Annotated in this window: 101 protein-coding genes, 1 tRNA gene, 11 pseudogenes, 1 CRISPR repeat array and 2 riboswitches (2 of these 116 cut by a window edge); of the genes and pseudogenes, 86 read left to right on the top strand and 27 right to left on the bottom strand. The window is 45.6% G+C overall.

Going from position 1 to position 115,343, the window contains the following annotated elements:
• The 3 genes in view from M3650_RS03055 to M3650_RS03045 are tightly spaced (at most 40 nt apart) and all read left to right on the top strand, a layout consistent with a single transcriptional unit that may run on beyond the window.
• Nucleotides 1-441, top strand: partial view of a carbohydrate ABC transporter permease gene (locus M3650_RS03055; RefSeq protein WP_251572264.1) — the 3' portion only. 495 nt of this gene lie to the left of the window's left edge; 441 of the gene's 936 nt are visible here — the last part of the coding sequence; its start codon lies off the left edge, out of view; the stop codon is at nt 439-441.
• Between the two features lie 40 nt (nt 442-481).
• A complete protein-coding gene (locus tag M3650_RS03050) occupies nt 482-1,282 on the top strand; it encodes a glycoside hydrolase family 16 protein (protein WP_251572262.1) in 801 nt (266 codons plus the stop codon).
• Between the two features lie 29 nt (nt 1,283-1,311).
• Entirely contained in the window at nt 1,312-3,324 is a 2,013-nt protein-coding gene (locus tag M3650_RS03045) for a glycoside hydrolase family 2 protein (protein WP_251572260.1), read from the top strand.
• 93 nt (nt 3,325-3,417) lie between these two features.
• Here the strand turns inward: M3650_RS03045 and M3650_RS03040 are convergent, their stop codons facing one another.
• Nucleotides 3,418-3,855: a GNAT family N-acetyltransferase gene (locus tag M3650_RS03040; RefSeq protein ID WP_251572741.1), complete on the bottom strand. Its 438-nt coding sequence runs from the start codon at nt 3,853-3,855 to the stop codon at nt 3,418-3,420.
• Nucleotides 3,856-4,241: 386 nt separating this feature from the next.
• Here M3650_RS03040 and M3650_RS03035 point away from each other — a divergent pair, with 386 nt between their 5' ends.
• From M3650_RS03035 to M3650_RS02960, 16 genes and pseudogenes are all read left to right on the top strand, one after another.
• A complete protein-coding gene (locus M3650_RS03035) occupies nt 4,242-4,817 on the top strand; it encodes a TetR/AcrR family transcriptional regulator (protein ID WP_251572258.1) in 576 nt (191 codons plus the stop codon).
• Between the two features lie 34 nt (nt 4,818-4,851).
• Nucleotides 4,852-7,497 (top strand): cation-translocating P-type ATPase, encoded by a 2,646-nt coding sequence (locus M3650_RS03030; RefSeq protein ID WP_251572255.1) that lies wholly within the window; start codon nt 4,852-4,854, stop codon nt 7,495-7,497.
• 264 nt (nt 7,498-7,761) lie between these two features.
• Nucleotides 7,762-8,031 (top strand): annotated as a pseudogene (locus M3650_RS03025) (nitrate reductase Z subunit alpha); the annotation flags it as partial.
• Between the two features lie 72 nt (nt 8,032-8,103).
• Nucleotides 8,104-8,262: a hypothetical protein gene (locus tag M3650_RS03020; RefSeq protein ID WP_251572253.1), complete on the top strand. Its 159-nt coding sequence runs from the start codon at nt 8,104-8,106 to the stop codon at nt 8,260-8,262.
• Nucleotides 8,263-8,445 (top strand): annotated as a pseudogene (locus tag M3650_RS03015) (molybdenum cofactor biosynthesis protein MoaE); the annotation flags it as partial. It lies immediately after the preceding gene.
• 140 nt (nt 8,446-8,585) lie between these two features.
• Nucleotides 8,586-9,602, top strand: coding sequence for a GTP 3',8-cyclase MoaA (gene moaA, locus M3650_RS03010; RefSeq protein WP_285848270.1), 1,017 nt, complete (start codon nt 8,586-8,588; stop codon nt 9,600-9,602).
• Nucleotides 9,603-9,839: 237 nt separating this feature from the next.
• Nucleotides 9,840-10,794, top strand: a pseudogene (locus M3650_RS03005) (IS30 family transposase).
• 1,323 nt (nt 10,795-12,117) lie between these two features.
• The gene (locus M3650_RS03000) at nt 12,118-12,822 is read left to right on the top strand and encodes a CRISPR-associated protein Cas6 (protein ID WP_251572251.1); all 705 of its coding nucleotides are present in this window, start codon (nt 12,118-12,120) and stop codon (nt 12,820-12,822) included.
• 21 nt (nt 12,823-12,843) lie between these two features.
• On the top strand, nt 12,844-14,793 hold the full coding sequence (locus M3650_RS02995; RefSeq protein WP_251572249.1) for a hypothetical protein: 1,950 nt from the start codon (nt 12,844-12,846) through the stop codon (nt 14,791-14,793).
• Nucleotides 14,777-15,766 carry a type I CRISPR-associated protein Cas7 gene (locus tag M3650_RS02990; RefSeq protein ID WP_251572247.1) on the top strand — a complete coding sequence of 330 codons (990 nt, stop codon included), beginning with the start codon at nt 14,777-14,779 and terminating at the stop codon, nt 15,764-15,766. The genes M3650_RS02995 and M3650_RS02990 overlap by 17 nt, the downstream gene beginning before the upstream one ends.
• Before the next feature lie 12 nt (nt 15,767-15,778).
• On the top strand, nt 15,779-16,576 hold the full coding sequence (gene cas5b / locus M3650_RS02985; protein ID WP_251572246.1) for a type I-B CRISPR-associated protein Cas5b: 798 nt from the start codon (nt 15,779-15,781) through the stop codon (nt 16,574-16,576).
• A 72-nt stretch (nt 16,577-16,648) separates the two neighbouring features.
• Nucleotides 16,649-19,330, top strand: coding sequence for a CRISPR-associated helicase Cas3' (cas3, locus tag M3650_RS02980; RefSeq protein ID WP_251572245.1), 2,682 nt, complete (start codon nt 16,649-16,651; stop codon nt 19,328-19,330).
• Nucleotides 19,327-19,821 carry a CRISPR-associated protein Cas4 gene (locus tag M3650_RS02975; RefSeq protein ID WP_251572244.1) on the top strand — a complete coding sequence of 165 codons (495 nt, stop codon included), beginning with the start codon at nt 19,327-19,329 and terminating at the stop codon, nt 19,819-19,821. The genes cas3 and M3650_RS02975 overlap by 4 nt, the downstream gene beginning before the upstream one ends.
• A gap of 19 nt (nt 19,822-19,840) precedes the next feature.
• Nucleotides 19,841-20,857, top strand: coding sequence for a type I-B CRISPR-associated endonuclease Cas1b (gene cas1b / locus M3650_RS02970; RefSeq protein WP_251572243.1), 1,017 nt, complete (start codon nt 19,841-19,843; stop codon nt 20,855-20,857).
• Between the two features lie 6 nt (nt 20,858-20,863).
• Nucleotides 20,864-21,145, top strand: coding sequence for a CRISPR-associated endonuclease Cas2 (gene cas2, locus M3650_RS02965; protein ID WP_251572242.1), 282 nt, complete (start codon nt 20,864-20,866; stop codon nt 21,143-21,145).
• Nucleotides 21,146-21,322: 177 nt separating this feature from the next.
• Nucleotides 21,323-22,013: direct repeats of the CRISPR family, unit length 30 nt; unit sequence GTTTGACAGTAACATGAGATGTATTGAAAC.
• 114 nt (nt 22,014-22,127) lie between these two features.
• A tRNA-OTHER gene (locus M3650_RS02960) sits at nt 22,128-22,205 on the top strand.
• A gap of 653 nt (nt 22,206-22,858) precedes the next feature.
• On the opposite strand, the gene M3650_RS02955 is transcribed toward M3650_RS02960, so the two are convergent.
• From M3650_RS02955 to M3650_RS02945, 3 genes are all read right to left on the bottom strand, one after another.
• The gene (locus tag M3650_RS02955) at nt 22,859-23,515 is read right to left on the bottom strand and encodes a hypothetical protein (RefSeq protein ID WP_251572241.1); all 657 of its coding nucleotides are present in this window, start codon (nt 23,513-23,515) and stop codon (nt 22,859-22,861) included.
• 210 nt (nt 23,516-23,725) lie between these two features.
• Complete coding sequence (locus M3650_RS02950) at nt 23,726-23,965, bottom strand: aspartyl-phosphate phosphatase Spo0E family protein (protein ID WP_233698058.1); 240 nt, start codon at nt 23,963-23,965, stop codon at nt 23,726-23,728.
• A 283-nt stretch (nt 23,966-24,248) separates the two neighbouring features.
• Nucleotides 24,249-25,556: a helix-turn-helix domain-containing protein gene (locus M3650_RS02945; RefSeq protein WP_251572240.1), complete on the bottom strand. Its 1,308-nt coding sequence runs from the start codon at nt 25,554-25,556 to the stop codon at nt 24,249-24,251.
• A gap of 302 nt (nt 25,557-25,858) precedes the next feature.
• Here M3650_RS02945 and M3650_RS02940 point away from each other — a divergent pair, with 302 nt between their 5' ends.
• The 3 genes from M3650_RS02940 (at nt 25,859) to M3650_RS02930 (ending at nt 28,097) form a co-directional block, all read left to right on the top strand.
• Nucleotides 25,859-26,845: a polysaccharide biosynthesis protein gene (locus M3650_RS02940; protein WP_251572239.1), complete on the top strand. Its 987-nt coding sequence runs from the start codon at nt 25,859-25,861 to the stop codon at nt 26,843-26,845.
• Nucleotides 26,842-27,411, top strand: a complete 570-nt coding sequence (locus tag M3650_RS02935) for a glycosyltransferase (protein WP_251572238.1) — start codon at nt 26,842-26,844, stop codon at nt 27,409-27,411. The genes M3650_RS02940 and M3650_RS02935 overlap by 4 nt, the downstream gene beginning before the upstream one ends.
• Before the next feature lie 110 nt (nt 27,412-27,521).
• Nucleotides 27,522-28,097, top strand: a complete 576-nt coding sequence (locus M3650_RS02930; protein ID WP_251572237.1) for a GNAT family N-acetyltransferase — start codon at nt 27,522-27,524, stop codon at nt 28,095-28,097.
• Between the two features lie 353 nt (nt 28,098-28,450).
• On the opposite strand, the gene M3650_RS02925 is transcribed toward M3650_RS02930, so the two are convergent.
• On the bottom strand, nt 28,451-28,684 hold the full coding sequence (locus M3650_RS02925; RefSeq protein WP_251572236.1) for a DUF3951 domain-containing protein: 234 nt from the start codon (nt 28,682-28,684) through the stop codon (nt 28,451-28,453).
• Between the two features lie 128 nt (nt 28,685-28,812).
• On the opposite strand from M3650_RS02925, the gene M3650_RS02920 reads away from it, so the two are divergent.
• The 4 genes from M3650_RS02920 (at nt 28,813) to M3650_RS02905 (ending at nt 31,239) form a co-directional block, all read left to right on the top strand.
• Complete coding sequence (locus M3650_RS02920; protein ID WP_285848300.1) at nt 28,813-29,268, top strand: NUDIX domain-containing protein; 456 nt, start codon at nt 28,813-28,815, stop codon at nt 29,266-29,268.
• Nucleotides 29,269-29,291: 23 nt separating this feature from the next.
• Nucleotides 29,292-29,792, top strand: coding sequence for a hypothetical protein (locus tag M3650_RS02915; RefSeq protein ID WP_251572234.1), 501 nt, complete (start codon nt 29,292-29,294; stop codon nt 29,790-29,792).
• Between the two features lie 37 nt (nt 29,793-29,829).
• Nucleotides 29,830-30,348 carry a hypothetical protein gene (locus M3650_RS02910; RefSeq protein WP_251572233.1) on the top strand — a complete coding sequence of 173 codons (519 nt, stop codon included), beginning with the start codon at nt 29,830-29,832 and terminating at the stop codon, nt 30,346-30,348.
• A 504-nt stretch (nt 30,349-30,852) separates the two neighbouring features.
• On the top strand, nt 30,853-31,239 hold the full coding sequence (locus M3650_RS02905; RefSeq protein ID WP_251572232.1) for a DUF1259 domain-containing protein: 387 nt from the start codon (nt 30,853-30,855) through the stop codon (nt 31,237-31,239).
• 380 nt (nt 31,240-31,619) lie between these two features.
• Here M3650_RS02905 and M3650_RS02900 read toward each other — a convergent pair whose 3' ends face one another.
• A complete protein-coding gene (locus M3650_RS02900; RefSeq protein WP_251572231.1) occupies nt 31,620-32,732 on the bottom strand; it encodes an alpha/beta fold hydrolase in 1,113 nt (370 codons plus the stop codon).
• 361 nt (nt 32,733-33,093) lie between these two features.
• Between M3650_RS02900 and M3650_RS33080 the strand changes: the two are divergent.
• The 21 genes and pseudogenes from M3650_RS33080 to M3650_RS02795 form a co-directional block, all read left to right on the top strand.
• Nucleotides 33,094-33,315, top strand: a pseudogene (locus tag M3650_RS33080) (transposase); the annotation flags it as partial.
• A 90-nt stretch (nt 33,316-33,405) separates the two neighbouring features.
• Nucleotides 33,406-33,948 (top strand): hypothetical protein, encoded by a 543-nt coding sequence (locus M3650_RS02890; RefSeq protein WP_251572229.1) that lies wholly within the window; start codon nt 33,406-33,408, stop codon nt 33,946-33,948.
• Nucleotides 33,949-34,017: 69 nt separating this feature from the next.
• Entirely contained in the window at nt 34,018-34,710 is a 693-nt protein-coding gene (locus M3650_RS02885) for a DUF1963 domain-containing protein (RefSeq protein WP_251572227.1), read from the top strand.
• An 83-nt stretch (nt 34,711-34,793) separates the two neighbouring features.
• Nucleotides 34,794-35,150, top strand: a complete 357-nt coding sequence (locus M3650_RS02880) for an NUDIX hydrolase (protein ID WP_251572225.1) — start codon at nt 34,794-34,796, stop codon at nt 35,148-35,150.
• Nucleotides 35,151-35,197: 47 nt separating this feature from the next.
• On the top strand, nt 35,198-35,665 hold the full coding sequence (locus tag M3650_RS02875; protein ID WP_251572223.1) for a hypothetical protein: 468 nt from the start codon (nt 35,198-35,200) through the stop codon (nt 35,663-35,665).
• A gap of 161 nt (nt 35,666-35,826) precedes the next feature.
• The gene (locus M3650_RS02870) at nt 35,827-38,322 is read left to right on the top strand and encodes a GH39 family glycosyl hydrolase (protein ID WP_251572221.1); all 2,496 of its coding nucleotides are present in this window, start codon (nt 35,827-35,829) and stop codon (nt 38,320-38,322) included.
• Between the two features lie 224 nt (nt 38,323-38,546).
• Nucleotides 38,547-39,794, top strand: a complete 1,248-nt coding sequence (locus M3650_RS02865; RefSeq protein ID WP_019420580.1) for a PTS sugar transporter subunit IIC — start codon at nt 38,547-38,549, stop codon at nt 39,792-39,794.
• A gap of 18 nt (nt 39,795-39,812) precedes the next feature.
• On the top strand, nt 39,813-42,086 hold the full coding sequence (locus M3650_RS02860) for a beta-glucosidase family protein (protein ID WP_251572219.1): 2,274 nt from the start codon (nt 39,813-39,815) through the stop codon (nt 42,084-42,086).
• Between the two features lie 433 nt (nt 42,087-42,519).
• Nucleotides 42,520-43,554, top strand: coding sequence for a type I glyceraldehyde-3-phosphate dehydrogenase (gene gap / locus M3650_RS02855; RefSeq protein WP_251572217.1), 1,035 nt, complete (start codon nt 42,520-42,522; stop codon nt 43,552-43,554).
• Between the two features lie 21 nt (nt 43,555-43,575).
• Nucleotides 43,576-45,156, top strand: a complete 1,581-nt coding sequence (pckA, locus tag M3650_RS02850) for a phosphoenolpyruvate carboxykinase (ATP) (RefSeq protein ID WP_251572215.1) — start codon at nt 43,576-43,578, stop codon at nt 45,154-45,156.
• Nucleotides 45,157-45,527: 371 nt separating this feature from the next.
• Nucleotides 45,528-45,632: pseudogene (locus M3650_RS02845) on the top strand (AAA family ATPase); the annotation flags it as partial.
• 157 nt (nt 45,633-45,789) lie between these two features.
• Complete coding sequence (locus M3650_RS02840) at nt 45,790-46,452, top strand: HAD family hydrolase (protein WP_251572213.1); 663 nt, start codon at nt 45,790-45,792, stop codon at nt 46,450-46,452.
• 481 nt (nt 46,453-46,933) lie between these two features.
• Nucleotides 46,934-47,539, top strand: a complete 606-nt coding sequence (locus M3650_RS02835; protein ID WP_251572211.1) for a hypothetical protein — start codon at nt 46,934-46,936, stop codon at nt 47,537-47,539.
• Nucleotides 47,540-47,930: 391 nt separating this feature from the next.
• Nucleotides 47,931-48,086 (top strand): hypothetical protein, encoded by a 156-nt coding sequence (locus M3650_RS02830; protein WP_251572209.1) that lies wholly within the window; start codon nt 47,931-47,933, stop codon nt 48,084-48,086.
• On the top strand, nt 48,083-48,385 hold the full coding sequence (locus M3650_RS02825) for a DMP19 family protein (RefSeq protein WP_251572207.1): 303 nt from the start codon (nt 48,083-48,085) through the stop codon (nt 48,383-48,385). Before M3650_RS02830 ends, M3650_RS02825 begins: the two co-directional genes overlap by 4 nt.
• Nucleotides 48,386-48,536: 151 nt before the next feature.
• The gene (locus tag M3650_RS02820; RefSeq protein ID WP_251572205.1) at nt 48,537-49,163 is read left to right on the top strand and encodes a Spo0B domain-containing protein; all 627 of its coding nucleotides are present in this window, start codon (nt 48,537-48,539) and stop codon (nt 49,161-49,163) included.
• A gap of 62 nt (nt 49,164-49,225) precedes the next feature.
• On the top strand, nt 49,226-49,573 hold the full coding sequence (locus M3650_RS02815; RefSeq protein WP_285848266.1) for a response regulator: 348 nt from the start codon (nt 49,226-49,228) through the stop codon (nt 49,571-49,573).
• Nucleotides 49,574-49,680: 107 nt separating this feature from the next.
• Nucleotides 49,681-49,965 (top strand): annotated as a pseudogene (locus tag M3650_RS02810) (2-hydroxycarboxylate transporter family protein); the annotation flags it as partial.
• Nucleotides 49,966-50,098: 133 nt separating this feature from the next.
• Nucleotides 50,099-50,269: a hypothetical protein gene (locus M3650_RS02805; RefSeq protein WP_311295011.1), complete on the top strand. Its 171-nt coding sequence runs from the start codon at nt 50,099-50,101 to the stop codon at nt 50,267-50,269.
• Nucleotides 50,270-50,467 (top strand): class III extradiol ring-cleavage dioxygenase family protein, encoded by a 198-nt coding sequence (locus M3650_RS02800; protein WP_251572202.1) that lies wholly within the window; start codon nt 50,270-50,272, stop codon nt 50,465-50,467. It begins immediately after the preceding gene.
• Between the two features lie 443 nt (nt 50,468-50,910).
• Nucleotides 50,911-53,733, top strand: coding sequence for an endo-beta-N-acetylglucosaminidase (locus M3650_RS02795; RefSeq protein ID WP_251572200.1), 2,823 nt, complete (start codon nt 50,911-50,913; stop codon nt 53,731-53,733).
• A gap of 720 nt (nt 53,734-54,453) precedes the next feature.
• Here M3650_RS02795 and M3650_RS02790 read toward each other — a convergent pair.
• The 4 genes from M3650_RS02790 to M3650_RS02775 all read right to left on the bottom strand — a co-directional run bounded on the left by M3650_RS02790 (nt 54,454) and on the right by M3650_RS02775 (nt 57,773).
• Complete coding sequence (locus M3650_RS02790; protein WP_251572198.1) at nt 54,454-55,236, bottom strand: TrmB family transcriptional regulator; 783 nt, start codon at nt 55,234-55,236, stop codon at nt 54,454-54,456.
• A gap of 79 nt (nt 55,237-55,315) precedes the next feature.
• A complete protein-coding gene (locus M3650_RS02785; protein WP_251572196.1) occupies nt 55,316-55,633 on the bottom strand; it encodes a hypothetical protein in 318 nt (105 codons plus the stop codon).
• On the bottom strand, nt 55,630-56,250 hold the full coding sequence (locus M3650_RS02780; RefSeq protein ID WP_251572194.1) for a DUF1361 domain-containing protein: 621 nt from the start codon (nt 56,248-56,250) through the stop codon (nt 55,630-55,632). The genes M3650_RS02785 and M3650_RS02780 overlap by 4 nt, the downstream gene beginning before the upstream one ends.
• 488 nt (nt 56,251-56,738) lie before the next feature.
• On the bottom strand, nt 56,739-57,773 hold the full coding sequence (locus tag M3650_RS02775) for a tagatose 1,6-diphosphate aldolase (protein ID WP_251572192.1): 1,035 nt from the start codon (nt 57,771-57,773) through the stop codon (nt 56,739-56,741).
• A gap of 260 nt (nt 57,774-58,033) precedes the next feature.
• Between M3650_RS02775 and M3650_RS02770 the strand changes: the two genes are divergently transcribed.
• The 6 genes and pseudogenes from M3650_RS02770 (at nt 58,034) to M3650_RS02745 (ending at nt 64,282) form a co-directional block, all read left to right on the top strand.
• Nucleotides 58,034-58,846 carry a class I SAM-dependent methyltransferase gene (locus M3650_RS02770; RefSeq protein WP_251572190.1) on the top strand — a complete coding sequence of 271 codons (813 nt, stop codon included), beginning with the start codon at nt 58,034-58,036 and terminating at the stop codon, nt 58,844-58,846.
• A gap of 88 nt (nt 58,847-58,934) precedes the next feature.
• A riboswitch (cyclic di-AMP (ydaO/yuaA leader) is annotated at nt 58,935-59,067 on the top strand.
• 6 nt (nt 59,068-59,073) lie between these two features.
• The gene (locus tag M3650_RS02765) at nt 59,074-59,805 is read left to right on the top strand and encodes a CAP domain-containing protein (RefSeq protein WP_251572188.1); all 732 of its coding nucleotides are present in this window, start codon (nt 59,074-59,076) and stop codon (nt 59,803-59,805) included.
• Between the two features lie 70 nt (nt 59,806-59,875).
• Nucleotides 59,876-60,786: pseudogene (gene arsB, locus M3650_RS02760) on the top strand (ACR3 family arsenite efflux transporter).
• Between the two features lie 183 nt (nt 60,787-60,969).
• Entirely contained in the window at nt 60,970-61,275 is a 306-nt protein-coding gene (locus M3650_RS02755) for a hypothetical protein (protein WP_019420551.1), read from the top strand.
• A 241-nt stretch (nt 61,276-61,516) separates the two neighbouring features.
• Complete coding sequence (locus tag M3650_RS02750; protein ID WP_019420550.1) at nt 61,517-62,560, top strand: FUSC family protein; 1,044 nt, start codon at nt 61,517-61,519, stop codon at nt 62,558-62,560.
• A gap of 93 nt (nt 62,561-62,653) precedes the next feature.
• Nucleotides 62,654-62,827, top strand: a riboswitch (M-box (ykoK) riboswitch).
• Between the two features lie 294 nt (nt 62,828-63,121).
• Nucleotides 63,122-64,282: an FtsW/RodA/SpoVE family cell cycle protein gene (locus tag M3650_RS02745; protein WP_251572186.1), complete on the top strand. Its 1,161-nt coding sequence runs from the start codon at nt 63,122-63,124 to the stop codon at nt 64,280-64,282.
• 81 nt (nt 64,283-64,363) lie between these two features.
• Here M3650_RS02745 and M3650_RS02740 read toward each other — a convergent pair whose 3' ends face one another.
• Nucleotides 64,364-64,876 (bottom strand): DoxX family membrane protein, encoded by a 513-nt coding sequence (locus M3650_RS02740; protein WP_251572184.1) that lies wholly within the window; start codon nt 64,874-64,876, stop codon nt 64,364-64,366.
• 675 nt (nt 64,877-65,551) lie between these two features.
• On the opposite strand from M3650_RS02740, the pseudogene M3650_RS02735 reads away from it, so the two are divergent.
• The 5 genes and pseudogenes from M3650_RS02735 to M3650_RS02715 form a co-directional block, all read left to right on the top strand.
• Nucleotides 65,552-65,966, top strand: a pseudogene (locus M3650_RS02735) (CobW family GTP-binding protein); the annotation flags it as partial.
• Nucleotides 65,967-66,088: 122 nt separating this feature from the next.
• On the top strand, nt 66,089-66,604 hold the full coding sequence (locus M3650_RS02730; protein WP_233698085.1) for a GNAT family N-acetyltransferase: 516 nt from the start codon (nt 66,089-66,091) through the stop codon (nt 66,602-66,604).
• A 26-nt stretch (nt 66,605-66,630) separates the two neighbouring features.
• Complete coding sequence (locus tag M3650_RS02725) at nt 66,631-67,098, top strand: DinB family protein (protein WP_251572182.1); 468 nt, start codon at nt 66,631-66,633, stop codon at nt 67,096-67,098.
• A gap of 307 nt (nt 67,099-67,405) precedes the next feature.
• Nucleotides 67,406-68,626, top strand: coding sequence for an MFS transporter (locus M3650_RS02720; protein WP_251572180.1), 1,221 nt, complete (start codon nt 67,406-67,408; stop codon nt 68,624-68,626).
• Nucleotides 68,627-68,816: 190 nt separating this feature from the next.
• Nucleotides 68,817-69,656, top strand: a complete 840-nt coding sequence (locus tag M3650_RS02715) for a GNAT family N-acetyltransferase (protein ID WP_251572178.1) — start codon at nt 68,817-68,819, stop codon at nt 69,654-69,656.
• A gap of 175 nt (nt 69,657-69,831) precedes the next feature.
• Here M3650_RS02715 and M3650_RS02710 read toward each other — a convergent pair whose 3' ends face one another.
• Nucleotides 69,832-70,059, bottom strand: a complete 228-nt coding sequence (locus M3650_RS02710; RefSeq protein ID WP_251572176.1) for a hypothetical protein — start codon at nt 70,057-70,059, stop codon at nt 69,832-69,834.
• A 167-nt stretch (nt 70,060-70,226) separates the two neighbouring features.
• Here M3650_RS02710 and M3650_RS02705 point away from each other — a divergent pair, with 167 nt between their 5' ends.
• The 4 genes and pseudogenes from M3650_RS02705 to M3650_RS02695 form a co-directional block, all read left to right on the top strand.
• A complete protein-coding gene (locus M3650_RS02705; RefSeq protein WP_251572174.1) occupies nt 70,227-71,096 on the top strand; it encodes an alpha/beta fold hydrolase in 870 nt (289 codons plus the stop codon).
• A 706-nt stretch (nt 71,097-71,802) separates the two neighbouring features.
• On the top strand, nt 71,803-72,834 hold the full coding sequence (locus M3650_RS02700; protein WP_251572737.1) for an alpha/beta fold hydrolase: 1,032 nt from the start codon (nt 71,803-71,805) through the stop codon (nt 72,832-72,834).
• A 108-nt stretch (nt 72,835-72,942) separates the two neighbouring features.
• A complete protein-coding gene (locus M3650_RS31745; RefSeq protein ID WP_285848262.1) occupies nt 72,943-73,065 on the top strand; it encodes a hypothetical protein in 123 nt (40 codons plus the stop codon).
• Nucleotides 73,044-73,443, top strand: a pseudogene (locus tag M3650_RS02695) (transposase); the annotation flags it as partial. The gene M3650_RS31745 and the pseudogene M3650_RS02695, both read left to right, overlap by 22 nt.
• A 217-nt stretch (nt 73,444-73,660) precedes the next feature.
• On the opposite strand, the pseudogene M3650_RS32470 reads toward M3650_RS02695, so the two are convergent.
• The 3 genes and pseudogenes from M3650_RS32470 to M3650_RS02685 all read right to left on the bottom strand — a co-directional run.
• Nucleotides 73,661-73,756: pseudogene (locus M3650_RS32470) on the bottom strand (IS3 family transposase); the annotation flags it as partial.
• Between the two features lie 446 nt (nt 73,757-74,202).
• Nucleotides 74,203-75,219, bottom strand: coding sequence for a LacI family DNA-binding transcriptional regulator (locus tag M3650_RS02690; RefSeq protein ID WP_251572172.1), 1,017 nt, complete (start codon nt 75,217-75,219; stop codon nt 74,203-74,205).
• Between the two features lie 64 nt (nt 75,220-75,283).
• Nucleotides 75,284-76,207 carry a LysR family transcriptional regulator gene (locus tag M3650_RS02685; RefSeq protein WP_019424413.1) on the bottom strand — a complete coding sequence of 308 codons (924 nt, stop codon included), beginning with the start codon at nt 76,205-76,207 and terminating at the stop codon, nt 75,284-75,286.
• A 137-nt stretch (nt 76,208-76,344) separates the two neighbouring features.
• On the opposite strand from M3650_RS02685, the gene M3650_RS02680 reads away from it, so the two are divergent.
• The 12 genes from M3650_RS02680 to M3650_RS02625 all read left to right on the top strand — a co-directional run bounded on the left by M3650_RS02680 (nt 76,345) and on the right by M3650_RS02625 (nt 88,306).
• Nucleotides 76,345-77,847: an SLC13 family permease gene (locus M3650_RS02680; RefSeq protein WP_251572169.1), complete on the top strand. Its 1,503-nt coding sequence runs from the start codon at nt 76,345-76,347 to the stop codon at nt 77,845-77,847.
• Between the two features lie 40 nt (nt 77,848-77,887).
• The gene (gene apgM, locus M3650_RS02675) at nt 77,888-79,129 is read left to right on the top strand and encodes a 2,3-bisphosphoglycerate-independent phosphoglycerate mutase (protein ID WP_251572166.1); all 1,242 of its coding nucleotides are present in this window, start codon (nt 77,888-77,890) and stop codon (nt 79,127-79,129) included.
• Nucleotides 79,130-79,410: 281 nt separating this feature from the next.
• Entirely contained in the window at nt 79,411-82,521 is a 3,111-nt protein-coding gene (locus tag M3650_RS02670; RefSeq protein WP_251572164.1) for a hybrid sensor histidine kinase/response regulator, read from the top strand.
• Nucleotides 82,522-82,561: 40 nt separating this feature from the next.
• Nucleotides 82,562-83,080, top strand: coding sequence for a GNAT family N-acetyltransferase (locus tag M3650_RS02665; protein ID WP_251572162.1), 519 nt, complete (start codon nt 82,562-82,564; stop codon nt 83,078-83,080).
• 187 nt (nt 83,081-83,267) lie between these two features.
• The gene (locus tag M3650_RS02660) at nt 83,268-83,948 is read left to right on the top strand and encodes a cobyrinic acid a,c-diamide synthase (protein ID WP_251572160.1); all 681 of its coding nucleotides are present in this window, start codon (nt 83,268-83,270) and stop codon (nt 83,946-83,948) included.
• 130 nt (nt 83,949-84,078) lie between these two features.
• Complete coding sequence (locus M3650_RS02655) at nt 84,079-84,540, top strand: flavodoxin (RefSeq protein WP_251572159.1); 462 nt, start codon at nt 84,079-84,081, stop codon at nt 84,538-84,540.
• Between the two features lie 15 nt (nt 84,541-84,555).
• Nucleotides 84,556-84,744: a hypothetical protein gene (locus tag M3650_RS02650; RefSeq protein ID WP_251572157.1), complete on the top strand. Its 189-nt coding sequence runs from the start codon at nt 84,556-84,558 to the stop codon at nt 84,742-84,744.
• Nucleotides 84,745-85,110: 366 nt separating this feature from the next.
• A complete protein-coding gene (locus M3650_RS02645; protein WP_251572155.1) occupies nt 85,111-85,581 on the top strand; it encodes a GNAT family N-acetyltransferase in 471 nt (156 codons plus the stop codon).
• 55 nt (nt 85,582-85,636) lie between these two features.
• Complete coding sequence (locus tag M3650_RS02640) at nt 85,637-86,191, top strand: GNAT family N-acetyltransferase (RefSeq protein WP_251572153.1); 555 nt, start codon at nt 85,637-85,639, stop codon at nt 86,189-86,191.
• 119 nt (nt 86,192-86,310) lie between these two features.
• Nucleotides 86,311-87,600, top strand: coding sequence for an alpha-L-fucosidase (locus tag M3650_RS02635; protein WP_251572151.1), 1,290 nt, complete (start codon nt 86,311-86,313; stop codon nt 87,598-87,600).
• 215 nt (nt 87,601-87,815) lie between these two features.
• Nucleotides 87,816-88,145, top strand: coding sequence for a hypothetical protein (locus tag M3650_RS02630; RefSeq protein WP_251572149.1), 330 nt, complete (start codon nt 87,816-87,818; stop codon nt 88,143-88,145).
• 23 nt (nt 88,146-88,168) lie between these two features.
• Nucleotides 88,169-88,306, top strand: coding sequence for a hypothetical protein (locus M3650_RS02625; protein ID WP_251572147.1), 138 nt, complete (start codon nt 88,169-88,171; stop codon nt 88,304-88,306).
• A gap of 743 nt (nt 88,307-89,049) precedes the next feature.
• Here M3650_RS02625 and M3650_RS02620 read toward each other — a convergent pair.
• Complete coding sequence (locus tag M3650_RS02620; RefSeq protein WP_251572145.1) at nt 89,050-89,961, bottom strand: transposase; 912 nt, start codon at nt 89,959-89,961, stop codon at nt 89,050-89,052.
• 275 nt (nt 89,962-90,236) lie between these two features.
• Here M3650_RS02620 and M3650_RS02615 point away from each other — a divergent pair, with 275 nt between their 5' ends.
• The 6 genes from M3650_RS02615 (at nt 90,237) to M3650_RS02590 (ending at nt 97,874) form a co-directional block, all read left to right on the top strand.
• Nucleotides 90,237-90,722, top strand: a complete 486-nt coding sequence (locus M3650_RS02615; RefSeq protein ID WP_251572143.1) for a hypothetical protein — start codon at nt 90,237-90,239, stop codon at nt 90,720-90,722.
• A 672-nt stretch (nt 90,723-91,394) separates the two neighbouring features.
• Nucleotides 91,395-92,726, top strand: coding sequence for a sugar phosphate nucleotidyltransferase (locus tag M3650_RS02610; protein ID WP_251572141.1), 1,332 nt, complete (start codon nt 91,395-91,397; stop codon nt 92,724-92,726).
• A gap of 25 nt (nt 92,727-92,751) precedes the next feature.
• Nucleotides 92,752-94,860 (top strand): cyclic di-GMP-binding domain-containing protein, MshE-related, encoded by a 2,109-nt coding sequence (locus tag M3650_RS02605; protein ID WP_251572140.1) that lies wholly within the window; start codon nt 92,752-92,754, stop codon nt 94,858-94,860.
• Between the two features lie 2 nt (nt 94,861-94,862).
• On the top strand, nt 94,863-96,521 hold the full coding sequence (locus tag M3650_RS02600; RefSeq protein WP_251572137.1) for a hypothetical protein: 1,659 nt from the start codon (nt 94,863-94,865) through the stop codon (nt 96,519-96,521).
• On the top strand, nt 96,511-97,500 hold the full coding sequence (locus M3650_RS02595) for a glycosyltransferase family 2 protein (protein ID WP_251572135.1): 990 nt from the start codon (nt 96,511-96,513) through the stop codon (nt 97,498-97,500). The genes M3650_RS02600 and M3650_RS02595 overlap by 11 nt, the downstream gene beginning before the upstream one ends.
• Nucleotides 97,485-97,874, top strand: a complete 390-nt coding sequence (locus M3650_RS02590) for a GtrA family protein (protein WP_251572133.1) — start codon at nt 97,485-97,487, stop codon at nt 97,872-97,874. Before M3650_RS02595 ends, M3650_RS02590 begins: the two co-directional genes overlap by 16 nt.
• A 262-nt stretch (nt 97,875-98,136) precedes the next feature.
• Here the strand turns inward: M3650_RS02590 and M3650_RS02585 are convergent, their stop codons facing one another.
• The 3 genes and pseudogenes from M3650_RS02585 to M3650_RS02575 form a co-directional block, all read right to left on the bottom strand.
• Entirely contained in the window at nt 98,137-99,969 is a 1,833-nt protein-coding gene (locus tag M3650_RS02585; RefSeq protein WP_251572132.1) for an ABC transporter substrate-binding protein, read from the bottom strand.
• A gap of 84 nt (nt 99,970-100,053) precedes the next feature.
• Nucleotides 100,054-101,551, bottom strand: a pseudogene (locus M3650_RS02580) (ABC transporter permease).
• Between the two features lie 54 nt (nt 101,552-101,605).
• Nucleotides 101,606-103,048 (bottom strand): ABC transporter permease, encoded by a 1,443-nt coding sequence (locus tag M3650_RS02575; RefSeq protein WP_251572130.1) that lies wholly within the window; start codon nt 103,046-103,048, stop codon nt 101,606-101,608.
• A 127-nt stretch (nt 103,049-103,175) separates the two neighbouring features.
• On the opposite strand from M3650_RS02575, the gene M3650_RS02570 reads away from it, so the two are divergent.
• Nucleotides 103,176-104,912: an ABC transporter ATP-binding protein gene (locus M3650_RS02570; protein ID WP_251572128.1), complete on the top strand. Its 1,737-nt coding sequence runs from the start codon at nt 103,176-103,178 to the stop codon at nt 104,910-104,912.
• Between the two features lie 203 nt (nt 104,913-105,115).
• Here M3650_RS02570 and M3650_RS02565 read toward each other — a convergent pair whose 3' ends face one another.
• The 3 genes from M3650_RS02565 to M3650_RS02555 all read right to left on the bottom strand — a co-directional run bounded on the left by M3650_RS02565 (nt 105,116) and on the right by M3650_RS02555 (nt 106,818).
• Entirely contained in the window at nt 105,116-105,739 is a 624-nt protein-coding gene (locus M3650_RS02565) for an HXXEE domain-containing protein (RefSeq protein ID WP_251572126.1), read from the bottom strand.
• A gap of 191 nt (nt 105,740-105,930) precedes the next feature.
• Nucleotides 105,931-106,479 (bottom strand): stage II sporulation protein M, encoded by a 549-nt coding sequence (locus tag M3650_RS02560; protein ID WP_251572124.1) that lies wholly within the window; start codon nt 106,477-106,479, stop codon nt 105,931-105,933.
• A gap of 171 nt (nt 106,480-106,650) precedes the next feature.
• Nucleotides 106,651-106,818: a hypothetical protein gene (locus tag M3650_RS02555; RefSeq protein ID WP_251572122.1), complete on the bottom strand. Its 168-nt coding sequence runs from the start codon at nt 106,816-106,818 to the stop codon at nt 106,651-106,653.
• A gap of 758 nt (nt 106,819-107,576) precedes the next feature.
• Here M3650_RS02555 and M3650_RS02550 point away from each other — a divergent pair.
• The 4 genes from M3650_RS02550 to M3650_RS02535 all read left to right on the top strand — a co-directional run bounded on the left by M3650_RS02550 (nt 107,577) and on the right by M3650_RS02535 (nt 110,535).
• The gene (locus M3650_RS02550) at nt 107,577-108,044 is read left to right on the top strand and encodes a 2-thiouracil desulfurase family protein (RefSeq protein ID WP_311295018.1); all 468 of its coding nucleotides are present in this window, start codon (nt 107,577-107,579) and stop codon (nt 108,042-108,044) included.
• A 229-nt stretch (nt 108,045-108,273) separates the two neighbouring features.
• Entirely contained in the window at nt 108,274-109,095 is an 822-nt protein-coding gene (locus M3650_RS02545; protein WP_251572119.1) for an amino acid ABC transporter substrate-binding protein, read from the top strand.
• Nucleotides 109,096-109,121: 26 nt separating this feature from the next.
• Nucleotides 109,122-109,775: an amino acid ABC transporter permease gene (locus M3650_RS02540; protein WP_251572736.1), complete on the top strand. Its 654-nt coding sequence runs from the start codon at nt 109,122-109,124 to the stop codon at nt 109,773-109,775.
• A 10-nt stretch (nt 109,776-109,785) separates the two neighbouring features.
• Nucleotides 109,786-110,535 carry an amino acid ABC transporter ATP-binding protein gene (locus M3650_RS02535; RefSeq protein WP_251572117.1) on the top strand — a complete coding sequence of 250 codons (750 nt, stop codon included), beginning with the start codon at nt 109,786-109,788 and terminating at the stop codon, nt 110,533-110,535.
• Nucleotides 110,536-110,682: 147 nt separating this feature from the next.
• On the opposite strand, the gene M3650_RS02530 is transcribed toward M3650_RS02535, so the two are convergent.
• On the bottom strand, nt 110,683-110,838 hold the full coding sequence (locus M3650_RS02530; RefSeq protein ID WP_019424446.1) for a DUF1540 domain-containing protein: 156 nt from the start codon (nt 110,836-110,838) through the stop codon (nt 110,683-110,685).
• A 623-nt stretch (nt 110,839-111,461) separates the two neighbouring features.
• On the opposite strand from M3650_RS02530, the gene M3650_RS02525 reads away from it, so the two are divergent.
• Entirely contained in the window at nt 111,462-111,689 is a 228-nt protein-coding gene (locus tag M3650_RS02525) for a response regulator transcription factor (protein ID WP_311295017.1), read from the top strand.
• Nucleotides 111,690-112,080: 391 nt separating this feature from the next.
• Here the strand turns inward: M3650_RS02525 and M3650_RS02520 are convergent, their stop codons facing one another.
• The 4 genes from M3650_RS02520 to M3650_RS02505 all read right to left on the bottom strand — a co-directional run.
• On the bottom strand, nt 112,081-112,305 hold the full coding sequence (locus M3650_RS02520) for an aspartyl-phosphate phosphatase Spo0E family protein (RefSeq protein WP_251572115.1): 225 nt from the start codon (nt 112,303-112,305) through the stop codon (nt 112,081-112,083).
• A gap of 252 nt (nt 112,306-112,557) precedes the next feature.
• Nucleotides 112,558-112,701, bottom strand: a complete 144-nt coding sequence (locus M3650_RS02515) for a hypothetical protein (RefSeq protein ID WP_251572113.1) — start codon at nt 112,699-112,701, stop codon at nt 112,558-112,560.
• Nucleotides 112,702-112,713: 12 nt separating this feature from the next.
• Nucleotides 112,714-114,090: a helix-turn-helix domain-containing protein gene (locus tag M3650_RS02510; protein WP_251572111.1), complete on the bottom strand. Its 1,377-nt coding sequence runs from the start codon at nt 114,088-114,090 to the stop codon at nt 112,714-112,716.
• A 127-nt stretch (nt 114,091-114,217) separates the two neighbouring features.
• A protein-coding gene (locus M3650_RS02505; RefSeq protein ID WP_251572109.1) for an SLC13 family permease crosses the window boundary here: on the bottom strand, nt 114,218-115,343 show its 3' portion. 740 nt of this gene lie beyond the right edge of the window; 1,126 of the gene's 1,866 nt are visible here — the last part of the coding sequence; its start codon lies beyond the right edge, outside the window — the gene reads right to left on this strand; the stop codon is at nt 114,218-114,220.

Here is a 115,343-nt window from a genome sequence, read left to right as displayed (position 1 = left end):
GCCATACTCGGGCAGGGCTTGAAGAGCGCTTTATTCATTCTTATTTTTTATCAATTTTTTAAACGCATACCGGCAGTGTTGGAGGAAGCGGCGGAGATCGATGGGGCGGGCAGCTTGAAAATTTTTTACCGCATCGCTATACCGATGGCTGTCCCTTCGATTATTATCGTGTTTTTGTTCTCATTCGTCTGGTACTGGAATGAAACGTATTTAGCCGGACTTTATTTCGGCAATGAGCTGACGATTTTGCCGCTGGAGCTGCAGCGATTCGCCGACAGCTACAACAAGGTATATCCGCCGGGCAGCCCGGGCAACCAACTGAATGAAGCGATCAATCTGGCCGGTACGATGCTGACGATAGCTCCGCTGCTCATCCTATACTTCGTGCTGCAGCGTTGGTTTGTGGAGGGCGTTGACCGCTCCGGAATTACGGGCGAGTGAGTGGTTAAGTGGTGACTTCGATAATGGGGGCGATACATATATGGGGAAGCAAGCAAACGTTCCGCAGGAGAAGCGCGGTTGGAAGCTCGTGTGGAACGACGAGTTTGAAGGGGCAGACATCGACATGACAAAGTGGCAGCATCAAGTCGGCGGCTGGGGCTTCGGCAATAATGAGGACCAATATTATACGAGTGATGCGGCCAACGCGTATCTCAATAACGGCAAGCTCGTAATTAAGGCAATGAAGCAGGAGTATGGGGGCAAGCCGTATACGTCCGCCAAGCTGGTCACGCGGGGCAAAGCGGATTGGACCTATGGAAGATTCGAAATCCGCGCCAAGCTGCCGCGCGGGAAAGGAATGTGGCCCGCCATATGGATGATGCCGACGGATATGAAGAAGTACGGGGGCTGGCCGAGCTGTGGTGAAATCGACATTATGGAATATCTCGGTCACGAGCCAAGCACAGTGCACGGTACGTTGCATGTAGGGAATCCGCACATCTATAGGGGCGGACATATGGAATTGGAGGAGGCGACGTTCGCAGACGAGTTCCATCTGTTTGCGCTCGAATGGACTCCGACGGATATGAGATGGTATGTCGATAACGAGGAGTACTACCGGACATCGACATGGTTTACACGCAACAATGAGGACGCTGACAATGAGCCTTTCCCGGCGCCGTTCGACCGTGCGTTCTATTTACAGCTTAACTTGGCCGTCGGCGGGAATTGGCCGGGCTATCCAGATGACACGACGGTGTTTCCACAGACGTTCGAGATCGATTATGTTCGCGTCTATCAGCCTGATAACGGACGCTACGAGGGAAACAACGGTTCGTGATTACATTATACCAATTGGAGGAGTAGACAATGAATCGTCTTATGACGCAGCCAGATGCGGCGAGCATGATTCAAACGACGATGGAATTGCGTACCGTTGACGGGATATGCGTCCCTTTTCAGAGCGGCATTCCCGTACCGTCATTTGATGCGCAGGAGCGTTTGACACTCGATTTGAAGGGAATATGGAAAAAGGAGCGCTTTGCGGCCGACCATGATTTTTCGCTGTCGCCGCGTGACGAGCGCTGGTTCGAACGCTTGCGCGCAGAAGCCGCTGGCCGCACCGGCGTGGAGTTCGACGATGCGAACTGGGATACACGCAAGCTGCCGTTGCCAGAGAACGATATACAAGGGAAAGAGGAAGCGAACTCTAGCGAAACGTATGAAGATGGAGTGTGGTACCGCCGCACGTTCGTGTTGGGAACGGAATGGGCAAATAAAGCGGTGACGCTGCATGCGTTATCGATCAGCTATATTGCGGATATATGGGTGAACGGACATTGGGTTGGTTATCATGAGGGCGGATTTACGCCATTCGCATTGGATTTGAGTTCCTATGTGAAGGCAGGCGAGGTAAATACGATTGCGCTGCGGATTGATAATCCCCCATGGGGCAGCCGGGTGGATATCATTCCTGCAACGCCAGGAACGGACTTTTTTAACTATACCGGTATCATTCATGATCTGTATATAAGCGGATCTTCCTGTTGTCATATAGCACGAGTGGATGCAGTTCCACTGGATGAAGAGGGAAGTGTTAGGTTTACTGTCGTCTTGGAAAATCGTGGCTCACTTCCCGTGAAATCGCAAGTGGAAGGGCAGATTTTCGATGCGGATGGGGAATGTGCCGCGTTCCTGAATTCACCGCGCGCTGCGGATATTAAGGGCAACCAGGCGGCTTGGGACGGCAATTTATCGTGGACGGCAACGCTGGCGCCATATGAGACTCGAGCGGTTGAGATGGTAGTGCGTATACGCGAGCCGCGGCTATGGGCCTTTTGGAAGCCGGATCTGTACGTGGCAGAGTTCAGCGTTACGATGGCGGACACCGCGGATGAAGCGGATCGCTTCGCCACACAATTCGGTCTGCGTACCGTGACGACCGAAGGAACCCGTCTCTTGTTGAACGGTCGCCCCGTGTTTCTGGCTGGCATCGCGCGCCATGAGGAGTGGCCAGATACCGGGCGCAGCGCGACATGGGAGCGAATCCGCGATGATCTCGCACATATGCGGCAGTCGATGCACGTTAATTTCGTGAGAACCGGACATTATCCGAACCATGTGTATACGTCGGTGCTGACGGACCGGCTCGGTCTGGCGACCATCAGTGAAATTCCGCTATGGCAATTCAAGCGCGAGCATTACGAGGCGCAGGAGCAGAAGCGGCTGTGCGATCAAATGTGGAGAGAAATGATCTTCTCCCAATATAATCGCCCTTCGATTCTCATGTGGAGCACGCAAAATGAATCCGTCGAGGTGGAGCTGCGCACCAAGTATAACATACGTGTCGTGCAAGACTTGAGGGAGCATTACGCCGATGGGCGTCTGACGACGCAGAGCGCAGCCGCAGATCAGCCGGGCGCGCATGACCCTTCGATGGAGCCGCTCGATGTGGCGGGATGGACGATGTACTTCGGCATTTTCCACGGCAGCACGTATTATGAGGGTACGCGCGATTTCCTGCAGAAGGTGCAGGAGCTGTGGCCGAACAAGCCGGTATGGAATACCGAATTCGGTCATTGGTCCTCCGAACGGGATACGATGGCGGCCGAGCAGGTGAAGACGTACAAGGAGACATTCCAGGCTTTGGTGGAGCGGGCGGTCATATCGTCCGACGGCGAGGCGGAATGGAACGCGGACGGCTTCCTGGTAGGGATCGACTTCTGGATTATGTATGATTGGTTCGTGAACCATAACAATTGGATCGATACGTTCGGTATTTTTCATATGGACCGCAAGACGATGAAGCCCGTCGGGGATCTGCTGCGGCAAGATTATGAACGGTTGACCGCATTTGAAGGCGGATTTATCAAGCAGCCTTAAGAGGGTTTGCGGTGTCTAGAGTAAGAAGAGTGTCTGAGTCCCCGTCCTATTACTAGGAGGGGACTATTTTACGCTTCGCTTTGCAACCAGCTGTCACAAGGGCAGGCTCATCGTAATGTTCCGTATTGCAAACCCCATTTTTTCATAGAGTTGTATGGCATGATTGCCTGCGAAGGCGCTTAGGCGAACTTCAGGATAGCCTTCAAGCTTCAACTCATCTATGGCACTTTTCATTAACCGCTTGGAAATTCCTTGACCTCGGTATGGCTGCAACACATATAACTCATAGATAAAGCCAGTCGCGCTATCGGTGAATTGGTCTTTGCTTGCTCCAATTAAAATCCAGCCCTTCAACTGTTCATCCTCAGTCGCTATTAAGTAATAACCGCCCTTTTCCAAGATTGGATCTACTAGTTTTTTTATTTTTTCATGAGACGGTTTTGCTCTGCCTAGCGTGCCCTCGAATAAGGCTTGCGGAGTAAGCGTCATAATTTGTTCGAATTCCATCATGTTTGGTTTTTTGATTTCTATCATTCAGCGTTCACTCCTTTCGTTTTTGGGATGATAGAGGAACATGAGTTCTGGAAATAAAGATGTCTGACTTGAAACTTTCTTGCTAGCCAAAGTCTTATTAGTATAACAGAATCCGACTTCAGATATTATCTGTGAGGCTGAAGCCTGGCGGTTTTTGTTTTGACAAATTGGCGTAACATAGCAAATCTATGATTTATATAAGGATTGTTATATTGTCTTTTCAATATTGTGAAGAACACGTTTTTTATAATACTCCCATTGGTCTTAAAAAAGTATATTTGCATGGTTTTATATTGTGATGTATATCATAGCCATATCCTTGATTGATCCATAAACTAAAAAGCAAGCAAGTACTTGCTTGACGAATTGGGAGGAGGATATTCGTGAAACAGACTAGCAGAGAAAAAATGATGTCGGCTGCATTGGAAAATATGGCGGTGCATGGATTCAAGGGCACAACCACCAAGTGTATCGCCCGGCAAGCAGCTATTAATGAAGCGACCATATTTAAGCATTTCAAAGGCAAAGATGATTTGATTCATGAAGCTCTTGAACAACAGATGATCATGATGAAAACAAAGATCGATACCTTTTTCCATGCCGATCATGAAAACATTCGTGAACTGCTGCTAGCGAAGATTCAATTTATAAATGATATTTATGAAAGTCATAAAGATTTCTTTTTAGTCACCATTAAAGAAATGGGCAGCAAAGAGCTGGAATTTATGTATCCCTCGATATTTGAATATATTACCGAGGAGCTTGAAAAAGAGATTGCAACCATAGCTGATGATTCCATCACCGAGGATGAAATCAGAGGCATCGCGATGATCGCGAACAGTGTGCTGCTGACCATTATTCTTGAAAAAGTGAAAGCGGAGTGTTATGGACACCCTGTTAGACTGGACATGAAAAAGGAATTACTCGTTGAAATGTTGATTCGACTCTGGGGAAGTTAGTATAAGAAATACGAAAAAAAGAGAGGTGCATGCAATGAAATGGATGGAGAAGAAAATGGAAGACATCTTTAAGACGCTTCAAACGAATAGAGAAAAAGGCTTAAGCAGTAAGCAAGCAACGGAGATGCTTCAACAAAAAGGATACAATGAGTTTGAAGAAGAGAAGAAAGAGAGCATATGGGCGAAGCTATTGCATCAGTTATCAGAGGTTACGACGTTAATCCTGATCGCAGCGGCCATCATTTCCACTTATCTTGCGGTGACGGCGGGGCATGACTATGCAGAGCCTATCGTTATCATCGCCATCGTTGTATTGAATGCGGTGCTTGGCATCCGTCAGGAGCTTAGTGCGGAAAAGGCTTTAGATGCTCTTAAAAATATGAATACTCCTGTGGCAAAGGTTGTGCGTGATGGAATATTGCAGCCAATCAATGCTAAAGAGCTCGTACCTGGTGATATTATCGTGGTCGAAGCTGGAGATATGGTTCCAGCCGATGCCCGTATTATAGAGAGTTCCAACTTGCTTGTTGAGGAATCTGCCTTGACGGGTGAGAGCGTTCCATCGGAGAAAAATGCAAATGCAGAGGTGAAAGAATCCGCTCCTCTCGGAGATCGAGTGAATATGCTCTTCTCTGGCTGCTTGGTCACCAATGGACGTGGCAGAGCGGTTGTCGTAGCAACCGGGATGGAGACAGAGATGGGTAAGATCGCTTCCCTTCTCAACAATACGAAGAAGAGCAAGACTCCACTTCAGAATCGTCTTATGGAGCTTGGGAAGAAGCTAAGCGTCGTTGCTGTGATATCCGGTGCGATTGTCTTCACGATTGGTCTCATGCATGGCGAGACGATGATGGAAATGTTGATGACGGCTGTATCCTTAGCGGTAGCTGCCGTACCGGAGACGTTGCCTGTTATCGTAACGATCACCCTTGCATTTGGCATTCAGAATATGGTGAAGAAAAATGCAATCATTCGCCGCATTCCAGCCGTAGAGGCACTTGGCAGCGCGTCGGTTATCTGTTCAGATAAGACGGGAACGCTGACACAGAATCAGATGACGATTAAACAGATCTGGGCTGTATCTCATGAGCCGAAGGAAGACATTGCCGTATTTAATGACATAGAGATCGAGCTTGTAACATTATTCAGCCTCGCAAGTAATGCATCCATTGAAGTAAAGGATGGCGAAGAAACGATTATCGGTGATCCAACCGAGTCCGCGATTATTCGTTTGATGCAGAATAAAGGGATGACAAAATCAGAGCTTGAAGCGAAGTATCCGCGTGTACATGAGCTTCCATTTGATTCTTCACGGAAGCTGATGACGACGGTACACCGTACAGCAGACGGCTACATCTCTATCACCAAGGGTGCATTCGACCGTATTCCGTTGGATCCGAATGCAGCATGCACGAATCAGCACCAAGCACAGGCGAATCAAGTTCACGATCAATTCGCAGAGCAAGCCCTCCGCGTGCTTGCGCTGGGATACAAGCACTATGATGAGCTGCCTGAGAAGCTGGACGCAGAAGAGTTGGAGCAGGGTCTTCGCTTTGCTGGTCTCGTAGGGATGATTGATCCGCCGCGTCCGGAGAGTAAGGCTGCGGTACAAGCCGCGAAGGATGCAGGGATTAAGACGGTCATGATAACAGGAGACCATATGGCAACGGCGTCGGCTATTGCCCGTGAGATTGGCATTCTGGAAGAGGGCGACCTCGCGATATCCGGTGCGGAGCTTGAGCGCATGTCGGATGAGGAGCTCACGCGTAAGGTTAAAGATATTGCAGTATACGGTCGTGTATCTCCAGAAGATAAGATTCGTATCGTACAAGCTTGGCAGGCTAATGAAGCTGTGGTAGCGATGACAGGCGACGGGGTCAATGATGCTCCTGCCTTGAAGGCTGCAGATGTCGGGACGGCAATGGGAATCACCGGTACAGATGTAGCGAAGAGCGCTTCGGACATGGTATTGACCGATGACAACTTCGCAACGATTGTCGATGCCGTTGGTGAAGGAAGACGTGTATACGAAAATATTCGCAAGACGATCTACTTTTTGCTAAGCTGTAACTTCTCTGAGATCATGATCATGATAATTGCTATTATGCTAGGTTGGGGAGCACCGGTAATCGCTATTCAATTGCTCTTGATTAACGTCGTAGCTGATGGTATCCCAGGCTTCTGCTTGAGCCGCGAGAAGATGGAGCCTGATACAATGCGCCAGAAGCCAATAGCGAAGAATGCAGGCATATTCTCGAATGGTTTAGGCAAGAAGATTGCCCTTCAAGCAACGATTTACACGATCCTGACGTTAGTTGGCTTCTATGTAGGAAACTTTGTGCAAATCTCTGATCAAGTTGGACCGTCATATGAAGTAGGGCAGACGATGGCATTTGTCATCTTGGGCTGGTCCTCTGTCGTTCATATCTTCAATGTGCGAAGCAACACTTTGTCGATCTTCACAATCGGGTTCATGTCCAATCGTCCATTGTTCTGGTGTGCGATGTTGTCACTAGCTATCGTGTTTGGTGTAGCGGTTATCCCAGCGTTGATGGACATCTTCCATCTCGTACCGCTTAGCTTGACACACTGGGCACTGATTACGGTTCTGTCCATCTTCCCGCTTATCGCTGTCGAACTTATGAAGCTAAGAAAGCGTGCGCAGCTAAGAGCACAATGACAACGATCTAACCCATTCAATAGTAAAACCAGAACGGATGGGTCACAAATGTTGGAGTTATACTGATCATAATCTCAGTTATTCCATGTGAATAATTATATTAATAGCCGTCTCTTGAATCGAACATTCGGGAGACGGTTTTTTATGTGCTGCGAATTTATAGAAATGAAAATGGTTCCCTTTCATAATGAGTGTATAAGAATAGACAAATCATTGATTCCCGTCAAATCTTTGTCATTCTGCAGAAGGAGTAGTGATCTCCAAATGAAACGGAAATTTGGACTGAGGTTCTTTAAGCCAACAGAAAGTTATTCAGGCAACTGGTCGATTCTCGAGGAAAAGGATCGTACATGGGAGGACATGTATCGCGGGCGTTGGTCGCACGATAAAGTCGTACGTACTACGCACGGCGTCAATTGTACGGGATCCTGCAGTTGGAAGGTATTTGTGAAGAACGGAATTATTACATGGGAAAATCAGCAGATCGATTATCCATCATGCGGTCCGGATATGCCTGAATTTGAACCGCGCGGCACACATTATTTTCGTAGAGGGAATTAAGGAAGCGCTGGAGCCCAAAGTGGTCATTGTACGCACGAAGGGGAAATGGGATTGGTTGCAGAAAGTATCGAATATCATTCAATACTTGTCTTGGCATATAAGGATGCGGATATCAATCGGGACGAAGATATAACGGTGCTGGGCAATCAGGATGAAGCTTGTATAGATGAATGGATGTTAGACTATTTAGAAGGTGAGCGTTAAATGAAGCAATACGAGATTATCGACGGCCCCCTGAATGTTGAGCATGTTATGGAATTTGTACTGCATCCAGGTGCAGGCGCTGTGACGACGTTCACGGGTCGTGTACGAGAGTGGACACATGGTGTGAGAACGTTATACTTGGCTTATGAGGCCTATGTGCCGATGGCGGAAAAGAAACGAGCGAGGTCAATACAGTATAATGAGATTATTGGCACAAGTTGATGTGTGCTGGGTTCAGGGAAGCAAGTTAACCGTGAACTCCGGCCATGTGTTTCAAAATATGAATACGCCGGAATAGTATAAAGAGAGAGGGAGGCTGTAATATGACCATAGAACCAATGCGTGATCAGTTGCGCCGACCGATACGCGATTTGCGCATTTCAGTCACCGATCGCTGCAATTTTCGCTGCACATATTGCATGCCGAAGGAAATTTTCGGTTATGACTTTATGTTCTTACCGAAAAATGAACTGCTGACCTTTGAAGAGATCTGCCGTGTGGCACAACTATTCGCTTCTCTCGGTGTGAAGAAGATTCGTTTAACTGGCGGCGAACCCTTATTGCGAAGCGATTTACCGGTATTAGTGGAGATGCTTGTTCATATTGACGGGATCGAGGATATCGGATTGACCACCAACGGTCTTCTCCTGAAGCAGTACGCCCAGCAATTATATGATAAAGGTCTGCGCAGATTGAACATTAGCTTGGATGCGCTGAATCCGGAGCTTTTCGCACATATGAATGGGCGTGAGATTAAACCTGCTGCTATATTGGAAAATATTGAGCATGCGAGAAAAATAGGCTTCAAAATTAAAGTGAACATGGTTGTGCAAAAAGGTGTAAACGAGCAAGAAATCCTGCCTATGGCAGCCTACTTCAAAGAACAGGGAATCACGCTCTGTTTTATTGAATTCATGGATGTAGGGAATGACAATGACTGGAGCTTTGAGCGTGTTGTCACCAAAAAGGAGATTTATGAACGACTGTGCGCTACCTACGAATTGGAACCTTTAGAGCCCCATTACTATGGGGAGGTTGCACAACGATATCGATACACAGACTGTAAAGCCGAGATTGGCTTTATTACCTCCGTATCGGAGTCGTTCTGTTCGACATGTACGCGTGCGCGGTTGTCATCGGAGGGGAAATTTTATACCTGTCTGTTCGCTTCGCAGGGATTTGACTTGCGAGAACTGATTCGCGGAGGTGTGGCGGACCATGAAATCCTTGCCGCTATTCGCGGTTTGTGGGAGAAGCGGAATGACCGCTATTCGGATGAACGTACCGAACAGACGGCGAAACAGCGAAAAAAAATAAACATGTCCTATATTGGCGGGTAGAAGAGGTTGCTGTATGACAAAGAAGGAACAACCGCTCTATATGTTCACACGCAAAGCGGTTGTTCTTATGGAAAATGATTAACTTGCCATAGCTATTATTGAAATAAACGATAGCGTGTTGATGATAATATGTGACGGATTGTAATATGAAGTGCGACACCTAGAAAAAAGAAAGCCCATGTTAGTTTCGTGTAAAATGGAAGTTACCACACCACCATAGATACAGGAGAACCCAACATGAGCTATTCCCATCTTAGCATAATTGATCGTGGACAACTAGAGATATTAAATAGACTAGGTTGGTCTGCAAGAGCCATTGCTCGCCATTTAGGCCGTCACCATTCCACCATCGCTCGTGAGATCAAGCGTGGGTTCGTGAATCAGGCTTACGAAGCGAAGTCCTCCCATCAAGCTAGTCAGGATCGTAGAAGAGAGAGCAAGCCTAGAGGGAAGTCTCTTCGCAACTGGCGGAAGAACTGCAGACAGAGCTGAAACAAACCTGGTCTCCTGAGCAAATTGCAGAGAAACGACGAGAGGACAAAAGAGCCTTCGTATGCTTCAAAACGATCTACCGTTGGATCTACTCTGGATGGCTTGTAGCAGGAGATTTACAGGTGCTTCGGCACAAAGGAAAGCGCCATAAGCCGGTCGAAACACGCGGACGATTTATGGTGGGTACATCCATCAGCAGCGACCAAAGGGGATTCGCAAACGAGAGAGCTTTGGCCACTGGGAGCTCGACACGGTCGTCTCCAGTCGAGGGAAAAGTAAGGCCTGCGTAGCAACTTTCATTGAGCGTAAAACGCGGATGTACGTGGCACTAAAAATACCGGATCGCACGGCGTACCCTATGGAGGTGGCGTGTGGTGTTGTGACAAGCCAGTATCCAAAGGCTGCCTTTCAAAGTGCTACAGTAGATCGAGGCAAAGAATTCGCTTGCTACCATGCCTTGGAGCAGCACCTTGGATTTAAGGTGTACTTCGCTGATCCCTACTCGTCATGGCAACGTGGCGCCAATGAAAATGGTAATGGCCTCTTACGAGAGTTTTTTCCAAAGGGCCATGATTTTGCTACGGTCACGGATGATGAACTGGCTCACGCCATTCGTCTGATTAACCATCGACCTAGGAAGTATCCTAGCTGGAAAGCGGCTCACGAAACCTTCATGGAAGAAGTGTCGCACTTGGCTTGACAATCCGTCAAATGAAAAAAAGGGTATCATACTTGGATTGGCTCTATCTTCATTAGACAAGTGGGGTTCTCAGTATAACAGCTCGGAGTCTTTCAAAGAGGCAGATATTTCACAAGTCTCTCTGTGTAAGGATTCTTGCACGGGGAGGTTTTGTAGCATGGATTATGAACGTCTTTCGTCAACCTTCAGAAATCGGGTTTCCATGGAGATGCCCTAACTGCTAACCTGCTGACAAGAAGTGAGATGAAGGAAGTGATTGATAAGGACACGGACTTTATGCGATATTTAAAATAATTGGTGCTTATTCTTTCGAGGAAGAGATTTTCGTTGTTAGATTGAACAATAAGGAGTCATTATCCCTCTAATTTTCCCAACCTCTCAGCGCGGTCGATCCAGATCTAACCTTACAGCCATGAGGGATACGGTCAATTTGAGGGCGGTTTCTGTAGAAATTCATATCGGTTGGGAAAATAATGGCGAAACCCGCGTCGTTGTAGTAAAATGAACGTATTCAATTTTTAGAAAAGCCTGATTTTTCTAGGGTTTGACTGTAACAAGAGATGTATTGAAATTACCTTGTAAACTAACAGCGTAAACAAAATTGCGAGGTTTGACTGTAACAAGAGTTGTATTGAAATTAAGTCATGATATTGGCAAAGTCCACAATATTAAAGTTTGACTGTAACAAGAGTTGTATTGATACCTATTTCTTAGAGTTTCTGTTTATCTGTAACAAGAGTTGTATTGAATTCTTTTGTAGAAGTGTACTAAAAACCGTCGAGGCAAATGCTTCGGCGGTTTAATTTTGGGGAGGCTTATTGCTGGTGACGATTCTGTAGGGTAGGAGTAGGGATGGAAGGGTTGTAATTATCATGGATGAGCAACGGGATCTTAACCACAGCTTTCTAATGTACGATGTATAAAGAGGGAACTTATGTTTGGTGACAAGTAGTTGTCATATGTATAATTTAAAATAAGGATGCAAAGCATTTCGCTACAATGAAAACTACTATTTATTCTATAAAAGAAAACTAATATATATAGTAAAAATGACATTTTACAAATATAGGACAAGGTGATATTGTTAAAGGAGGAAATTAACGCCACGCGTTATGGTTTGATTTGCTAGAATATTTATAGCAAAAAATTTCAATGCGTCTTAGTTCCAATAAATTTTACGCTACAGTTTTTTTATAAGGCGTACTTTTTTATTCAAGGTTTACTTCATAGTTGTTTTATCTTTACAGATTTCTACTATACAGCCTCGTTATCATTGTCTGCAATAGGCTAATATATTCATTCTACTTAGGAGAGGGGAACGATATGTTCTATGAACTGAAGGCCACTGTTATTCTGAAGCAGGCGGGCCATCACCTTGAGGTGCCAGAGCGCATTGGTGCGTGGATTGGAAAGGCAAGTTTGCATGATCCAGTACTAAAGCAAACTCATTATGAAACCGCGTACAAACATTATGTGTATGGATCACCGTATCCTCGAGAACAAGATGGAGTGTACAAACAAGGCAGGGCATATGTCATTGTCATACGGAGTTCGATCGAACAGACGCTAAGACGTATTTCTGCCGCACTACAAGTGTTGAGAGAAGATACTTATATTGAGCTTCTCGCTGTGTCGGGTGTGTATAGCAAACAATTGGCTCATATTACCGAGCTAACGACGGTGACCCCAGCGATTGTTACCGTGGATAACAAGCCGTGGGTATCCGGTGGAGATATTGAGCTGCTGTTGAAACAGATACATTCTAACGCAGAGAAAAAACGAAATAGCCTGTACCCTGATGAGCCGGTTCGACTTGATTATTATTTTGCAGAGGGCATTCAGGTGTTGAATATGAAACCGATTGCTTATTGCTATAAAGGCCGCAAGTTGCTCGGCAACAAGCTTCGCTTGCTTATACGTGAGGATGCGTTGTCGCAGCAACTGGCGCATGTGGTGTTGGGGTCGGGGATTTCGGAGAAGAATTCAATTCTAGGAGCGGGCTTCTGCCTTGCTAAAGGTCTGGAATGATGCAGAAAGGAGGCGAAATGGATGTTGCAAGATGTATCAGACAGCTATTTGTTGGCCAAAGAGAAATTTCCCGATATTGTCTTTGATTGTCACCGCCCGAAGGAAGGGCTATATGTGCGATTGCAACTTGACCAGAGTTGGGACGAGCAGTGCGATAGTTTCGAGCAGAATCATCTATTAATATATGCGAAAGAAGATATAGCTCCCGCTCAAAAAGAAATATACGAGTGGTTCAGAATGCGGGACTATTATAGTTCTCTTATCACGATGAACAAGGCGGTTGACACCGGGAAACAAATCCATAGCAATAATCCGTTCGCACTTTATGCCAAGCGTGAAGTGTTCTTGGATGAGAAACAAGGCAGCACATCCACCATGCAGGAGCATGTGAATCGGTTCCTCGGCATGACGCTGCCGGATCAGGTTCGACAGAAGTGGAATAGCCTTATTCCGAAGAAATCAATTTCCCAAAAAGGCGCTGATCCCATAACGCCCGAAGCTTTGTTCGCGAAGACAGAGTATGCAGTTGCACTGGATTATTTGGCAAGTGACTTGCGAAGCGGACGTGTTGATGAGATTGCGGCATGGTATGCCGCAAATTTAGGGCAGCTAACTGAATTCATTCGAAGCATTGAGTTTAAAAACTACATAAAGTTATTTTTTACTATTACTCAAGACGACTCCACCTTAGACTCACTATCATGCGAGAACATTTATAGACAAGAGTACATCCTTTATACCATACCTAAAATTTTCAATAGCAACGATTACAATCAATTGGTTGACGGACAACTAGTTGGATTACCAAGCTTTAATGTCAGTATGAATAGCAAAAAACCGTTTAATGAGCACAAAAGCATGCGGGTGCAGGTGCCTGTCCGTGTGACCTTGCAAGAGGCTATCTTGATGAAGCAAGCTTCAGAATGGCTCCTTTCGAAGCCGAAGTATGTAATGAACAAGTTCTCATACGAGAGCGATTTTACGATAATTCCCGCTTCTAGGCCTCAGGGAGCTTATCACGTCTATGTGGACGGAAAAGAGAATGAAGTGCTTGATTATGAAAACGTCCCTTTCCCTACGGAGATGTCAATAAAGATCAGGATTCAGAATGTGCTGGGGACCACATCAGGGAAGGACAAGGATAGGAAAGAGTATCCTTATATCGAAAATACCGAACAGCTGCAGAGAGAAATCAGTCGTCATTTTTTCAGAGGACGCATGAATGGACAATTTGTGCGTGATGAACCGAAGCCTAAGCACAAAGATTTTACTTCCGTGATGGCGGCATTGTTTATGCAGAGCAGACAGGCCTTTCATGACTGGTTATTCAAGGGGACGGAACTGACGATTCGTCCGCTTTTTGCACGCACCACGGTGCGGCTCATTGAGGAACAAATGCTGCATGTGGAACCTGCGGGGCAGAACAAAGGGAATCAGCTGGATTTGCGCTGGCTTGCGGATGCAATGAACGTCAGACTGTCGTTGATCTCTTATTTAGAACGGAACGAAGGAGGAAGGACTATGTCGGATCGGATTACCGGAGTGATGGACTCGTTGAAGGATAATCTGGCGGTTGGATGTGAAAATATTTGCAAGGATGATATGGAGTTTTATTTCTTGGCTGGTCAGCTTGCATATTACCTTAAGAGCCAATCAGAGACCCAACAAAAGAAAGGGGATCTGTTAGAGCCGTTTCTTATGGCTAGACGCAGTGATCAGTTGAAAAAACGACTGGAAGAAGCCTATATTCTGCACAAGCACAAGATTAGGTTACATCATGAGAAATTTAATCGAGCATTCTCAAGTGTATTTGGCTATAAACCGGAGGCCGGATTAGAGGGCGATGCCAGAGAAATGTTTATGGCCGGCTTGTTTGCGGAGAACTGGTTCTATGAAAAAGGTGAGAAGTCGAGTATGGATAAAGTAAAATCAATTGATGAAGGAGCGGATCTCAATGGCGAAGAAGAATAACCGGGTCGTAGGGTTGATTGGAATTGTGAGCAGAATGGCCAATTGGAATGCAGATTTTACAGGCTTGCCGAAAACGATAAGCAATGGACAAATATTCGGGAGTGATAAAGCGCTGAAGTATAGCATCAAGCGATATTGGGAAGAAGAAGGTCGCAAAGTGCTATATATTCGTTCATATAAGTTAGGCAACGGAAAGGGGAAAGATGTAGACAAATTGCAACCCCGGGCGTTGGATGAACGGTATGAGGATTTATTTGGAGAAAAAGTGTCTTCAAGTTCTTCGGAAGTATTAAACCGGTTGTTTCAATGCGTGGATGTCATGAATTTTGGTGCTACTTTTGCCGTGAAAGATCAAAATATTGGATTAACGGGTCCTGTACAAATTGGACAAGGTTTCAATAAATGGGACAGTGCTGCTGTTGAGGTACAGGATATACTATCTCCTTTCCGCAACTCCAATGAGAAGAGCGTTGACAGGGACGCCACTTCGATTGGAAAAAAGACAACGGTAGATGAAGCCCACTACATCTATCCATTCTCAGTCAATCCGAAGCATTATGACCATTATACGGAACATCCCGGAATGGAACAATTCGAGGGATACACAGAGGAAGCGTATGAAGCCTTCAAGCAAGGTGCGTTGATCGGGGCAACCATGCAGAACACGAACAGCAAGTCGGGAGCGGAGAATGCCTTTGCACTGTTTATCGAATTCAAGGATAATGTGCCGGCTTATATGCCTAATCTCGATCCCTACGTCAAAGTCAGAAAAGATAAAGAGCGTACCGTGTACGATCTAACAGCCATTGATCCTCTATTGGCCGATGTAGACGAGCATATCGAACGCGTAGAAATTTACGTCAATCCTTATGCGGCGGATATCGAACTTTCCTCTCCTCGGGCGCATTTCTTCAATATATTTACGCGCACAGCTATTACTCAGGGGAATCATGGGATTGCTTATCAGCGATAGGGGGGGAGGACGATGAGGGCGCTCCGTTTTGAACTCCGGGGAGAGACAGCGTTTTTCAAGAAGCCAGATGTCAATGTACATGCCTACTTTACCTATAGTCACATACATAAGGTAGCTCTGTACGGGTTGCTTGGCGCGATTATCGGTCTTGGTGGATACGCTCAACAGCATGAACGGAATTCCTTGCTGGCTAGAAGCCCTAAGTCGGAAGGCAATGCAGCAATTTTTCCGGTATTTTACGAGGTGTTTCGAGATGCTTGGGTCAGTATTGTTCCTCATGGGGATCGCGGGTATTTTTCGAAAAAGATTCAAATCTTCAACAATACAGTTGGTTACGCTAGTCAGGAAGCAGGTGGCGTGCTGAATGTGCGGGAGCAGTGGCTGGAGCGCCCGCATTGGACGGTATATGTAGCTGATTATGAAGGACTGTCGCGAGCCACATTTGAAAGACTCGCTGATTATATTCTGAACTCCAAGGCGGAATACATGCCGTATTTGGGGAAAAATGATCATCCTGCCACGATCCTTAAACCCAGTCTGATTGAGATCGAGAAGCCGGAAGAAGCGCCTTATTATATCGATTCTCTACGATCTGCTCATATTGGCAGTAATGCTCGCGGTACAATTAAGAACAGAGGGTTGCAGAGCTTCTTTAAGGAACATATGCCGATAGGGATGAACGCAGAAAATAACGGATATATGATGAAACCGTTGGTGTTCACCAACCATGAGATCGATTCGGATACGTTGGAAGAGGAAGATTGGAATAGGTTGTATGTAGATGGGGAGCAGACTTTGTACTTTATTTAACTGAGAGCAAAATTCACCCGCAGCTGGAGAGGATGATCCTTTCCAGCTGCTCCTTTCAAGGGAGAGGAAACAATGCCAAATGATTCTCGGATCACGAAGTGGCTGACGGACGAAGCGATAGGCAGGTTACATGCACATCACCCTGATGATGGAAGCAACCGACAAGCTGAGACACTCGAAGAACATAGTGATCTGGTTATGTACTATGCAAAGATGCTGATGAGTGACAACGGGGTAGGTGCCGCTGTGGATCGGGCACTGGAACGGATGAAGATGGACGGTGAGGACTTGGGTGAGCCAGTTCTGGAACTGATCCGAGGATATTTCGCCCAAGCGATATATTTGCATGATCTCGGCAAAGTGAACCCTGCTTTTCAGTGGAAGAAAATGAAGAATGGAGTAGTAGGGCAGCGCGGCAAGACAGGAAGCAGTCATCATTCGATGCTGTCTGCGTTGCTCTACTTGCATATATACTTGTCTGAATTGCGCGTCATGGAAGCATCCGGGGAATTGGCAAAAGGCAGGCGTCGTAACAAAAAGGTGTTTGCTTTTTTACGGCATATTCTTTTTACATTTGCCTATGTCATCTCGCGTCATCATACCTATTTGGGCAACATGGAGGAACCGGATGGGGAACAGTTAACTGCTTTTGAGAGAGACATTCATCGTATGTATGAGCACGTACAGGAACATCCAACTTATGTACACTATTATCGGGATAAAGAAGCTTTGATGCTGAGTACTACCTTATTTCATGATATTGTAGCAGCCAGAAATGAGCGCTTTAAGGATATGCATCCTCCATTTCCCATGTATAGCCTTGTTAAGCTTCTCTATTCCACGATGGTATCATCTGATTTCCGCGCTGCTTATCAATATAAGGAGCAGAAGTCGCCCCAAATGCAATATTTCGGGGAGAACCTGCCGCTGCAGCCCGTGTTAGAGGCGTATCAGCAAGGAAAATTATATAAAGGCATTATGATCTATAAAGATAACCCGGAGATATCGGAATTAAGTGAGATGAATCGATTACGTGCAGCGTTATTTCTAGAGACCGAAAACCGTCTACTGGGAGGGCTGCATGAAAATGTCTTTTATCTCGAGGGACCGACTGGATCGGGTAAGACAAATATGTCGATTAATTTGGCTTTACAGCTGTTGAACAGTAATCTCGGTCTAAACAAGCTGATTTATGTGTTTCCTTTTAATTCACTCATTGAACAAACGAAGGAGACATTAGACGGCATTTTTGCCCAGGAATCGTTGGGGGATTATAAAGTAGAGGTTATTAATTCCATCACACCTATGGTTACGGAAAAAGAGCGGCAGGCAGTACAGGAACAGGACAAGGATAGATGCGAGCCCGAGCATGACTTCAAATCGATACTACTGCAGCGTCAATTACTTCAATATCCAGTGACACTTACCTCTCATGTGAATTTTTTTACCTATTTATTTGGCACCGGGCGGGAGTCAAATCTTGCATTTGCTCATCTGTGCAACAGTGTCATTGTTCTGGACGAAATTCAAAGCTACCGCAACTTATTGTGGAAAGAAATCATTCACTATCTTCGCTCATTTGCAGAGATACTGAACATTAAGTTTATTATCATGTCGGCTACATTGCCGCAGCTTGATCAATTGCTGGAACGTTCGGATGAAGAAAGGTTAGCAGAAACCTATTCTTTGGTGCAAAATCGGGAAATTTACTTTTCCAATCCGCTTTTTTGCAATCGGGTGCAGCTTCATTTTGAATGGTTGTCAGAAGGAAAGATAGAGGTCGAGCAACTATTGGAGCGAGTCGTTGAGGTATTTCATGAACGTAAGAAGAGGGGGAGCGGTAATCGAATACTGATAGAGTTTATAAGCAAAAAATCAGCCCGTGTTTGTTATGATTTGATTCGCGCCAAAGTTGGCAATATCCCTGTCTATGAGTTGACCGGAGACGACAGTCACTTTTACCGGAACAAGCTGTTGAAGCTGCTCGGGAAGGATGGGAGCGGAAGCTTTATATTGCCAGAGGTTATAGTTGTTGCCACCCAAGTGATTGAAGCCGGCGTGGATATTGATATGGATGTAGGTTTCAAAGACATTTCACTGCTGGATAGTGAAGAACAGTTTTTGGGGCGCATCAACCGTTCCTGTGACCGTTCGGATTGTCATTCATACTTCTTCGATATGGACAAGGCGGGCACCATTTATCGTAATGACTGGCGAACGGAGCATGATCTCCATCACGCGACCTATCAACAAATGCTGCTTCATAAAGACTTTAGTGAATTTTATCAATTGAACATGCGGCGAATAAATGAGTCGCGACAGCGGTCTGACCAGAGCAATTGGTTTTATTTTAGGAACAATGTACAGACGTTGAACTTTCCGGCATTGAAAAAGCATATGGAGCTTATTCCAGACAAAAATGTATCGTTGTTTCTTAATTGCACGCTTGAAACAGAGGATGGCCCGCTAAGCGGTGAAGAGGTGTGGAATGAGTATGTGCGATTAGTGACTGACCGAGTGATGGATTATTCCGAACGAATGGTGCGGTTATCTTTGGTTCGACATCAGATGAATTATTTTACCTATACGTATCGGGTGGTGAATGGAGAAACACCGTGCATATATTCCGAGCGGATTGGGTCGCTGTACTATGTTCCTAATGGAGACGAATACATGGATTGGGATGAGTCGACAAATACGATGAAATTCAATCGATTAGCTTACGAACAGGCTGAGAGGGGGCCTTTACTGTGAAGATAACGGGTACGATGGTGAATTATTATATCCATTGTCGCAGACAATGCTGGCTGTTCGCTAATGGAATGAAATTGGAGGATGATAGCGAGGATGTGCGTATCGGGAAGATAATGCATGAGTTGCAAAGCGAAGGCAAACGCAACCGGGAGGTAGCGATTGACGGCATCAAGGTAGACAAGCTTACGGATCAGTATGTGACGGAAATAAAGAAATCCGATGCCGATGTGGAGGCTACGAAGTGGCAGACATTGTACTATATGTATGTTCTGAAGCAGAAAGGGATGGAACGCAAAGGAATGCTCCAGTTTATCGAACGCAACAAGGGGACGGGGAAAACGATTGAGCTAGAGTTGGATACGGAAACGGAGCAATCATTAGTCAAGATGCTGAATGAGTTGGAGGATTATATAGGTCAAGAGCAGCCGGAAATGGCTGTCCGAGAAAAGAAATGCAACCGTTGTGCCTATTACGCCTACTGTTTTCTATAAAAATAGGGGAGGGGAGTAAATGTCCAAGTCAAAGTCTGCTTCTTCGACAAGATATATTCGAACACCAGGCACGTTAGGACGAGAAGATAATTCATTAACTTTTCGCAGTGAAAAGGGAATTGTGCATTTGCCGATTCATGGGATAAAAGAGCTCTACTTGTTAAATGAAGTTTCGCTGAATAGCAAGTTATTTTCATTTTTATCAGCTGCGGGGATTACCGTCCATTTTTTTGATTATTACGGTCATTTCAGGGGGAGCTTTTATCCTAAAGAAGCCAGGGTTAGCGGGAAAGTGAAGCTTCTGCAGGCCAAGGCTTGTCTGGAACGAAGAATGCCGATTGCCAAAGCATTCGTTATTGCTATTGCGCTCAATATTCACGAAGTGCTGTATCATTATTATAAGCATGGCAACAAGGAAATTAAGCCTTATTTGGATTGGCTGAAACAAGATGTGCCCCGCCTGTTGGATAAAATCCACGATATTCCCCGTCTGCTCAGTGTGGAGGGTGAGGTGTGGCGGCGATTTTACGATTCTTTTAAGACGTTTTTGCCTGTGGATTTTAAGATGAATAAGCGGGTTAAGCGACCGCCGGATAATCCTTTGAATGCCATGATCAGCTTCGGCAATATGATTCTGTACACCAAAACGATAACCCAAATTTATCATACGCATCTCGATCAAAGTATTAGCTTTTTGCATGAACCGAGCGATCGGCGATTCTCATTAAGTCTTGATCTATCGGAGCCGTTCAAGCCGTTAATCGTATATCGAACGATATTTGAACTTGTCAATAACCGCAGAATACAGGTGGGAAAGCATTTCGAAAAACAGTATAATTACTGTCTTTTGAATGAAGCGGGTCGGGATGTGTTCGTAAAAGCTTTGGAGGAACGGATGGAGCAGGTGTTCGATCATGGGACGTTAAAGCGGAAAATCAGTTATTTAACTGCGATTAAATATGACGCATATAAATTAAAGAAGCATATTGTTGAAGGAACACCTTTTGTGCCTTTTCTTGCTAAGGAACGGAGGTGAGCAGGTATGGCTAAGAACTATAACTATGTCATTCTAGTCTATGATATCGGTGAGAAGCGTGTAGGACGTGTATTCAAAATATGTAAAAAATATCTTGTCCATTTTCAAAAATCGGTTTTCCGTGGAGAGATCACCCCTGCTAATCTATTAAAATTAAGAGGTGAATTGAAGAAGGTAATTGAGAAGGAATCGGATTTTATAGCGATATTTAAAATGACAGGCGATTACGTATTCGATGAGGAGATTATTGGTGTTAGATTGAACAATGCAGAGTCTCTACTCCTCTAATTTTCCCAACCTCTCAGGGTACTCGATCTTGGTTTAGTCCTAGCGCTGCAAGGGATTTGGGCGATTAGAGTGTAGTATTGGAATAAATCGATTTCGGTTGGGAAAATAATGGTGAAACCCGCGTGGTTGTAGTAAAATGACTATATTAGCTTATTAGGAAAACGTGATTTGACTAGGGTTTGACAGTAACATGAGATGTATTGAAACAAGCGTGAAAGCATGTCCTCCCAACGCTTCCGGTGCGTTTGACAGTAACATGAGATGTATTGAAACTTACAAATCAAATATCTAGGTAGGTGATCGGCGTGGCGTTTGACAGTAACATGAGATGTATTGAAACCAGAATACGGAACGGAAGAGTATTGGGAGATGGAAGGTTTGACAGTAACATGAGATGTATTGAAACATGTCAAATGCACGGGAGAGAATTAATGGAGCAATGGTTTGACAGTAACATGAGATGTATTGAAACCCGCATCCAATATAGCCGCCTGGAACACACCAGCCTGTTTGACAGTAACATGAGATGTATTGAAACGTATGACAGGAAGGATTATACAGTCCCTGACATTGCGTTTGACAGTAACATGAGATGTATTGAAACAATTTTAGGGCTAGTCCATTTGTTCGCTGTCATCATGTTTGACAGTAACATGAGATGTATTGAAACATAACTCCAATCGGAGGATATGCCATTGGATTGCATGTTTGACAGTAACATGAGATGTATTGAAACGCGACAACCTGCTCGTCGGTGAGTCCCATTTCTCCGGGTTTGACAGTAACATGAGATGTATTGAAACGTTGTACCAACTCGTTATATAGTTCAGCCTTCTTCGTTTGACAGTAACATGAGATGTATTGAAATTCCGGCAGCGCGCGCCATACAAATGGCGTTGGGCTTGTTTGACTGTAATATGGGATATATTAAATAAGTTTCGAATAGCTCGCCGGGCTTACTAACCGTGAGGACGGATCCTTTACAGATGCGAAGAATTTTGAAGTTATGTCATCCCTTGGAAGGAAACGACCGCGGGTTCAAATCCCGCCATCTGTGCCATGTAGATGTAGATCATTTGGAGAGTACTCGCCTTGAAGCGAGAGGTAAAAGGTTCGAATCCATCCACAGGTGCCTATTATCGGGTCTTGGAAGTGCATGAACCCCCTGACCCGCATGTCACATTCCTCCTGTTGACCATCCGAAAGGGGGGCTTTTTCCGTCCAAAACACCCTTGAAATAGCCTCTGAAATAGCGAAAAATGGCCTGGTACGACTTTGGTGTATATGTATATATCTAAAATTACTGATTTTGACTAACTTTTATGTCTGTTTGTCTGTTGAACACTTATAGTGGTTACATAACAAAAAAGTCTTGATATAAAAGCTTTGAATGCAACCACTATTTATCCACCGTACAGGTGCCTCTGATTATGATATTTAGTTGAATGAGAGTGGCTTTGTATCTCGATTCACCAATGACCGTTAATGAATACTTTTACGGAGTCAACGAATCTGTGTTAAGCATATACTGAATTACATTGAATGCAATCAACAATAGCACAAAAGCTATCACGATTCTAATTATGATTTTTCGCTTAGAAGAACCTTTAGTTTTATTTTTTTCGTTCTGTTCATCCATAACAACACCTCCTCTAACTAAGAATATTAAATAACGGGCGACTTTATGAATCGCCCGTTATTTCTGGAAAATAATTAGAAGGTCATATATTTAGTCAGTTCTTTCTCTGTCACTTTACCGATACCTTCAATGATAATGTAAAAAGACATGGTACCGACGATGTTCGCATATCCACCTGTTTTCTCTGTGTTCACATGTACAGATGACCTTTCCTTGCTGTGTTCCCAGCTAGTTCCGGGGTGAAACCCGAAATAAGCACTATCTGTTCTAGGTGTGCCAACAATTTTGTCAGTTTTGTTGTTGACTTCACATATGACATACGCCTTCATCCATGTAACTCCGGTGTCGTTCCATGTCTTCTCATGTGTAACTGTGCGAGTTTCGTAGTCAGCGAGCGCTTTCACAGAGCTTGACTGATGTTCGACAGCGTTTTGTATCGAAGAAGTCAAATCATTATAATAATTCAATAATGCCGCATATTCGTCAACAGAGTTTACTTTAACATATCCGTTTGCACTGGATGCATTACGTAATCCTTGCGTTCCCTGTGCAGGATTTGCTGTTGAGAAACCATTAGCTTGAGCTACCTCTTCATAGGAATTAAACTTTCCTGCATACTTTGAGAAGTACTCGTTAGGAACAATGTCATGCACTGATAACGATTGTGCAGCAGTTACAACCTTTGCAGGAGCAGCCTCTGCTGAAGCCGATAATGCATAAACATTAAACACAATAGCACAAGCAAGTACAATTTTCTATATTCCCTTTTTTAAGCGGACATTGCATCACGCTTTTTATGGAGAAATAGCTAATATGAAGTGATACATCATTTATTTTCTATTGATGAAATGAAGAGTATCTTCCGAATTCAATATAATACCATATATAACTAAATATAACAAGATCAAAGACGTAAAATTCTTACTTGATTTCCTGAAATTTTAGTTAGCTTCACTCCTTTTCTGAAACTCCAAAAGATAAACATCCAATTCTTGACTCAATCTCACGACAGTTAAATCAGTGAAGCTCTTGTTATTATCTACTGCCTGTATCAATTGCAGCCGGATACTTTCAATTTTTTCGCTTAAGCAGTCATGCTTTTCATAACAATAGTAGAAAGGCTTAATTACTGGAACACCCTTTCGTATTTTATGACAGCGTAAATGGTTGGCGCGCTTCATCCATAAACTGTATCTTTTTTGATTGTACCAGAGGTTGGGTAATTATCGTTTTTATGTAATTAAATGAAACCTTCGTTTCAAAATACTTTTATAGTAAATCAATAAAGGAGAAACCATTATCATGGTCTCTCCTTTATTGTCTCCGTTCTACTCTTTACAGAATCCCAATTGACGATTTTAGTATTTTCACAATTACCAAATATGATCATTTACAAATGTGGTAACAAAGTCTGATCCCCAAAATGAAGCAGCCACAAGAATAATTCCAGCTAAAAACGAGTAATTAATTGACCGTTTGTTCATGTTCTTCCTCCTGTTCATTACATTGATTGTAAAGTATTTGGAGTTTTTTAAGATTAGCAATGCTCATTCCTTCATTACTGGTAATGTGTAAACTGACTACTAGATTGATGCACTCACGTTCCTTTTTAACTGCATTAACTCTAGAATATCTCAAAGCGCTTTTAAAAAAACAGTCTATTCCTTCTTCCGTACTCCCTAATGAAATATAATAATTCCCTTTTATTTTATAGTAATGTGCGACTTCCAGCTGCTTAAAAGGTGAGGTGTAAGGAATAGAAATTATTTTTTCTTCATAATTTAAAAGCTCTTCAATTGCCGAAAGATTATCATTTTGGAGATACAGCAGCATAAGCTGATTTAAAATGTGCAGCAGTGAATTTTGTCCACAACTTTTCAAACATTCTTGAAGTTGTTCTATAGCCAAATCCACATTTCCTTTTTTAGCATACAAAACAGCGGTCGTTACTTTTACGTTGTCTTTAATAAACGGAAACGGAAACTCACTATATCTAATCATATACTCTTCGCACATGTCATATTTGCCCAAGAAATAATAAGAATCACAGATGATACCATGTGCTTCAGCGCTCAAAATACTTTTTGTTGGATCTTCGTCGATTACTTTCTCACATAAGGCGATACTTTCCTCAAAACAACATAAATTGTAAGCATGAACCCCAAGTCTATAATGTAAGTTAACGCGCTCTTCTACCGATAAACAATGAGCATATTTCAAAATGTATCTACCTTTTTGATAGGTAGCGTTTAATTTACTGAAATCATTTCGTTCAATGAGATATTCTTGCATTAATCCTTTAGCGATATAAAACATAATTCCGTGGTCTCGTGAGTAATCAATGATGAGTTTATACAAAGATAATTTAATGGAGGTATCTTTTACGGAGTCTGTCGTTTGATACAGTTTTTCTACTAAATTTTCACTATTTTCCTTAGGTGATTCAAGGAATTTAGTCGCTATCTTAATAACTAACGAAGAGGGTATGGAAATTTCAAGTACTTTCAGTAATATTGAATACATCACATTTGCTTTGTGTCCTATCTCGATGTACAGTTCTACGATGTCATTACGGGGGATATCTAAAGCAGCAGCGATAGACAATATCATTTGAAAATCGGGGCGTTTAACCTCTCCATTTTCAATCCTTGACAGGCTGCCCTTATCAATGCCCACCAGTTCCTGTAATTTGTTTAAACTGATGTCTTTTTTTTGACGATAATACTGTATTTGCTCCCCCAAGCTTTTAGGCTTCGCAGCAACGGTACTCACAACTTCACCTTCCTTTGTGATGCAAGTAATTGACCACCTATAATTTACCATGGATTTTACGAAAGGTAAACAATTCTTAACGAATTAACCATTTTGTTCAAATATTCAGTAAAATAAGCAATGTTGCCAATTGAGTGCCCTCTGCGTAGATTCCGAGGGAGTAATCCTTCGTCTTATCAGTCTTATCCTCTTTGTCATATTGGCGTAACATATCCAATCTATGATTGCTTTGTAAGCACCTATGTACAAAGCGCATGCTTTCGAAGCGAGCTTTGCTTCGCTAAGCATTTAGGAGGAATATCATGATGAAAAAAACCATTTTAATTACCGGAGGGACAGGCTCTTGGGGAGGGGAGTTGATCAGTCAACTGTTGGTTTATCATCATCCGCAAGAAATTCGCGTCTTTTCGCGCAATGAAGCGTTGCAAGTGGCAATGAAGCAGCAGTTCAATGACCCAAGATTGAACTTCATCGTCGGAGATATCCGCGACAAGCAGGAAATCGCCCAAGCTTGCCAAGGAGTTGATGTGCTCTATCATCTTGCCGCGTTGAAGCATGTGCCGATCTGTGAGAATCAGCCGGACATTGCCTTGAAGACGAATGTAATCGGAACACAGCATGTCATTGAGGCAGCCATAGAGCACCGTGTCCAAAAGGTAATTTACGTGTCGACCGATAAAGCTTCCAATCCATCGAGTACATACGGGATTACGAAGGCTATCGGTGAGAAATTGATCATTCATGCAAATGCAAGAGATACGCAAACCCGGTTTGTCTGTGTGAGGAGCGGAAATGTTCTGGGATCCACCGGCAGCGTCATCCCGATCTTCAAGCATCAAATTCAGCATCAGCTGGAGGTTGGAGTGACAGACATGCGGATGACGCGGTTTTTCCTGACGCTGGAAGATGCCGTTCGCATGCTGATCGTTGCAACAGAGAAGAGCAGAGGCGGCGAAACCTTCATCATGAATATGCCGTCCTGCAAAATTATAGATATCGCGCAAGTCATGATTGAACAGTTCGGGACGGGAGACGTGCCAATCAAACAATTGGGCATGCGCCTCGGCGAAAGGCTCAATGAAACGTTAATTTCAGAAGATGAAAGCGGCAGGTCCATCCATTTCGATGATCAATACTTTGTTATTTTGCCTGCCTTTCCTATTGAAGGACTTCAGGAGCATTATGCTGACTGCCCTCCGATTTATTTTCAAAGCTATCATTCTGAAAGCTCGCTCATGACAAAAGATGAAGTCAGAAGGATGCTAAAAACGGGCGGTTTCTTGGCATGAATAAAAGAATTATATTTACGGGCGGCGGCTCTGCCGGACATGTTGCAGTGAACCTTGTGCTCATTCCCAGATGTATACAGGAGGGATGGGACATTCATTATATAGGCTCCGAGCACGGAATTGAAAGACAGCTTGTGGCCAAGTTCGAGCAGGTTCATTATCATGCCATCTCAACGGGGAAGCTGAGAAGATATTTCGCTTGGGCTAATGTCACTGATGTGTTTAAGATTATTAGAGGCGTATTTCAAGCTTGCGATTTGATGAAAAAGCTGAAGCCCGATCTTGTTTTTTCTCAGGGCGGTTTTATTCCACACGCAAGCGGCGGCACCCGGACAGGCCAGATTCTGAATGCCGAGAACTTTCAACAGGCCGGGTACGCCAAAATGTTGCTTGAAACGCATCTGACAGGCGGAAATTTTATGGAGAGCCTATTCGATGTCTACCAACATCGTGAAGCTTATATAAGGCAGATGAAATCAAGGGATGCCGAAGAAGCTTTAGCCGTGAACATGATCATGGGGCTAATCAAAGAGACAGTAGAGAAGAGCAGCCGTCATGAGGCATAATATCGAGAAGTGGTTGTTGGTTGCTTTTTTCGCTATAGTGATTATACTCTTCTTTTATGGGAAAACACGGCAGTGAACATCCAATTCTTATTACAAAAGGAGCCGGAACGATGATGAAATTGCTTCAATTTGCCCAAGAAGATTGTCCCTTGCATCTTAAAGAGCAGATTATATGGCTAATGAGGCAGCAATGGCCTCAAGCATTCGAAGGCAAGGGGGAGAATATAGACTGGCCAGAGAATCCGGCAACTCATCCAACATCTTTCGTATTGGTCGAGAACGATATCGTGATTAGCCATGTTGCCGTTCCAGGCAAGAATATTACACATGGAGGACTTACGTATAAAGCGTTTGGGCTAAGCGAGGTCATGACCAATCCTATTTACCGCCATCAAGGATTCGGTGTGAAGCTTGTACAAGAAGCAGCTTCGTATATCGAAAAAAATGAACCGGATATCAGCATATTTACTTGTGAACCTTCTTTAGTTAACTTTTATACGCAAGGCGGATGGGAATATCAAAAAAATGTGTGCCTTGTTGGCGGTACACGCAGCAAGCCTTTTCGCAGCGATTCTTTAGGGTTGTCTACCATGATGCGTTTTTTCTCGGATAAAGCGCAATGCAATCGTTGTGCTTTTGAGGAAACAGACGTTTATCTGGAGCTAGGTGAAGGGATGCTATGGTAGGTGGTGCCGGTGCAAGCCTCTCTGTGCAAGGTTTCTTGCGCAGGGAGGCTTTGTTGTGTGGCGGGATGTGCCGTTAGATTCAAATAGAGGAGAGAGAATGTTTTCTAAAAATGGTTGCGGACTTTTAAGTGCCTGTAAAATGTCCCGCGTGCGGTTATCGCCTTGAAGGCAAAGAAACGGAGTTCCGTGACTGTGGCTTGGCGTTGCAATGAATGACGGGATGAAAAGTGTATGAATAATAGAGGGATAAACGTTCTTGTCACATTGTGGCATATAATGCTACAATCAATAAATTGAATGACTAGTGTTTATGGAAAATGAGAAGGGCTCGGTTGAGCCCCGGTTTCTATAGATTATGACTTTTTCTTGCTCTTATTTTTATCCTTGTCATCGCCCTGATCATCATCTTCTTCCTTGTCTTCCTTCTCTTCGTGGAATTCGACGGCGGAATGTCCAGTGATGTAGTCGAACGGCGTGTAGTTGCTGTCAGGAAGGCCTTTTCCGGCAATGATCTTGGAAGAGATGATGCCCAGGAGCACCAATATAGGGATAATCAAGGAGAATATCATTATCGCACCGACGTCCATCCGGACACATCCTTCCTCTTTGTTTGTAGCTAGTACGAACTGGGCTGTTAATGGTTTCAAAAAATTAGTGGTAATTACATAAGAAAAATGGTGAATGACAGGTGACGCAGCAGGAAATAAAATATGGCATGTACACGATGTGCCTGGTGCAAGACGGCGATCGTGTGCTGTTGATCAATCGCCCCAATGAGCGCGGATTTCCCGGTTATTTGGGACCTGGAGGGAAGGTGGATTTCCCGGAAAGCTTATCGGAAGGCGTTATTCGAGAAGTGTATGAAGAGACGGGGCTTCGCGTTAAGAACCTGATTTATAAAGGGCTCGATGAGTACGTTGTCCCGCAAAAAAACTATCGGTACATGGTGTTCAACTATGTAGCAGACTCGTACGAGGGTGAACTGCTGGTCAATCCGCCTGAAGGTGAATTGGCCTGGGTATCCATCGATGAAGCGATGGAATTGCCGATGCAGCCTTGGTTCAAGAGACGGTTTCCTTTGTTCTTCGAACCAGGCACGTTTGAAATTTCGGTCGTGTGGGATGAGGATGCTAATGAGCCGATAGAGGAGAGCATTAAGATATTAAAGTAGATAAACTATCAGGAGACGCCTCTATGCATGTTGTATTGTTCATTATTTCGATGTTATTCCTGAGTCTGCTTGTTTCGGATCCTAATCCGGAGCACGCAATCCTCCCGGCGGCTATTTCGATCGTTACATTCGTATTTTCTCTCTTGTTTTGGCGAGATCATCGCTTGAATGACGAATTCTCCGACTGGATTGTCGAGAATCGGGAACGGTTGAAGCAAGACGGATTGATGTTCAACGGTATTCTTATCGATGCCCAGACTGAATTTATTCAGTACGAAGTATGCATTTCGGTCGCGTATATCAGTTATCGGGGTAAGACCGCCTATTATGTGAACGGACATCATTTCACATCAATGTACTCGTTGTTTTTTTCTATGTACTGCTTGATATTTGGATGGTGGGCCTTGCCGAAGGGACCTCTGAATACGATAAAGGCGGTTATGCATAATATACGAGTTCAGCCTCGGAAGCTTAATTCCGTGGTGAATGAGATTATCGTAAATCGTATGAAACCAAGTGCATGAAAGGATTCGAGAAACCATATAGACAGGTGATGGACAGATGCACAAATTATTACTTTTCATATGTTTCCTCTTCCTGCTTGGTTTAGGCAACAGCATATATCGGCAAGATATGAGCAATGCGATATTCCAGATCGTCATCGCATGTATACTATTTCTATTATATGTAGTCTTTCGCCGGAATGCCCGGAAAAAGGCTGATTTTGAAGGTTGGCTCCTGACTAATCGGGAACAATTCATGATGTCCTCCGAGCTCATTTATGATGGCATTCGGCTGGATAAGGATTCGGAACTCGTCCAGTATGAAGTTTGTTTTTCGTTCGCTCTTATTAGCTTGCGGAGCAAAACCCGCCATTACGTGAAGGGCTATCACTATACGCCGCTCTTGAATTTGATGTTTACGGCGTACACGTTCCTCTTCGGCTGGTGGGCCTTGCCATTTGGCCCTATTTATACGTTGCGATCCATCGGATCTAATCTATTTTCCAAGCCGAAGCTGCTGCACACGGTGGTAGGGGAACTGGCTGTGGCGCAGGCGGCGGAATCAAAGGATACATAGGTTGCAACACAGAAGCGAGCCGGGACTAGGCTCGTTTTTATTTGCACGCAGGCGGGAATGGCAGCAGCCCCCCTCCCTTGGAAACGGCAATATAGTGCAGGCCTCTGTAGAAGAGTCCTTAGTTCCATTCACCCTTACGGTCAGGAACGATTACGATGAGGTAAGGCGCATGCCGTTTTGTATAGATGCCATAGCGTATCTAGCGGTCGATCTCCTGACGGTAATTAGCCAAAGCCATCTTCTCGGGAGGGCATCTTCTGATAGAAGGGGAGAATGAAGCAAAGAGGCGGCTGAAGTGGATCCAATACGCGCTTTCTCATTTTCGAAAGGCACTAAAATCGGAGGTTGTCGTTATTGGCGTCACGGGTGATTGATTAGAGCAGATGTAATAATTGGGGACATCATTCTGCAGGTTGCCGTTTGGCAGCTAATAAAGTAGGCGAGAATCCGTTTCAACCCTGGTCTTATGCTCATACCCTAAATGGAATAGGGAGGGATGAGAGTATGGCAAGTAACGGATCGCTTTGCGGGCAGTTCTCTAACATTATCGGGGGCCAACCCGGCTTCGCTGGGGGAAAGTGCGTATCGACAATAAACCGAGATCAAATAAGAGCAAAAATATTAGGAAAACAATTTACAGTTACGTCTTCTTTTTCATTCGAATCATTAAATAATAAATCTGGCAGAGCGCTATGTTTAGGTAGAGCAGCATTTTTACAAAACGAAGTCGATAAATTTACATCGGCCATTCGCAATCAAGGAATCAAAGTTACGTCTGTACACAACGAATGGCTATTCGAGCGCCCTCGTTTGATTTATATCAACATCGAAGCTGTTGAAAAACCGCTTATTTTCGCAAGAAAAGTCAGGAGAGCGCTTGATGTTATTTAATTGAAGGGAATTCTGTAGATAAGATTGAAGTTTAAGGCTCCACCAACATTAACTATGTAACGTCTGGGAAACCAGGCGTTTTTGGTTTTTTGGGAAGAAAATCGCCCTGCCCAATGATAGATCCACTCTCCCTTTCCGTCAGAAACGATTGCGAGGAGGGAAGGCGCATACTATACCGTATTTCAGGAACGATCCCCTGATGGTGATATTCGAGATGAGTGTGGAAGCGACCTCGATGCCGTATACATTCTGCAAGTGATCCTGAATTTCGCGGGTGCTTACGGTTATGAAGTGAAGTAGCTGCTCAAGAAGCACTCTATGGACCGCAAAAAAACGGGCAACCCAAGAATGAAGCCTCGGGCTGCCTTTTTGTCTTTTTGTTATAGGAATTTCTTCATTTCATTAAAAGCTAACTCTCTATGGCCTGCTTGACAGTGTTGTTCACCACCTGTTTCTTTCGTGAATACTGTAGTTGTAATGGAAGCAGCATTCATTAATTCTTGTTGAATTTGTGGCAGCCGGCTAATAGGCACGTATTGATCATCTTCTCCAGCTAATAAAAGAACATCTTGATTAATGAATGGTCCAATTCCGTGCATCGTGTGTTTTTCAAAATTTTTAATGAGATCAAAAGGCGTTGATTCACCGGTGTTTTCCATTCCTTTTGTAATTTTCCAGCTTAAATCAATATTGTTAGCCATCATATTTTCAAATAAAGAATTAACTTTATCTGCTTCATTACCATCAACTAGCTGCATAATACCATTATAAGTTTCATCTGGCATACGATTTTTTAATGCATCAAGACCACAATAGAATATGTTAAAGGCAACTACTTTATCTATTCTCTTTTCGAAAGCCGCAGCACGCATAGCTAAATATCCTCCCCAAGAAGCGCCTACGATGCTTACACGATCTAACTTGAAATAATCAATCACCGATGATATTGGTTTTTCCCAGTTGTGAATGAATTTGAGACCGTTTTTTAATGCAGTTCCTTGGCCTGGACCATCAAATACAATAATATTGTAATCAATTCCTTTTATAAATTTCATCATTTTAAGCATCTCTTCCATGTAAGAATCATAACCGCCAAAGACCAGTAATGTTTTTTTAGCCCCAGGTGTCAATAATTTTACAGCAGGAAGGTAGGAGTCTTCATAGGGAATCTTATAGGATTCATAATCAAAATCATGAAAGCCTTTATAGAAGGTTTCTCTATATTTTTGATACATTTTTTCTTTATTTGGGTCTGCAGGCGCAAGATAAAATTCTGCAGCTTGATAGTAGACCGAGGCTAAGTCATAGTCCTTGCTCACTTCGCGTTTCTTGGCAAAATCCAGCCAAGCTTCATACCAGCTATTTGCATCATTTAATCTCGGAATAATGGTTTCCAAGTCAGCATTTGCTCTATCATCTTCTTGATAATAATCATTTATGAAACGATTAATTTGAAGATTGAATTGTTCATTATTTACATATTGTTTAAACATATTTATCCCTCCTGTAGTTGAGTATGTAGTTATTCTAAAGCATAGAAAAAGAGCGATTGAACGGGGACTAATTGAATTACTCAAACAAGCTGACTTTAAAGATATTACGATCAAAAAATTTGTGATCATTGTAACATGTAGCATCAGCTGATTTACGCAAAGAATTTGAACAAATTTTGTTTAGAACTTGCTTAGATTATTTAAACCATCAGATTTCTTCAAGTTCTATCGCATTGGAATATGTAGCAGAATTATATGCCGCTAACTCAATGGTGTTTCTGAAACGAAAAAGATGCGAATATACTTCTTCTTGCAAATCAAATGCAAGAATATATTTTTACACAGTTAAAGTCTAGCTTGTATAAAGGTTAAATGTATATTTCCCCGCAATCATCTTGTTCGTATCGTTAACGAGATGGTGAACCGACTGGACGACCAACTGTTTGCTGCCGCTTATCCTGGCGGAGGTCGTCATAGTTACCATCCCAAAATGCTCACCAAGGTCATCCTTTACGCCTACACCCAGCGCGTCTACTCTTCCCGTCGAATCACTAAAGCGGTTCGTGAACCGATTCCTTTCATGGTAATTTACAGTTTTCTTTCATTTAGCCCTTTGATCGGGCTGCATTATTAAGTAAAATATGGAATAGAGGCTGGGGAATAGGAGGCAATGATGAAAAAAACGACGTGGTTAGCCGTAATCTTCTTACTTACGAATGTAGGCTGGGGCATACTCTATGCTTATCAGCAGGGACAACAGGGAGTACGCGACAACAAAGGGACAGACATCTATACTTTAGCAGGAAGCGGTGTCAATTGGCGGGTGGACAACTATCGAATTGTAGTGACTCCCGATAACATACAACGGGGCAATGCCAGCTTGATTTACTTGGGCGAAGCAGACGATGTTGCCGACAGCGACTATTATTCGGTGACTTTTTTTGAACCGGATGCGAAGTTCGGAGCTGAACCTGTGTTGAGTAAAAAGGCCCGTGCAGAGGGCGGTCCAGTGAATATACTGGTCAATGTGAACAAGATAGGGACTATTACGGGGCCTTATGAGTACGGTGAAACAGCGAAGACGAAACAAGATTATGAGAACACCTACGTTGAAATGATCTGGAAGGATAATGACGGAATGAAAAACAAGGAAACCATTCAACTGCAGCTCGTTGATCATCTTGATGTGAGCCGTATCGGAGCAGAAGCGGAGTAGACTGCTGATGTTTACCAATGGATCTGACTTCGACTGCATAGATATAATATTGCATACAAGAGGTGAACAATGATGGAGATTGAGGCATTTAAGAAGCTGAAAGAAATAGGGAAGAAACCGGTTAAGGCACAGATTGGTGGATTCCGTCCAGAAGATGGCAGACGGAGCTGGTTTGGCGGACACTTTTACATAGATGCAGAAGCGGGATGGCCTACTGATACGGATGGTCATATGATTCCCGTATTGCAAGCGTATGTACCTGAAATACCAGGCGGCATCGAAGGCGTGGGCCATTCCAGTATGATCCAAGTGTTTCTGAATAAGAAGCAGCTGCCACTGGAGCCCGCGAAGAACGGAGACGGATGGAAACTTATCGAGCATCCATCTGTGGATGGATTGCAGTTGGTTGACACGCCGGAAGAAGTGAGAGGATTAAGAGAATTTCAGATTAAATGGCACTTATCCGAAGAAAATGATTATCTGTGCTGGGAAGAGGCATGGGACTATGTTGATTTGACGCAGGTTAATGAGGACGACGAATGGAGTGACCAATTTTTTGATGAGTTCACGCGCTATACTTTTACTAAAATCGGGGGTTATCCGTCCTACATCCAATCCCCGATCTCGATGGAAGACTGCCAATTCGTCATGCAGTTCGCATCTGAGGAGAAGCCGCGCTTCATGATCGGTGACAATGGCAATCTGTATTTTTACAGATCGCGTGCCGACGGCGAGTGGTATATGTACTGGGATTGTTATTAGGGATGAAGATGGATTTATTGGATTTCATGGTTCATTATTTATGTAAAGAGAGGGTGGTTATACTGAGATCTCAAGCTATCATCGTGAGAAATAATAATCAGATTCTGATGGTTAGGCAGCGTACGGATCGCGGGAAATTGGTATGGAGTTATCCCGGCGGAGGTATCGAGCAAGGAGAGACGCCTGAAGAAGCGTGTATTCGCGAAGTCAAGGAAGAAACGGGATACGAGATTACACTCCACGGGCGAATGAGCGAGATTAAACATAAGCATACGTATCGGGCAGAAATCATCGGCGGCACTTTATCATTAGATAAGACAAAGCCATACAATCAAGAAATCGTAGAGGTTGACTGGATTGACCTACAGGATGAAGACAAGTTCGATTCCATAACGAAGCCAATCCGCGACATCGTGGTGCAACACTTGGCGAAAGAATAGCGAACGAAGACTGGTTAATGTACAAGTTATTTCATTAAAATGAACTTGTGGGAGGACATGATGGCTCAAGAGAATACGTTCCGATTATTCCAAGTCATCTCGGTATGTCGCATGGTAAGCCACTATCTTCCGAAGATGCAGCCAGTATCGGTGGCATCGTCTTACATATCATGGAGCATGTAAAGCGCAATACGCTCCGATTGATCGAGGTTAACGCCACGTTCGAGCAGGGGATCGAGGACTATTTCCCATACCCTCATCTTGATAAACAACGCATGCTGCAACAATTAGACAACGCTTTCGCAGAATGGAAGCATTCAATGGAGTCTGCAAGAAAACGGCCCGGCAGCCCCATACTGAATTTATTAAGTGGGTCATGTTCGTTTTGGAATTATGTACAAAATTTTCTCGTGATAAAGTCAGGGAGCGATCCGACCAAATTCCATCATCCAATCAATCTAACGCTTGGGATTCCAAGCGGTTTTTTTTATGGGAGACAGAACTCCGATTTTTGACCGTAGTTACACGTACAATAGGGATTTTAGAGTTTTTTGCTAAATTTCGGCTGTTTGCGAATAGTTCAGGGCACACTGTTGCTTAATCCATCGAAAAAAGACCTCCAGCTGTGGTATTATCCCCTTTAAGTAGACACTCAAAAAAAGGAAAGGGTATCGATATGCGTTATCATTATGAGTTTATCGAGCATCAAGAAGACTTGCCGATTCGGCTGTTCGTCAATAGCGTTGCACATATTCGGTTTCATTGGCATAAGGAAATTGAAATTATTTATGTGTTGCAGGGCACCATCGCCATCTATTTGGATCAGCGTCAGTACACATTGAAGCAGGACGATATTATCGTCGTGAACAGCATGTCCATCCATCAGATCGAGCGGACAAGCCAAGATAATGTACTGCTGACTCTCCAGTTTAATCCTGACCTTCTGGATGATCACACGTTTGTCGAGTGCAACTCTTTGAACCAGACGCCCGACGACCGCGGGCGTTATGATCGGATTCGCCGGTATCTTGCGGAATTGGCATGGGAGGCAAGCAAGAAGGCGCCAGGCTGCCGCCATTATTCAATGGGCGTGCTTCAACTGTTAGCTGGCCATCTGCTGCGTTATTTCTCGACCGGCATGAACGAAGCGTCTCTAGAGAATGGCAAGGCATATGATTACAAACGGCTCAATCGTGTGCTGCAATTCGTCGATCGTAATTTTGGCCAGAAAATAACGCTGCAAACAATCGCCGATGAGGAGCATCTAAGCTTGCATTACTTCTCCCATTTCTTTAGCGATAAAATCGGCATCCCGTTTCAGAAATATTTGACCTCGGTCCGTTTGGAGAAGGCGGTAGCCGAGTTGACGGAGTCCGACAAAAGCATAACGCAAATCGCCCTGGACTGCGGTTTTGCGAACGTGAAGCTATTCAACAAATATTTCAAAGAGAAGTATGATTGCACGCCAAGCGCTTTTCGAGATGCCGCAATAACCGAGACGCCAATCAGTCCGGCGAGGAAGCCGCTCACTTATGCTGAATCGTCAAGCGGCGATTATTATGAAACCGATACGATACAAGCGATGGAATCGTTATACCGTTATTTGGAGCGAACGGAAGAGGACACGGCTGCCTTTGACAGAAGGAGTATCGTTCATGACCGGATTGATATTCAAGTACACGCAGACCATTCAGGCCTTCCTTATGAGCCGCATTGGAATCGGGTGACAACCGCCGGCAGAGCCGCTGAAGGGCTCCGAGCGGATTGGCAGGAGCAATTGCTGGATCTGCAGCGAAGGCTTGCTTTCACCCATATCCGATTCCATGGCATATTCAATGACGAGATGATGGTATATAGCGAAACGGAGGACGGCCAGCCCATCTATAACTGGTCATATGTAGACAAGCTGTATGATTTCTTGTTGCAGGCAGGGTTGCACCCATTCGTGGAACTGGGCTTCATGCCGACGTCGCTGCGCCGCTCGAACGAGACTATTTTTTGGTGGAAGGGCAATATTTCCCCGCCGGCTGTCCAGAGCAAGTGGGATGCGCTTGTGCGCGAATTTGTTCGTCATTGCCTGAATCGGTACGGATTGGATGAAGTGAAGAAGTGGTATTTCGAAGTATGGAACGAACCTGATCTGGCAGGCGTCTGCTGGGCAGGCACGAAGGAGCAGTATTTTGAATTTTACAACTCCACCGCGCGTACGATCAAGTCGGTTTCTCCCGAACTGCGTGTAGGCGGGCCTGCGCTCGGCTACGGCTCGCTGTGGAATGACAGCTGGGCGAAGGATTTTATGGCTTATTGCCGTGACGGGAATGTGCCGATCGACTTTTTTTCGTTTCATGTGTACTCGGAATATCCGAATCTGAAGGAAGAGGCCAACAGGCTGACGGAGATCATGCCGCCTTCCTTCTACCTTGATAGTGTAGAGCGGCTAAGAGCTCAAATAGGTAAGAACGAAGCGCCGGGCCTTGAGCTGCATATGACAGAGTGGAACTTCTCCCTCTATGACCGCAATTTGATTCACGATACGATGTTTATGGGGCCCTTCGTCATTCATCATGCGCTCCGAACGATAGGGACGCTGACGTCAATCGCATTCTGGTCGTTCACTGATGTTTTCGAAGAAAGCCAAGTCCCTCAGCCGCTGTTCTACGGCGGGTTCGGCTTAATGAATCGCAACGGCTTAAAGAAACCGAGCTTTTATGCATTCGAGCTGCTGGCCAAGCTGGGAGAGAGACTTGTCGCTCGTGGGGACGGTTATATCGTAACGAGCCGGAATGATGGAAGCCTGCAGCTATTAATGTACCATTACACGCATGTGGATCAGCTCTTCGCAAGCGGCGATTGGTCGGGGTTGACGGAAACGAGCCGGTACACCATATTTGAGGAGAGAGGAAACAGAGCGTATCATCTTAAGCTGGATGGCTTAAAGGGCAATTATAAACTGACGAGCTACCGGCTTGATCGCGAGCATGGCTCCGTGTTCGACGAATGGATTCGATTGGGTAAGCCGGCTTGCCCGTCGGAGGAAGAAATAGCGTATTTACGAAATAAAAGCGGCCCCGAATTGCGGACGGAACAGTTGACCGATGCGCAAAGCTATGAGCAGACCTTTATTATTCCGTCTCATGGCGTCCTGTTGATTACACTGGATAAACAATTTTGATTGTTCTTTATATACCACGCGAAGGATGAAGCACCTCTAACAGCCAAGAGGTGTTTTTTGCTGTATACGTTACTTCGCGGAGGCCAATCTATATGGCAAGGGGCTTCGATAAGACAAAAAGTGAACCAACATGCGGCAAATAACAACAAGAAAGCGGTAACAAAAGATTTTATACTAAACAAGCAATCGAAAAGTGCTAAACAGAACGTAGGGGAGGAAGGATAATGGATCGTCTGATGAAGTGGATGACGGAAAAATTCGCGCCTCGGCTGGAAGCATTCACGAAAAATGTATGGGTGGATTCCATTCAAGAAGCGATTATGGTCGCGTTGCCGATGATCTTCATCGGTTCATTGATTACGCTGGTGTCGATTCTGAATAATTATTTTCCGGGAATGCCTGATTTGACACCGATTACAACGTTCAGCTTTGGTCTTCTCGGCATATTTATTGCCTTTCTGACGCCGTATATGGTCATGCAGAAAAAGGAGCGCCACAAAATTAAGCTGATAGCGGGAGCAACAGGCTTATCCTTGTTCATGATGCTGCTGAAACCGAAGATTAGCGATGACGGCACGATTCAGTTTCTATTGGAGCGGTTCGGACCGTCCGGCATGATTACTGCGCTGCTTGTCGGTATCCTTGTAGCGGTCGTCATGAATATGTTTAACCGTTTCTCTTTGTTCAAGAAAGATACGAAGCTGCCTGAATTTATCGTGGACTGGTTTGACTTTCTCGTTCCGATCGGTCTGATTCTGATGTTCGGCTGGGTGCTTATTTACCAGCTTGATTTCGATATTTTCGAACTGATCGTTAACATATTCAAACCGCTTAACACGATCAGCCAAAGCCTCATCGGCTTCGTATTGTTTAATTTTATCGGCGTTGTGCTTTATTCCTTCGGCGTAAGCCCTTGGGTGATGACCCCGATCTTTTATTCGATATGGATTCCCGCGATCGAGGAGAATGCCGCTTTGGCCGCACAAGGCTTGGAACCCGTCAACATTAATACTTTCGAAACGTTTTTCTCCGGTTGGGTAGGCGTTGGTGGATTAGGCGCGACGCTGCCGCTCATCATCTGGTTCCTGTTCGCGAAGTCAAAAAAATTGAACTCGATCGGTAAAGCGACGATTGTTCCCTCGCTGTTCAACATTAACGAGCCGGTCATTTATGGGGCGCCGATCGCTTTCAATCCCATTTTAATGATTCCGATGTGGATTAATGGTCTCATCACGCCAATTATCGTCTACATGGTGCTCGATTCCGGTCTTGTCGATATACCGGCCAAGGTGTACCAGCTGTGGTATACGCCAATTGGATTGTCAACCTATATTTTATCCGGATTGAATGGATTGATTTTGCTTGCGGTTGTTTTGCTCATTATTTTCGTGGTATGGTTTCCATTCTTTAAAGTGTATGACTTGCAGGAGCTTAAGAAAGAAAAAGAGCAAGCAGATCTGCAGGAAGGGTAGAACGAGGAGGAATGCAAAATGAAACATTCAACAGAAGACTTATTGAAAGCGATGACACTGGAAGAAAAAGCCGCGCTGTGCGCCGGTCTGAATATGTGGATGACGAAAGGAATCGAGCGACTTGGCGTTCCGCCGATTCATATGTATGACGGGACGAACGGCATTCGCAAAACGAACAGCGATGAGGAACTCGGCATTACGGGGGAAAATATGCCAGCTACTTGTTATCCGACTGGATCGGCGATCGGCTCATCGTGGAACACGGATCTGCTCCATGAGGTTGGAGTCGCTCTTGGCGCGGAGGGCAGACAGATGGGCGTTCAGCTGCTTCTGGGTCCAGGCATCAACATGAAGCGCACCCCCCTCGGCGGTCGTAACTTCGAATACTATTCTGAGGATCCTTGCTTGTCGGGCGAGCTTGGCGCTGCTTTCGTGAATGGCTTGCAAAGCCAAGGCGTCGGCGCTTCAGTCAAGCATTACGCTTGCAACAATCAAGAGTACGAGAAGATGATCACAAGCTCGGAGGTAGACGAGCGGACGCTGCGTGAAATTTATTTGAACGCCTTCGAACGAATTGTTAAAAAATCGAATCCTTGGACCATAATGTGCTCCTATAATCTCGTGAACGGTTCCTATGCCAGCGAGAACGAACATTTGCTGAATGATATTTTGCGCGAGGAATGGGGATATGAAGGCGTTGTCCTGTCCGATTGGACTGCCGTCAACGATCGTATAAGCGGACTCAAGGCCGGCCTCGATTTGGAAATGCCGGGACCGGCTCATTACAACACGAAGGCGATTGTGGAGGCGGTGGCAGCCGGGCAGCTGGAGGAGGCGCAGCTCGATAAGACTGTGCGCCGCATTCTCGAACTCGTGCGCAAAACAACGGATTCGCAGGAAGATCGCGGGCAAGCCGCCATCGATTACCATGAGCTGGCAAGGAAAGCGGCGTCCGAAAGCATGGTGCTCCTTAAAAACGACAATCGCATTCTTCCGATTGACGCCGCCAAGGTAACGTCTGTCGCCGTTATCGGCAAATTCGCGAAGCAGCCGCGAATTCAAGGAGCGGGCAGTGCCAAGGTAACGCCGACCTGCATGGATATTCCGTGGGAAGAGATGAAGAAGATCGCGGCCGATTCGATTGCGCTGACCTACGCAGAGGGTTACCCGCAGGATGACAGCGAGGATGAGCTCCTCATCCAAGAAAGCGCGGCGCTGGCAGCGAAGGCGGATATGGCTGTGCTGTTCGTCGGACAGCCGGAGTATGCGGAATCGGAAATGCATGACTTGACCGGCATCGAGTTGCCTTTGCACCAAGTGAAGCTCATTGAAGCGGTAGCAGCGGTTCAGCCGCGCTGCGTCGTCGTCACATGCAGCGGTACAGCGCTTGCGATGCGTCCTTGGGTGCAGCATGTGCCGGGCGTCCTCCATTCGTGGCTGGCCGGACAAGGCAGTGGCAGAGCGATAGCCGACATTTTGTTCGGACGTGTAAATCCGTCAGGCAAATTGTCCGAAACGTTCCCGGTCAAGCTGTCGGACAATCCTTCGCATATGCGTCTGCGCGGCGAGAACGGAAAGCTGTATTACCGAGAGGGAATGTTCGTCGGATACCGGTATTACGACAGAAAAGAGCTTGCGTCGCAATTCCCGTTCGGGCACGGCTTATCGTTTACGAGGTTCGCTTATTCGAATTTGAAGGCTGTACAGCATAGCGGACAAGTGACCGTCACATGCAGCGTAGAAAATACAGGCGACGTGTTCGGCAAAGAAGTTGTGCAGTTGTACGTGCATGACGAGGAGTGCAAGTGGGTGCGTCCGGAGAAGGAGCTCAAAGCGTTCGCTAAGCTCGCGCTTGAGCCCGGCGAGAAGAAGGAAGTCCGTTTTGTTCTGGAAGAACGGGACTTTGCGTATTACAACACGAAATATAACAAATGGGTCGCGGAAACGGGCTATTTCCAGCTCATGATCGGCAGCTCCTCGCGGGATATCCGCATTTGCGAGAGATTGAACTGCAATTTCGGAAACGAAGAGATTTCCTTTCATAAGTTCAGTTTATTAAGTGATTGGCTTAGCCATCCGAATGCAAGAGCGATCCTTGAAAGCTGCCTGGAAGAAATGAATGCTCACGTGAAGGACAAGATTATTCTTGATGACGAGTTCATCGGATTCTGGGGGGACTTCCCGGCGATCAAGATTATTCAAATGTTCGGGCAAAGCTGGTTGATTGACAGATCGCCCGATCAGGTTATGGAGCAATTGATTCAAAAGTTCGAACGCGAGCGGCATGCTTAGCAAACAGATGAAACAATTGCGCAGATGAAGGAGCACGACGTTGAATGCGATCGATAAGGTTATTATCCCGCATTGGGTGAACTTCGGCAACAAGGACAATCAAGTAAGATCCCCCTGACTCCATAACTGAAAAGCTGCTAAACACAAGGATTTCTGTTGTGTTTGGCGGCTTTTTTGCCTGTCTTTTTTTCTCTGAAAAATGGAAGCCATCTGACGTGCAGCAGATGGGCTCGAACAATTCCGAGTATGCAGATAGGTTGTACGGCTGCATGAACACCCTTTTTTATTATTGACACTATTGAAATCGTTTTCAAAATGACGTCATAAATAATTGAATATCGCCAATACGCTTTTATATATTGCGTATTATTTATTGATATTGTACATTAATTGCGTAGGATAATATATACAATTCATATTTGGGGGAGACAAGATGAATCAAGGAATCGGTATTAGCGGAATGGGGAGGATCGGCCGCCTATTAATAAGGAAGCTTATGTCGGAGACGCCTAATCATTTGAAAGCTATTAACAGTACGTATCCTATCGAGACCATTGCCCATTTGTTGAAATACGATTCGGTTCATGGGATTTGGGATGCATCCATTTCGGGAAAGGATAATTTGCTTGTGATTAATGGACATTCCATACAGGTGGTGTATGAGCGCGATCCATCCCGAATTCCATGGCAAGCTCTTGGAGTTGATATTGTCATAGACGCAACCGGAAAATTCAATAATCGTGACGGTGCGCAGAAGCATATGACAGGAGGAGCTTTAACGGTCATTATTTCGGCGCCGGGAGACAGGATGGATCTCACGGTTGTCATGGGGGTCAACGATGACAAATATAATCCCCGGAAGCACGCCTTGCTGTCAGCGGCATCCTGTACGACGAACTGCTTGTCTCCCGTATTGCACATTTTAGATCAAGCATACGGCGTGGAGCGGGGGTGGATGACCACGATTCATTCGTTCACCTCCGATCAGAAGCATCTGGATAATCCGCACAAAGATTTACGGAGGGCAAGGGCCTGCACGCAATCCATCGTCCCGACTACGACCGGCGTCGGCAAAGCATTGAGCGATGTGCTTCCTCATCTGTCCGGGTGTGTCGAAGGTAGCTCGATTCGCGTTCCGACGCAAAATGTATCCTTAATCGATTTGACCTTGAAGGTCTCGCGGGAAATAAGTACGGAGGACGTGCAATCCGTGTTGCGCGAAGCGGCGGCGGGCTCTTTTTCGGCTTATGTGGATTATACGGAGGAACCGCTTGTTTCATCTGATTTTATAGGAAATGATAAGTCGGCGGTTATCGACGGCTTAACCGTAAGTGCATCGGACGGATTTATCAAATTGATGGCTTGGTATGACAATGAGTGGGGATATTCAAGTAGAGTCATAGATTTGGCGAACCTGGTGCAAGTGAGGATGAGTGAAGCAAGAACGATTCCATCAGGAATTTTGTAAGGTAGGAATAGGAGGATAACCGTGATCGCGAATACGAAGGGAAGAACTCGAATTGCCGATTCAAATGTGGAAGTATCTCATAGAAATCTGCCGGTTGCTAAGCTTGTTGAGTCCGCTCTCCTCCACGGAGAAGGGCATCTGACTTCTACAGGCGCGCTGCAAATTACGACAGGCAAGTATACAGGACGCTCTCCGAAGGATAAGTTCATCGTTAGGGAGCCTCAGTCGACAGACCATATTGCGTGGGGGAAAGTTAATCAGGATCTCACTCCCGAACAATTTGATTCGCTTTATGAGAAAACGATGAATTATATGGAGAGCCGCAATCTATTCGTTTTCAACGGTTATGCAGGGGCAGACCAAGCCTATCGCCTGCCTATCCGAATTATTAACGAATACGCATGGCAAAATTTATTTGTTCATCAGTTGTTTATTCGTCCTACTGCTGCTGAACTGCAGTCTCATGAACCCGAATTTACCGTTATTGCGATGCCTGGCTTGAAAGCGAATCCGGTCACGGACGGTACGAATTCCGAGACCTTCATTGTCATTTCATTCGAGAGAAAGACAGTACTGATCGGCGGAACCCACTATGCGGGTGAGATGAAGAAATCGATTTTCAGCGTGATGAACTATTTGCTCCCATTCCGCGGCGTAATGCCGATGCATTGTTCGGCTAATGTAGGGGAGGCGGGAGACACCGCTTTGTTCTTCGGATTATCGGGAACAGGCAAGACGACGTTGTCGGCTGACACGGACCGCAGATTAATAGGCGATGACGAGCATGGCTGGTCGGACACAGGTGTATTTAACTTCGAAGGCGGATGTTATGCCAAATGCATTGGGCTGACACAGAAGAAAGAGCCGCAAATATGGAATGCGATCCGGTTCGGATCCGTCTTGGAGAACGTGGTGATTGACGCCGTTTCCGGCGAGGCAGACTACCATAATAATGAATTGACGGAGAATTCGCGGGCTGCCTATCCGATTGAATATATTGAAGGCTCGGTCATACCCGGAGTCGCCGGCCATCCGAACGTCATTATCTTTTTAACTGCCGATGCCTTTGGTGTGCTGCCTCCTGTGTCCAAGCTGACGAAGGAGCAGGCGATGTATCACTTCCTGTCGGGCTATACCTCCAAGCTGGCGGGTACGGAACGCGGCGTAACCGACCCGGAAGCAACGTTCTCGGCATGCTTTGCAGGCCCATTCCTTCCGCTTAGACCGGATGTTTACGCGGAAATGCTCGGCGACAAAATAACGAAGCACGGCGCGCGCGTCTATTTGGTCAATACAGGTTGGAGCGGCGGTCCTTACGGGATTGGCGAGCGGATGAATCTGTCGTACACAAGAGCTATGATTACGGCGATTATAAATGGAAGTATTGAGAATGCGTCATTCACTCCTCATCCCGTGTTCGGCATGCTTATCCCTGATGCTATTCCGTTGGTTCCCAATGAATTGCTCGATCCGAGAAACGTATGGGCGGATAAATCGGCCTATGATCGACAAGCGAGACAGCTTGCGCAGCTCTTTTCTCAAAATTTCGAGAAATTCAGCGGTGTATCAGACACAATCAAGCTTGCAGGCCCGCAACTGTAGTTGCAGTGTGCTCTAGCGGTTCGAAAGTCCAATTTAGATAGATTTATAACCGTTCTGTGAAAAGGGGGCTGTCTCAGAAGTCATGAAAATGACTTAGAGATAGCCCCCTTTCGACAGTAAAGTGGAATGCCTGATCGTGATTCTAACGAATTTACCAATTGGTGGTTGCGCAAACCGCGGTCCAGCGGCAATCAAGCCAGTCTGAACGGAAACGAATGTTCTTGGAATTGTGTGGGGTATGGATGGTATAATAGGAGGGCGAGAGGTATTTTGAAGCAATCCGTCCGTTAGCGGATGGCGGATGACTGATATGGAAGTGATAGGATGTTGCGTGAAGTAAAGAAACTCACCGATCGGATTGAAAAGGAAGTCCTTTTCATATTCCGGCTATTCAACATTTGGATACCTTGCAAATTAGAGAAAACGTTGCGTTCTTCGTGGGCGAGAATGGCTCCGGCAAGTCGACGCTGCTGGATTATCAGATAAATTACGGGCGGACGCCGCTGCATTACTGACAATTCACCTTGGAACATTTTTATCTCGGGTGATTTTATATACAGGTCAGGGAGAAATATTGAGCTTGCTCATGTAGGCAAGTGGAAGGATAAGAGACTAAATAGGAGAGTGAATAGAATGATACAAGCCCTTGTTTTCGATTTTGACGGATTAATTATTGATACGGAAACCCCTTGGTATTATGCGTTCCAGCAAGTATATCAGCGATATGGATTTGAACTGCCCTTGTCCGTATATGCGCAATGCATCGGCACGACATTCCATGATTTCAACCCATATGCGAATCTGGCTGAACAAGCTGGTGTCGATGTGGAAGTGATTACACGCGAGTGCAAAACAGCGCATGCCGCTTTAATGGAGCGTATTGAGCTAAGAGCGGGTGTACAGGATTATTTGAAAGAAGCGAAACGGCTCAACTTGAAGGTCGGGATCGCATCGAGCTCCGAATATGCATGGATCGAGCCGCTTTTGAAGAAGCATGACATCTTCCATTATTTCGATACGATACAGACCGCAGACGTCGTGGCCAAGGTGAAGCCGGATCCAGAGCTATATGTAAAAGCATTGGCGGCATTGGAGGTCGAGGGCAGTCAGGCCATTTCCTTCGAGGACTCATTGAATGGCTTTACGGCTGCCAAGGCGGCGGGATTGAATTGCGTCGTCGTCCCGAACGAGGTAACTCGCCATCTACCCTTCACAGAACATGATTTGATGCTGTCTTCCATGTCCGATATGCCACTTGCGGAGGTCATTGTTAAGCTGAGCGGTTCAACAGCTTGAATGGATAGTTAATCTGTGTGCATAAGCTAAGGTGATATAACGATGGAAATTGAAATGACAAATCAATATTTTACGATAACTGACGACCAAGGGCATTCTATATCCAATGAATGGGATAAAGTGTGTAGAGAGTTCATGTCTATGTGATAGATTGCGTGCTTTGAACCAATCGCTGTATTGAACTGGAATTTGAATATGGTAAGTTCGCCGGAGTGCATGATGATTTTGAGGGATAGGGGGAGTTGTCAATCAACTGGATCAATATCTTCCGATTACCGATCGTTCGTGGAGAGAATGGCTAATGAACTGTAGCCCCGATGACAAAGTAGATACGATATTCGAGAGAACTGTAAGCAATCGGTAGAATCCATCGTTGCTTTGCTGCCACCACGCGATAGAGCTGAGATTAAACAGACTATTGAGGAATGGATGGAACATTTAAACGCTGTTTGATTGAATAACCTCTAGAGGGAGGCAGGCCATGGGATCCAGAATCATGCACTTTACGATCGCAACGTTACTGACCGGGAAGTTAGGCATACAAGACGATAGCTTTCTGGTGGGAGGCATCGCTCCCGATGCTAGTAAACATATAAATGCTCCCAAGCAGCAATCTCACTTTGTATACAAGGATGCGGAGGGACACAGCTTCGTCAATCATGAGCGGTTCTGCCGCAAATATTTGTCGGAACAAGCTCGTCCGTTTCATTTAGGATATTACTGCCACCTCATCGCGGATGACATATGGCTGCAAGATATTTACTATCCCAAAATAAAGTGGCTGGAAGCGGGCGAGAAAAAAGAGACACAGCAGCGATATTACAATGATTTTAGACGGCTGAACGGCATTCTCATTGATCATTATCATTTAGAGTGGAAGGACATGAACCCCATTGCAGTGGAAATCGATGAGATCGATTGCGTTTGTCTGCCAGCGCTCATTGCCGATTTGAAAGATGACTTCATGCGAAAAGATGATACCCGAGGGGAAGCGTTGCAGTTTTTCCGGCTTGAGGAGATTATTAGTTATATCGAGAAATCGGTTCATATAAGTATGGAAGCGATTGCGGGTAAGTTGATAGCGTAACGCGTCATTCATCATTAGCTATATAAATGGAACGAAAGAAAGATCACTTTGCCAGCCAATAACGATACGCTGCCAAGTACTTCTCTCCATTCTCCCTCTCGTTCAGAATGGTCATCCCTCCGTAGGGTAAGGTTAACTTTGATGCACTTATTTCTAGTAACATTGTTACTCAGACGATGCAGCAACATCACTGTTAGATCACACAGCCTAACGCCTAAGACATGCGGGAATCGATTATTACTGATTGAAAGGGAGAGTGTCAGGAAGTGCCGAACGGAGAGAGTATCGCCGCTCCAATATGTTGAAATAAGTAACGAAACGGTATCCAACTCTTATCAATAAATTCAATAGTTCAACTTACATAGTTTCATTATGGGAGGCCTATGTGAGCATGCTGAAAGTACTCATTCATCAGCTGATCCCGGTTGAACGCATGGAATATATGTCGGCCGAAGAGCTTATTGAGCACGTTTGTCTTCAAATGTATAATCCAGAAGCGGCTCCGCTGCGTGAAAGGGAGTCATTTGATAAGCTTCCGGCGCGTTGAGAGATATTATACTTATCATTGATTTGGATACGGAACTGAATATGAATGGCATTGTTGGATTTTTGGAAAACTCGTCTGGACTAAATTTGAACAATACGATAGAAACATTGGAACGTATCCATGCCTTGCAGGATTATGAGCTCATGAGCAGCATTCGGCACACTCTAGTCAAATACGGGATGACGACACAGCAATTGCGTGGTAATGTCAATTCACAAGAATCTTATGAAATTAAGCCCCGGAATACCCAAGACTCTTCAACATCATTGCTCCCTACTTCGTATATGCGGGTTAGCTAAACGCCATTGGAGTGAGGAAAAACAATTGAAGTGGTGAGCATACCGTGCCGCACAATAAATTTCGGTTCAGTCTGCAGACAACAATCATGTGGCTGGTGTGCGGAGTGGTGGCTTTGGCATTGGTTGTAACCGGTTACATGATAGAGCATTCATGGACATGAACGGAATCCGCAAGTCGCATCCAGAGCCTGATAACATCGGAAAGCCATTCGCGGGAGGAGACGAGAAGGAAGTGTTGCGCGGCAACGAGCATGTGTCGTACGGGGAAGGAACGCTTGGAACATCGCTGCGGGCGTTCATGCCTGTACGCACAGATGATGGAATGCAGGTAGGCGCAGGAAGCGATGGCTGTGTCCTCAAATTGCTCCGTAAGACGCTGTATACGGGGGAGCCGATTCTGGACGCCGAGCTTCAAATGCAAGGTCTTACCGTCTGGGCGAACAGCGTTCCGATTCGGGTGCATGACACGACGGTCGGAGTCATTGCCACGTTCCGCGACAAGACGGAGATTAGGCGGTTAGCCGAGCGGTTAACGGGCGTGCGATTATATTCGGATGCTCTGCGGGCGCAAACCCATGAATTTATGAACAAGCTGCATGTCATTTTGGGACTGGTCCATATCGGGGCGTATGAGCGGTTGGAAGGATACATCGGCGAAGTGGCCAGCCGTCACCAGAAGGAATCCGGGTTCATGCTGCGTCGTGTGAATGTTCCAGTATTGGCCGCTTTCCTATTGGGCAAAAAGAGCAATGCGAGAGAACGCGGAGGGGAAACGTAAGGCGTGATTAAAGTCATGATCGTGGAAGACGACCCAATGTCACGGAATTCAATAAGCACTACTTGAGTCAAATCGAAGGATTCAAGCTGGTGTCAACGGCATCGACAGGTGATGCCGTGTTGGAGCTGCTGCAGACCATGGAGGTCGATTTGATTCTGCTGAATATATATATGCCTGCAATTAACGGTCTTCAGCTGCTGGATCGCATACGCAAGAGCGATCACGCAGCAGACGTTACCGTCATTACGGCCGCAAGCGATATGTCCAGTATTAAAATGGCGCTCCGGCTGGGAGCCGTCGATTATTTAATCAAGCCGTTTGAATTCCACCGGCTGTTTTCAAGCGGCTCTGTCCACATACAGGGAAGACGTGAAGTTGATGGGAACGAAGCAAGCCTTAAGCCCAGCTAATCTCGACAGGCTGTTGTTCCGCCATGCGGAGAAGCCACCGGCCTCGGCCGTGCTGCCCAAGGGGCCGTTATGATGGAGCCGTAACTTATATGATGGAGGTGTTGGCGATGGAAAACGCCCAACAATATGAGACGGGTCCATTGAAGAAAACGGAAGTAAAAACGGAGAGGAAGTCCGGCCGAAGGTCGAAATGGTCCGACTTGAAGGTGCGGGTCATTCCTTTGCCGCATTATATCGGACTTGCGTCTATCATATTCCTGGCGGCCTATTTCAGCAAGCTCCCTTCGGATATGATCGGCGGCTTTGCCGTTATTATCATTTTGGGGATGCTGCTTGGGGATATCGGACTGAAGGTGCCGATTCTGAAGGATATCGGCGGTCCGGCGATCTTGTTACCGCCCATTGGGAAAGTGAAGCAACTCGAATCACCTATACTGATGGGGTGCATGAAACGGTTCATGACTTCGGTCCTTGGTGGCTGCAGGAGTTATTCGATGTTGAATACGTCTGTATCCCGATGCGGACGTGCCTGCCGTGCAGCTATCTGTAAATCCGAACCTTGCGCCAAAGGATCAATATCGTATTGGTCGAGCGGTGCGCGAGCTAAGGAAAGAAGGGGTACTCATTCTTGGCAGCGGCGTCACGGTTCATAATCTGGGATTGGACCATATTCGCTCGAATTCGATGATTGGCTAATTGAGAAAAAAAGACAAGGATTACGAAGCACTGTTCAATTACGAGGAGCTTGCCCCGCATGCGAAGCTTGCGGTACCGACAGCCGAGCATTTCGTTCCTTTTTTTATCGCACTTGGCAGCGGGAATCCGGAAGATGAGGCACAAGTAATTTATCGAAGCTATGACAGGGTGCTAAGCTACCTTTCCTTGCAGTTTTAGAGTTTGTTCAAAAATATCCCTTTTGATCACGAAGCGATTTCAGAAAGTGAAGTGATTCGACATCGAATCTTGCATTCACTCTCGCGCGTCTGGAGATGCTGCAACAGCAAGGATGGCACGCTATCCAGCATTTCAAAGAAATGGCTGCAGATCGATACTGCGAAGAAATCCTCATAAATGAGAAAATGATCAAGAGAGAAAGAAGGTTGGAACATGGCAAAGTGGTCAAAGGTTCTAAGGTTTACGAAGGAGTCCGCTGGTTTTCATTCCGACAGAGTCGGGGGTATATGTATTTTTGGGCGAACTGAACGGAAACTTATATACGCTTAAATCCGGTAGGAAATGCTTTTTGATTTGATTTTTGCAATATTTTTGTTAGGATTAAGCATGTAACCCTTTTCATTTCTTAGAAAACATCATATCACGAAGAGAGGTACTGTTTTATGGATTGGAAACCAACATCTGCTATGAACATCACGAAGAATGACAAGAAAGATGCGTTGAATTGGGCGGCAGCCGCAGAAACCCCGCGCGGACCGGAACAACCTTATCTGCACGGCTATAATGCCCGGGAGCTAAGAGAATGGTCCCCGGGAACGGACCCATATGCGCCGTACTTCCGTTCGAGAGTGCCGCTTGCGAAGCGGATTAAGCCATTCCAGCCAACGCAGGCTCGTCCGGAATTGACTGTTGCGGCGAAGGTAATGAACCTGTCTGCCGACTATGACAAGGAAGAGTGGTTCAGCTCCTACCGGTATAATGACAGCTTTAGCCGCAATATTCTGAAGTTCTGGCAGTATCAAGATATTTATGCTTCTTGGCACGGATTGCCGGTGTACGGCTCGCCGACAGAAGAAGGGGAGCATGAATATGGAGTCGTCAACATTCCTAACCCGGCCTACACGGATGCGGCGCACCGCAACGGCGTCATCAGCCTGGGCTGCTGGTTCTGGCCGCGCAACATTGACTTTGGCGAACTGGTTGAAGTGACGGAAGACGGTCGGTTCCCGATTGCCGATAAGATGGTTGAGATGGCTCATTACTTCGGGTTCGATGGCTACTTCATCAACCAAGAAGCTGCCATTAGCGAAGAGCATGCCATTAAGCTGATAGAGATGCTGAAATATTTGCGCGATCGTGGCATGTATGTCAGCATTTATGACTGTTTGAGCCCAACGGGGGAGCTGCAATACATTAACTATTTCAATGAAAAGAATGCTCCTTGGGTTATGGAACAGCAAGATGGGCGCAAAGCGAACGACAGCATTTTCATCAACTATGCGTACACGCCCGAACGGTTGGAGAACAGCAATTCCTATGCTCGAGAAATCGGCCTGGATCCATTTGAAGCGCTGTACTCGGGCATCGAGAACGACAAGTTCCGCTTCGAACGCGGCAACGAGTTGAAGACGGTGTTCCGTGAAGATGCTTCCCGTACGCCACGCACCAGCTTGGCCCTGTTCGGTACGGATATGGTATGGCATAGAGCGCCGAATCCGTCGGACCCGAACATGCAGAAATACGTCGAGCACCGCGAGCGGCTGTATTGGTCCGGAGGGAATGGCAATCCTGCGCAAAGCGGTCGGGCCATCGGCGCTGAATCCGAGAGTTGGGACGGTATCGCGCACTTTATTGCGGAGCGTTCCGTTATCGGTAACTATCCTTTTGCGACGCGATTCAACAACGGTCATGGCTTATCCTTCTTCCTGAATGGACGGGTGGCATCCGCCAAAGGCTGGAACAACATGAGCGCGCAAGATATTTTGCCGACATGGCAGTGGTGGACTGCATCGAAAGGGGAACCGCTGGCGGTCGATTACGATTATGGCACGGCATGGAACGGAGGTTCCTCTGTAAAGGCCGAGGGCGTACTGAGCGCCGGCATGGCAACGGATATCCGCTTGTTCAAAACCGAATTGCCGGTTCAACAAGATGTGGAACTGACTTTCACGTACAAGACAGAAGTAACGCATCAAGGACGTTCGGGCATGGAGATCCCTGCGAATGCGATTGGCGTGCAGGCGCTTCTATTCTTCACAGACGAACCTGCAACTCCGGTCGTTGTCGATTGCGGTGCAGGTGTTAGCAAGGATTGGACGACGGTGACAGCTAACTTAGGAACATATAAAGGACGAAGCATTGCAGCGATCGGTATGCGCATCGCTTCTGCCTGGAGCGAGGATGCAGAAGTGAAGGTCAATCTTGGCGAGTTGAAGCTGACCGCAGGCGCGGGGATACCGGCACCGAAGGCTCCATCTCAATTTAAGGTTGCTCAGGCGTTCTTCGACGACAAGCAGGCATCTTTCTATCTGTCGTGGGATTTTGCTGAAGATTGCGATACCGATAACACATGGTATTATGATCTGTATCGTGTCCGCGATGGGGAACGTGAAGCGATTGGCCGCATCTTGGATAGCGTCTACTATGTGAAATCGATCGACCGCCACGGGGAAGAGACGATTACGTTGGAAGCAGTGGCTGTGAACGTCGAGGGCACGGAGAGCGAGGCCTCCGTCATCACTTGGCAGTGGGGAGATGGGGAACGGGCTGAATACAGCTATGAGCCTATTCCAGCAGAGCACATCGTGCCGCAGTTTAATGCGGAAGAGGATATCGTCCTTGAGGCCGGCTGGTCCCGTTATTTGAATGTCCGTGTTACGCCTGCTACGGCGTCCAACCTGGCATTGACCTGGAGCTCCAGCGACGAGAAGGTTGTAGAGGTAGATGAACGCGGTCAGCTTACAGCCATAGCGCCAGGAACCGCGTCTGTCACTGCGCAAGCTGGGGAAGTGATGGGCGAAGCGGGCATATCGTTCCGTGTCGACGTCAAGGTTGTCGCACCTGTTGCGCCACCGGAGCAAGGCGTGTCGCTGCAAGCTGAACAGTACGACCGTTCCAACGGTCTGTTCATTCCGGGCAACTACGTTCATGTGCGTGATTTGCATTTTACCGATTGGATGGCGTTCGATAATGTTGACTTCGGCGAGCAGGGCGTATGCAGGATTACAGTTCGCGCTGCGGTATTGACCGAAGATACACGCATGCAAATGATGCTTGGCGGACCGGAAGGCAAAGCCGTAGTGGATATGGAGCTTCCGCTGCACGATGGCAAGCTGGCTCCGTTCTACAAGGAATATACGATAGAGCTGGCGGAACGGCTGACAGGCAAGCAGAATCTGCACATTGCATTCACGAATTCGAATATCCGTAAATGGCAAGTGCGCGATGCGGGCATTTGTGATATCGATTGGATTCATTTTTCATAATGGAGTCACGATTTCGAAAGAGGCCGCTTTATCCCGTGATATCAGGGCAGGGATCTAATATAAGATGAATTAGATTAGTTTCCTGTTGAAGTAAGCTTCATGAAGTGAGCTCCATTGGAAAATATACAGTCAAATGTGCGGATTAGACGGTTAGTCGGCACGTGGACTGTATTTTGTACAGTGGATTGAGCTGTTTTTCAGCGATTGGTGCGAAATGGGGGCAAAGCACTGGATGAAATCCAATGGAACTTTCTTCGGAAAGAGGATACGCGTTAATCCATTGTACGAAATCCAATGCAAGCTTAGACTCGGAGGCACGAACCAGCCCTCAGCTCAGCATTTGCTCTACTATGTTCAAAAAGAAGGCGAGGCCAGCGTGTGAACGGCGGTCTCGCCTAATGATCTTACCGGCAATGATGCCTGAAGCGCCTCAAGTAAACGCCCCTCCATTCACGTCCGTCACGCTGCCCTGTGCCTCTTAGACAACCCGTATTGCATGGAAGAACTCTTTACAATACGCATCATATACCATTGCCAAAACAGGCTGCCCGTCCTGGTGATCAGGCAGAGGGACATGGACCAGAATGCAAAGCCCTGATGTAAATGAACGCCTCCATCGACTGAATCAAATACCCAGTAGGCATATAGAGTTCTCCTTGTTAATAATCGTATTCATAAATACTATTATGATTCAGTTAAAAAAAGAGGGAATACCGAAGGTTATTCAAGGATTTCCCTGTAAGGATTGATGATCTTGTCATAGTGCTCCCCATACTTCTCTGCCAATTGATTGCCGAAATCCCGCTCAATCCGATCCATAATGACGTCGTGATAGAAGCCGTTTTGCAGCAGCTCGACCACGGAAGGATGATCGGTTTCCAATGCGGACAGCTTGAGTGACTTGCCGAAGCTGCCAATGAGCGCGGAACGGGAGTCGCAGAGAATGGAAAAACGTCTGGGTTCCAGATACTTCCACCCTTCGCTCCGCCTATGCACCAAAACATGCTTTAATCGGGTATGGCATTCGCCGGTAGAAATAACCGTTACAGCAACACCCCGTCGTTCCGCCTCCAGCAGCGACTCTTCGAACCAGCTTACATCTTCCGCCCATATGTCCGCCACGATGCTTTTATCTGCATTGGACAACAAACGTCGAATGGTCGTTTCCAGCGCTTTATCGCCCTGCCAGTTATAGAACGACGCGGACTTCCGTGGAGGGGACTGCAATTGCTCCAGCAGCGTGTGGGCTGTCTGTTCAAAATCCGTCTTCAGCAGTCGAACGAGCTGCTCAATGGGCACGGCGCCGTATAAAACAGGTTCGGCTTCAACCGCCCGGCACATTCCTTTGTCTGTCAAAGACCGGAGTGCCGCATACACATTTGAGCGGGATACAGATACTTTTTTGGCCACCTCATAACCCGATATGTTCGGTACTTCATGCAGTACCAAGTAGCATCTTGCTTCCAGATCGGATAAACCGATTTTCCGAAGTTCATCAATCAAATGAGTTGCCTCCTTTTTGAAATGTTTATTATAGTGTTATTTTAAAATACTACTTTTAGTATATCAATACATTGTTCAATTATCCGGGAGATGAAAGCCACCCAAAAAAGACGAAGAACAACAAATATTGTATAAGAATGAGGACATAAACTCGTCTCCAAACTTTTCGAGCTTGCGGATCTAATCGCTCAAAAGCATAGCCTGCACGTTTTTCTAATTTTATAATTTGATAAACATACATATTAAGACCAAACAACAGTATAAACCCAATACAGCCCCACAACACAGATTTTTCATAACGATACAGCAGTCTTGAAACGTAAACTTGTGTAAATAACATAACAACACCTATCGTGATCATCCATACCGTAAATAACCAAGTGTAAGTGTCATTCATAACGAATTCCGCCTTGAATCTGAAAATAACCACCACATGATGAACTGCAGCATACTCATCCAACCTATGAATAGCAAAGAATCCCCATTGATTGAACTCAATACCTGACTGACTAACGAGAATGGCTCTGCAAATAAATGAATAGAGTGAAAACGCAGAAATCTTCCTATGTAGACCCCAATGCTGCACAGGATTATAAAAGCCAATAGGATCGTCTTGCTCCACTTTATATGTAAGATAAGACTGTGAATCTGTTTTAACATAAGAATGTAATAATAAATAGCCAATACTACTCCGCTTATTAAAACAAAAAAGTTCCACCATTCCTCAACAATCAAACCTTTTTTAAAATTAAACTCAAAAATTTTGAGATGAATGAGATCCGTTATCACGTAAAGGACATTAGGGGATAACAGTATAAAAACAATATAAAAAGCGGCACTAACGGGGATTTCCCGCTTGCTCTTTGCTTTAAATAAGGGCAATAAAAAAGCAAGCTCCAAAGCGGCAAAAGCCAGAAACATATTTAAAATCATAAATGAATAGGCCGTATCAAAAATGATAAGCATCAGTATATAGGCGAAAAAACAAAGTCGTGCTTTTGCGCGTTCATCCATAAGAAACCTCCTTTACATTGATCCGGGACTGCTGCAGATGAGGTCAAGCCGATTACATCGCATGTATAAGCACGAGGTGAGTGTCCGCCCTTGTTGTTCCATCCTACGCTGAAAATATGGCTGCACGATACACAAATATTGTAGCAAAATGGCTTAAAAAATGATATTTATGAACCTTACAGGACACTTACACATTTTGTAATGTGGAGTTGATGTGAATCTGACGTTTCATTCCCGCATCTCTTCCCGAACGGGCCGGACATCTTGGGGTATGTGCGCAGGTTCTATATATACATACTCGACATCGAATATTCCTGAATATCCGAACAAATCTCCGAATTTCGGATTGGCAACGCGCCGTTTTTTGCTACCGACATCTCGATCTCCACAGCAAGATGCTGATGTGTGCCGATGAGGACCGAACGACGCAGCAAAGCCCCTGTCCGTCTTGGACAGGGGCAGTCTTAAATCAATCGCCTGCAGTGCTCTTATGATTCGGTAATGACGATCTGATCCTTGCCGCCATACACCGTCCACCAAGGCTTCGCCGCTTGCTGCAGCACTCGATTCAAATGCTCCATGCGCTGCACGCCTTCATCCTTCAGCCATGCGCGCAGGCCAGTATCGCCATTCTCGCCATACACGGCAATGCCGTCTTGCCAAGTGGCGCGGCCACAGAGCACGCCTGAGAACGGAACGCCTGCTTCGCCAGCGAACTCCAGCGTCTCAATGAAGTCCTCGTTCGAGACGCCGCCGCTCAAATAAATAAACGGAACCGTCGCAATTGACGCCGTATCCCTAAAGTGCTGCAGCGCCTCTTCGCGCGTATATACCGCTTCCGCTTCATGGCCCCGGTTCGCTGCCGTGCCAGACACGTATGTCATGTTGACCGGCACTTCGACCTTGAGACAGTCGAGGTGATACTGCGGCTTCGTGAATTCGCGCATGCTTTTCTTCACTTTGTCCGGCTTCACCTTAGCGTATTCCGGACCCTTCGCATCGGCAATGTCGTCACAATACGTGACCGGTTCGAAGAAAAACGGAATATCGTTCGCCTTGCACTCGGCGCCGACACGCTCGATGAACGCGTGCTTCTGGTCGTTAATGTGCGCCGCATCGTCTGGGTCGTAGTACATCAATATTTTGATGGCGTCTACGCCTTTGTCCGCATATCGGCGAACAGACCACTCCGGCAGCAAGTCGGGGAGGCGCCCTTGGACGGTAGCGTCATAACCGGTCTTCTCGTAGGCGATGAGCAGTCCTGACTGCTTATCACGCGCTTCCGCTGCGCTCCAGCCAAATTCCGGATCTAGCAGAATGGCCGTGCTGTATGGGGTCAATTCCTCGGTTACGGCCACCTTGAATTCTTCCACATGCTTCACGTCGGCTTCGTGGCCGAGCGCCTTGGTCAGCGACTTCTTCAACGAACCGCGCTGATCGAGCGCTGTTGCAATGACCAATCCGTGTTCGTCCGACAAGCGTGTTAACGCTTCGTATTTGCCTTTTGTCATCTTGACTTTCATACCAAGCACCCCAATCGTACATTTTTCCTTCACTACTTCATTACATCAATATTCCCATCATGAAACGTTTCATGATGAAAAAATGACAAATACAGAACATTCATGAACGATTTTCAACAATAATTCAAGTCTTTTCGTTGTGACTCTGCTTCCAGCTCCATTTGAAACGGTGACGTTAGCTCTAGAAATGAATTGTAAGAATGTGCCACTGCGTGCTATATTCAACTGATATATCGGACAATAAGGGGGAAGGGATGTAGATGAGTCAAATGATAAACTATTATTCTTCGTTCGACGAATGGGGACGTCTCGAGCGGGAACCTTTGGAGTTCACGGTCAATTGTCATTATATTAAATCGCACCTCCCGGAAAAAGGACACATCCTAGATATCGGGGCAGGTCCCGGAAAATATGCGATAGAGCTGGCGAAATCCGGATATGACATCACATTGGCGGACATTACACCAAAGCTGGTCGAAAGCGCACGAGAGAAGGTACGGGAATACGGGCTTGAGCGCCAGTTTCAAGGCTTTGACGTTGCCGATGCGAGAAATTTGCAGTTGTATGCCGATGAGCAATTCGATGCTTCTTTGATGTTAGGCCCATTGTATCATTTGCAGCAGGAGGAAGACCGGGTTAGCGCTACTCAGGAATTGCATCGTGTGACAAAGTCAGGCTGCCTTGTCTTCGTCGCATTCATGCCGAGAATGAGGCACGTGGCAACTTCGCTGTTATATCCGCAGCATTGGAAGCCCAATGACACAATAGAAGGGCTGACCGAGTTTATGTGCACCGGAATTTTCAATCATAGCGACGAAGGAAGGTTTACGGGAGCCTATTATTTTCCCATAGAAGAAATTGAGCCGTTTATGGAAGCGCATGGGTTCGAACAAGTTAAGCTCATCGGATCGGGCAGCATTGCGGGCTTGATGAAGCCGGAGCACTGGCAATATTGGCGCGACCAAGGGGAATCAGCGTTTCAATCGATCATGCAAATTGTTATGGATGCAGCAGACAGTCCATACATCCTAGGAACCTCGTCTCATTTGTTGTATATAGGGAAAAAAGTATAGGCTGAACTTCTCAGATGGTTATATTTTCTTTAAATAACATTAAATATAAAATGAATCGAACGGGAATCCGTGTTACGATCTGAACGTACCAAAAATAAGGCCGAAGCTCATCTGAGCACGGGGGAACCACACATTGGGGTGAAGTCGCATAGATGCGGCAGGGGTAATCCTCTTTGACCCGAACCCGTCAGCTAACCTCGTAGGCTGCAAAGGGAGAGATAATCTGAATGAAAAGTACGTTCAAGAAAGTCGTTATCACGGGAGCACTCGTTCTGGCACCAGTCGTGGCAGCAGGTTCGGCAATGGCCGCTCCGCTGAATGTTGCAGCTCAAGCACCTAATCAAAATCTGACGAACATCGATTGCTCCGGCTTCGATTTCAATACGATGCTGCAAGGCAATGAGCAGAACAATCAGAACTTGACCGATATGTTGAACAAGCTGTTTCCTAATACGAAGCCTGTAGTCACACAACCAGATGCTGCGGTACCGAACAAGAGCAAGCCTGAACCGGCTACTCCGGCGCCAAGCAAGCCAGCACCAACAACACCTGCAACAGGTACGGCAAATCCGAATCAAGGCGTGACGGCTAACTCCGATTTCGCCGCGCAAGTGGTTGATTTAGTGAACCAAGAGCGTGCCAAAGCAGGACTTGAGCCATTGAAATCGGACGCGGCGCTTACTAATGTCGCAATGGTGAAGGCGAAAGACATGTACGACAACAATTACTTTGATCATAATTCGCCGACCCTTGGCTCTCCGTTCGATCTGATGCAGTCCAAAGGGATCCAATATCGTACCGCTGGCGAGAACATTGCCAAAGGACAACGCACACCGGAAGAAGTAATGAATGCGTGGATGAACAGTGAAGGTCACCGTAAAAACATTCTGAACGCAAGCTATACTTCAATCGGCGTTGCATACTACAATGGTGAGTGGGTACAAGAATTTACAGGATAATGACGAACTTTGAAGCCGAAGCCTGCAGAGCAATCTGCAGGCTTTATTTTGCGCTCGTGAACGGAAAACGATGCAGTTGACGTTATGGATCTTTCTCGCTATGGCGCTTGGCGTCGGGATCGTTTCTATATTTCCGGGATGGGGCGTGTATTCAAAGACGTTAAGGTGCTGATCTTATCACTCGTGCAGAACTGGATTATCGGCCCGCTTCTCATGTTCTTGCTGGCGATTCTTTTGCTGCCCGACCATCCTGAATATATGGTTGGTCTCATCTTGATTGGCCTCGCACGCTGCATCGCAATGGTCATCATATGGAATGATCTGGCGCAGGGAGACACGGAATATGCTGCAGGGCTAGTTGCGTTCAACTCCGTATTTCAGATGATATTTTTCCCTATCTACGCTTATGTATTCGTGACTGTTATTCCAGAGTGGCTCGGAATGGAAGGAGCCATCATATCGATTACGATGCTTGAGGTTGTGCAATCGGTATTCATTTATTTGGGCATTCCATTTCTGGCAGGCGTGCTGACCCGGTTCGTGTTGGTGCGGGCGAAGGGCAAGGAATGGTATGAAAAGTCGTTCATTCCGCGCATCAGTCCGCTGACATTAATCGCTTTGCTGTTCACGATCGTCGTGATGTTCTCCTTGAAAGGAGACATGGTCGTCAGCCTTCCGCTCGATGTTGTCCGGATTGCGATTCCGCTGCTGCTCTATTTCGTTTTGATGTTCTTCATCTCGTTCTTCCTAGGAAGACGAATCAGAGCAGGTTATCCGGTGTCGACTACACTGGCATTCACGGCAGGCAGCAACAATTTCGAATTGGCGATTGCGGTTGCTGTCGGTCTATTCGGCATCCATTCTGGAGCAGCCTTTGCCGCGGTCATCGGACCATTGGTCGAAGTTCCGGTCATGATCGGACTAGTTCGGATCGCTCTGCGGATGCAATCCTTATTCCCAACCAAATCAAAACATCCATAGAGAGTGAGGAAATCGAAATGACAGCGAAAAAGACGATATATTTTTTCTATGCGGGCAAATCCTGCAAAAGCCAGATGGGAAACGGCAGAAACGGACAAGTAATGGCAAGTTTCTGTGCTGATACCTAAAAATTGCGCATATGGTGAAGTATATCTCATTACAGTAAGAACGGAGGTTCTTCCCTTGCACAATAATCCTGCTCACCAGCAGTTGGTTTATCAGGCTGACCCCGCGATGGTTCAAGCCATGCATTCGGCCAGGGAAAAAGTTCACCATGTCTGCAACATGTATAAGGATCGGCATGTGCGAGTTCAGACGGTTGACGGTCAAGTATATGATGGGGTCATCTCAAATGTCGATAGAGATTATCTTTATTTGCATACCCAGCATCCCATGCCGCAACGCTCACTGTACGGTTCGTATTATTTTAATAACGACGTCATTTTGCCATTGGTGTTGTATAATTTGCTGGTCATTTCTTTGTTATAGTCATCAGACAGCGTCTGCTGCACGGTTGAAACAAAAGAGTCCTTGTACACTAAAGTGCAAGGACTTATTTGCGCGTCCGCAGCGTCCATATTAAAATCGGCCGCCCTCGCGCGCTCTTACCTCCTGATGCTTGATACAGGGAGACTTGCCGTATACAATAGGAAGGTACTTCATCTCGATACCAATAGAGAAGGAGTAAGTGAATATATTGCGTCATATATTAGTTAAAGGAGGGGTGACTGTGGCATTTGGCGCTAGAGTATTGAAGACGGGGATCGCGGTTACCCTGTCGCTATATATCAGTATGTTCCTGCAATTCAAGACACCGGTCATTGCCGCGGTAGCTGCGATCTTCGCGATGCAGCCGTCCATCTACCGTTCTTGGCGTTATTTTCTGGACCAGTTCCAGACTAATACGGTTGGAGCAGTAGTAGCATTATTGGCGGGGATGGCCTTTTCCAATGCACCGATTGCGGTAGGTATCGTCTGTATTCTGGTCATTATGATATGTTTGAAAATGAAAATGGAAGAGACCGTCGGTCTGACGCTCGTGACGGTCATTACGGTAATGGAAGCCTCGGGACAATGGGATTATGCATTGATTCGATTCGTGCAAATCCTGATTGGCATCGGTTCGGCGTTTCTCATTAACATTTTGTTCTTCCCGCCGAATCCGAAGGTTCAATTCATCGGGCAGATCCAGACCGTCTTCAACAAGATGTCGCTGCTTCTGCGCACGATTATTTCGGATGAGATCAAGGAAGCCGCGTTCCGAACAGAGAAGCAAGCTCTGGAAGACATTATGAAGTCGCTTGCGGATAAGTACAAGCTGTTCGAGGAAGAGACGAAGAAGTTAAAGCGCGCCAAGTACCGGGCTACGCGCCAATTGGTTGTGTACAAGCATCTCCTGAATACGCTGTGGAAGGGGATGGCGGTGCTGAATGCGATTGAAGAGCATTATTTTCAAACAACCCGGACGCCGGAGACGAATAAGTTCTTCGATCATCATCTGGAGATGCTTATCAAATGTCATGAACACGTGCTGCTCAAATTCGAGGACAAGGTAAAGCCAGACAGCACGGAAATTGAACTGATGGAAGCAGAGAACGAATTGTTTATGCAGAAGGCAATGCAGCATTGTGTACAAGAACAGGAAGGGATGCTGCGCCTCTCGATAGTGGCGGCGTCCATGTACGAATATGGTTTTCAGATTGCGCGTCTTGACCGGCTCGTCGGACACGTCGATAAGGAAGAGGACAAAGGACTATTGAACGGCTTGATATAATTGAATTGGAAATAAGCTTGATGCCAATATTGGATATCGAGGAAATGGTTGACAAAGGTGGAGTTTAAGGATAGTATTCTCGGTAGTCTGATTATATATCCTCATTAGGTGAGGCTCCTATACAAACAAAGGCCACTGCCCGGAAATATCGAAAGATGCCTACGGGTAGAACAGGAACTGTCGAGCTAAGGCTTTTCTTAAGGTGGCTAAGAAATGATTGTATTTCTTTACGTTGTATAGTGCCAAAGCCCGGTTAAGGGGAGGCGTAAGTAAACACATTTGTTTCATTATGCACCCTCTAGCAGCCATGCTTGGAGGGTTTTATTATGTGCGCGGGAGGTGACTGTTCGAATGGACGGAAGCGGAAGTAGGATGTTTGACCAATTACGGCTTAGGTCTGCGATGCAGAAGCATTCCCTGATCATTTCCATTGATGGTTGCCAACGGGCATACGTACTTTGGTTATGAATCTCACTGATTTTGCCACGGAACGCTTTTGATATCATTCGCATACATCCGAGAGCTGCTGCCAAGCAATTATGAAATAAAAGAGGTTATAGTATGCTGCGAAAATTAAAACGTGTGGATCCGTTGATGGTGTGGATTTTGCTGTGCTTTATGGCGGTTAGCACTATCGTTATTTACAGCGCAACGACAAATACGAGTTATGAAGGCTTGCACAAGAACAACATGATGCTCTATGCCGCATTTTTTATTCCGCTCCTCGTTACGGCTTGGTTCGATTATCGGGTTGTCGTGCGTTATTTATCCGTCGTCCTCTACGTCACTGGCATTGCATTGTTGGCGCTCGTCATGTTCAAAGGGGTTGACATCAATGGTTCTGTACGCTGGATTGCCATCGGAGGACAGCAATTTCAGCCTTCCGAATTAATGAAGCTGTTCACCATATTGATGTTGGCCCGGTTTTTGGGGCTGCGTGAAGGGGAGGAGCTGCGGCTGGTTCGGGATATCGTCCCGCTCGGCCTCATTATCGCGATTCCGGTCTTTTTTGTTTTGAAGCAGCCTGATTTAGGAACGTCGATCGTGTTCGCGGCGATTTTTGTCGCTATGATATGGATGGCAAATGTGCGTATGTCACATATGATAATCGGTTTGTCTGCGACAGCCGCTGTTATCGTTTCCATTGTGGTTCTGTATTACACGAACAGCGATTTGCTGGCCCAATTCATTAAGCCTCATCAGATGGCGCGCATTGAAACATTTCTTAATCCGACCAGCGACTCGGATCAGGCGTGGCATGTGATGAATTCGATCCGTGCGATCGGTTCGGGCAGGCTGTCGGGAGACGGGTTCACTCAAGGCTTTTTTATTCATAGCGGGTACATTCCTTACAGTTATTCGGATTCGATATTCGTCGTCATTGGTGAGGAGTTCGGTTTTCTTGGATCCGCCATGCTCATTCTGTTATATTTTCTGCTCATCTACCGTATGGTTCTGATTGTGAAAGACAGCAATAATCTGGAGGGCGCCTATCTCGTTGTCGGCATTATTGCGATGTTCACGCTGCAAATCTTCGAAAATATCGCCATGCATATCGGGTTGATGCCGCTCACAGGGCTGTCCCTGCCATTTATAAGCTACGGCGGGAGCTCGCTTCTGACCAATATGATCTCGATCGGGCTCGTGTTAAGCGTCAAAATTCATCAGGAAGAACCCGATCTGCTAGAACCGCTCACAACGAAATCAGTCATGTTCCATTAATTGTGATGATGCTAATGCGGTCAGTCAAATCCGAATGTTGCGTGAACCAAGCCCTTGCCATTCAGGCAAGGGCTTGCGGTATTAAGCTTGAGCTTGCGCCTGTGGCTGCGCATGTGCCTGCGGGGGAATTCGCCTGGCCCTGCCGAGGAAAAAGTACCCGTCTAAGCCGATTCTGCCCGCGTTCCATCCGGCTACTGCAATGAAGCTGCAGATTAGGATAAACAAGGGATTCCAACTGATCGAACCTGAGAACAGAAAGGAAAAATTCATCATCATGCCCATAATAGAGGCCAGCCAAGTCATCAGCCCGAGAATGAGGCCAAGTCCGACTAGAAGCTCGCCAAAGGCCACCAAGTAGCTGAAGAAGCCGGAGGTTGGCAGAGCGACGTTCTTGAGGAACCACGCCCACCAACCGGGAACGATTGGACGATCGCCAACCGAATTGGCGATCGCCGCTTCAAGAAAGCCGCTTGCATCGAATCCATTCGTAAGTTTCCCCCATCCTGCCGTCACCCATTTATACCCAACGTATAGACGGAGAACACACAGCAGCACGGCGGCGCTGAAATGGGATCGCAGCCAGTGCACAAACATAAGTAAACCACTCCTTTTGCTTTGAATTTAGGCAGCACGCTGTCTTATGATACCGGTTCTGGTATATTGTACAAAAGTTGAAGCGGTTTAACAAATAGTTATCGGTTACATTTTGAGGGGGAAATTTCTACAATTTTATCATTAATACATTGACTGATGAGTTATCAGGTATAAAAAAGCAATTTCCAGAACAAGGGGTAACTCTGTAAACGCTTAATGTCAAGTTGATTCAGATGGAAAGAAAACTGTCAAAAGTGAAAAGACGGCTTTAAGCAATAACAAATACATAGCATAAGGGAAGAAGCAGGATGGGCACGCATTGGCGGAGCTCATCTTTTTGCTGTGTATGCACAGTCGTATTTTGTGAGAAGGGGAGCGAATGGCCTTTGCATCCGGTGTCTTTTGACCATTCTCCCATTCACTCAGACTCGTTGTGAGCGTCGTGACGCTAGACGAGCACGAGTCACTTCCAAGCGGCGATTTCCATTTGCAGCGAAGGGGGTTGTGTGACGGAAGAAGTATTTTTCCTCGTAAAATCCTTCTTCTGATGTAAAGGGAGAGTGAGGCAAGAGGGGGATAGCAACAACGATGCGGTTGTGAGATTAAAGCTTTCTAGGAATTGAAGTAGCAGTGATTCGTTGTTTTTCTCTTTCACGAGGAAGATGATGGATGCTTACGCGGAGCGTCGTTGATTTGTTAATTGACCAGATAGAATTCTGCGATGTGCTCATCTTGAACAAATGCGACATGGTGAAGGAAGAGGATCTGCTGCAATTGGAAGGCGTGCTCCGCAAGCTGCAGCCGCGTGCCAAGCTCATCCGCACATCTTATGGACGGATCGCTCCGCAGGATATTTTGAATACAGGGCGGTTCGACTTCGACGCAGCCAGTCAATCGGCGGGATGGATTCAAGAATTGCAGTTGGGGCATCACACACCGGAGACAGAGGAGTATGGTATCGCTTCGACTGTGTACCGCCGCAAGAAGCCATTCCATCCCGAACGTCTTACGTCATGGCTGGAGGATTTCCCGGACGACATCGTCCGCGCGAAAGGGTTGATGTGGTTGGCTTCGCGCAATGAAATGGCAACCAACTTCAATTATGGTATAGTTCAATCAGTTGGACGCAGTAAGCGATTTAGCGCAGGTGATAATGCAAGACTAGAGGATCAGGAATTCATATTTATGAATGAAGGAGCAGGTTGAATACATATGACGATACACAGAGCTGTCCCGGCCGAATTGGATGATGTGATGACGCTTGTTCGGGAATGTACGGAGCAGATGCATTCGCAAGGAATTAATCAGTGGGATGAGAATTATCCGAACGCTCATATTTTGATGGAGGACATCCGCTCGGGATGGCTGCACACCTACCGGGATGGCGAGGAGATTGTTGGGATGATGACCTTGGATGAAAATCAGGAGGAGGAGTTCGAAGCAATATCGTGGCGTGATCAGGGTGGAAGAGCGCTCATTGCCCATCGATTGGCTGTTAAGCCGAGCCATCAAGGGCAAGGGATTGCGAAGAAGCTGCTTGCTTTTGCAGATAACTATGCGCAGGAACAAGGTTACAGCAGCCTGCGCTTTGACAGCTACAGCAAGAACACAAAAGCCGTGGAGTTATATAAGCGGTTGGGATATGAAGTTCGAGGGGAGATTGTATACCCGTCCCTTGAATTTCCCTTCTATGTGTTCGAGAAGCATTGGACGGCTGTCAGCAATTAAGTTGGCGAAGGAGTAGCAATTAGACGATGATAAAATTATTTCAATACAATTGGATGGTACGTGAGGAATGGTTTGAGTGGTGCATGCAGCTTCCACATGAAGAATACATTCGCGAACGTGTAGGTGGAGTCAGAAGCTTCCATCGAACCCTGTTTCACATTATCGATGTCGAATCGAGTTGGATTCGAGCATTAGATGGCAAGCCAGACGAAATGCCATCATTGGAACAATATGATACGGTAGAACGACTTCATTCTCTATCCAAACATTACCGCTCTGACGTAGAATCATTCGCTGCCACGTGGAGATCAGAGATGGAACTGAAGTCTTTCAGTGTACCTTGGGAGCCGGATGAGACGCATACTTATGGAGAAGTGATCCGACATGTCATTTCCCATGAGATTCATCATATCGGTCAGATCTCCGTCTGGGCACAAGAAATAGGGAGGAAGCCGGTGTCCGCCAATTTCATTGGCAGAGGACTGAACACATAACGACAGAGGATTGAACTGATAGCTCACATCGAAAGAAGCCAATCATTTCTATATAAAATCATTCATTAATTAAATTATTATGTACGAACGAGACGATGCCTCCAAAAGGGCGCCGTCTCTTTGTATTTATAGGATATACGTTAAGGGAATGCATTTGACATATGGGATCTGTATACTGTAGAATGAACAAAAATACCAGTTAGTCAAAAAAAGAACTCTGTGGTACGGAGATTGATAGAGGAGTGAGCAATGACAGTGAGTCGTCGCAGTAATTGAGATTGGTTTCGATTTTGGGGGAGGAACATGAATGTCAAGAAAAGAAAAATCAAGTGGTTCATTATTTATATTGATGTTGAATATGTTCATTGTCATGGTCGGAATGGGACTCATCATACCGATTATGCCGAAATTCATTACAGAGTTCGGGGCATCCGGACAAGCGATGGGATATCTCGTCTCGGCGTTTGGTCTAACGCAGTTTGTTTTTTCACCGTTTGCAGGAGAATGGTCGGATAAGTATGGGCGTAAAAAGATGATCGTCTTCGGAATTGCGATGTTTACGATTTCCCAGTTCATTTTCGCGGCAGCCACCGATATGTGGATGCTGTACGCATCCCGTTTCCTCGGAGGAATGGGTGCGGCATTCATGACGCCAGCCATGATGGCTTATGTCGCGGATATTACGACAGAAGATAATCGGGGTAAAGGACTGGGGTGGCTAATGGCTTCCATGAGTCTCGGGGTGGTCGTCGGACCGGGAATCGGAGGATTTCTTGCTGAGAGCGGTATTCGCATTCCATTCTACGCCGCAGCGATGATCGCGGCTATCTCAACTGTAATTTCGCTATTATTCTTACCGGAGACGGTGTCGATAGAAGCACGTATGAAATCGAAGCTCTCACAGACAAAGCGTGAAAACATTCTGAAGCAGTTCGCAAGATCATTCAAGGCACCTTATTTTATGCTGTTGGTGCTCATTTTTACGATGACATTCGGTCTGATGGGCTTCGAATCAGTATTTGGACTGTATGTCGACAAGAAATATGACTTCACACCTAAAGATATTTCGCTCATGATTACGGTTGGCGCCCTCTTGGGCGTAGTCATTCAAGCGGTTCTGATCGACAAGCTGTTGCGCCGATTCGGCGAGAAGAAATTGTTGATTGTCATGTTTGTCGTAGCTGGCGTGAGTATGATAATTATGGTGTTCGTCCAGGGCTACTTCCTCATATTTGCCGTATCGGGTCTGTTCTTCATTGCGACTTCTATTATCCGTCCGGCGATCAACACGTTATTGTCTAAGATGGCAGGAAATGAGCAGGGCTTCGTTGCCGGTATGAATAATGCCTATATGAGCTTAGGCAACATTATCGGTCCAGCAATTGCGGGTACATTGTTCGATGTAAACATTAACATTCCATATGTGGTAGGCGCAGTCATATTAGTTATGAGCTCCTTACTGTTAGCTGCATGGAGCCGAAGCAGCAGCGCGAGCAAAACGGCCAAGTCTGAAGCGGTTCATGCATAATATTGGGTCAGCAGGAGTGCATCATGAGATGCACTCTTTTTTTTGTTGAAAAAGTTTCCATAGTCGGATACACTTGAACCAACTTTATGGAGTGCTCGACAACGAAATGGCAGGACTTCAAATCGATATTGCAGCGTATTGTGTATGACATGAACATGTTCACTACAATAAACCCAAGGAGATTATTCGTATGAAAATCATGAATTTCTCGCATGCGGCTCCGTTCCTTGATGCCGCCCTGCCATTGTTAATGCAAGATGAAGCGGTGAACAATGTCATGATCGGGTTAGCAATGCAATTGCGCCAACAGCACAGCGATGTGTACTTCGCTCTGCTGTCAGACCATAAACCTGCATTGGCCGCACTCATGACTCCCTCAGGACCATTGCATCTGTACGGTAAAGATTGCACTGCCGGACATCTTAATCTGCTCGTGCACAACATCCGCCAGCAACTCAGGAGCGTATCCCAAGTTGTCGGACCTGCGGGGCTCACGAATCTGTTTGCAAGCGTGTGGTCCAATGCGACTGGCTATAAAGCGGTGAATAGCAAGTTGTTGAGCGTATATTGTCTAGAGCGCGATATGCTGTTGCCCGATAAGAGAAGAGGTATGCTGCGATCGGTAGAAATGAAAGATGAGCATCTTTTGACGCAATGGATGTATGAGATGTCCGTCGAGAATGGCATTCCCATTAGGGAAGAAGATGCTAGCTGGAGGACGAAGCAGAGCATTGCGGACGGAGATTTGTATTTGTGGGAAGTGGAAGGAACGCCCGTATCTATGGCAGGGAAAGCAAGGTCGACCCCGAACGGTATTGCCATCCATTCCGTATATACGCCGCTGCCTCTGCGAAATATGGGGCACGCTGCCGCTTGTGTTGCAGCGTTGAGTGAACTTCTGCTTCACTCTGGTTATGACTTTTGCTGTATTTTTGCCGATGATACTCTTGTGGAGGCCGGACGATTGTACACGAACATGGGATATGAACAATTGGAACATGTAATTGAACACCACTTTATATTGGGTTGAGCGGAGGGCAGCATCGGGGGGGATAACAAGAAAAGAGCCTAAAGGCAGGCTCTTTGCGTTATGTCATTCAGATGTGGAATGTGATTATGAAAGGAAACGGTGTAGCACGGGCACGATTCACAATGGACGGCCTACGCGATAGAAGTGGCTATACTTTGAACGGAGTGTGCCGTATTTATGCGCGCCGTTTCTTTTTTTTGTTTACTCGGCTAATGGTCGCTACCCCTTCATCAATAGTATTGAACGTGAAAAAGTGCCGCGGTATCGGAACGCAATGGTGACGGTTCACAATTTCAATGGGGTGAATGACGGGAAGGATTTGCGGATGAAAAAAATCGCGGATGATCGGATCCGTCGGACAAATGATAGGTTCAGCTGGCGGGCAATGCGGTCTACAGGACATACGGTACAACTCCTTTCGTTTAGTTGGTACATTATATTGGACTGACACCGATGAGGTATGTTCACTTGTACTGATGGCATTTGTTTTTGATGAAAATGTCCCTACTGGCATAAATATACGCAAGAAAGGGCATCTTTACCAAAGAACAGAAGAGAGAGGTGACATGGATGCCGAAGAAAATGATTAACGGCGTAAACCTGCACTATCATGTTTACGGTAAAGGTGTTCCGATATTGTTTATTCATCCGCCATTGTTGACATCGGAGAACTTCAATTATCAAGTCGCTCAGCTATCGGCGCATTTCAAGGTCATCACGTTCGACATTCGCGGCCATGGATTAAGCGATGTCTCGAAAGAACCGATAACGTACCCGCTCATTGTACGGGACATGCTGCAGTTGATGAATAAGCTCGGAATTGACAAAGCTTATTTATGTGGCTACTCCACAGGGGGAACGATTGCTCTGCACGCGTTGTTATCATACCCTGACAGGTTCCAAGGCGGTATACTAGTCAGCACGATGTCTGAGGCGAGCGATTATTGGCTGCGATGGAGAATCGCGCTGGCAATCGCATTGACGAATGTGAAAGCCAAAAATCTGCTTGCATGGGCCATCACGCGGGGCAATGCCGACAGCCGGGAAACGTATAACAATTTAAAGCGGACGGCAAAGCTCGGGAGAACCGACAATTGGCGTCAGTATTACCGCTGCAGCTTAACTTATAACTGCACAAGTCAATTGAAAAAAATCAAGGCTCCAATCATGCTCATTTACGGAAAAAAGGATCTTGGGTTCTTCCGTTACGCGGGAAAGCTGCAAAGGAATTTACCGCACTATCAGCTCTACTGGATTAAGGGCGCCAAGCATCAGATTCCAACCAAAAACGCGTTGGAAATGAATGAGCTGATCCAGCAATGGATTCGGAGGCAGGAGAACGAAGTAAAGCGGGAAGAGAAGCAGCCTGAAGTCGAGCCTTATCTGGCAGCTAAGATACTTGAAGAATCGTCTGAGTCCATGCAACACCCGCTGGCATAAGGGGACGAAATATTTTTACGGAAAGCGGTCATGAAAGTCCGGCAAGAGGTTGCCGGATTTTTTGTCATGCCGACTGATCGCCTCATTCCATAGTTATGGGTTGTTTATCTGACGACCTGCATTGGTTTGATTGCCGGTTTTTGTTTAACGTATGTCGTATGGGCCAAGCAATGGACATACCTGTTTCTCCAAAGGCACATCACCGAAACCCACCCTCGTGGCCCTTGGGGAAGAATTCTCGCAACAGACCATTACCATTTCCGCTTACGGATCTCACGAGGTCTTTGGCTGATGGGAGTCCCCACTGTGAATCGTCCACGCGTCTCAGCCGGCTTCTGCCTCGTTGCCAAGGAGAATACGGGTCAGCAAAATAGAGCCAAACGAGGAATATAAAGTTACTGGTAGGTGGGTGTGCCGCTGGGATTGATTTTGAATCTCCTTCCTCGTCCCGGGTCTAGTAAAAATCCCGACGTTTGTACGTTTCCCCAAAATCTTTCCTCGATTACAATTATTTTATTAAGTACAGGTGGAAGTGAGTAAGAAAGTCTATATTCTTCTAACCGATACAGGAACATGGTTCTCAAAGATGGTCGGATCATACACGAGAGCGCGGCTCAAACTGATCAAATGAACTTTTGCGTCATAGATTTCAATGTAGGACGATGTTATTCCATATTCATTCATACAAGACTAGGGAGATGAGACTATCAAAAAGGTAAGAAGAGTTCTGCTTTATTTGGGAGCAACTATTATTTCACTTGTTGGGTTAGCATTGATTTTTCCCACATGGACTCCCAAAATAGACGGCGTAAACAGCATAAGCGTACTCGAGCAAGTCGAAATTAATGGCACCGGTCATGAATTGATGATACGAGGTCAGGATAAGAACAATCCTATTGTAATTTTTGTACACGGGGGTCCAGGTGTTTCGGAAATACCCTATGTAACCAAATACCAAGACCTATTGGAGAAGAATTTCACGATTGTCCGTTACGACCAAAGAGCTAGCGGGAAATCTTATCACTTTGGAGAAGATTATTCCAACCTTTCGACCGATCTATTAGTGAAAGATTTATTGGCTGTGACGGATTACATATCCACTCGTTTCAACCAAAAGAAGGTCATACTAGTCGGCCATTCCTTTGGAACATATATTGGCATACAGGCTGCGCAACAAGCTCCTGAAAAATATGAAGCCTATATCGGCATCGGACAGATGTCCAATACCTTAGAAAGCGAATTGGATGGTTTGAATTTCACGATTGATCAAGCAAAATTGAGCGGTAATACAACCGACGTCGAGTATTTGCAAGGGTTAACTGAAAAAGTTAAAAGCGGCGATATGTATCTTCCACGCCATTATGTTCGAAAATATGGCGGTGCTGCAAGACTGATCGATGCTAATGCGGACATGGATAATGGTTTATTGTTCGGTCCGGAATATAACTTATTAGATCGCATCCGTTATTACCGTAGCATATCCTATGCACAAGAAATTTTAATAGGGCAAGCATTCAAAAAACCTCTGCCGACGATCGTCACAAAACTAGATTTACCGGTGTATTTTATAATGGGACAATACGACTACATGACTTCCACGAAATCAGCCAAAACATACTTTGATCAGATTGATGCAAATAAAAAGGAATTTATAACGTACGACCAATCCGCTCATTATCCGCAATTTGAAGAAAAAGAAAAATTCTCAAAGTGGATGGTGGATTCGTTCGCAAAATGACGGATTGTAATATGAAGTGCGACAGTTACCATTAAATAAAAAAATGGCTCATGATTGATTCGTGTAAAATGGAGTCACCACAACAACCATTACACGGAGGAATCATTCATGAGTTACTCACATTTTAACATGTTCGAACGGGAGAAGCTAGAGTTCCTGCACAGCCAGGACTGGTCCACCCGAGTCATAGCGAGGGAACTAGGACGAACTGGTTATATTCAGGCCTATTAGTGCAAGGCGATGTTGAGATTCTTCGTCATAAAGGAAAGCGGCGCAAGCCAATAGAAACGCGTGAACGGTTCAATATCGGCAGAACGATCAACCAGCGTCCCAAGGAAATCCGAAAGCGTGAGAGCTTCGGACACTGAGAACTCGATACAGTCGTATCCAGTCGTGGTAAAAGCAAAGCCTGCGTAAGTAGTTAAGGATTATCCATCAGCCACGTTTCAAACGGCCACCGTGGATCGAGGGAAAGAGTTCGCTTGTCATCAAAACCTTGCTATGGTCACAGAGGAAGAACTTTCGCATGCAATAGAATTGATTAATAACCGTCCAGGGAAATGCCTCGGGTGGAAAACTGCTTACGAATCATTCATGAGTGAACTGTAACACTTGGCTTGACAATCCGTCCTATATAAAACCCAAGATATTCCCCTTATCATAAAAAGTGCCACAAAGGTGTTGTTGTTGAAAAATTTGTATATTCTATTTATCCCCATTTGTCTTTCGGTTGCTTTTAGTGTTCCTCTCGCTTTTGCAGCAGTCATTGCTACTTGGGTGAAAAAATAGCAACACCTTGGCAAGAACTTGTTGCAGCTTACTTTATCTACGATTCCATCGGACTAAGGCTGTTTAATTTAGCTTGTAATCGGTCGTAGTTATAAAAGCGAAAGTAATCTCCAACATCCTTTTCTAACTTTTCAAAGGTCGCGTATTATGCAGGTAATACTTCTCGCACTTGAGTGTTCCCCAAAACCTTCCATAGGACGGCTTACGAATAAGCCGTCCGGCCACGTCTGGGTGCAACCAGGAGCTCAACTACTCCGCTCTAAGACTTTATTTTCTTCTGACATCTCCAATTCTTTATCATAAGAGCTCTTGACCTTCGCGTCCCGGCTTCCATTGCTCGATCGCTGTTTTATAGTTTCCCGCATAGGCGGCCGAGTCTATTTGCACACGCTCCACCTTGCCAAGGATCAAGTTCATATTTATACTCGGTCCGGTTGCACCAATAAGTCCAATCATTGATGCTTGTATAGAACGGCTTTCAGCCCTTTGGCAGAACAGGAACAAAAAAGAACCGGAAGCAGTCGGCCAAAGCGCCAACTGAACCGGTTCCGCTATCCTTTTTCTGAATGCTATTCCGAACTATTCTTTTTCCTTTTCCACGGTAGACGCACGTTCTATCAGTTGATGCGTTAACGTCACATGTTCATATTTTTTCTCCTTTGACGTCATGTTATGAATGAGCAAATTCATCGCCGTGTAGCCCAGATCATATTTGGGCTGGTGAATGGTTGTCAGTGCCGGCAAGGACATCGTAGCTTCACGGGTATTGTCAAATCCGATTACTGCAAAATCCTCCGGTACCTCGTATCCCGCTTTGCTAATCGCATTGACACATCCGATAGCCATGCTGTCGTTCATGCAAAATATAGAAGTAGGCGCATGTTGTAACTCTAGTAACTCGTTCGTAAGCACTTCGCCATCATGATGGTCATAATCCCCATACTTCACCCATTCCTGCCGAAAAGGAATGTCGGATTGGTTCAACGCCCTCCGATATCCCTGCTCTCGAAGGCGTGTTGAGTTATTCAACATGGGCCCCCCGATTAGGGCGATACGCCGATGTCCTAATTCGATTAGATGACTGACTGCGTCAAAGGCCGCCTGTTCATCATCGATGGATACACCGCAAGTATAAGAGGCGTCAGTAATTTCTAAGCACTGAACGATGCTGTGCTTTTGTCCCAATCCGCTAAGCTCTTCTTTGCTGAGAGTCGAACTAATGACGATGACACCGTCGGCAAGCCTGTGTTGCAGCATTTGGAACAATTCCCTTTCCCGATTCGCATGATTCGAAGTTGGACAGACCAATACATAATAGCCATCCTCTTTTCCGCGATTTTCGATGCCTTTGACAATATCGGCAAAAATGGATTGTTCCAGGGTCGGAGTCAATACGAGCACCTTCATCGTCTCCGATCTCCGTAAATCCCGTCCCAACAGGTTCGGCTGGTAATTGAATTTGTGTATGACGCTTAATACTTTGTTGCGAGTCTCTTCTTTGACCAGAGAACTGTCATTCAATACCCTGGATACCGTCGCTACAGATACACCCGCTAACTGCGCCACTTCCTGAATTGTCATAGATTTCTGTTGCATATATCTCATTCCTTTACTAACAAATCGTAAGTATATTAGGGCAGATAAGGCTATAATATTATATTCATTTTCTGAAATCCGCAGGTTGATCCCAAGATCTGTGTGGAGCTGCATCCAGCAATTTGATGAACTCTCTCGCTGCGGGGGATAGATGCTTTTTTTTATGATAAATGTAACGAATGCCCCGCTCAAATTTTACATCCTCCACAGGGAGTTTAACAAGCAGCCCGCCAGCGATTTCCTGCTTGACCGCAAACTCCGAAACCGCAGAAATCCCAAGTCCATGGATAACCCCTTGTTTGATGCCTTCTAAGCTGCTGATTTCCATGATACTGGAAATTGATATCCCCGTCTGTTGAAACCTTTGATCAAGAAAATGCCTAGTTGCTGATTTGTCCGGCTTCATGAGAAATGTCTCTTGTTGCAGATCATGCAGCGTGCAAACTTCTTTCTGTGCTAATGGATGGTATGGCGGCGCAATAAAAACAAGGTGATCTTGATAATATGTTGCGGTATAAAAGCGAGATTCATCGATTGCAATTTGATCCGATAAAATAAGGAATTCTATGCTATTTGACTCCAGCAGCTGCGTGAGCTGTTGGGACGAAGTAATTTTCATGCTGATGTTAATATTGGGAAATTGTTCTTTATACTGAGCAAGCAAGGGTGGAAGCAAATAAACGCCGACAAAGTTGCTTGCGCCAAAGGAAAGTGTCCCCGATGACATATCCTCCATTTGATGGAGATGCTCTTTGGCTGCTTGCAGCAAATTCACAATCTGTTCCGCATACGGCTTAAATTGCTCGCCCTGTTTTGTTAAGTATAACTTTTTACCGATGCGGTCAAACAGGCGCGTATCCAAGTCTTCTTCTAAACTTAGAATTTGCATACTGACCGCAGGTTGAGAACAGTAGAGTTGTTCCGCTGCCTCTGTAAAGCTCAAACAATTGGATAACGTGATGAAGGTTTCGAGTTTGTTGATGTTCATCGTGAGCCTCATCCTCCTACGCACCATCTATAAGGAAATGTTATGAATACTATTATACAATCAAATTGTCTTATAATTATAGTCTCCGCTATAATGAAAACGCAATCATTTCTTTATCATTTTGGGAGGATTATTTAATGACTACTAAGCCATTAAAATCAGGCGGCAATTCCACGGAACCAAACAAACCAGAGGCGGGTGGTAAGAAAGGTCGTTTTGAAGCGTTATTTAAGAAAGTCGGGATTCCGCTTGCGGTCATTGTGTTTCTCGTACTGATGTTCATGCCAACGCCCGCAGGCATGGAACCGCAGGCTCAAAAAGCGGTTGCGATCTTCGCCAGTGCACTTATACTATGGGTTAGCGGCGCATTGCCTATTTACTTAACCTCCATGATCGCCATTGTTATTTTGAGCTTATCCGGCACAGCCGAAGAAAAGACGGCATTTGGGACGCTTGGATTTGATGTCATTTGGCTCATGGTCTCCGCGTTTATTCTCACTTCTGCCATGATTAAGTCTAATTTGGCGCGGAGATTCGCATTATGGATGGTAACCAAATTCGGACAGACGCCAAAGAAAACATTACTTGTCTTAATTTTTATCAACTTTGCCCTCGCGTTCTTCGTTCCATCAACGACAGCACGCGCAACGTTAATGGTTCCGATCTGTTTAATTTTGTTAGAGATTTATAAAGCAACACCGGGTAAAAGCAATTTCGGCAAATTAATGATGCTGCAAGGTGTTCAAGCCGATGCGATTGCCACTTCCGGCGTCATGACTGCGACAGCTGCGAACATCATTGCCGTTGGTTTTATTAATGAGCAAGCCGGAGGCTCGATCGGATATATGGATTGGTTAGCAGCCTCCATGCCAACCGCCATCATTACCATGTTGCTTACATTCTTCGTTGGTTTAAGGCTCTTTTCTTTTAAAGGGGAAGCGGAGTTCGAAGGCGCGATGTCAAAACTTAAAGAAGAATTAAAGAAGCTGGAGAAATTCTCGCTTGATGAGAAAAAAGCAATGACAATCTTCTTATTTACTGTCTTGTTATGGGCAACGGAAGATTATCACAAGGCCTTGTTTGGCTTTGAAATTAGTGTATATATGACGTCGGTCATTGCAGGTGTGCTTTGTTTGCTTCCAAGAATCGGATTGCTTACCTGGAAGGAAGCTAACATTAAGTGGGATCTGATGATTTTTGCAGCAGGCGCTTACGCCGTCGGGAATGCGCTTGAGAAATCGAAAGGCGCGGAATGGATGATCAATAAAGTCGTCTATGGTCTGGGTCTGGAACAAATGAATCATATGCTCGTCTATGTTGTTGTTATATTCATCAGCATGTACAGTCACTTAATTTTCACGAGCAAGACCGTACGGACAACGATCCTTATTCCCGCTTTTATCGCACTTGCCAAAACGTTAGGCATGGACCCTGTTACCCTGGCGTTGGCTTCGGCCATGACTTTAACCTATACGATCACTTTGCCGCCACATTCGAAAGTAAATACGATTTATTTCTCCACTGGATATTTCAGTGTATTTGATCAAGTGAAATATGCAGTCGTTACCTGCTTTATCGGTGCTGCAGTCATTAGTCTCTCCGTATTTACGTGGTTCCAAATTCTTGGATATCGATTATAAGACACATTGCTAGACTAGCAAATGATAGAGGAGTGCGTGTATGCTATACAGAAAAGTAATTATGGCGATTGCGGATGGATCAGGAGATCGTCCGCATCCGCTGTTAGGTCATAAAACACCGTTGGAATATGCTCATACTCCAAATTTAGATCGGTTAGCCTCGGAAGGAATAACCGGTATGATGGACTTAATCGGGTCAGGAATTCCAGTTGGCACCGATATGGGACATATGATATTATTCGGGTTTCAACCGGATCATTATCCGGGACGCGGCCCCATTGAAGCGCTGGGAATCGGTATGGAAGTCCAGCCCGGAGATGTCGTTCTTCGCTGCAACTTTGCTACGATCAATGATGAGGGGATTGTCCTGGACCGTCGTGCCGGGCGAATTCGCGAGAATACGGCCGGGCTTGCCGAAGCGCTTAATGGCATGGAAATCACCGAGGGCATCCGTGCTTATTTCAAGCCAGCAACGGAACATCGGGCCGTACTTGTTATACGTGGCAATGGTCTTAGCGATCAGATCAGTGATTCTGACCCGAAAGCCCCGAACGATGGGAAGGCGTATCATCCCGTTGAAGCACGGGATGATACGGTGGAAGCGAAGCGGACCGCGATTGCAGTCAACCTGTTTCTTAAGCAAGCCCATTCGATTCTTGCATCGCATCCGATTAATCGAGAGCGTATTGCGCAAGGACATCCACCTGCGAATTTCATTCTCACCCGAGGTGCTGGACGAATGGCGCAATTGGAGCCCATAGCTGCGAATATGCATTTCCGCGGCAGCTGCATCGCTGCGGAAAGCACGGTTCTTGGGGCAGCTAAATTGGCTGGATATAACGCGGTCACCGACGTAAAGCTGACCGGCAGCTTAGATACCGACGTTGAATTAAAAGCGAAACTTGCGCTCGAGCAAATTGCTGATCATGATATCGTCTACGTTCATCTCAAGGCTCCGGATTTAATGGGGCATGATAATGAACCTTTTAAAAAGGCACAATCTCTTGAACAGTTTGATCGTATGGTTGGGTTAATCGCGAATCATTTGCCCGAAAATGTATATTTGGCTTTGGCCGCGGATCATTCAACACCATGTGAGGTTAAGGAGCACACGGGCGAACCGGTTCCGGTAGTGATATACGGCCCCAGTATCCGAAAAGATCGGGTAACATCTTATAATGAAATAGACTGTGCTTATGGCGCATTAGGCCGCATGTCAGGTTCTGAGTTCGTGAGGACCTTGCATGGTCTGATGGGATATGTGAAGAAACAAGGAAATTAAATGCTGAAAACTGGATAGGAACGGGCACAACCACTGTCGGCGCTTTAAGGACGATGGTGGCTTTTTTTTTGGGCAAAAGGCGTATCAACAACCCGCCGTAAACAACCGTGCATGAAGACTGTCAGGCTGAGCTCCGTACTAGGGTTGACAATTCGTCATTATTAGCCCAAAATCGATTCGTCATGAACTGAATTTGGTTTTGAATCAGACCACAATGATAACGATGCTGACGGCTCATCAACTTCGATAGGGGGATGCAGGATTATGCCGAGTTATAAGGTATGATGTCGAATCGTAAATTATTTTTCATTGCAGGACTATTGCTAGCCGCGCTTACAGGCCTGCGCTTCGTTTGGCTATCTTTTCAACTGCCCCCGGAACACCCGCTAGCGGCTCAAGGCGTGCTGGATTTGCGCGATTGGGATTTTGAAAATCAACGTTCTATCATGTTGAATGGCGAATGGGAATTTTACCCGGGCATGTTTTTGGAGCAAAATGATGCCGATGCATTTTCATTTCCATCGCAATCTTACGTTAAAGTTCCGGGAGATTGGCGCTCTTCTATGTCAGGCAAGGGCGATTCTTCCTATGGCTATGGCACGTACAGGCTGCGTATTCTTACGGGGGGCAGTTTGAACCAGCCTTACGGATTTTGGATTCGTAACATCCAGACTTCCTCGATGCTATTCATGAATGGACAATTGCTGGCCAAGTTCGGCTCGCCTGCGGAGCAAGCCGAGAATTATAAGCCCAAAGCCAACTCTTATACTGCAACGTATACAGCAGGTGATCAGCGAGAACTCGAAATTATCGTGCAAGCAGCCAATTTCGATAATCCCGTGCAAGGCGGCATTATCCAGTCGCTCCGATTCGGGTCGCAAGCGGCCATTGACAACGAGTGGATGTACTCGATAGGTTTTCAACTGGTTACTTTTATCATTTTGCTGCTGCACGGCCTGTATGCGGGTATTATGTACGTTTTCAACAGGCGGCAGCAGGTATTCAGTTGTCTGTTTTTGTTACTCGTATGTTCAGCATTGTCTGTTGCTGCAGACGACAGTACTTTGCTGCTCATCTGGCTGCCGATTAACTACACGTGGGCAGTCAAAATTAAATGGTTGGCGTATCTGGGCATATCGCTGTTCATGTTGAAGCTGACGACTAGCCTGTTTCCCGAACAAGAAATCAATAAATCGTTTCGTTGGTTTTATGTCCCGCTCGGATTGTACACTGCGTTTATTTTCTTTTCGCCGGTACAGTATGTGATATACAGCGGATGGTTATTCCTGTTCTTTTATCTTTTTCCTGTCTTGGCAGTTCTATATGCGATAGGTAAAATGCTGTTGAAAAATTACAACGACATCGTATTTTTGTTAATGGCGGCTGTCAGCTTAACATCCAGCATCATTTGGGGAATCGTGAAGACTTTCAATTGGGTCGACGTGACCTTCTATCCATGGGATATCTTTGCAGGAATCATTGGTTTTTCGGCTTTTTGGTTCAAAAGGTATTATCGCCATGCCGAGCAAAACGCCAAGCTTACCGCTCGGCTTCTACGAGAGGACAAGCTGAAGGATGAATTTCTAGCAAATACTTCGCACGAGCTGAGAACTCCGCTTCATGGCATCATTAACATTGCACACACCATCGCGGCTAATGAGCGGCACTCGATGAATGAAAAGAGCCGCAAAGATTTTGAACTGCTCATTACGATAAGCCGGCGAATGTCGCAAATGCTGAACGATTTGCTCGACTTGTCGCGGCTTAATGAAAAGAGGATCGTGCTCCAACCAGCTGATCTGCGCGTGCAATCTGTCGCTTCGGGGGTTGTGGACATGCTCGGATTTATGACGGAAGGCAAGCCGATTCGGTTCAGCATGGATATACCGGAATCGTTCCCTCATGTTATAGCCGATGAGAAAAGGCTTGTTCAAATTCTGTTCAACCTGCTGCACAACGCAGTTAAATATACGGAAGAGGGTACCATTTCCATTTCAGCCGAAACCAAGGGTGGCCAAGCGGTCATTCATGTATCGGATACAGGAATTGGGATGGATGAGGACACGCAAAGTCGAGTTTTTCAGCCTTATGAGCAAGGAGTGCCCGGCATTAGCACCGGTGGAGGTATCGGGCTCGGACTGAGCATCTGCAAGCAACTGGTGGAATTGCATGGCGGGAAGCTGACGGTTCGCTCGACACCGGGCGAAGGATCGAAATTCACTTTTACGCTTCCGTTGTCTAGCGACTTCCTCCGTCGCGAGGAAGCGGCATCAATGGTCCCGGAATTAGATGACTCTGACGAGGTCCTAGTCTTGCATTACACAGCCACACCTGAACTATGGTCCGTCCTGCCGGATACTAGCCATAGTACCGCAACAGACACGATGAAAATATTGGCTGTTGATGATGATCCCATTAATTTGAAGGTGTTATGCAACATTTTGTCTACGGAACAGTATGATATCGGGACAGCGGTATCCGGGAGAGAAGCCATCGGGATGCTGGATGCCGAGCAATGGGATCTGATAATTGCAGACGTCATGATGCCTCAGATGTCCGGATATGAATTGGCTCGGATTGTACGGGAGCGATTCTCGATTGCCGAGCTGCCGATTTTACTGCTGACGGCACGGAATCAGCCGGAAGACGTGTATTCCGGATTTTTGTCAGGAGCCAACGATTATGTCACCAAACCGGTCGATGCTTTGGAATTGAAATACCGCGTCCGGGCATTGGCCACGTTGAAGCAGTCTGTCAGTGAACGTCTGCGTATCGAAGCTGCTTATCTGCAAGCTCAAATTCAACCTCACTTTTTGTTCAACACGTTGAACTCGATTATGGCGTTAAGCACTATAGATACGGACAAAATGCAAAAGCTGGTCGAAGCTTTTAGCTCTTTTCTGCGAATCAGCTTCGACTTCTGGAACTCGGAACAGCTTGTTCCGCTCGAGCATGAGCTTGAACTCGTCCGTTCGTATCTGTACATCGAGAAGGAACGATTTGAGGATAGATTACATATTGTCTGGGAGGTAGAACTGGACATCCGGTTGCAATTGCCTCCCCTCACCATCCAGCCGCTCGTCGAAAATGCCGTCAAACACGGAATTCTAAGCCAACGCAAAGGCGGAACCGTTCGTATCCACATCACGGATGACAGCAATTGCTGGGCCTTTACGATATCGGATGACGGTGCAGGCATGGACGAGGAGAAGGTGCGAAATTTGCTGGACAGCACGCAACGCAGCGATAGAGGAATCGGATTGCTAAATACGGACCGGAGGTTAAAGCAACTGTATGGCAAAGGCTTGTCCATTGCAAGCAAGCCCGGGGAAGGAACTTCGATCTCGTTCATTATTCCCAAGCCAGGGAAGGACCCGCTTTTTTTGCAATGAATACATCCTAAAGCATCATTAAGACAGGTGAATGGTAAAGGTGACAACCTTGAATGAAACTGGTTCTAATCTTGTGATCAAACGAGCGAATGCCGATTACGTTGGCATTTTACAAGAGCTCTATGTTGTAGCTGCCCGCTGGAGAGTCGCAAGAGGCATTAATCTGTGGAGTGAGCACACTTTCACAAAAGAATATATAGAGAACTTCATGCAAGAAAAAGAAGTGTTTGTAGCCTTAGCGGGTCAGACCGGAATCGGATGTTTTTCGATCCAATGGAATGACAAACCGATATGGCAAGAGCTAGATAATGAGGAATCAGGTTACTTGCACCGATTGGTGGTAAGCAGAACATATAGCGGGATGAGGATGGGACACAAGCTATTGGAATGGGCTGAGCAATATGTAAGAAGGGAAGGAAAGCGATTTTTCAGATTGGACTGCATGACCGAAAATACAGGACTGAATCAATATTATAAGGAGGCTGGATTTGTTTTTCAAAAAACAGTCGTTGGAGAAGGCTGGAGCGCAAATTTATATGAAAAGCAGCTGATGTTGTGAGGCTGGTTCAGATATTTCCCAAGGGATTATAGACACAGGCAGCAGTCCGCCTGTGTTTTTTGCTGTGTAAACCCGGATTGAGTTTTCAGGTTGAAAGCTATGTGTGGATTGTAATAAAATAGAACTATTAATAATAATGATAATCATTATCACTATTATTTCAATCGAACAGCTAAGGAGGAAGCCCATGTTATTGCCGAGAAAACCGGTATGTAAGGAGCGGTTAAGTGACGATGAATTAGAACGGTTTGTCCGCTGCCGACGTTGTTATTTTCGCAAGTGCCGGAATTCTCACGAATCGAGCTGGATAAATGCAGCTCAAGCATCTGTCAATAAGATCGTGCATGCGTATTATGCCCGTGCCCCTGAGACAAGAACACCGGCTTCCGTCATTCACGATATAGATAGGTATTGGACACAAGAACTGGAGCGATTCCAATCGGAACAACATTACGTTCTAATCAAGCGTTCGGTATCTTACAATTTGAGTGAATATTTGACAAGTGAATCCTCCGGCCAGTCGCTGCTGCTGTTGGGGGAGACTCTTACCGTTCAAGCCGCGGAATTGGGAGCAACCCTGTCAATGACAATGCAAATGGCAGAGTGCTCGGACGCGTCCTTCGTCATTCGAAAATATGTGATCGCTGATGAGCCGCAAGTGTTTAAAGCTTTTATTCATCTTGCCATCGTATTCGCTTATGAAGCCTTTCACATGTTGCCAGAAAAAATTGAAGTGTGCTCTCTGCTGAATGGCGCAGCCTACACCGTCGATCCGCAAGCGGAACATTATCGTTCTTCGGTTGACTTTTTGCGCCTTATGCTTGGCGTTATGAGTGAAGGGCCGCTCAACAGCAATTTATATCACTGAAATGGGTTAATTTTAGGATTGCGTAATTGCATTGCATAAGATAAAGTTTGAATATATTATGATAATGATTATCAATATCGAATATAATGCCGTGTGATCATTGGCATGGAAAATGAAGGGTGGAATGATGATGCCAAAAATCATTTTGATTTTTGCCAGCATGAGCGGGAATACCGAAGAGATGGCCGATGCGGTAGCGGAAGGGGTTCGTGAGGAAGAAGGGAACCTGACCGTGATGGACGTTATGGATGCATACGCTGCCGACCTGACAGATTACGACGGAATATTGTTGGGTGCCTATACTTGGGGGGATGGGGAACTGCCGAACGAATTCCTTGATTTTTACGATGAAATGGAAGAGCTCGATCTGTCAGGCAAGAAAGCTGCTGTGTTTGGCTCATGTGATTCAAGCTACCCTGAGGTTGGGAAAGCGGTAGATATTCTCATCGCTAAAGTGCAGGAATTGGGAGCCGAGCTTGTTCAAGACGGCTTGAAAGTAGAGCTGACGCCCTCCGCCTCTGACAAACAATTGTGCAGAGAATTTGGGCGGAATTTTGCGTATAGCGTCGTCAATGGAGCCTTGCAGCTGTAACTCTCGGATGTGCAGATGAATAGCGGAACAGGATTGGAGGAGACGCTGCTGCTCGGGAAGCTCCTAGGCAAAGAACAGAAAGCGGAGAAGTGGATCGCCCGCTACTTGGAGAAAGTCCGCCAAGCTAAGCGGCGCTTGGAAGGACATATTGGCGTCGGGAACCGAAAACTAACATTTATCCAAAGCGAATCAATAACTTTTTGAAATAGACGGCTCCAAACAAAACTTGATATGATGAACAAGATTAAATGTGATAATGATTATCATTATTTTTGAATTGGATGTAAGTTCATTTCTATTTCAAAGAGGGGTAGAGACAGATGGGGAAAGCAGCTAATCAAGGCAAAAGAGGATCTTAAAGAAATATCGTTCGAGATGGTGCCAGAGTTTGCGGGCGACTACATTTTTTTGGATTCGGGCACGAGGAGTCTTCTGTTCAGGAACAGAAGGCTCTTTTTGCTGTTCAAAAGAATACATAATAAACCTACTCATGAGAAGGAATAATATAGTAAAATATTTCTGAGCTTGGTATGCATTTCAATTTTAGATTTATGTTAGGGGGAGTGACTATTGGAATTTTCAACATGCTATATCCGGAAAGCGTTGAAGACTGATGCGCAACAACTAAGCCAATTAGCTATGAAAGCAAAAGGCTATTGGGGATATGATCCAGAATTTTTGAAACGATGTGAAGCTGAACTAACAATTACTTGTGACTTTATTGAGAATAATCCTATTTATGTTATAGAACTCAGTAATATGATTTATGGATTTTATGGTTTATCTAATGATGAGGAAAAACAAACGTATCTGGAATATATGTTTGTTGATCCTGAATGGATTGGCCATGGTTTAGGAAAACGATTATGGACTCATGTATTAATGACCTGCAAAGAAAATCAAATCAGCGAGTTTAAGATTGCAGCAGATCCGTTTGCGGAAAACTTCTATAAAAAGATGGGAGCGCAACGAATCGGTGAGATTCAGTCCAGTATTGCAGCAGGAAGAACTTTGCCCTTAATGAGCTATGTTGTAAAATAGCTATCCAGATGAAGTTGGTCGAAGTTACAGCCAAAAAGCATGAAGGAGGTTGAACATGAAGCTTGAGTTAGTCACTCCAAGATTAAAGCTAACATCCATTGATGAATCTAAAGCGATTCAAGTGTTGGATTATGTGCAACGAAATAAGGAATTTTTAAAGGAATGGGAAATTCTCAGAGCTCCCGATTATTATACGCTGGAAGCGCAAAAGAACCTTATTCATCAAGACATTCAACAAATGGAAAGAGGACAGTTAGTTAGAGTATGGATGTATAAATTAGATGAGCTTGAAAAAATAATTGGCTCTATTACACTGAGCAATATTGTAAAAGGAGGCTTTCTATCCTGTTATTTAGGTTATCGAATCGACGAACAAGAGAGAAACAAAGGTTATATGACCGAGGGAATCAAACATATGATTGAATTTGCTTTCAACATCTTGCAGCTGCATCGAATTGAAGCTAATATCATGCCCAGAAATACTGCGTCTATAAAAGTAGTTCAAAAGCTTGGATTCCATAATGAAGGCGCAGCAAAGAAATATTTGAAAATAAATGGGAATTGGGAAGATCATGTCCACATGGTTCTCCTTAATGACGACATGGAGTAGAAGCAGGCGGAATGATTGTGAATAATCGCCAATGTTCTAATGAAAACGGTTTTTTCTATTGACATTATTGCTCGGACATAAGAAAGTAAAGCTAGAACATCTTAAGGAGGACACACAACATGGTGCAACAGTGGTTTGAAGAAGCGAAGTTAGGCATTTTCATTCATTACGGTATTTATGCGGTCAATGGGATAGCAGAATCTTGGTCTTTCTATAATGGAAGAATATCTCACAAAGATTACATGAAGCAATTAGATGGCTTTACAGCCAAGAACTTCGATGCAGACAAATGGGCCGATCTGATTGAAAAGTCAGGGGCACAATACGCCGTGTTAACAACAAAGCACCATGATGGCGTAGCTCTATGGGATACCCAATATTCCGACTTAAACGTCGTGAAAAAGACGCCTGCCCAAAAAGACCTGATAAAAGAGTATGCCGAAGCGATAACCAAAAAAGGGATTAAGCTGGGGATGTACTACTCTTTAATTGATTGGTCACATCCAGACTATCCGAGTGTATATGAGGGCGGCAAGGTGCCGGAGGATCTGAGCAAGGTCAATAGATTCTCCAGTCCAGTAGACGGCGTTCAAGACGAGGAAAAATGGAAACGGTTCCTTGAGTTTAACAACAATCAATTAAAAGAACTGTTAACCAACTATGGAAAAGTAGATTTGCTGTGGTTTGACGGAGACTGGGAAAGAAGCGCCAAACAGTGGAATCTGCCAGAATTCAAGCACTATCTTCAATCGTTCAATCCAGAGATTATTATCAACTCACGACTTCAAGGTCATGGAGACTATAAAACTCCGGAGCAGGGGATACCGATAACACGACCAGAAGGCCCATGGGAATTCTGCACGACCATCAACAGCTCCTGGGGATATCAACCGGCAGATAACGAATATAAATCTTTGAAACAAATCATCAGAATGTTCTGTGATTGCATCACGATGGGCGGCAACATGCTGTTGGATATCGGACCTATGGAAGATGGCACGGTAGATAAGAGACAAGAGGATATTTTATTAGGGCTTGGCAAATGGATTAGTACTCATGAAGAAGCGGTATTTGGAACAACCGAGGGGATTCATACACGATACTATTTAGGCGGCAGTACGGTATCTAAAGATAAACAGTCACTTTATCTATTTGTATACGACGATCCTAAAGAGTGCGTCTGCTTGAAAGGGTTATCGAACAAAATCAAGAAAATTACAGTGCTTCACTCTGGCAAAGAGCTTACCCATGAAATTCATGGTGGCGTGCCTTGGTTCAACATTCCAGGAACAACTTGGATTCATATGACACCAGAAGATGCACATGAACATGTAACCGTTCTGAAGCTGGAACTTGAAGGCGAACTCGATATGTACGGAGGTTCCGGTGCGGTAGTAACACATAACTAAGCAAGGACAACTAAAAAGTATAAAGTGAGACTTCATGGTAGATCGCTATCATGAAGTCTTTCTGTGCCGGGGGTAGCGGGCAATATTATTCTGGGCAAGAGGTAAGTGATTATTTTAGATTTATATTGTGTCAATTGGTTAACAGAACACAATGGCTAAGACTGAACAAGGATGAACTTATAGAAAAGTTAAGGCTAAGAATTACATAGCAATTCATGATAGATAGCGATGTACTAGAGTTGTTCCTGGACGTCCGCCTTCTGATGGAACGAGAGAATGAAGCAATGCAGCAGTTGAAACGATTCAGAACAGCGCTGTCCCGTTCGGTGAAAGGACAGACGTTTGCTTTCCTGCGGGTATCGGCTGAATGCATCAGTGTGGATCTGGAATATACGGGGTCTGTATACCGGGATTTGGGCATGGAGCCGCATCCGCTTGTCAGCCAATTGACAGGTGAAACCGAGAAAAGGAGCGTGCCATGGGAAAGGCACTCCGAGCTGGATGCTGATCATCTGTCTTCACATTTGACAAGTGACATGACGTAGAGGATGGCGCGGAAAGAGCTCAATTGCTGGATCCTAGATGGCGTTCGCTTCCGGTTATGCGCAACCACCGCGTGTATGAGATTGACTTCATGACGTGGATGAACACTGGCGTCATTGCCAATGGCAAGAAGATTGACGATGTGTTGCGTGTCTTAGCTTAGCAAGGAGAAAGGGGGAACGATGAATCATGTTCAAGATAGGAGCTTTTCTTTTAATGCTTAGTTCCACTATCCCCTTAGTTCAGAAACTACATAAGGTGGTATAGGATATACCGTCCGTACTTATTTTTTCACTTTCGATATGTATAGCCAGAAGACTGTGCCTGAAAATAATCATTTCTAAAAAAGTTTTTCAACATACAGAGCGGCATAGCAAAAACGGCCAGACCGAAGTAAAAAGTAGAGCAAAAACGATTAAAAAGTCATAGTTGAAACAGGTCAATAAGTACCCTCGAACGACTAGAAAGTCATAGTTGAAATAGGTCGATAAGTACCCTCGAACGACTAGAAAGGCACAGTTGAAACAGGTCGATAAGTACCCTCGAACGACTAGAAAGGCATAGTTGAAACAGGTCGATAAGTACCCTCGAACGACTAGAAAGGCACAGTTGAAACAGGTCGATAAGTACCCCTCGAACGACTAGAAAGGCACAGTTGAAACAGGTCGATAAGTACCCCTCGAACGACTAGAAAGGCACAGCTGGAATAGCTCAATAAGTACAGTCAAAACGATCAAAAAGTAACAGCCAGAACGCAAAAATTCAAATTTGAACCGGAACAAACATAGTTGGGAACGGAGCAAAGCAGCTAGAACAAAGCCAAAAAATGCTGGAACAGAGCAGATTAATAATGTGTGAATACGCCTTCGAAATAATAGTTCGCAAGGTGCAGCGCAATCAACTTGGTCATGCCGCTGTCGTAGCACCTAAAACTAAGGGGGCGTCATTTCGGTCGTAAGAAGCAGCGGAGGCAGGGGAAAGCACGGCCACGCATAAGCACAATAGTTGCTCCCAAGCGGACGTATGATGGAGAGAGCTATTGAATCGAAAGCAAAATTCATCCAGGTATGCCTGAAGATATTTAGCGCCTATCCCGTGAAAGGTGTCGTTCATCCAATGCCATGCCCTTTTGAAGGATTGATATAAGGGGTTTTTGCGGCGAACCCGACAATTGTGTCGGGTGATGGATGTCTCGGTAGCCGTCTTGGCAACATGCAATTCGGCGAATTGCTCACAGTCGGAACGAAGCAGCAGTTTGTCGGAGAGGCGAGTCGGCTCGACAAGCTTCATCTTAAGATCACCCGTTTGTCCGTCTAGTGTGACAGATTCGGCGACGATTAGCGGGCATTCCCGCGGGTTGAGTTGTCTTGATGGATGGCTGCCATAGAAGGCCACGAACCCATGAACCACCCCTGCCAGCGGCCGATCGGTGTCAGCGCGGCTAATTGAAGCCCGGATCTTACGCAGCATCAACCAGGCAGTTTTGTATGTCACCTGAATAATCGAGCTAAGCCGGACGGCGTTGATACCGATATCGGAACGGGAGACAAGCCAGAATGTTGTGAGCCACTTCTGTAAAGACGTGCGGCTGCCTTCCATGACCGTACCGACGATGAGAGATGTCTGATGGCGGCAAGCGCGGCACTCGTACAGTGGAAGCCTGCGTGTTCGGATGACGTAGGCATGGGCATGCTGACAGCGTGGGCAGACAAAGCCATTTGGCCACTTCAGCTTATATAGAAAAGAGACGCAAGAAGATTCGGAATGAAACTGACGCTGTAACTCTTCCAATGTATCAATAGATTGCAATGCTTCCATGAAGACATCCTCCTCGCAATGTGGTTTATAGACCTAAATATGGAACAAATGTTCTTATATTCATTATATAGAACTAACGTTCGCATTTCAAGCTTGATTTCTAATACTATTAAAATTTATTCGCATGCAGGGGGGATGGTATGCTGTTCTGAATGGCGGGGAGAGTGAAGCAAAGGACTAGGTGAAGTATAACCTCTTGTAGGAGCAAAAATATCGATAATCGTTTATTTGCTGCCGGCAATTTTCAATGTAAATGATAAAATCGAAAATAAAGGGTGGTCGCCGATATGCAACCCACATTATTCGAGATTCCTGAACAACCAAAGAAAACAATCATTTTAAGTTTGCGCCCGAAGCCTTATACAGACATTTTGAATGGAACCAAGAAATATGAATATCGAAGAAAATTTTCTAAAGAAGCGGTGTCTGCTTTTATTTACGTAAGTTCGCCAGCCAAAGCCATTCAAGGATATATTGAATTCGGAATGCCTATCATCGATAAGATCGAAAACATTGCCGCCATTGCGGAAGAAGAGAAGCCCGGATCGCGCGAAGGTACATTAGCATATCTGGATGGGTTAGAGAAAGGATTTGCCATACCTATTTTGTCGATACGAGAAATTCAGCCCCTATCATTAGAGGAATTGAGAAGCGATTTTCATTTTACTGCGCCGCAGTCCTATATCAATGTGGACACGAATCCGGGTTTAAAGGAAGATTTAATGAAGAGGCTGCAGGCCTTTTATCAAGCTCATCGTTAAGTAGGCTTTCAGCTTATCAAGAGTAGCTTCGAGCACACAAGGGCATCTCTCTGGATGCTCCTGCCGAGGATTCCCGACTCGGATGACGGCAAACGTAATTTGATAAAAACGGAGGGGAGTGTTTGCTTCATTTTAATTTGAAGTGCTGCTCCGGGTGAGAGCATATAGTATTTGTCGGCCGACAAATGATACTGCTCGTTATTAATATGCAAGCTGCCTTTTCCGTGAGTAAATATGTAGAGAGCATGTAGCTCAGCCGCATGTTTTCCAATGGAGCTTACGTCACCGCAGAAATGATTGCGAAAAATAATGCAGTTCAACTTATATGGCTCATACCATGCATGGCCTACATCTGTTTTATGCGTTTATCTGTATTGAGCAGTCCAATGCCACTCTTTCCGTTAACCTCACTGTCCCCCAGTATCAGTCCTGCCTTTGTCTCGTCCATATATACGCTGTCATCTGAACTCGAAATATCGGTTTCCAAATGTCTCATAATGCATTGTGTTCCAGTGGAAATTACCACTTCATGACGTGGATTCTGATTCAATATTCCCTTGTTCAGAAAATGTTCAGTAATAGGCGCTAAGATAGTCTTAGTCGAAAAGACCTAATTATTTACAAATCGTTCGTTTAGTCGACAAAGATTGTAGGATGGGAGAAGGCTAGGAGATGAAATTAGTTTTGTTATCCGGCGGCAGCGGGAAACGGTTGTGGCCGTTATCCAATGATAGCCGTTCCAAGCAATTTATTAGAGTGAATCATTCGAATGAGGAAAATGATCAATTGCGTTTTTCCATGCTGCAAAAAGTATGGAAGCAGATTAAAAAGGCGGGCTTACAGCAATCAGCCGTTATTGCGGCCGGTCGGGGACAGCAAGAGTTGCTTCTTACCCAACTTGATCAAGATGTGCCGCTTGTTCTGGAACCAGAGCGTCGCGATACGTTTCCAGCGATTGCATTGGCGTGCACTTATTTACACAGCGTGCTGAATACAGCAGAGGACGAAGTTATCGTGGTGATGCCTGTCGATGTTGATGTTGATGACGATTATTTTGCCGAGCTGCGCGCACTTGCGAACGGGTTAGCCCATGCCGAGGACAACTTGGCTTTAATGGGTATACAACCTTCCTATCCTGCCGAGAAATATGGCTACATTGTCCCGGTACCTGATCCGTGCGTGCAACAATCATTACGCAAAGTTCAGCGTTTCATTGAGAAGCCGCCCGCCGCTGAAGCAGAAAAGTGGATTAAGCTTGGCGCTCTATGGAATTGCGGTGTATTCGCGTTTCGCTTGTCATATGTGCTGCGCATTTTGGAACAGAACGGATGGCCGACTACATACGAAGACTTAATCGCTCAATACGAACGGTTGCCGCAAAATAGCTTTGACTATGAAGTGGTAGAGAAAGAGAAGCAAATCTCTGTCAAGCCGTTTGCAGGCCGGTGGAACGATCTGGGCACTTGGAGCGAATGGACGGAACAAATGAAAGAACCAATGTATGGAAAGGGATATGTCAGCAAGGATTGCCTCAATACGCATGTAATCAATGAGCTTAATATCCCTGTTGTTGCCTTAGGGATAACCGATGCGGTAATTGTGGCTTCTCCAGATGGGATTCTCATCACAGATAAAGCAGCAAGCACTGGGCTGAAGCAAGTTGTCCAGACGCTATCGATGCCCCCCATGTATAAGGAGGCGTTATATGGCTGGTATACGATTCTGCATTTGGGAGAACCGATGGGGGAACACGGATCGGTGACGAAGCGCGTCCATATGTATGCAGGTAAACAAATGGGTGATCAGAAGCAAGATCAACGGAGTGAACTGTGGACGCTTATCCGCGGGGAAGCGAAGGTCAGTATTGACGGCAAACGCTTCACGGCCAGAGCGGGTGATGCGATTCAAATTCCGCCCGGATCGAACCATAGCATCAAAGCGATAACCGCGGTCGATCTGATTGTTATTCAAATCGAAATGCGTGATCATAACGTGGCTTTTTGAATAACATCGAGAAAGGTGCAATAGAATGAAGAGCATTCAAGATGAGCAGGTGGAGCAGAGTGAATTGCAGACACCTCAACCTTCAAGAAGGATTGGGGATCTGCTCGTGAGCGAAGGTTGGATTACGAACGAGCAACTTCGCAACGCGGTTGAACGGCAGCAGCAATATGGAGGCAGACTGGGTGACGTCGTGTCAGAACTCTATGACGTCAGTCCACACACTATCCAGCAGCTGACGGAGCGCAACCAGAGCAAGGGACGGATTGGTGAAATGCTTGTACAGTCCGGAGCGATCACGGAGAAGCAACTCGAACAAGCGCTTGAGTTCCAAAGAAAAAGCGGGGGTAAATTGGGTGACATCTTGTTATCACTCAAGTTCGTTGAACCGGACAGGCTCTACCGCGAGATTGCCACCCAACAGCAGATCGGGCGGATTGGCAAGGAATTTTCCTTTGAGCACGAAGCGAGATTACCTGAGGCGACAGCGCGAGCTTATGACGCGATTATGATCAATAAAATGCCGAATCGTTATCTTATTGCCGTTGGTGCGCCTCTGACAGAAGCGCAAATCGTCGACTTGGAAGCGATTGTGGAGGCGCCGATTGAGCAGGTGCTCGCGACACGCAAAGAAATGGAGGATTTCTGGAAGGCTGTATACGAACCGGAATTGATGCAGGCAAGCACGGCTAAGTTGATCGAGGAGAATCCGGGGAACTCGGCGCATATTACGTTCACGACGCCGCAACTATGGGGACTCTGCTTGCTTGCGGTGGTTATTATCGTGGGGCTGATCTGGAATTGGTTCTTTACGTTGATCGTATTGAATATCATCGTTCAAGTCGTTTATTTTGTCATGTCTGTGTTTAAGTTTGCGATTATTTTAAAAGGAACCAAAAGCACGGCGCAGCTTCGCTTTACGGAAGAAGAGGTGCTTGCGGTGGACGAGAAAGAACTCCCGATTTACACCATTCTGGTACCTATGTATAAAGAAAGTGAAGTCATCCCGCATCTGCTGGAGAACTTGGAACGGTTGGATTATCCGAAGGCTAAGCTGGATGTTCGCTTATTAATTGAAGAAGACGATATCGAGGCGCAGGAGCTTCTGCAAAACATGGATTTGCCAGCCTATTATACGGTTCTGATCGTACCGCACAGCTTGCCTAAAACCAAACCGAAGGCATGTAATTACGGCTTGATCCGCGCACGGGGAGAGTACGTGGTTATCTATGACGCGGAAGATCGACCGGATCCTGATCAATTGAAGAAAGTTATTCTCTCTTTCCGGCAGAGTCCGGAGCATGTTGTATGCATTCAAGCGAAATTGAATTATTTCAATAGTGATCAAAACATGTTGACGCGGTGGTTTACTCATGAATACAGCATGTGGTTTGAACTTCTGCTGCCGGGGATTATGCGGCTTAATTATCCTATTCCGTTAGGTGGAACTTCGAATCATTTCAAAACAGCAGTATTAAAGGAACTGAATGCATGGGATCCATATAACGTGACGGAAGATGCTGACCTTGGCATCCGGCTATACAAAGAGGGCTATATGACCGTGGTTGTCGATTCGCGAACCTGGGAGGAAGCCAATAGCCGCGTGGGTAATTGGATTAGGCAGCGTTCGCGTTGGATTAAGGGATACATGCAGACGTGGCTTGTCCATATGCGCAACCCGGTTCAATTATGGAAGGAAATCGGCCCCAAAGGTTTTTTTGGCTTTCAAGCCTTGATTGCGTCAACTCCGATTCTCCCGCTGATCAATCCGATCTTCTGGACGTTGCTCATTCTCTGGTATGGGTGGGAAATGGAGTTCGTGCCGAAGTTTTTTCCAGGCATCATTTATTACATGGCTGCGATTCAATTTATAATCGGAAATTTCTTGTTCGTTCTTAGTAATGTGGCAGGCGTATACTGGGTGATTGAGGAACTTGAGCGTAAAAAAGAGCGCATCTTTTCATACGGGATTGTCAAATACGCCTTGCTGACGCCGATCTATTGGGTGTTGATGAGTGCGGCCGCATATAAAGCGCTGTGGCAGCTCATTACGAAACCATTCTACTGGGAAAAAACGACACACGGTTTAACGGGAGCGCCATCCGCTCCTGCGAAAACAATAGAGAGGGGCGTGTAAGCATGTCGGAAGTATCCATACCTTATTTCAAGAGAGAACGATCGACTGCAGCGGCGGAAGAACATAAGTCACGCTCCTTGTATTGGGCAATATTTGCTGTTGTATGGGTAACTGAATTCATCGTCGGCTACTATGTCAGCCATAAGATCGGTTATATGCATACCGACGCCATAAGCAGGGTAGCTAACGCGTTCTACGTGCTATATAGCGGTGATCCGCACTTGGGAGCGATCGGGTTTATTTGGAACCCGTTGCCGAGTCTGGTCGAAATCATTTTTTTAGTGTTTTATCCGTTATTTCCTGCGTTAGCCTCGTCAGGCTTAGCGGGCGTGCTTATGTCCAGCCTGTTCGCCGGGTTTACAGCCTCTCTGCTTGTGCGAGCGGGTGACTATCACGGGATTTCACGCTGGGTAAGCGTAGGTATCAGTTTATTGTTTGCTTTTAATCCCTTTATGTTTTTGTTCGGCATGAACGGACTAAGTGATGCTCCCTTTATCTTTTTCACGATGCATGCGGTCATTCATTTGACTTATTGGATGAAGGATCGGCATGTTGGCAATTTGCTAAAGCTCTCTTTGTCGCTGGCGCTGGCGTTTTGGACACGGTACGAAGCGGTACCTTTCGCGATTGGCGTAGGCTTAGTCGTCGTGCTTGCCCTGCTCTATCGCTTGAAAAAAAATAAAGCGGAGAAACAAACCTCGGCGAAGGATAAGTATCAGCAAGCGGAAAGCGCGTTAACTCTCGTCTGGTCGCCGATTGTCTATTCTGGTCTGCTATGGGTGTTCCTGAACTACATCATCATGGGGAACCCGTTCTATTTCTTGAACTCTGAGTATTCCAATGTGGAGCAATCTGCGGTGTTGGCAACGGATCTCAAGTTTCAGCATCTGATCGGTCATCCATGGAATAGCTTCGTGTTCGTATTGGGCAAAATGCTGTACTTCTCGATCCCATTGTTCGGTGTGGTGTTGCTTCGCATCGTCAACCGCAGATGGCAGATATGGGAATTAGTAGGTTTATTGGGTATGGTCTCCTCGATCGTGGCTTTACAATATTTGTTGATAGTAAAGGGAACTTCATTTGGCTGGTTCCGATATTTTATGTATGTATTCCCCATTACGGTGGCATGGCTTCCTTATGAGCTAAGTAAAGTGAGAAGGTCTTGGTTGAATAGTTCCATCATTCTTGCTTCGCTTATTCTGTCAGTGGTAGTTCTGACAGGTGCTTTGTTCAATCCTGAAGTTGCGCCAGACGAAAATAAGATGCTGCATGCCTATGAACATGCTGCGGAGATGGACGTCGATCGGCAAGTGGCACGATACTTGGACAGTGAATTAAATAAGGACACGATCCTAATGGATTCTTATTCGGCTTATAATGTTATTCTCAACAGTGATCGGCCAAGCCGATTTATCATTACAAGTGATGCTAACTTTCGAGAATCGCTAGATGATCCGCGAGCAAGCGGTGTCGATTACATTTTGAGCCCGAAACCGGACAGCAGCTCTGCATTAAGCGCCGATAACAGATTATACCCTCAGTTCTATGAACGCGGTGCGGAATGGTGTGAATTATACAAGGAATTTGGCAATGAGCATGGCGGGCGCTGGCGTATTTATAAAGTAAAGAAAAAAGCGGATGTGATAGAGCATGAATCCTGAAATAACAATCATTATTCCCGTATATAACGAGGAAGCAAATATTGATGAAGCGCTCACTTTGATCCGCAGCCATATGCTGCAACTGGGCGAACGGTTCGAGATGCTAATTATCGATGACGGTTCAAAGGATCGGACATGGACGCGGATTGAAGCATGCTGTCGGCGCTTCGAAGAGTTGTCGGCGATCCGCTTGAGCCGGAATTTCGGCAAGGAGCTGGCGCTGTGCGCCGGCTTGGAGCAGGCAAACGGCAATGCCGTCATTGTCATGGACGCGGATTTGCAGCATCCGCCTGCTTTATTTTCAGAAATGGTGCATAAGTGGCGGGTTGAGGGCTATGAAATTGTGGAATGTGTGAAACGAAGCCGCGGCAAGGAACCATTGCAAAAAAAGTGGGGTTCAGCCTTGTTTTACTTGATGTTAAATCGCATGTCTGGTTTTGACCTGCACGGCGCTTCCGATTTTAAGCTGCTGGATAGGAAGGTCGTCCAAGCATGGAGAGACATGCCCGAGAGGAACACCTTCTTCCGTGGGATGACCGCTTGGCTAGGCTTCAACAGAGCACAGATTGAGTTCGAGGTTCCGGAACGGATTGGCAGCACGAGTCGTTGGGGCTTGGTGAGCTTGCTTAAGCTGGCCGTACAAGCGGTGACTTCATTCTCTTCATTGCCTTTACGATTCGTCAACTTTGCCGGCGCATTATTTCTATGCGGGGCTATTGCGCTGGGCGCACAAACCTTGTACCGTAAACTCGTTGGCGAAGCGGTAACAGGCTTTACAACTGTTATTTTGCTGCAATTGATGATCGGCAGTGTGATTATGGTTAGTTTGGGTATTGTCGGCGAGTATATATCCGCCATCTATAATGAAACGAAACATCGACCCCGGTACGTTGTCAGAGAACACATCACAGCTAAAATAACCGAAGAGACCGAAGAGACCGAAGAGATTGCGAATGAGCTCATATGCGTACAAAAATAGTAAAGTATGGGGTAGTTGGCGTATTGGGCACGTTGTTACACTTTTCGGTACTGATCCTACTTGTCGAATGGTGGGGCTGCAATCCGATTATCAGTTCCGCCATCGGATTCATCTTTGTACTGATCATCTCATTCTTCATGAACCAACGGTGGACATTTGGTACGCGAGGGATGGGCCGATCGGCGTTTATAAAGTATGCGATCGTCTCCGCAAACGGACTGATCATGAATACGGCGATCGTGTTCGTTACGGTTGATTTGCTGCAGTGGTCGTATTTGATTGGGCAACTTTGCGTCGTGGCTATCGTCCCGCCACTTAATTTTGTGTTGAATTATTATTGGACGTTTGATGAACAAGCGGTGGCACGTACGTGACTGTAAAAACGCTGCTGTAACGCAATCGAATGGCCAAAACGCATAAGTTCCGGTTCGGTCGTATGGCGGACAGAAATTTGGAACAACCAAGTTTTGGATGATTCGTGATGAGAGTTTTTTTGAAGGATTTTCAGCGGATAAACTCCGTAAAATTAGAGAAATACGTGCTTGATACAATCAGCCTTAGTTCGGTACAGATACCCCACTGACTAAGGCTGAGAGCTCGTAACTATGAGATTGTGGCGTGGCGGCGTGAACGTGTTTATTTGGCGCCGGCTCTATACTTGTTCAGAAATTCTTTTACCTTTGCCGGGTCGGCCGTTAGTTCATTGCCTGTCGTGACCATCGGGCTGACCGTAGATACGGCTTTGAATTTATTGTTATTGTAAAACTGCAAAATTTCATCTTGATTGATAGAATAGAGCACAGCTTTTCGCAAATTCTCACTTTTCGCAACTGCTCGACTTTTCGTATTGAACAACAGATAGGAGACGGCATTGCTTTGGATGTTCTGCAGGCTCAGCTTGCTATCGCTCTTCACGATATCGAACTTTGTTTCTGGAACACCGTAGTTGACGTAAACTTCACCGCTGCGCAGCGCGGAGAGCGCACTGTCTGCATCCTTGATGAAACGAAGTGTAACATTCGATATTTTCGGTTCATGCTTCGTTCCCTTCAAGTAACCAGGGTTTTTGTGAAAGATGGCTTCATAATCGTTTTTGTACGCCAAAATATAAGGGCCGCTTGTATAAAGGGTGTTTTTGTATTTGCTTCCTTCGGTTATCGTGCTCTGATCACCGTATGGAATATCTTTGTTGACGTCAAATGAAGCAACATCATACGTATTAATGCTTTCAACCTGTTTCTTGGACACGATGCCTGCCGATTGGTGCGCCAAATAATTTAAAACCTGAGGGAACGGTTCTGTCGTTGTCAATTTGATTACTTGATATTTGCCTGCCTTGTTATTCGCCTCGTTTTTGTCCGCGACCAATGCTGTGATTTTTGTATCCAATCCTTTTTCTAACGCTTCCTTCACCGTTTCATTGCTACCTGATTGCTTGACTTGATCCAGAGCGTTTATGTCGGTTACGATGTCAACGTTTTTAATATGTTCATGCAGACTATAGGTGCGGTGGTCGGGTACTGAATCTTTGTTTTTCGCCCGGTTCAAAGAGAATACCACATCATCGGCGCCGACACGTTCCCCCGTATCTTCGGCAAGCTTGTTCGTAATTTTAGCAAAATTAATATCGTCTCTGAGAATGAAATAGTATTCCGAATTGCCCTCTGCAATGCTGAACCCATGTGATAACGAGCCGTCGGCAGTAATCTTGTCATCATCGGTAAGGTTGATCAAGCGCACGTACATGTTGGTATTGATCATATTGATGGAACCGTCGTTTCCCTTAATCGGATCGAGAGACGTCAATGTAGAAGACGCTTGAGTAAGAAGCAGAGGGGAGGTGTCGCGTTTGGACGTATCCTTGAAATCAACATCTTCCCATGCGAATGAACGAGACTTGGACAATCTTACAGATGCTTCATTCAAAATGTCTTTATTGAATGCCTGACTCTTGATTGAAATGTACAAAGGAGCGATGTAGGCTTTGTCGAACACAAGGCTATGCTCCAGTTGCTTGTATGTCTCTACATATTGCTCTGGGGTTTGAGTTGCAGCTTGGTCTATGAGCTTGTCAATTTCAGAATCGGCGAGGATGCTGTAGTCACCGCCTGTCTTGAACACAGATCTGACCGCATAATCCGGATTGCCGGTTACCGTCGTCCAGCCCGATAGCGCAATATCATAGTTCCCTGCCTCTTCCTGAGCCTTGAAGCTACCGTAGTCCGGTTGAATGTTGAGCTTCACCTTGAATCCGTTCTTGTTGAGCTGGTCTCGTACAATGTTGATGTCGTCTTCACCCGAGCTCATTCCTAGCAATTCGATGTCGACTGGAGTCTCGGCAACAGGTTTGTCGTTATCGGGAGTCTGCTTTGCGTCTTTTCCTACAGCGTCCGATTTTGTATTCACATTGCACCCGCCAAGCACGAGTACCAAGGCAAATAATAGAATCAATACAGATCTTTTTTTCATCATGAGTTCCTCCTGAGCGTATTTAATATATTTGCAAATAAAACCTAACTACTAAAATTGTGTTGGCCGGAGCAATTCCCTGCTCTAATCCATTTTTGGATCAAGTGCGTCTCGTAGGCCGTCCCCAAGAAAATTGAAGGATAAGACCAAGGCCATAATCGCCAACCCGGGGTAAATGGCGAGATAGGAGTGGGATTCGAGATAGGCGCTTCCCAGCTTCAAAATATTTCCCCATTCAGGTATATGAGGCTCCACTCCTAGACCCAAATAACTCAAGCTGCTTGTGGAAATGACCGCGCCGCCGATCGTTAAAGTAGATTTAATGATCATGGGAGCCAGCGAGTTAGGCACGATATGCTTGAAAATGATGGATGAATTCCGAGCGCCGAACGCTCGCGCGGCATCGACAAATTCGAATGTAGACACCAACAGCACGTTAGCCCTCATCGTTCTGGCATAAGTAGGAATAGAACCGATGCTCAGAGCCAGAATGAGATTGACGGTGTTCGCTCCGAAAGCGGCGATAATGGCGATAGCCAATAAAATACCTGGAATTGCGTACAAAATATCCAGCATTCGCATAATGATGTTATCCGTACGCCGGCCGTAAAATCCGGAAATGGCGCCAAGAGTGCCACCGATGACGACAGGTATGGCCGTCGAAATGAAACCGACAATTAACGAAATTCGTGCGCCAAAAATAATTCTTGAAAATAAGCATCTTCCGAAATTATCTGTTCCGAATGGATAGGCCAGACTTGGAGATTGGAGTATCGCACCGTAATTGTTCTCAACAGCAACGCTATAGTCGAACGTAAAGAAACTGCAGATGGATATGGAAAACAGAAAAATAATAAAGAATAAGCCTGACATGGCCGTCGTATTTTTGGTAAGCCGCTCCCAGACTTCCTCCCATTTCGCTGCAGCCGGATTGCCGTTGTTGCGGATTTTCGTGAGCAGAGTCGATCCGAGCAATAACGCAAACACATTCCCGGTCAAAGAAGTGAAGATGAGCGGGAAGGCTACGATAGACAGCCATGGACGAGCGTTGTGCCTCTTCACATACTTCGATACGAGGAGAAGAGTGACGAATTGAAAGAGAGCGATCGCCAGCAAAATAAGCATAGCTACCGGGAACGTATCGGCTACATACGGTTTGAATAAATTCATTTCAGAAACGGCGATAACCAATAGCTGAGTCAGGAGCATATACACGGCAATCGTATATTCAGGAGGTTTATCCTTCTTAAGAAGGCTGCAAGCAGAAGTGACGATAAATACATTTCCTGTTAGAATGCTAAGTATTTGAATATACCCCAGAGCTCGCGTCGAGTTTTTAATATGGCCGATCTCTTCGAATCTTAGCGGTTATGATGAGCTGCAATAATGTGAAAGCAGCATAAATGACGGATGCCGCCAATACATATGGTTTCATCGTCTTACTAGTAAAATCGTAACTGTTTATGAAAAAGATAACGGACAAGACCGAAGAGATAATCCAGGCGATGCTGGCTTGACTGTATTCCTGAAATGATTTCAGTTTGTGCTGCGTCTCGTGCTTTGAGACAGACAACTTGGTCATGATCACACCTGCTTTAGAGGTTGTTCAAAAAGCCTCCCTTTTGAACACGCACCTTTAGTATTGTTTCATCTTGGAGCGAATGCGCGGGTCAAAAAAAGCGTATAAAATGTCAATCATCACATTGACAAGCGAAATCGTTATCGCCGTATAGACGACACCGCCCATAATGCTAGGAATATCAGGAATGAACTGTTTATCCACGATATAGCTGCCGATTCCACTAATATTAAACACTTTTTCTGTCACGGCGGCTCCCCCCAGCATCCCGCCGAATTGCAAGCCGATAACCGTAATAATCGGTATGATGGCATTGCCGACTGCATGCTTGAGCAGAACCTGGCGCTGACTTAGCCCTTTTGCTTTGGCGGTCATAATGTAATCTTCATTAATGACCTCTAAAGTGGAGGAGCGGGTCATCCTGGCTACGGCAGCAGTTAATCCCGTACCAAGCACAACGACCGGCATAATGATCGATAACCAATTTTGCGGATTAAAGGTTGCCGGTAACCACTGAAGCTTGATGGAGAAATTCAAAATGAAAATGAGTCCCTGCCAAAAACTGGGTATTGATAAACCAATTAGCGCGATAAATATAAACGTGTAATCAAAGAAAGAGTTTGGCTTTGTGGCTGAAATAATTCCGATCGGCAATGCGATGATGATGGCGATAACGAGCGAGATAATCGTCAACGTCAGGGTGATCGGAAACTTACTAGCTATAGTCGTCGTTACTACCTCACTGCCTGAGAACGATTTTCCAAGATCGAAGGTCGCTATTCCCTTCAGGGTGTTCCACAATTGGACGAAATAGGGCTGATCAAGTCCATGCATTTGATTAAATGCGGCGATCTGTTCCTGAGTGGCTGTTTCACCCAATATGTTGGCTGCCGGATGAAAGGGGGAGAGATGCAAGATAGTAAAGACAAGCACGGTGACCCCTAAAATGACAAACATACTCATCACGAGTCTTTCAAAAATATATTTTAAATACGAGTTGCCATACAGCAATATCAGGATGTACATTGGTAAACCTGGAATAAACGTTGCGATTAAAAATAAAGGATGTTTAATGAGCGATGTAAATGTGCCTGCAAAAGTCAATCTCTTCTGATTGCTATGCTTTAGTTTCTCGTTAGTTCGCTCAAGCAGCGTCTTGTGAAATTGGGCTTCTGTTATTTTGTCTACCTGCCGTTTCAATTCCTCCTGCTTAACCTCTTGACCGAAAAAAGCGTACTTACGCAGCGACTGCTCCTCGATCTCTGCTCTCAAATCATCCCTGTAACCAGAGGCTATGAGCCCAGATTTTATTTCATCGCGCACAGACGAATATGTATCTTTCGTTCGCTGAACGAAATAGAAGAATAACACAACGAGATTGACAGGCAAGCCCAGTAAAAGAACCGCATATTTGTACGCAGGATTCAATAGCATTTTATTGTAGGCGACGCTGATAATGTTTATTAAACCGTGTTTTGTTGAAGCTTCTGTCCTCTCCATAACGCTTCTTGCTGCCTCCTTGTTTTTAAATTGTATTATTCCGATGGATATAGTATATTTTATTTCAAGGTTTTGTCAAGAAAAGATAAGAGGCAAGAAATCCAGATAAATAGGCAGGTGAACGGGAATGGACCCTATTCTTCAAGTACAAAATTTATCGGTAACTTTTCAATCGCGTGATAAAGAAGTTCAGGCGGTTCGAGGCGTAAGCTTTGATGTGAAAAAGGGAGAGACGTTGGGAATTGTCGGTGAATCGGGAAGCGGCAAGAGTGTAACGGCTCGATCGATTATGCGTCTGCTTCCTTCTTCCCTATCCTATATGAAAGAAGGGGAAGTCATATTCCTGGGAAAGAATGTAGCTCACTACACGGATAAGGAAATGGAGAGCATTCGCGGCCGTGATATGGGCATGATTTTTCAAGATCCAATGACTTCCTTGAACCCAACGATTAAAATCGGCAAGCAAATCTCCGAAAGCTTGATTAAGCATCAGAAATTGTCACCTAAAGCGGCAAAGGAACAAGCCATTGAAATGCTCAAGCTGGTAGGAATCCGAAATAGTGAAATCCGTTATAATCAATATCCCCATGAATTTTCCGGTGGAATGCGTCAACGCGTCATGATTGCGATAGCTTTGGCTTGCCGTCCTGCATTGCTAATCGCAGATGAACCTACCACGGCGCTTGATGTGACGATTCAGGCTCAAATTTTAAATGTTATGAAAAATATGCAGCAGCGTTTTGGCACTTCAATTATTTTAATTACACATGATCTGGGCGTTGTGGCCGGCATGTGTGACCGCGTTGTCGTCATGAAAGACGGGGCGGTGGTAGAGACGGGAACGACGGAAGAAATTTTCGCGAGTCCGAAGCATCCGTATACATTAAAACTGTTACATGCGCTCCCGCGTCTGGACGAGAAGAAGAAAGAGAAGCTGGCGCCATTGCTTGCCACGAGCTCGGATCACGAACCGCCGCTGCTGGAAGTCAGATCGCTAAGACAGTATTTCGATATGGGAAAAGGAAATGTGCTCAAGGCTGTAAATAACATAAGCTTCCATATTAATGCAGGAGAGACACTAGGCGTCGTCGGGGAATCGGGCTGCGGGAAATCAACGACAGGGCGGGCCATTCTGCGTCTGCACGAGCCAACGGGAGGAGATGTTCTATACCAAGGCATGGCGGTTAACCGCTTGTCTGCACATGAGATGAAGACGATGCGGCGCTATATGCAGATGATCTTCCAGGACCCTTATGCATCGCTTAATCCGCGGTTCAAAGTGTTGGATATTATCGGTGAAGCGCTTGATATTCACCAGCTTACAGGGAGCAAGCAAGAACGGAAGAAGCGAGTTGAGGAACTGCTTGATATGGTAGGGCTTGATCCCGCTTTTGCACAGCGGTATCCGCATGAGTTCTCTGGAGGACAGCGGCAGAGAATTGGAATTGCGCGCGCGCTTGCCGTTGAACCGAAATTTATTGTGTGCGATGAGCCTTTATCTGCGCTCGACGTGTCGATTCAGGCACAGATCGTCAAGCTGCTGGAGGAGCTTCAGCATCGTCTTGGTCTTACGTATCTGTTCATTGCCCATGATCTGTCTATGGTCAAGCATATTAGCGACCGCGTAGCGGTTATGTATATGGGGAAGATTGTCGAGCTTGCTGAGAGTGAAGAGCTCTATTCCAATCCGCAACATGATTACACGAAGTCATTGTTGGCAGCCATTCCGGTTCCGGAACCACAAATCGAGTCGAAAAAGAAAAGAGTGCTGATGGAAGAGCAATCCGAAGCCGATAAGTATCATTTGGAGCATTCCGAGCTTGTGGAAGTGTCTAGCGGACATTGGGTAGCGATGCCTTCGTGATAATAAGGAGTTACACTGCTCAAGCCGGACATTTGACTATACATTTTCCAATGGGGCGGCGTATGAGAGGGAAGTTGCTCCAGATTTATCTTTATATCATTCGGAATGAACTAAAACGAAGGAAGGGGCTGTCCCACAAGGTCAGGATGATCTGATGGGCAGCCACTTGTTTATGAATAAGGGTTACTCACGAACGACAGCCTTTATGGAGCATATGGCCCTAATTGTTTTTTGGAAAAGCAGTGCTGTGACTCTTTGTTCTTCATCCACATGTTGCCTTTAATGATCAGGATATAGACAGCGACGGCAAAATAGATCATTCCGAGAATCCAGTCGGTGGCGGTTGCGATATCTTGCGCACCAATATGATAGATGTACCAGGCTCCGATAGGAATATGGAGAAAAAGAACCGCAAATAATCCGGGATTATAAATGGTTTTTGCCTTTATATTGGCGAATACCCCATGCCAGATGAACTGGAAGAAGCCCATTAGAATCGGGGCGAGACCCAGCCAGATCACATGTGGAAACAGAACGGGCAGCAGATAAAACAGGTAAGCAATGATTAGGTTGATGACCATGGCGGATTGCGTATTTAAAGGGTATCTTTCTGGATGCTCACTTTTGAATATCACCACGTTGAACAGACCTCCAAAGTATCCCGGCCAGCGATACTCTTCAAATTGATGAAATAGAATGGCTATAAAACTGAGCCACAATATCCCCTGAATGTCCGGAATAAAGCTCCAGTTCATAACTAGATGAATGCATACGGCCACAGCTAAAATAACACCCAAATCCATCCAATACTTTCTTAACATGTTCATTATTCTCACCTCATCAGCGAAATTTTTATGGGGAAATCGTATATGCCAGAATTGCTCTTGCTTGAACGATTTGCCATACTGTATGTAGGTAATGTGAACAATCTAAGAGCCGGGGGATGCTTGATCCATACGGCTCTTCATCTGCGCCAGTCTGCGGTCCACCGTTCAATCAACGGTGACAGAGCCTGGTTCTATTTGAACCAGCTCATGGTGATAGGCGATACGTACGTCTCTATCAAGCTCGCAACGGTGAACAATGCGATCATTAAGCCAAGAAGCGCTGCAATGCTGCGGCCTTCTTTTTTCCATGAAACAGACTGCCTCGTGCGCACGTATCGAATGAGCCAGCTTATTGGCTTCAAGCCAACGGAACAGGCCAGTATGATTGCCGGAAGCTCGAAGATGCCGTGGGGTGCCAACGCCGCGATAATCTCCGCCATAGAATAATGAGAGGCGGACAACATGACGAGGTAACCCAGCATGAAGCCGTTGAACAGTGTTAACAGCATGGCCGGAACGGATAATAGTATCCCGCTTCCTGCGATGAGAAGCCCTGCTCCGATATTGTTCAACGCAATCTGGTACCATTCATAATCGAACCCGGTTACGTGAATCGCATTGTCTAAATGTATCTGGTTCCCAATCAGAAGACTGAGCGCAACACCTCCGAATAACCACATGGCGGCTGCCAAGAAGAGCTTCTTCTCTTCTTTCCAGATCGCTTTCCAGAATGTCAGCAAATCAATCCCTCCCTCCGCTGTCCACTTCGAATCTAGTACATCATATGAAGGAAAGTGTGCCTGCGTGCTAGATTCGGACATAGAGAAGTCTGTCCGAACTAGCGTGTGCCGATGCGGCAGGGAGAGGCGCACCCGATAACGGATGCACCTCGTGCTCGTACAATTTCATCGTTACAGCATAACGGCAATGTTGTTCAATCCAACGCTTACGAGGTACAGAATCAAATCTTTGAATGGTTCGAGGATTGGAGGAACGACGCCGTTAAGGATTCCTTCCAGAACCACCTGAGCCTCTGCGAGGCTGATTCCCAAAATAGAAGCGATTTTAAATACAGCCATGATTTCACCTCCCTTTGCCTTTCTGAGATTACTATATTTCGGACTTGTCCCTTTGGTGCATGAAAATCTGAAAATCAAACGAAGATCCATAGTTTCATAGATTCGAGTATCTCAAAAAATCGCTGACGTCGACGATGCGCCACGCGCGACTCGCCGCACGCTCAGCTCTATCATTGCCGGTACACAAGCTATGTTGACGTGAGCTTGAGGGCTGGATGAAATACAGATCAGACTGGGCGATTATTGCGTTAGATAGCATGTTGTCTCCTTCTGATGCTATTAATTTAAACAGTGTTTTAAACTATGATTTAAACGATGATTTAAACAATGTTTAATCGAATGATATCACGTTGCAAATGTAAAATCAATCCTTTTTATATCAGGCGGCGATCTCTACTGGAAAACGTGTTCAACATGGAAATGGATAGAACACCTCCTTATCCATTCGGCGCTTCCAATCACTCTCCCCCTCGATCAGTACAACAAATTCCCGCATGTCTCAGGCGCTTGGCGGTGTCATCTAACGGTGATGCTGCTGCTTCGTCTGAGAAGCAAGGTTACTAGAGACATGTACACAAAAGTTAACCTCACCCTACGGGGGATGCCCCTTCTGAACGAGAGGGAGAATGAAGAGAGGAACTTGGCAGTGTATCGTTACTGGCTGGAACTGTGGTCTTTCTATAGTTCAACTTATATAGCTTCCAATTTCATGTATAATGGAATTATATTTTTTGCAGAAGTTAGGGGAGTAACTATATATTATCGTCAGTTCATGCTTGGCTGGAATCGAATGCCGGTACAACGGCACGCACAGCTTGCGCAAGGAAATACAACAGCTGGTCGAGCGGAACGAAGCCGTCATCGCGTGCCCAGAGCTGCTTGGGGGATTCGCGACACCACGTGAGCCTGCCGAAATCGTCGGCGGCACGGGAGAAGATGTTCTCAACGGAAAGAGTAAAATTATCGAGCGATCGGGCAGCGATGTAACGGAGTTATACTTGAAGGGCGCCTTTAAGACGCTGAAGATGGCAACCGATTTGAAGGCCGACATGATTGTGCTGAAGGAATACAGCCCTTCCTGTGGCAGCCGCATGGTACATGACGTGAACTTCTCTAATCAGCGTATCCCTGGTGAAGGCGTTACGGCTGCGTTGCTGCGCAGGCATGGCTTTACGGTGTTGTCTGAGACAGAGTTCGAAGAAATGTTGAAAAAAAAAGAATTTTAGCCTTCTTTTCTCGTAAAATGACGATCTTAAAGACAAATTCCCTCTCAGGATGTTTGTCTTTTTTTGTTATATAAAGACGAGTTATCATATCGGAATAATTAAAAAAAGTATTGTATAGAGCTGGAAACCGTGATATCATCTGAAACAATAATCGCTCACACCGGCCGTAAGCCACTCGAACAACGGATTGGAGGCAGTTATATAACAAGCTTCAAGGGGGATGTAACGTATGAAAAAGACAACTTTAACCTTACTGTTAGTAACGCTTGTATTTGCATTAGCGGCCTGCGGTGACAAGACCGGGAACGCGAAGACAGCAAATTCGGGCTCTGATCCGGCAGAAGCTAAAAATGTATTAGAAGAAATTAAAGCCAACGGTATAATTCGAATTGGTACAGAAGGCACCTACCCTCCGTTTACTTATCATGACGAAAGCGGCAAGCTGACAGGCTTCGATGTTGAAATTGCCGCAGAGATCGCGAAGCGGTTAGGCGTGACACCGGAGTTTGAAGAAGCGAAGTGGGACGGCATGTTCGCGGGTCTGGACGCGAAGCGCTTCGATATCGTTGTGAATCAAGTGGCGATTCGTGACGATCGCAAAGAGAAATACGCTTTCTCTAATCCATACAGTGTGTCTAAAGCGGTATTGATGGTTCATGAAGACAATTATGATGTGAAGAAATTTGCCGACATGAAAGGGAAAAAAGCCGGACAATCGCTGACATCCAACTTGACCGAACTGGCGAAAGAGAACGGCGCGGAAATCGTGCAGACGGATGGCTTTAACCAAGCGATTGAATTGCTTGTATCGAAGCGCATCGATGTGACGGTTAACGACGGCCTGTCGTACCTGGACTTCAAAAAGCACCGCCCAGAGGCGAAGGTGAAAGTAGTCGATGAGCATCCGGATGCTTCCAAAAGCGGTATTTTGATTCGTAAAGGCAATCAAGAATTTGTCGATGCGATCAATAAGGCGTTGGCAGATATGCAGGCCGATGGCACATACTTGATAATATCGCAAAAATATTTTAATGCCGATATTTCGAAATAAGCGGGTGATGACTCGTGGATAAATATATGAATCTATTTATAGACTCGCTATGGCCGCTATTTAAAGCGGGGCTGTTGTTCGCGGTCCCGCTTACGCTCATTTCATTCGCGCTTGGTCTTGCGCTTGCCTTGTTGACGGCCTTAGTCCGGCTGTCGAATATTAAGCCGCTTGTTTGGATGGCTAGATTTTATGTGTGGGTTATTCGGGGAACGCCGCTGCTCGTACAGTTGTTTATTATTTTCTATGGTTTGCCGAGTCTTGGCATTACGATTGGAGCATTCCCGGCTGCAATTATCGGGTTTTCGTTGAGCGTCGGGGCATACAATTCGGAAGTTATCCGCGCCGCCATTCAATCGATACCGCAAGGGCAGTGGGAAGCTGCTGATTCGCTTGGCATGACGCGCGCCCAGATTCTGCGCCGTATCATCTTGCCGCAAGCGGCAAGAGTGTCTGTACCGCCGTTGTCGAATTCGTTCATCAGCTTGGTGAAGGATACATCGCTTGCCGCGACGATTACGGTGACTGAAATGTTTCAACGCGCGCAGCAGATTGCGGCGGCCACGTACGAGCATATGCTCATCTATTGCGAAGTAGCGCTAGTATATTTGTTTTTCAGCACGATTTTGTCGGCGGCGCAAGTTCGCGTAGAAAAATATTTTGAACGTTACGTTGTTCGATAGGAGAAGCCGAATGATCGAAATCAGAAATGTGCAGAAAAGCTTCGGAAGCTTATCGGTCCTGAAAGATATTAGCCTGCAAGTAAAAAAAGGTGAGGCGGTCGTCATTATCGGTCCTTCGGGCTCAGGGAAAACAACGCTTCTTCGCTGCTTGAACCTGCTTGAGCAGCCGACAAACGGCTCGATTCGCATTGGTGATGCCAAGCTTCATTTCCATGAGGGACAATCGATAAAACGACAATTCTTGATGGCGTTGCGCTTGCATACAGGGATGGTGTTTCAATCGCATCATTTGTTCCCGCATATGACCGCGCAGCAGAACGTTATGGAAGGACTCGTGACGGTACAACGGCGAACGAAAGCGGAAGCGCGTACGACAGCGCTCAAGTTATTGCACAAGGTCGGTTTATCCGATAAGGCGGATTCGTATCCGTACCAGCTGTCCGGCGGTCAACAGCAGCGCGTCGGCATCGCGCGGGCGCTGGCGATGGGACCGGACGTGCTGTTGTTCGATGAGCCGACCTCCGCGCTCGATCCGGAAATCGTTGGCGAAGTGCTTAAAGTTATGGCGGAGTTGAAACAAGAAGGGATGACGATGGTCGTCGTCACGCACGAAATGCAGTTTGCGCGCAGCATCTCCGACCGGGTCGTATTCATGGATCAAGGCGTCGTGGTCGAAGAAGGCAAGCCGGAGCAAATATTCGATCACCCGGAGCAGGAGCGGACGAAGCAGTTTTTAAATCGATTGAATTGGCTATGGTAATGAGTGTGCATATGCTTTGAGAACATATCCAAAATGACTGCAAGGACTAATTAAACTAAACTCAACGAATGGCTTGATAATAATAATCATTACTGCTATAATGTAAAAAAAAGAAGGAACCGGCTAGAGTTCCTTTTAAAAAAAGACTTATTTCACTTCAAACGTTTGGCAGTCAGTTTCAACAGAGTTAGTTGCTTTGTTCTTGTTCTCATTGATAGAAATGAGAATTGAAGCTGCTGTGCATTTGTTCTGGTCAGCCCAGAAACGACAAGAATTGACTTCACACAGTACATCTTTGGCCATAATAGAACATCTCCTTTTTTTGTGGCAACACAAAGATGATCCTAGTTGTTTAAGGTGGATCTTAAACAACAGTAAGAAAATCAACCTCTTTGATAAGAAAGAGGTTTTTTGCGTTGCAGGTAGTGTTTTCTAAGCTGATTATAGCAAGTGTACAAAATTATAGCAATCTTTAATAAATTAATAGGATTTCGATCTCCACTCATGCTCCAACATGCCTCATTTGCCACTTTACAATCCCATTGAAACCACACTGTAGAAGTGCCGCGTTCCGTAGACACTTCTTGCAATCTGAAAAGGTCAAAGCATACTCGGTTACCGTCCATTTGTAAACCAATTCGTTAATGCTTTCGCGAAAAGCCCCATTATTTCCTTTAAAGTGCTTTACTTGTCGCTCTTAAAGTAAGTCCTATTGGAAAATGTACAGTCAAATGTGAGGAGCGGGTGGTCAAAAGACATGTGGACTGTATTTTGTACAGTGGATTCGGTTGTTTAGGAGCGATCGTTGCTAAATGAGCGTCAAAGCACTGCATAAAATCCAATGGAACCTGCTCGATAGGAGGTACGCGTACTGTTACATTGGACAAAATCCAATGTAGGATGCTGTAAGGGGAGAGGGCAAGCCGATCCGGGTCGGCATTGTTGATGATCAACAGCTGGTCAGGCATGGTTTCATTACATTATTAACGGACAAGGAGGACATGGAAGTGGTGGGGGAGGCTTCCGATGGGCGAGAAGCCGTTCTTTTGGCCGATCGGGCGTGTCCTCATGCTCTGTTGATGGATGTCCAAATGCCAGAATATAGCGGAATTGATGCAACTCGTGAAATTTTGGCGGACTTGCCGGACTGCTAGATTGTCATTCTCACTACCTTTAATCTGGAGGAGTATGTGTATGACGACATTCGTGTGGGAGCGGTCGGGTATTTGCTCAAGGATGCTGCTGACCTGTAGAAACAAGAGCGCATCCCATGAATCGACGAGCCGCTTTTGTCGACAAAACTTGAATCGGAAAAAAGGATGTAGCATTCGCAGAGGTTTGTTAGGGGCGCGCGGTTTGGAGCGACTGGAATGCTTGCCGGATTCCTTGGCAGAAATGATATCAAGCATAAATGCCTATCTTGCGACCAATATTGGCAAGATTGTATATGATTCAATTGGTCGGGGTCAGGTAAAATAATCACTATCAAAAATAAAAGCCCTACCTTCAACATAAGGCGAAGGCCCACTTACACAAATATTCATTTTAGATATTCACTCCTGCCAATACATGGCTCATTCGCTCGGTTTGCGCGACTCCTTTGTAAGAGAGTGAACATTTTTTTCTTTGCAGATCCAATTGCTTTTGAAACTTCACAATGTAAATGTCCAATTCCTGACTTAACCGGACGATATCCTCATCGGTAAGACACTTTTCATATAATGCTGCACTCAATAGCTGATTGCGCTTGTCCTCGATCTTTTGCAGCAATTCATCTTCTTGTCGTATCCGATTGTCTTCTTTGGGGTCATGCCTATGTAAAATAAAAACAATCACCTCCCAAAATGGGGTTGGATGAAATTAGTTATCTCATCTCTAATCCTAATATAAATCATGTTGACGACTTTTGGTGGAAAAAGGAATAAAACAACAAATTTAACAAAAAAAGAACGCTATTTTTCGTAGCGTTCCATGGGAATTTATATAATATTATCGAAAGATGATGAAAATAGCTTGTCCACGTTAACGGACTTGCCACGAAGGTTCTCCGCCAAATGAAGCATTGAAGAACTTCCCAATGTTACCTTCTGCAGAAATGGTGACTGGAGCCACAAAAAGCAATACAGCAATGGCTAAAATGGATACATGAATACGAATTTTTTTCATACCATTTACCTCCTAGTTAGGTTTGCTCAGCATAGAATACATGCTGTTCATTTTTTGGAGAACATCTTCATATAATTCGATGTTTCCATTCTCTATGGCTTTGTTAGTAACGAAGCCCAAGCATTCAAATGCCTGTGAATACATACTAACTTTTATATACTCGCAGGCACTTTTAATGTAACTTTCAAAAGCAGTAATTGTTACTTTAGAATAAATTAAATAATCTCCTTTTAACCTGTGAAAATATGCTAATGCAAATCTTTTATACGGTGTTCGAATCTCAGTCTGCGTAATCCTCATCTCGTAGCTTAGAAGCTTTTCGATTGCAATAAGGTCTTTCTTTTCCAAATATAATTCCATTAAGGCGACTACGACATTCATAAAGTTGTATTCGGAAGAACGCTCTAGAAAGCTTTCGAGCTGGGTGACTGCCAATTCCGTATTTCCAATCTTTCCGTTTATGGATCCCGTCATATACCTGACGTTTTCGGCTACATTGGGGAATGAGAACTTACTGTATTCCTCCAAATAATGTTTGGCACGTGTATAGTCACATAAATAATAGTGTGAATTGCATAAGGCAAAAAAAGCTTCAGCTTTAAAGAAACTGTCTGTTGTATCATTACGAATCACTTGTTCGCATAATTCAATGCAATCTTTATACAGCCTTAAAACATAGGCATGCACGCCAAGCTTATAGTACAGCAGTATCTTTTCCTCGTATGATAAGAAATTCTCGTATTGAATGATGTTTTTTCCCGCGTGGTAGGTGGAATCGAGCTTGCTAAAGTCATCGCGCTCGATTAAATACTTATGTAAAATTCCTTTGGAGAAATACGTTTGAATGCCGTGATTTCGGGAGAAATCAATGATATGCTTAAGCAGCTCCAACTTCATTTCACGATTGGTGATGTTAATTGTCGTATGAAACAACTGCTCAATCAGGTCATAGCTGTCCTTCTGAGGAGATTCGAGAAACCGCAGGACAACCTTTGAGATAAGCGCTATGTGAGCTAATCGAATAGCTTCCATCAACATATCATGCAATACGTCAGGACGTTGCTCCACATCAATATAATGACTCACATATACTTCGTATGGTATACCAAGCACGTCAGCCAGTAATTGAACGGTTCTCAATTCCGGACGCTTGGTTTCACCACGTTCGATCCTGGATATCCCCGCCTTATCGACTCCTGATTGATGTGCCAATTGGCTCAGCGATAAATTCGCTTCTTCTCTATGCTGTCGGATAAGGTCGCCGATGGTTGTGTGCAGCAGCACATTCAGATTCGATTGCATACCATCACCTTCCGATACTATTAAAAGTGTATTCTTTTCCTTTATATTACCATTTGATGTCGATAATGTAAATACCATCACAGACATAATTTTCTAATTTGGAGATTTTCTGTTGAACCCTGTCTGTTGAACCCTGTCAGTTGGAACCGCCGCCCAAGTCGAAAACTTGATAGAACGTAAGTGGTCGCAACGGCTCCATGGGAAGATAGATCATTCAAAAAGGAAAGAACAACGGCAACAAAGCAACCATGGCAACGCCCAGCAACAGCTGCAAAGGCAGTCCGACTTTGACATAGTCCATGAACGTATATTTGCCAGCAGACATGACGAGCGCATTAGGCGGCGTGGAAAAAGGCACGGCAAAGCACATTCCAGCTGCAATCGCTACGGCAAATAAATAAGGAACCGGACTGACACCGAGCTGCACAGCTGCGGTTAACGCGATTGGCGCAAATAACACGGCACAAGCGGTATTGCTAATAAATAGCGTCAGGATAGAAGTAGTGAAATAGACACCTGCGAGCAAGGCGAACGGGCCTATATTGCCGAGACTTGAGACGAGCTTCTCTGAGAGGAGTGCGGCCGCGCCCGTCTTCTCGATGGCGATGGACATCGGAATCATGCCGCCGATAAGGACGATGCTCTCCCAATTGATGGTCTTGTAAGCAGCTTCCATACCGCGAAGACAACCCGTCGCCACCATTAATATCGCCGCGATCATGACAGAAATGACAGCAGGGAATACTTCCAGGATCATCAGCACGACCATGAACAGCATTATCCCGGCGGCAATCGGCGCTTTATGGTTCAAAGGGATGGCGGCCGCGGCCTCCAGTGGCTGACCGACCACGACGATATCTGACTCTTCCTTGGAGAGAAGCGCGATGCTCTTCCATGTTCCTTGAATAAGCAACGCATCCCCGAACCGGATTTTCTCATCTTTCAGCTGGTGCAGTAAATACTCTCCCTTGCGCTGAATGCCTAAAATGTTGACGCTATACTTCTCACGGAATCCCGACTGCTTGACCTGCAGATTAATGAGACTTGAATTGGGAGGAAGCAGCACTTCCGCAATTCCAATCTGATCGGAAGCGAATCGTTCCGTATTCTGAATAATCGACTGCTCCACGACTTGGTGATCAAGCAGTGTTAATTGGTAGAACTCGGCGAAGGCTTGAACAGCTTCGAACACTCCATATACATACAGGATATCCTGCTTGTTAATGACGGTTGAAGGTCCGGCAATTTCCTGATTAATCGTTTTGAAAAACGGGTTCTTGTGGGATGTTTTACGACGAATTTCGATAATATGTACTTGATATTGATTGGGTATATCCAGT

The organism is Paenibacillus sp. MER TA 81-3 (genome assembly GCF_023713585.1).
Classification (GTDB): domain Bacteria; phylum Bacillota; class Bacilli; order Paenibacillales; family Paenibacillaceae; genus Paenibacillus_B; species Paenibacillus_B profundus.
This window is presented reverse-complemented; position numbering and strand designations above follow the sequence as displayed.

What these genes read in the sequence shown, in the direction of transcription:
- M3650_RS02605 (WP_251572140.1), top strand. Translation starts at nt 92,752, where the DNA reads ATGAAGAGCATTCAAGATGAGCAGGTGGAGCAGAGTGAATTGCAGACA.
- M3650_RS02660 (WP_251572160.1), top strand. Translation starts at nt 83,268, where the DNA reads ATGTTATTGCCGAGAAAACCGGTATGTAAGGAGCGGTTAAGTGACGAT.
- M3650_RS02840 (WP_251572213.1), top strand. Translation starts at nt 45,790, where the DNA reads ATGATACAAGCCCTTGTTTTCGATTTTGACGGATTAATTATTGATACG.
- M3650_RS02715 (WP_251572178.1), top strand. Translation starts at nt 68,817, where the DNA reads ATGAAAATCATGAATTTCTCGCATGCGGCTCCGTTCCTTGATGCCGCC.
- M3650_RS02650 (WP_251572157.1), top strand. Translation starts at nt 84,556, where the DNA reads ATGAATAGCGGAACAGGATTGGAGGAGACGCTGCTGCTCGGGAAGCTC.
- M3650_RS02635 (WP_251572151.1), top strand. Translation starts at nt 86,311, where the DNA reads ATGGTGCAACAGTGGTTTGAAGAAGCGAAGTTAGGCATTTTCATTCAT.
- M3650_RS02600 (WP_251572137.1), top strand. Translation starts at nt 94,863, where the DNA reads ATGTCGGAAGTATCCATACCTTATTTCAAGAGAGAACGATCGACTGCA.
- M3650_RS02940 (WP_251572239.1), top strand. Translation starts at nt 25,859, where the DNA reads ATGATGAAAAAAACCATTTTAATTACCGGAGGGACAGGCTCTTGGGGA.
- M3650_RS02655 (WP_251572159.1), top strand. Translation starts at nt 84,079, where the DNA reads ATGCCAAAAATCATTTTGATTTTTGCCAGCATGAGCGGGAATACCGAA.
- M3650_RS02865 (WP_019420580.1), top strand. Translation starts at nt 38,547, where the DNA reads ATGGATCGTCTGATGAAGTGGATGACGGAAAAATTCGCGCCTCGGCTG.
- gap (WP_251572217.1), top strand. Translation starts at nt 42,520, where the DNA reads ATGAATCAAGGAATCGGTATTAGCGGAATGGGGAGGATCGGCCGCCTA.
- M3650_RS02640 (WP_251572153.1), top strand. Translation starts at nt 85,637, where the DNA reads ATGAAGCTTGAGTTAGTCACTCCAAGATTAAAGCTAACATCCATTGAT.
- M3650_RS02535 (WP_251572117.1), top strand. Translation starts at nt 109,786, where the DNA reads ATGATCGAAATCAGAAATGTGCAGAAAAGCTTCGGAAGCTTATCGGTC.
- M3650_RS02630 (WP_251572149.1), top strand. Translation starts at nt 87,816, where the DNA reads ATGATAGATAGCGATGTACTAGAGTTGTTCCTGGACGTCCGCCTTCTG.
- cas1b (WP_251572243.1), top strand. Translation starts at nt 19,841, where the DNA reads ATGTCCAAGTCAAAGTCTGCTTCTTCGACAAGATATATTCGAACACCA.
- M3650_RS02540 (WP_251572736.1), top strand. Translation starts at nt 109,122, where the DNA reads ATGAATCTATTTATAGACTCGCTATGGCCGCTATTTAAAGCGGGGCTG.
- M3650_RS02995 (WP_251572249.1), top strand. Translation starts at nt 12,844, where the DNA reads ATGTTGCAAGATGTATCAGACAGCTATTTGTTGGCCAAAGAGAAATTT.
- moaA (WP_285848270.1), top strand. Translation starts at nt 8,586, where the DNA reads ATGACCATAGAACCAATGCGTGATCAGTTGCGCCGACCGATACGCGAT.
- M3650_RS02925 (WP_251572236.1), bottom strand. Translation starts at nt 28,684, where the DNA reads ATGGACGTCGGTGCGATAATGATATTCTCCTTGATTATCCCTATATTG.
- M3650_RS02515 (WP_251572113.1), bottom strand. Translation starts at nt 112,701, where the DNA reads ATGAAAAAAATTCGTATTCATGTATCCATTTTAGCCATTGCTGTATTG.
- M3650_RS02885 (WP_251572227.1), top strand. Translation starts at nt 34,018, where the DNA reads ATGATGGAGATTGAGGCATTTAAGAAGCTGAAAGAAATAGGGAAGAAA.
- M3650_RS31745 (WP_285848262.1), top strand. Translation starts at nt 72,943, where the DNA reads ATGAGTTACTCACATTTTAACATGTTCGAACGGGAGAAGCTAGAGTTC.
- cas5b (WP_251572246.1), top strand. Translation starts at nt 15,779, where the DNA reads ATGAGGGCGCTCCGTTTTGAACTCCGGGGAGAGACAGCGTTTTTCAAG.
- M3650_RS02670 (WP_251572164.1), top strand. Translation starts at nt 79,411, where the DNA reads ATGATGTCGAATCGTAAATTATTTTTCATTGCAGGACTATTGCTAGCC.
- M3650_RS02930 (WP_251572237.1), top strand. Translation starts at nt 27,522, where the DNA reads ATGATGAAATTGCTTCAATTTGCCCAAGAAGATTGTCCCTTGCATCTT.
- M3650_RS02835 (WP_251572211.1), top strand. Translation starts at nt 46,934, where the DNA reads ATGGGATCCAGAATCATGCACTTTACGATCGCAACGTTACTGACCGGG.
- M3650_RS02585 (WP_251572132.1), bottom strand. Translation starts at nt 99,969, where the DNA reads ATGAAAAAAAGATCTGTATTGATTCTATTATTTGCCTTGGTACTCGTG.
- M3650_RS02565 (WP_251572126.1), bottom strand. Translation starts at nt 105,739, where the DNA reads ATGAACATGTTAAGAAAGTATTGGATGGATTTGGGTGTTATTTTAGCT.
- M3650_RS02705 (WP_251572174.1), top strand. Translation starts at nt 70,227, where the DNA reads ATGCCGAAGAAAATGATTAACGGCGTAAACCTGCACTATCATGTTTAC.
- M3650_RS02620 (WP_251572145.1), bottom strand. Translation starts at nt 89,961, where the DNA reads ATGGAAGCATTGCAATCTATTGATACATTGGAAGAGTTACAGCGTCAG.
- cas3 (WP_251572245.1), top strand. Translation starts at nt 16,649, where the DNA reads ATGCCAAATGATTCTCGGATCACGAAGTGGCTGACGGACGAAGCGATA.
- M3650_RS02915 (WP_251572234.1), top strand. Translation starts at nt 29,292, where the DNA reads ATGCATGTTGTATTGTTCATTATTTCGATGTTATTCCTGAGTCTGCTT.
- M3650_RS02905 (WP_251572232.1), top strand. Translation starts at nt 30,853, where the DNA reads ATGGCAAGTAACGGATCGCTTTGCGGGCAGTTCTCTAACATTATCGGG.
- M3650_RS02770 (WP_251572190.1), top strand. Translation starts at nt 58,034, where the DNA reads ATGAGTCAAATGATAAACTATTATTCTTCGTTCGACGAATGGGGACGT.
- M3650_RS02785 (WP_251572196.1), bottom strand. Translation starts at nt 55,633, where the DNA reads ATGAATGACACTTACACTTGGTTATTTACGGTATGGATGATCACGATA.
- M3650_RS02935 (WP_251572238.1), top strand. Translation starts at nt 26,842, where the DNA reads ATGAATAAAAGAATTATATTTACGGGCGGCGGCTCTGCCGGACATGTT.
- M3650_RS02765 (WP_251572188.1), top strand. Translation starts at nt 59,074, where the DNA reads ATGAAAAGTACGTTCAAGAAAGTCGTTATCACGGGAGCACTCGTTCTG.
- M3650_RS02920 (WP_285848300.1), top strand. Translation starts at nt 28,813, where the DNA reads ATGTACACGATGTGCCTGGTGCAAGACGGCGATCGTGTGCTGTTGATC.
- M3650_RS03050 (WP_251572262.1), top strand. Translation starts at nt 482, where the DNA reads ATGGGGAAGCAAGCAAACGTTCCGCAGGAGAAGCGCGGTTGGAAGCTC.
- M3650_RS02870 (WP_251572221.1), top strand. Translation starts at nt 35,827, where the DNA reads ATGCGTTATCATTATGAGTTTATCGAGCATCAAGAAGACTTGCCGATT.
- M3650_RS02890 (WP_251572229.1), top strand. Translation starts at nt 33,406, where the DNA reads ATGAAAAAAACGACGTGGTTAGCCGTAATCTTCTTACTTACGAATGTA.
- M3650_RS02740 (WP_251572184.1), bottom strand. Translation starts at nt 64,876, where the DNA reads ATGTTTGTGCACTGGCTGCGATCCCATTTCAGCGCCGCCGTGCTGCTG.
- M3650_RS02530 (WP_019424446.1), bottom strand. Translation starts at nt 110,838, where the DNA reads ATGGCCAAAGATGTACTGTGTGAAGTCAATTCTTGTCGTTTCTGGGCT.
- M3650_RS02610 (WP_251572141.1), top strand. Translation starts at nt 91,395, where the DNA reads ATGAAATTAGTTTTGTTATCCGGCGGCAGCGGGAAACGGTTGTGGCCG.
- M3650_RS02950 (WP_233698058.1), bottom strand. Translation starts at nt 23,965, where the DNA reads ATGAAGCGCGCCAACCATTTACGCTGTCATAAAATACGAAAGGGTGTT.
- M3650_RS02590 (WP_251572133.1), top strand. Translation starts at nt 97,485, where the DNA reads ATGCGTACAAAAATAGTAAAGTATGGGGTAGTTGGCGTATTGGGCACG.
- M3650_RS02910 (WP_251572233.1), top strand. Translation starts at nt 29,830, where the DNA reads ATGCACAAATTATTACTTTTCATATGTTTCCTCTTCCTGCTTGGTTTA.
- M3650_RS02830 (WP_251572209.1), top strand. Translation starts at nt 47,931, where the DNA reads ATGCTGAAAGTACTCATTCATCAGCTGATCCCGGTTGAACGCATGGAA.
- M3650_RS02745 (WP_251572186.1), top strand. Translation starts at nt 63,122, where the DNA reads ATGCTGCGAAAATTAAAACGTGTGGATCCGTTGATGGTGTGGATTTTG.
- M3650_RS02795 (WP_251572200.1), top strand. Translation starts at nt 50,911, where the DNA reads ATGGATTGGAAACCAACATCTGCTATGAACATCACGAAGAATGACAAG.
- M3650_RS02720 (WP_251572180.1), top strand. Translation starts at nt 67,406, where the DNA reads ATGTCAAGAAAAGAAAAATCAAGTGGTTCATTATTTATATTGATGTTG.
- M3650_RS02690 (WP_251572172.1), bottom strand. Translation starts at nt 75,219, where the DNA reads ATGCAACAGAAATCTATGACAATTCAGGAAGTGGCGCAGTTAGCGGGT.
- M3650_RS02860 (WP_251572219.1), top strand. Translation starts at nt 39,813, where the DNA reads ATGAAACATTCAACAGAAGACTTATTGAAAGCGATGACACTGGAAGAA.
- M3650_RS02680 (WP_251572169.1), top strand. Translation starts at nt 76,345, where the DNA reads ATGACTACTAAGCCATTAAAATCAGGCGGCAATTCCACGGAACCAAAC.
- M3650_RS02575 (WP_251572130.1), bottom strand. Translation starts at nt 103,048, where the DNA reads ATGGAGAGGACAGAAGCTTCAACAAAACACGGTTTAATAAACATTATC.
- M3650_RS02730 (WP_233698085.1), top strand. Translation starts at nt 66,089, where the DNA reads ATGACGATACACAGAGCTGTCCCGGCCGAATTGGATGATGTGATGACG.
- M3650_RS02900 (WP_251572231.1), bottom strand. Translation starts at nt 32,732, where the DNA reads ATGTTTAAACAATATGTAAATAATGAACAATTCAATCTTCAAATTAAT.
- cas2 (WP_251572242.1), top strand. Translation starts at nt 20,864, where the DNA reads ATGGCTAAGAACTATAACTATGTCATTCTAGTCTATGATATCGGTGAG.
- M3650_RS02510 (WP_251572111.1), bottom strand. Translation starts at nt 114,090, where the DNA reads ATGTCTGTGATGGTATTTACATTATCGACATCAAATGGTAATATAAAG.
- M3650_RS02710 (WP_251572176.1), bottom strand. Translation starts at nt 70,059, where the DNA reads ATGTCCTGTAGACCGCATTGCCCGCCAGCTGAACCTATCATTTGTCCG.
- M3650_RS02775 (WP_251572192.1), bottom strand. Translation starts at nt 57,773, where the DNA reads ATGAAAGTCAAGATGACAAAAGGCAAATACGAAGCGTTAACACGCTTG.
- M3650_RS02595 (WP_251572135.1), top strand. Translation starts at nt 96,511, where the DNA reads ATGAATCCTGAAATAACAATCATTATTCCCGTATATAACGAGGAAGCA.
- M3650_RS02990 (WP_251572247.1), top strand. Translation starts at nt 14,777, where the DNA reads ATGGCGAAGAAGAATAACCGGGTCGTAGGGTTGATTGGAATTGTGAGC.
- M3650_RS02555 (WP_251572122.1), bottom strand. Translation starts at nt 106,818, where the DNA reads ATGGCTGTATTTAAAATCGCTTCTATTTTGGGAATCAGCCTCGCAGAG.
- M3650_RS02545 (WP_251572119.1), top strand. Translation starts at nt 108,274, where the DNA reads ATGAAAAAGACAACTTTAACCTTACTGTTAGTAACGCTTGTATTTGCA.
- M3650_RS03020 (WP_251572253.1), top strand. Translation starts at nt 8,104, where the DNA reads ATGGGATTGGTTGCAGAAAGTATCGAATATCATTCAATACTTGTCTTG.
- M3650_RS03000 (WP_251572251.1), top strand. Translation starts at nt 12,118, where the DNA reads ATGTTCTATGAACTGAAGGCCACTGTTATTCTGAAGCAGGCGGGCCAT.
- M3650_RS02820 (WP_251572205.1), top strand. Translation starts at nt 48,537, where the DNA reads ATGGACATGAACGGAATCCGCAAGTCGCATCCAGAGCCTGATAACATC.
- apgM (WP_251572166.1), top strand. Translation starts at nt 77,888, where the DNA reads ATGCTATACAGAAAAGTAATTATGGCGATTGCGGATGGATCAGGAGAT.
- M3650_RS03045 (WP_251572260.1), top strand. Translation starts at nt 1,312, where the DNA reads ATGAATCGTCTTATGACGCAGCCAGATGCGGCGAGCATGATTCAAACG.
- M3650_RS02780 (WP_251572194.1), bottom strand. Translation starts at nt 56,250, where the DNA reads ATGGATGAACGCGCAAAAGCACGACTTTGTTTTTTCGCCTATATACTG.
- M3650_RS02570 (WP_251572128.1), top strand. Translation starts at nt 103,176, where the DNA reads ATGGACCCTATTCTTCAAGTACAAAATTTATCGGTAACTTTTCAATCG.
- M3650_RS02725 (WP_251572182.1), top strand. Translation starts at nt 66,631, where the DNA reads ATGATAAAATTATTTCAATACAATTGGATGGTACGTGAGGAATGGTTT.
- M3650_RS03030 (WP_251572255.1), top strand. Translation starts at nt 4,852, where the DNA reads ATGAAATGGATGGAGAAGAAAATGGAAGACATCTTTAAGACGCTTCAA.
- M3650_RS02685 (WP_019424413.1), bottom strand. Translation starts at nt 76,207, where the DNA reads ATGAACATCAACAAACTCGAAACCTTCATCACGTTATCCAATTGTTTG.